This window comes from Caulobacter sp., assembly GCF_965279145.1.
In the GTDB taxonomy this organism is placed as follows: domain Bacteria; phylum Pseudomonadota; class Alphaproteobacteria; order Caulobacterales; family Caulobacteraceae; genus Caulobacter.
The window spans coordinates 2388027-2497981 of record NZ_OZ257139.1; the positions used below are offsets into that span (position 1 = coordinate 2388027).

General features: G+C 67.4%; 107 protein-coding genes (2 of these 107 cut by a window edge). 47 read left to right on the forward strand and 60 right to left on the reverse strand.

Annotated features, from left to right (window positions below; genetic code table 11):
- The 11 genes from ACQY9P_RS11305 to ACQY9P_RS11355 form a co-directional block, all read left to right on the forward strand.
- A protein-coding gene (locus tag ACQY9P_RS11305) for a flagellar hook assembly protein FlgD (protein WP_421739163.1) crosses the window boundary here: on the forward strand, positions 1 to 8 show its end. 751 nt of this gene lie to the left of the window's left edge; the window shows 8 of its 759 coding nt (coding positions 752–759); its start codon lies off the left edge, out of view; its stop codon occupies positions 6 to 8.
- Between the two features lie 132 nt (positions 9 to 140).
- Positions 141 to 1817 carry a flagellar hook protein FlgE gene (gene flgE, locus ACQY9P_RS11310; protein WP_421739162.1) on the forward strand — a complete coding sequence of 559 codons (1677 nt, stop codon included), beginning with the start codon at positions 141 to 143 and terminating at the stop codon, positions 1815 to 1817.
- Between the two features lie 169 nt (positions 1818 to 1986).
- A complete protein-coding gene (gene sciP / locus ACQY9P_RS11315; protein ID WP_035042932.1) occupies positions 1987 to 2268 on the forward strand; it encodes a CtrA inhibitor SciP in 282 nt (93 codons plus the stop codon).
- A 243-nt stretch (positions 2269 to 2511) separates the two neighbouring features.
- Complete coding sequence (fliF, locus tag ACQY9P_RS11320) at positions 2512 to 4161, forward strand: flagellar basal-body MS-ring/collar protein FliF (RefSeq protein WP_421739161.1); 1650 nt, start codon at positions 2512 to 2514, stop codon at positions 4159 to 4161.
- Positions 4161 to 5183 (forward strand): flagellar motor switch protein FliG, encoded by a 1023-nt coding sequence (fliG, locus tag ACQY9P_RS11325; protein WP_421739160.1) that lies wholly within the window; start codon positions 4161 to 4163, stop codon positions 5181 to 5183. Before fliF ends, fliG begins: the two co-directional genes overlap by 1 nt.
- Before the next feature lie 13 nt (positions 5184 to 5196).
- On the forward strand, positions 5197 to 5847 hold the full coding sequence (locus ACQY9P_RS11330) for a flagellar assembly protein FliH (protein ID WP_421739159.1): 651 nt from the start codon (positions 5197 to 5199) through the stop codon (positions 5845 to 5847).
- A gap of 5 nt (positions 5848 to 5852) precedes the next feature.
- On the forward strand, positions 5853 to 6188 hold the full coding sequence (gene fliN, locus ACQY9P_RS11335) for a flagellar motor switch protein FliN (RefSeq protein WP_421739158.1): 336 nt from the start codon (positions 5853 to 5855) through the stop codon (positions 6186 to 6188).
- A 28-nt stretch (positions 6189 to 6216) separates the two neighbouring features.
- A complete protein-coding gene (locus tag ACQY9P_RS11340) occupies positions 6217 to 7584 on the forward strand; it encodes a sigma-54 interaction domain-containing protein (RefSeq protein ID WP_421739157.1) in 1368 nt (455 codons plus the stop codon).
- Between the two features lie 125 nt (positions 7585 to 7709).
- A complete protein-coding gene (flhA, locus tag ACQY9P_RS11345; protein WP_421739156.1) occupies positions 7710 to 9818 on the forward strand; it encodes a flagellar biosynthesis protein FlhA in 2109 nt (702 codons plus the stop codon).
- 77 nt (positions 9819 to 9895) lie between these two features.
- On the forward strand, positions 9896 to 10378 hold the full coding sequence (locus ACQY9P_RS11350) for a hypothetical protein (RefSeq protein ID WP_421739155.1): 483 nt from the start codon (positions 9896 to 9898) through the stop codon (positions 10376 to 10378).
- A gap of 108 nt (positions 10379 to 10486) precedes the next feature.
- Positions 10487 to 10882 carry a DUF4282 domain-containing protein gene (locus tag ACQY9P_RS11355; RefSeq protein ID WP_421739154.1) on the forward strand — a complete coding sequence of 132 codons (396 nt, stop codon included), beginning with the start codon at positions 10487 to 10489 and terminating at the stop codon, positions 10880 to 10882.
- Positions 10883 to 10910: 28 nt separating this feature from the next.
- Here the strand turns inward: ACQY9P_RS11355 and ACQY9P_RS11360 are convergent, their stop codons facing one another.
- From ACQY9P_RS11360 to ACQY9P_RS11370, 3 genes are read right to left on the reverse strand one after another with little or no spacing between them, the layout of a single operon-like run.
- Complete coding sequence (locus tag ACQY9P_RS11360) at positions 10911 to 11330, reverse strand: flagellar export protein FliJ (protein ID WP_421739153.1); 420 nt, start codon at positions 11328 to 11330, stop codon at positions 10911 to 10913.
- Positions 11327 to 12664, reverse strand: coding sequence for a flagellar protein export ATPase FliI (gene fliI, locus ACQY9P_RS11365; RefSeq protein WP_421739152.1), 1338 nt, complete (start codon positions 12662 to 12664; stop codon positions 11327 to 11329). The genes ACQY9P_RS11360 and fliI overlap by 4 nt, the downstream gene beginning before the upstream one ends.
- 57 nt (positions 12665 to 12721) lie before the next feature.
- Positions 12722 to 13708 (reverse strand): alpha/beta hydrolase family protein, encoded by a 987-nt coding sequence (locus ACQY9P_RS11370; protein WP_421739151.1) that lies wholly within the window; start codon positions 13706 to 13708, stop codon positions 12722 to 12724.
- A 173-nt stretch (positions 13709 to 13881) separates the two neighbouring features.
- Between ACQY9P_RS11370 and ACQY9P_RS11375 the strand changes: the two genes are divergently transcribed.
- From ACQY9P_RS11375 to ACQY9P_RS11385, 3 genes are all read left to right on the forward strand, one after another.
- A complete protein-coding gene (locus tag ACQY9P_RS11375) occupies positions 13882 to 14607 on the forward strand; it encodes a LytTR family DNA-binding domain-containing protein (protein WP_421739150.1) in 726 nt (241 codons plus the stop codon).
- 413 nt (positions 14608 to 15020) lie between these two features.
- Positions 15021 to 15716 (forward strand): response regulator transcription factor CtrA, encoded by a 696-nt coding sequence (ctrA, locus tag ACQY9P_RS11380; RefSeq protein ID WP_108490207.1) that lies wholly within the window; start codon positions 15021 to 15023, stop codon positions 15714 to 15716.
- A gap of 249 nt (positions 15717 to 15965) precedes the next feature.
- Complete coding sequence (locus ACQY9P_RS11385; protein WP_421739149.1) at positions 15966 to 17330, forward strand: peptidoglycan DD-metalloendopeptidase family protein; 1365 nt, start codon at positions 15966 to 15968, stop codon at positions 17328 to 17330.
- Between the two features lie 5 nt (positions 17331 to 17335).
- On the opposite strand, the gene ACQY9P_RS11390 is transcribed toward ACQY9P_RS11385, so the two are convergent.
- From ACQY9P_RS11390 to ACQY9P_RS11400, 3 genes are all read right to left on the reverse strand, one after another.
- Positions 17336 to 18640 (reverse strand): M20/M25/M40 family metallo-hydrolase, encoded by a 1305-nt coding sequence (locus ACQY9P_RS11390; RefSeq protein ID WP_421739148.1) that lies wholly within the window; start codon positions 18638 to 18640, stop codon positions 17336 to 17338.
- A gap of 760 nt (positions 18641 to 19400) precedes the next feature.
- Positions 19401 to 19952, reverse strand: coding sequence for a hypothetical protein (locus ACQY9P_RS11395; protein ID WP_421739147.1), 552 nt, complete (start codon positions 19950 to 19952; stop codon positions 19401 to 19403).
- Positions 19953 to 19954: 2 nt separating this feature from the next.
- Positions 19955 to 20527: a hypothetical protein gene (locus tag ACQY9P_RS11400; protein ID WP_421739146.1), complete on the reverse strand. Its 573-nt coding sequence runs from the start codon at positions 20525 to 20527 to the stop codon at positions 19955 to 19957.
- 936 nt (positions 20528 to 21463) lie between these two features.
- On the opposite strand from ACQY9P_RS11400, the gene ACQY9P_RS11405 reads away from it, so the two are divergent.
- Positions 21464 to 21769, forward strand: coding sequence for a nucleotidyltransferase family protein (locus ACQY9P_RS11405; protein ID WP_421739145.1), 306 nt, complete (start codon positions 21464 to 21466; stop codon positions 21767 to 21769).
- A 101-nt stretch (positions 21770 to 21870) separates the two neighbouring features.
- Here ACQY9P_RS11405 and ACQY9P_RS11410 read toward each other — a convergent pair whose 3' ends face one another.
- Both ACQY9P_RS11410 and ACQY9P_RS11415 read right to left on the reverse strand, forming a co-directional pair.
- On the reverse strand, positions 21871 to 22971 hold the full coding sequence (locus tag ACQY9P_RS11410; RefSeq protein WP_421739144.1) for a Zn-dependent alcohol dehydrogenase: 1101 nt from the start codon (positions 22969 to 22971) through the stop codon (positions 21871 to 21873).
- A gap of 99 nt (positions 22972 to 23070) precedes the next feature.
- On the reverse strand, positions 23071 to 23568 hold the full coding sequence (locus ACQY9P_RS11415) for a chemotaxis protein CheW (RefSeq protein WP_421739143.1): 498 nt from the start codon (positions 23566 to 23568) through the stop codon (positions 23071 to 23073).
- Between the two features lie 199 nt (positions 23569 to 23767).
- On the opposite strand from ACQY9P_RS11415, the gene ACQY9P_RS11420 reads away from it, so the two are divergent.
- Both ACQY9P_RS11420 and ACQY9P_RS11425 read left to right on the forward strand, forming a co-directional pair.
- A complete protein-coding gene (locus ACQY9P_RS11420; protein WP_421739142.1) occupies positions 23768 to 24157 on the forward strand; it encodes a hypothetical protein in 390 nt (129 codons plus the stop codon).
- A 223-nt stretch (positions 24158 to 24380) separates the two neighbouring features.
- The gene (locus ACQY9P_RS11425) at positions 24381 to 24632 is read left to right on the forward strand and encodes a hypothetical protein (protein WP_421739141.1); all 252 of its coding nucleotides are present in this window, start codon (positions 24381 to 24383) and stop codon (positions 24630 to 24632) included.
- 57 nt (positions 24633 to 24689) lie between these two features.
- On the opposite strand, the gene ACQY9P_RS11430 is transcribed toward ACQY9P_RS11425, so the two are convergent.
- Positions 24690 to 25169, reverse strand: a complete 480-nt coding sequence (locus ACQY9P_RS11430) for a bactofilin family protein (protein ID WP_421739140.1) — start codon at positions 25167 to 25169, stop codon at positions 24690 to 24692.
- 230 nt (positions 25170 to 25399) lie between these two features.
- Complete coding sequence (locus ACQY9P_RS11435) at positions 25400 to 25645, reverse strand: hypothetical protein (RefSeq protein ID WP_421739139.1); 246 nt, start codon at positions 25643 to 25645, stop codon at positions 25400 to 25402.
- Positions 25646 to 25745: 100 nt separating this feature from the next.
- Here ACQY9P_RS11435 and ACQY9P_RS11440 point away from each other — a divergent pair, with 100 nt between their 5' ends.
- A complete protein-coding gene (locus tag ACQY9P_RS11440; RefSeq protein ID WP_421739138.1) occupies positions 25746 to 26096 on the forward strand; it encodes a DUF3147 family protein in 351 nt (116 codons plus the stop codon).
- A gap of 25 nt (positions 26097 to 26121) precedes the next feature.
- Here ACQY9P_RS11440 and ACQY9P_RS11445 read toward each other — a convergent pair whose 3' ends face one another.
- Positions 26122 to 26568, reverse strand: coding sequence for a cupin domain-containing protein (locus tag ACQY9P_RS11445; protein WP_421739137.1), 447 nt, complete (start codon positions 26566 to 26568; stop codon positions 26122 to 26124).
- Positions 26569 to 26588: 20 nt separating this feature from the next.
- Positions 26589 to 27419, reverse strand: a complete 831-nt coding sequence (locus ACQY9P_RS11450; protein ID WP_421739136.1) for an MBL fold metallo-hydrolase — start codon at positions 27417 to 27419, stop codon at positions 26589 to 26591.
- 65 nt (positions 27420 to 27484) lie between these two features.
- Between ACQY9P_RS11450 and ACQY9P_RS11455 the strand changes: the two genes are divergently transcribed.
- A complete protein-coding gene (locus ACQY9P_RS11455) occupies positions 27485 to 28009 on the forward strand; it encodes a MarR family winged helix-turn-helix transcriptional regulator (RefSeq protein WP_421739135.1) in 525 nt (174 codons plus the stop codon).
- 229 nt (positions 28010 to 28238) lie between these two features.
- Here the strand turns inward: ACQY9P_RS11455 and cobS are convergent, their stop codons facing one another.
- Entirely contained in the window at positions 28239 to 29249 is a 1011-nt protein-coding gene (gene cobS, locus ACQY9P_RS11460) for a cobaltochelatase subunit CobS (RefSeq protein ID WP_421739134.1), read from the reverse strand.
- Positions 29250 to 29323: 74 nt separating this feature from the next.
- Positions 29324 to 29719 carry an RcnB family protein gene (locus ACQY9P_RS11465; protein WP_421739133.1) on the reverse strand — a complete coding sequence of 132 codons (396 nt, stop codon included), beginning with the start codon at positions 29717 to 29719 and terminating at the stop codon, positions 29324 to 29326.
- Between the two features lie 171 nt (positions 29720 to 29890).
- Here ACQY9P_RS11465 and ACQY9P_RS11470 point away from each other — a divergent pair, with 171 nt between their 5' ends.
- A complete protein-coding gene (locus ACQY9P_RS11470; RefSeq protein WP_421739132.1) occupies positions 29891 to 30610 on the forward strand; it encodes a phosphatase PAP2 family protein in 720 nt (239 codons plus the stop codon).
- On the opposite strand, the gene ACQY9P_RS11475 is transcribed toward ACQY9P_RS11470, so the two are convergent.
- Complete coding sequence (locus tag ACQY9P_RS11475) at positions 30607 to 31047, reverse strand: hypothetical protein (RefSeq protein ID WP_421739131.1); 441 nt, start codon at positions 31045 to 31047, stop codon at positions 30607 to 30609. The genes ACQY9P_RS11470 and ACQY9P_RS11475 overlap by 4 nt on opposite strands.
- 84 nt (positions 31048 to 31131) lie before the next feature.
- On the reverse strand, positions 31132 to 31782 hold the full coding sequence (locus ACQY9P_RS11480) for a J domain-containing protein (RefSeq protein WP_421739130.1): 651 nt from the start codon (positions 31780 to 31782) through the stop codon (positions 31132 to 31134).
- A gap of 58 nt (positions 31783 to 31840) precedes the next feature.
- Between ACQY9P_RS11480 and ACQY9P_RS11485 the strand changes: the two genes are divergently transcribed.
- Both ACQY9P_RS11485 and cdd read left to right on the forward strand, forming a co-directional pair.
- A complete protein-coding gene (locus ACQY9P_RS11485; protein WP_421739129.1) occupies positions 31841 to 32113 on the forward strand; it encodes a BolA family protein in 273 nt (90 codons plus the stop codon).
- A 122-nt stretch (positions 32114 to 32235) separates the two neighbouring features.
- The gene (cdd, locus tag ACQY9P_RS11490) at positions 32236 to 32661 is read left to right on the forward strand and encodes a cytidine deaminase (protein WP_421739128.1); all 426 of its coding nucleotides are present in this window, start codon (positions 32236 to 32238) and stop codon (positions 32659 to 32661) included.
- Positions 32662 to 32793: 132 nt separating this feature from the next.
- On the opposite strand, the gene ACQY9P_RS11495 is transcribed toward cdd, so the two are convergent.
- The 7 genes from ACQY9P_RS11495 to ACQY9P_RS11525 form a co-directional block, all read right to left on the reverse strand.
- A complete protein-coding gene (locus ACQY9P_RS11495; protein ID WP_428150053.1) occupies positions 32794 to 36072 on the reverse strand; it encodes a TonB-dependent receptor domain-containing protein in 3279 nt (1092 codons plus the stop codon).
- Positions 36073 to 36501: 429 nt separating this feature from the next.
- The gene (locus tag ACQY9P_RS11500) at positions 36502 to 36870 is read right to left on the reverse strand and encodes a response regulator (RefSeq protein ID WP_421739127.1); all 369 of its coding nucleotides are present in this window, start codon (positions 36868 to 36870) and stop codon (positions 36502 to 36504) included.
- Positions 36871 to 36872: 2 nt separating this feature from the next.
- Positions 36873 to 38471: a sensor histidine kinase gene (locus ACQY9P_RS11505; protein ID WP_421739126.1), complete on the reverse strand. Its 1599-nt coding sequence runs from the start codon at positions 38469 to 38471 to the stop codon at positions 36873 to 36875.
- A gap of 91 nt (positions 38472 to 38562) precedes the next feature.
- On the reverse strand, positions 38563 to 39849 hold the full coding sequence (locus ACQY9P_RS11510; protein WP_421739125.1) for an HlyC/CorC family transporter: 1287 nt from the start codon (positions 39847 to 39849) through the stop codon (positions 38563 to 38565).
- A gap of 9 nt (positions 39850 to 39858) precedes the next feature.
- Positions 39859 to 40287 (reverse strand): GreA/GreB family elongation factor, encoded by a 429-nt coding sequence (locus tag ACQY9P_RS11515; RefSeq protein WP_421739124.1) that lies wholly within the window; start codon positions 40285 to 40287, stop codon positions 39859 to 39861.
- 526 nt (positions 40288 to 40813) lie between these two features.
- On the reverse strand, positions 40814 to 41926 hold the full coding sequence (gene aroB / locus ACQY9P_RS11520; RefSeq protein WP_421739123.1) for a 3-dehydroquinate synthase: 1113 nt from the start codon (positions 41924 to 41926) through the stop codon (positions 40814 to 40816).
- A complete protein-coding gene (locus ACQY9P_RS11525) occupies positions 41923 to 42492 on the reverse strand; it encodes a shikimate kinase (RefSeq protein WP_421739122.1) in 570 nt (189 codons plus the stop codon). The genes aroB and ACQY9P_RS11525 overlap by 4 nt, the downstream gene beginning before the upstream one ends.
- 90 nt (positions 42493 to 42582) lie before the next feature.
- On the opposite strand from ACQY9P_RS11525, the gene ACQY9P_RS11530 reads away from it, so the two are divergent.
- The 3 genes from ACQY9P_RS11530 (at position 42583) to ACQY9P_RS11540 (ending at position 45300) form a co-directional block, all read left to right on the forward strand.
- On the forward strand, positions 42583 to 44064 hold the full coding sequence (locus ACQY9P_RS11530) for a hypothetical protein (protein WP_421739121.1): 1482 nt from the start codon (positions 42583 to 42585) through the stop codon (positions 44062 to 44064).
- On the forward strand, positions 44061 to 44978 hold the full coding sequence (locus tag ACQY9P_RS11535; RefSeq protein ID WP_421739120.1) for a site-specific tyrosine recombinase XerD: 918 nt from the start codon (positions 44061 to 44063) through the stop codon (positions 44976 to 44978). The genes ACQY9P_RS11530 and ACQY9P_RS11535 overlap by 4 nt, the downstream gene beginning before the upstream one ends.
- 100 nt (positions 44979 to 45078) lie before the next feature.
- Positions 45079 to 45300, forward strand: coding sequence for an alkylphosphonate utilization protein (locus ACQY9P_RS11540; protein ID WP_056440777.1), 222 nt, complete (start codon positions 45079 to 45081; stop codon positions 45298 to 45300).
- Here ACQY9P_RS11540 and ACQY9P_RS11545 read toward each other — a convergent pair.
- The 4 genes from ACQY9P_RS11545 to carB form a co-directional block, all read right to left on the reverse strand.
- Positions 45297 to 45731, reverse strand: a complete 435-nt coding sequence (locus tag ACQY9P_RS11545) for a hypothetical protein (RefSeq protein WP_421739119.1) — start codon at positions 45729 to 45731, stop codon at positions 45297 to 45299. The genes ACQY9P_RS11540 and ACQY9P_RS11545 overlap by 4 nt on opposite strands.
- Positions 45732 to 45776: 45 nt before the next feature.
- Positions 45777 to 46127, reverse strand: a complete 351-nt coding sequence (locus tag ACQY9P_RS11550) for a DUF86 domain-containing protein (RefSeq protein WP_421739118.1) — start codon at positions 46125 to 46127, stop codon at positions 45777 to 45779.
- Positions 46117 to 46413 carry a nucleotidyltransferase family protein gene (locus tag ACQY9P_RS11555; protein WP_421739117.1) on the reverse strand — a complete coding sequence of 99 codons (297 nt, stop codon included), beginning with the start codon at positions 46411 to 46413 and terminating at the stop codon, positions 46117 to 46119. Before ACQY9P_RS11555 ends, ACQY9P_RS11550 begins: the two co-directional genes overlap by 11 nt.
- Before the next feature lie 113 nt (positions 46414 to 46526).
- A complete protein-coding gene (carB, locus tag ACQY9P_RS11560) occupies positions 46527 to 49820 on the reverse strand; it encodes a carbamoyl-phosphate synthase large subunit (protein WP_421739116.1) in 3294 nt (1097 codons plus the stop codon).
- Between the two features lie 250 nt (positions 49821 to 50070).
- Between carB and ACQY9P_RS11565 the strand changes: the two genes are divergently transcribed.
- Complete coding sequence (locus tag ACQY9P_RS11565) at positions 50071 to 53376, forward strand: hypothetical protein (protein WP_421739115.1); 3306 nt, start codon at positions 50071 to 50073, stop codon at positions 53374 to 53376.
- A gap of 152 nt (positions 53377 to 53528) precedes the next feature.
- Here the strand turns inward: ACQY9P_RS11565 and ACQY9P_RS11570 are convergent, their stop codons facing one another.
- Together ACQY9P_RS11570 and ACQY9P_RS11575 are read right to left on the reverse strand one after the other, a co-directional pair.
- Positions 53529 to 54728 carry a patatin-like phospholipase family protein gene (locus ACQY9P_RS11570; protein WP_421739114.1) on the reverse strand — a complete coding sequence of 400 codons (1200 nt, stop codon included), beginning with the start codon at positions 54726 to 54728 and terminating at the stop codon, positions 53529 to 53531.
- A gap of 130 nt (positions 54729 to 54858) precedes the next feature.
- The gene (locus tag ACQY9P_RS11575) at positions 54859 to 55065 is read right to left on the reverse strand and encodes a cold-shock protein (protein ID WP_421740112.1); all 207 of its coding nucleotides are present in this window, start codon (positions 55063 to 55065) and stop codon (positions 54859 to 54861) included.
- Positions 55066 to 55419: 354 nt separating this feature from the next.
- On the opposite strand from ACQY9P_RS11575, the gene ACQY9P_RS11580 reads away from it, so the two are divergent.
- The gene (locus ACQY9P_RS11580) at positions 55420 to 55590 is read left to right on the forward strand and encodes a hypothetical protein (protein ID WP_421739113.1); all 171 of its coding nucleotides are present in this window, start codon (positions 55420 to 55422) and stop codon (positions 55588 to 55590) included.
- Positions 55591 to 55601: 11 nt separating this feature from the next.
- Here the strand turns inward: ACQY9P_RS11580 and pgsA are convergent, their stop codons facing one another.
- Positions 55602 to 56219 (reverse strand): CDP-diacylglycerol--glycerol-3-phosphate 3-phosphatidyltransferase, encoded by a 618-nt coding sequence (gene pgsA, locus ACQY9P_RS11585; protein ID WP_421739112.1) that lies wholly within the window; start codon positions 56217 to 56219, stop codon positions 55602 to 55604.
- A gap of 154 nt (positions 56220 to 56373) precedes the next feature.
- Here pgsA and ACQY9P_RS11590 point away from each other — a divergent pair, with 154 nt between their 5' ends.
- Positions 56374 to 58041, forward strand: a complete 1668-nt coding sequence (locus tag ACQY9P_RS11590; RefSeq protein WP_421739111.1) for a sensor histidine kinase — start codon at positions 56374 to 56376, stop codon at positions 58039 to 58041.
- A gap of 7 nt (positions 58042 to 58048) precedes the next feature.
- Entirely contained in the window at positions 58049 to 58924 is an 876-nt protein-coding gene (locus ACQY9P_RS11595) for a kinase (protein WP_421739110.1), read from the forward strand.
- Here the strand turns inward: ACQY9P_RS11595 and ACQY9P_RS11600 are convergent.
- Positions 58921 to 59469 (reverse strand): hypothetical protein, encoded by a 549-nt coding sequence (locus tag ACQY9P_RS11600; RefSeq protein ID WP_421739109.1) that lies wholly within the window; start codon positions 59467 to 59469, stop codon positions 58921 to 58923. The two genes, ACQY9P_RS11595 and ACQY9P_RS11600, sit on opposite strands and share 4 nt — an antisense overlap.
- Positions 59470 to 59549: 80 nt before the next feature.
- Positions 59550 to 59792 (reverse strand): hypothetical protein, encoded by a 243-nt coding sequence (locus tag ACQY9P_RS11605; protein ID WP_421739108.1) that lies wholly within the window; start codon positions 59790 to 59792, stop codon positions 59550 to 59552.
- A 120-nt stretch (positions 59793 to 59912) separates the two neighbouring features.
- Here ACQY9P_RS11605 and ACQY9P_RS11610 point away from each other — a divergent pair, with 120 nt between their 5' ends.
- Positions 59913 to 62072, forward strand: coding sequence for a hypothetical protein (locus ACQY9P_RS11610; RefSeq protein ID WP_421739107.1), 2160 nt, complete (start codon positions 59913 to 59915; stop codon positions 62070 to 62072).
- On the opposite strand, the gene ACQY9P_RS11615 is transcribed toward ACQY9P_RS11610, so the two are convergent.
- From ACQY9P_RS11615 to ACQY9P_RS11625, 3 genes are read right to left on the reverse strand one after another with little or no spacing between them, the layout of a single operon-like run.
- A complete protein-coding gene (locus tag ACQY9P_RS11615; RefSeq protein ID WP_421739106.1) occupies positions 62069 to 62476 on the reverse strand; it encodes a GtrA family protein in 408 nt (135 codons plus the stop codon). The genes ACQY9P_RS11610 and ACQY9P_RS11615 overlap by 4 nt on opposite strands.
- Complete coding sequence (locus tag ACQY9P_RS11620) at positions 62473 to 63204, reverse strand: class I SAM-dependent methyltransferase (protein WP_421739105.1); 732 nt, start codon at positions 63202 to 63204, stop codon at positions 62473 to 62475. The genes ACQY9P_RS11615 and ACQY9P_RS11620 overlap by 4 nt, the downstream gene beginning before the upstream one ends.
- Before the next feature lie 5 nt (positions 63205 to 63209).
- A complete protein-coding gene (locus tag ACQY9P_RS11625) occupies positions 63210 to 64193 on the reverse strand; it encodes a glycosyltransferase family 2 protein (RefSeq protein ID WP_421739104.1) in 984 nt (327 codons plus the stop codon).
- 353 nt (positions 64194 to 64546) lie between these two features.
- On the opposite strand from ACQY9P_RS11625, the gene ACQY9P_RS11630 reads away from it, so the two are divergent.
- Entirely contained in the window at positions 64547 to 64858 is a 312-nt protein-coding gene (locus ACQY9P_RS11630) for a hypothetical protein (protein WP_421739103.1), read from the forward strand.
- 34 nt (positions 64859 to 64892) lie between these two features.
- Here the strand turns inward: ACQY9P_RS11630 and uvrC are convergent, their stop codons facing one another.
- The gene (gene uvrC / locus ACQY9P_RS11635) at positions 64893 to 66803 is read right to left on the reverse strand and encodes an excinuclease ABC subunit UvrC (protein ID WP_421739102.1); all 1911 of its coding nucleotides are present in this window, start codon (positions 66801 to 66803) and stop codon (positions 64893 to 64895) included.
- Positions 66804 to 66937: 134 nt separating this feature from the next.
- Here uvrC and ACQY9P_RS11640 point away from each other — a divergent pair, with 134 nt between their 5' ends.
- Positions 66938 to 67558: a TIGR02466 family protein gene (locus ACQY9P_RS11640; RefSeq protein WP_421739101.1), complete on the forward strand. Its 621-nt coding sequence runs from the start codon at positions 66938 to 66940 to the stop codon at positions 67556 to 67558.
- A gap of 5 nt (positions 67559 to 67563) precedes the next feature.
- Here ACQY9P_RS11640 and ACQY9P_RS11645 read toward each other — a convergent pair whose 3' ends face one another.
- The 3 genes from ACQY9P_RS11645 to ACQY9P_RS11655 form a co-directional block, all read right to left on the reverse strand.
- Positions 67564 to 67905: a YciI family protein gene (locus ACQY9P_RS11645; protein WP_421739100.1), complete on the reverse strand. Its 342-nt coding sequence runs from the start codon at positions 67903 to 67905 to the stop codon at positions 67564 to 67566.
- A 106-nt stretch (positions 67906 to 68011) separates the two neighbouring features.
- A complete protein-coding gene (locus ACQY9P_RS11650) occupies positions 68012 to 68710 on the reverse strand; it encodes a DUF998 domain-containing protein (RefSeq protein ID WP_421739099.1) in 699 nt (232 codons plus the stop codon).
- Between the two features lie 18 nt (positions 68711 to 68728).
- The gene (locus ACQY9P_RS11655) at positions 68729 to 70450 is read right to left on the reverse strand and encodes a M20/M25/M40 family metallo-hydrolase (RefSeq protein WP_421739098.1); all 1722 of its coding nucleotides are present in this window, start codon (positions 70448 to 70450) and stop codon (positions 68729 to 68731) included.
- A gap of 221 nt (positions 70451 to 70671) precedes the next feature.
- Here ACQY9P_RS11655 and ACQY9P_RS11660 point away from each other — a divergent pair, with 221 nt between their 5' ends.
- Both ACQY9P_RS11660 and ACQY9P_RS11665 read left to right on the forward strand, forming a co-directional pair.
- On the forward strand, positions 70672 to 70893 hold the full coding sequence (locus ACQY9P_RS11660; RefSeq protein ID WP_421739097.1) for a flagellar hook protein FlgE: 222 nt from the start codon (positions 70672 to 70674) through the stop codon (positions 70891 to 70893).
- Positions 70894 to 71205: 312 nt separating this feature from the next.
- The gene (locus ACQY9P_RS11665) at positions 71206 to 71712 is read left to right on the forward strand and encodes a VOC family protein (RefSeq protein ID WP_421739096.1); all 507 of its coding nucleotides are present in this window, start codon (positions 71206 to 71208) and stop codon (positions 71710 to 71712) included.
- Between the two features lie 37 nt (positions 71713 to 71749).
- Here the strand turns inward: ACQY9P_RS11665 and ACQY9P_RS11670 are convergent, their stop codons facing one another.
- A complete protein-coding gene (locus ACQY9P_RS11670; protein ID WP_421739095.1) occupies positions 71750 to 72667 on the reverse strand; it encodes an AraC family transcriptional regulator N-terminal domain-containing protein in 918 nt (305 codons plus the stop codon).
- Positions 72668 to 72863: 196 nt separating this feature from the next.
- Between ACQY9P_RS11670 and ACQY9P_RS11675 the strand changes: the two genes are divergently transcribed.
- Positions 72864 to 73904 (forward strand): NAD(P)-dependent alcohol dehydrogenase, encoded by a 1041-nt coding sequence (locus ACQY9P_RS11675; RefSeq protein WP_421739094.1) that lies wholly within the window; start codon positions 72864 to 72866, stop codon positions 73902 to 73904.
- Positions 73905 to 73981: 77 nt separating this feature from the next.
- Here the strand turns inward: ACQY9P_RS11675 and rpoD are convergent, their stop codons facing one another.
- The gene (rpoD, locus tag ACQY9P_RS11680; protein ID WP_421739093.1) at positions 73982 to 75940 is read right to left on the reverse strand and encodes an RNA polymerase sigma factor RpoD; all 1959 of its coding nucleotides are present in this window, start codon (positions 75938 to 75940) and stop codon (positions 73982 to 73984) included.
- A gap of 577 nt (positions 75941 to 76517) precedes the next feature.
- Between rpoD and ACQY9P_RS11685 the strand changes: the two genes are divergently transcribed.
- Positions 76518 to 76790, forward strand: coding sequence for a BrnT family toxin (locus ACQY9P_RS11685; protein ID WP_421739092.1), 273 nt, complete (start codon positions 76518 to 76520; stop codon positions 76788 to 76790).
- Positions 76750 to 77031, forward strand: a complete 282-nt coding sequence (locus ACQY9P_RS11690) for a BrnA antitoxin family protein (protein WP_421739091.1) — start codon at positions 76750 to 76752, stop codon at positions 77029 to 77031. The genes ACQY9P_RS11685 and ACQY9P_RS11690 overlap by 41 nt, the downstream gene beginning before the upstream one ends.
- A gap of 37 nt (positions 77032 to 77068) precedes the next feature.
- Here ACQY9P_RS11690 and dnaG read toward each other — a convergent pair whose 3' ends face one another.
- The 4 genes from dnaG to ACQY9P_RS11710 form a co-directional block, all read right to left on the reverse strand.
- On the reverse strand, positions 77069 to 78967 hold the full coding sequence (dnaG, locus tag ACQY9P_RS11695) for a DNA primase (protein ID WP_421739090.1): 1899 nt from the start codon (positions 78965 to 78967) through the stop codon (positions 77069 to 77071).
- Between the two features lie 127 nt (positions 78968 to 79094).
- The gene (locus ACQY9P_RS11700) at positions 79095 to 81032 is read right to left on the reverse strand and encodes a PAS domain-containing protein (RefSeq protein ID WP_421739089.1); all 1938 of its coding nucleotides are present in this window, start codon (positions 81030 to 81032) and stop codon (positions 79095 to 79097) included.
- A gap of 110 nt (positions 81033 to 81142) precedes the next feature.
- Positions 81143 to 81859, reverse strand: coding sequence for a 2OG-Fe dioxygenase family protein (locus ACQY9P_RS11705; RefSeq protein WP_421740111.1), 717 nt, complete (start codon positions 81857 to 81859; stop codon positions 81143 to 81145).
- Positions 81860 to 81870: 11 nt separating this feature from the next.
- Positions 81871 to 82260: a group III truncated hemoglobin gene (locus ACQY9P_RS11710; RefSeq protein WP_421739088.1), complete on the reverse strand. Its 390-nt coding sequence runs from the start codon at positions 82258 to 82260 to the stop codon at positions 81871 to 81873.
- A gap of 203 nt (positions 82261 to 82463) precedes the next feature.
- Here ACQY9P_RS11710 and ACQY9P_RS11715 point away from each other — a divergent pair, with 203 nt between their 5' ends.
- Positions 82464 to 83549: an acyltransferase family protein gene (locus ACQY9P_RS11715; protein ID WP_421739087.1), complete on the forward strand. Its 1086-nt coding sequence runs from the start codon at positions 82464 to 82466 to the stop codon at positions 83547 to 83549.
- Positions 83550 to 83560: 11 nt separating this feature from the next.
- On the opposite strand, the gene ACQY9P_RS11720 is transcribed toward ACQY9P_RS11715, so the two are convergent.
- Positions 83561 to 84265: an HAD family hydrolase gene (locus ACQY9P_RS11720; RefSeq protein WP_421739086.1), complete on the reverse strand. Its 705-nt coding sequence runs from the start codon at positions 84263 to 84265 to the stop codon at positions 83561 to 83563.
- A 70-nt stretch (positions 84266 to 84335) separates the two neighbouring features.
- Positions 84336 to 85070, reverse strand: a complete 735-nt coding sequence (locus tag ACQY9P_RS11725) for a helix-turn-helix transcriptional regulator (protein WP_421739085.1) — start codon at positions 85068 to 85070, stop codon at positions 84336 to 84338.
- 125 nt (positions 85071 to 85195) lie between these two features.
- On the opposite strand from ACQY9P_RS11725, the gene ACQY9P_RS11730 reads away from it, so the two are divergent.
- Both ACQY9P_RS11730 and ACQY9P_RS11735 read left to right on the forward strand, forming a co-directional pair.
- The gene (locus ACQY9P_RS11730; RefSeq protein ID WP_421739084.1) at positions 85196 to 87520 is read left to right on the forward strand and encodes a TonB-dependent receptor; all 2325 of its coding nucleotides are present in this window, start codon (positions 85196 to 85198) and stop codon (positions 87518 to 87520) included.
- Between the two features lie 64 nt (positions 87521 to 87584).
- Positions 87585 to 88784 (forward strand): acyl-CoA dehydrogenase family protein, encoded by a 1200-nt coding sequence (locus ACQY9P_RS11735; protein WP_421739083.1) that lies wholly within the window; start codon positions 87585 to 87587, stop codon positions 88782 to 88784.
- A gap of 71 nt (positions 88785 to 88855) precedes the next feature.
- Here the strand turns inward: ACQY9P_RS11735 and ACQY9P_RS11740 are convergent, their stop codons facing one another.
- Both ACQY9P_RS11740 and ACQY9P_RS11745 read right to left on the reverse strand, forming a co-directional pair.
- The gene (locus ACQY9P_RS11740; protein WP_421739082.1) at positions 88856 to 88999 is read right to left on the reverse strand and encodes a hypothetical protein; all 144 of its coding nucleotides are present in this window, start codon (positions 88997 to 88999) and stop codon (positions 88856 to 88858) included.
- 89 nt (positions 89000 to 89088) lie between these two features.
- A complete protein-coding gene (locus ACQY9P_RS11745; RefSeq protein ID WP_421739081.1) occupies positions 89089 to 89373 on the reverse strand; it encodes a DUF1272 domain-containing protein in 285 nt (94 codons plus the stop codon).
- Between the two features lie 298 nt (positions 89374 to 89671).
- On the opposite strand from ACQY9P_RS11745, the gene carA reads away from it, so the two are divergent.
- The 4 genes from carA to ACQY9P_RS11765 all read left to right on the forward strand — a co-directional run bounded on the left by carA (position 89672) and on the right by ACQY9P_RS11765 (position 93377).
- A complete protein-coding gene (gene carA, locus ACQY9P_RS11750) occupies positions 89672 to 90838 on the forward strand; it encodes a glutamine-hydrolyzing carbamoyl-phosphate synthase small subunit (RefSeq protein ID WP_421739080.1) in 1167 nt (388 codons plus the stop codon).
- Between the two features lie 33 nt (positions 90839 to 90871).
- The gene (locus ACQY9P_RS11755) at positions 90872 to 92053 is read left to right on the forward strand and encodes an AAA family ATPase (protein WP_421739079.1); all 1182 of its coding nucleotides are present in this window, start codon (positions 90872 to 90874) and stop codon (positions 92051 to 92053) included.
- The gene (locus ACQY9P_RS11760; protein ID WP_421739078.1) at positions 92046 to 92651 is read left to right on the forward strand and encodes a hypothetical protein; all 606 of its coding nucleotides are present in this window, start codon (positions 92046 to 92048) and stop codon (positions 92649 to 92651) included. The genes ACQY9P_RS11755 and ACQY9P_RS11760 overlap by 8 nt, the downstream gene beginning before the upstream one ends.
- Positions 92652 to 92981: 330 nt before the next feature.
- Positions 92982 to 93377 carry a hypothetical protein gene (locus ACQY9P_RS11765; protein WP_421739077.1) on the forward strand — a complete coding sequence of 132 codons (396 nt, stop codon included), beginning with the start codon at positions 92982 to 92984 and terminating at the stop codon, positions 93375 to 93377.
- On the opposite strand, the gene ACQY9P_RS11770 is transcribed toward ACQY9P_RS11765, so the two are convergent.
- Complete coding sequence (locus tag ACQY9P_RS11770) at positions 93374 to 94996, reverse strand: carboxylesterase/lipase family protein (protein WP_421739076.1); 1623 nt, start codon at positions 94994 to 94996, stop codon at positions 93374 to 93376. The two genes, ACQY9P_RS11765 and ACQY9P_RS11770, sit on opposite strands and share 4 nt — an antisense overlap.
- A 203-nt stretch (positions 94997 to 95199) precedes the next feature.
- Here ACQY9P_RS11770 and ACQY9P_RS11775 point away from each other — a divergent pair, with 203 nt between their 5' ends.
- Entirely contained in the window at positions 95200 to 95547 is a 348-nt protein-coding gene (locus tag ACQY9P_RS11775; protein ID WP_421739075.1) for an endonuclease domain-containing protein, read from the forward strand.
- 59 nt (positions 95548 to 95606) lie between these two features.
- Here ACQY9P_RS11775 and ACQY9P_RS11780 read toward each other — a convergent pair whose 3' ends face one another.
- The 6 genes from ACQY9P_RS11780 to putA all read right to left on the reverse strand — a co-directional run bounded on the left by ACQY9P_RS11780 (position 95607) and on the right by putA (position 102539).
- Positions 95607 to 96932: a glycoside hydrolase 5 family protein gene (locus tag ACQY9P_RS11780; protein WP_421739074.1), complete on the reverse strand. Its 1326-nt coding sequence runs from the start codon at positions 96930 to 96932 to the stop codon at positions 95607 to 95609.
- Between the two features lie 79 nt (positions 96933 to 97011).
- Positions 97012 to 98385 carry an alpha/beta hydrolase family protein gene (locus ACQY9P_RS11785; RefSeq protein ID WP_421739073.1) on the reverse strand — a complete coding sequence of 458 codons (1374 nt, stop codon included), beginning with the start codon at positions 98383 to 98385 and terminating at the stop codon, positions 97012 to 97014.
- A 75-nt stretch (positions 98386 to 98460) separates the two neighbouring features.
- Positions 98461 to 98865, reverse strand: a complete 405-nt coding sequence (locus ACQY9P_RS11790) for an ACT domain-containing protein (protein WP_421739072.1) — start codon at positions 98863 to 98865, stop codon at positions 98461 to 98463.
- On the reverse strand, positions 98862 to 99149 hold the full coding sequence (locus tag ACQY9P_RS11795; protein WP_421739071.1) for a type II toxin-antitoxin system RelE/ParE family toxin: 288 nt from the start codon (positions 99147 to 99149) through the stop codon (positions 98862 to 98864). The genes ACQY9P_RS11790 and ACQY9P_RS11795 overlap by 4 nt, the downstream gene beginning before the upstream one ends.
- Positions 99146 to 99409: an antitoxin gene (locus ACQY9P_RS11800; protein ID WP_421739070.1), complete on the reverse strand. Its 264-nt coding sequence runs from the start codon at positions 99407 to 99409 to the stop codon at positions 99146 to 99148. Before ACQY9P_RS11800 ends, ACQY9P_RS11795 begins: the two co-directional genes overlap by 4 nt.
- A 37-nt stretch (positions 99410 to 99446) precedes the next feature.
- Positions 99447 to 102539 (reverse strand): bifunctional proline dehydrogenase/L-glutamate gamma-semialdehyde dehydrogenase PutA, encoded by a 3093-nt coding sequence (gene putA, locus ACQY9P_RS11805; protein WP_421739069.1) that lies wholly within the window; start codon positions 102537 to 102539, stop codon positions 99447 to 99449.
- A 432-nt stretch (positions 102540 to 102971) separates the two neighbouring features.
- Between putA and ACQY9P_RS11810 the strand changes: the two genes are divergently transcribed.
- Positions 102972 to 103439, forward strand: coding sequence for an Lrp/AsnC ligand binding domain-containing protein (locus ACQY9P_RS11810; RefSeq protein ID WP_421739068.1), 468 nt, complete (start codon positions 102972 to 102974; stop codon positions 103437 to 103439).
- 5 nt (positions 103440 to 103444) lie between these two features.
- Here the strand turns inward: ACQY9P_RS11810 and ACQY9P_RS11815 are convergent, their stop codons facing one another.
- On the reverse strand, positions 103445 to 104014 hold the full coding sequence (locus ACQY9P_RS11815) for a CGNR zinc finger domain-containing protein (protein WP_421739067.1): 570 nt from the start codon (positions 104012 to 104014) through the stop codon (positions 103445 to 103447).
- Positions 104015 to 104106: 92 nt separating this feature from the next.
- Here ACQY9P_RS11815 and ACQY9P_RS11820 point away from each other — a divergent pair, with 92 nt between their 5' ends.
- On the forward strand, positions 104107 to 104595 hold the full coding sequence (locus tag ACQY9P_RS11820) for a lipocalin-like domain-containing protein (RefSeq protein ID WP_421739066.1): 489 nt from the start codon (positions 104107 to 104109) through the stop codon (positions 104593 to 104595).
- 175 nt (positions 104596 to 104770) lie between these two features.
- Here ACQY9P_RS11820 and ACQY9P_RS11825 read toward each other — a convergent pair whose 3' ends face one another.
- The 3 genes in view from ACQY9P_RS11825 to ACQY9P_RS11835 are tightly spaced (at most 12 nt apart) and all read right to left on the reverse strand, a layout consistent with a single transcriptional unit that may run on beyond the window.
- A complete protein-coding gene (locus ACQY9P_RS11825) occupies positions 104771 to 106168 on the reverse strand; it encodes an efflux transporter outer membrane subunit (RefSeq protein WP_421740110.1) in 1398 nt (465 codons plus the stop codon).
- Positions 106169 to 106175: 7 nt separating this feature from the next.
- Positions 106176 to 109325 carry an efflux RND transporter permease subunit gene (locus tag ACQY9P_RS11830; protein WP_421739065.1) on the reverse strand — a complete coding sequence of 1050 codons (3150 nt, stop codon included), beginning with the start codon at positions 109323 to 109325 and terminating at the stop codon, positions 106176 to 106178.
- A gap of 12 nt (positions 109326 to 109337) precedes the next feature.
- On the reverse strand, positions 109338 to 109955 hold the 3' portion of the coding sequence (locus ACQY9P_RS11835) for an efflux RND transporter periplasmic adaptor subunit (protein ID WP_421739064.1). It continues 531 nt past the right edge of the window; the window shows 618 of its 1149 coding nt (coding positions 532–1149); its start codon lies off the right edge, out of view — the gene reads right to left on this strand; its stop codon occupies positions 109338 to 109340.

The following is a 109955-nucleotide window of genomic DNA, read 5'->3' on the forward strand; positions in this document are numbered from 1 at the left end:
CAGCCTAGCGGACGTCCGCCGGAATGAACCGGGCGTCAGAATGACGCCGACGCGGCTCTCCAGGAACGGTTCCTGCCGAGCCCAAACGCAAACCGCGCTGAACCCACCAGTCATTTGACAGTCAACGCAGGAATTTCGTCATGAGCATCAACAGCGCCATGCTTTCGGGCGTCTCGGGCCTGATCGCGAACTCTTCGGCCCTGGCCGCGATCTCGGACAATATCGCCAACGTCAACACCGTCGGCTACAAGCGCAGCACGGCCAACTTCTCGACGCTGGTGACCTCGCAGAGCAAGAACGCGACGTACAGCGCCGGCGGCGTCAAGTCTCAGACCCACCAGTTCATCAGCCAGCAGGGCCTGACCCAGTCGACGACGTCGAACCTGGACCTGTCGATCGCCGGCGCCGGCTTCTTCGTGGGCACCGAGAAGCCCGAAGGCCTGACCGCCACCGACACCCGCTCGTTCACCCGCGCCGGGTCGTTCCAGCTGGACAATCTGGGCTATCTGAAGAACGACGCCGGCCTCTACCTGCAGGGCTGGCTGGCCGATCCGGTCAGCGGTGACATCACGCCCGACCCGTCGGACCTGACCCAACTGTCGTCCATCAATGTCGGCTCGGTCGGCGGCACCGCCGAGAAGACCACCCGCGCGGCGGTCAACGCCAACCTGCGCTCGGAACAGCCGCTGTCGGCCCAGTCCAAGTTCACGATCACCAAGCCCAACATCATCGACAGCGCCGCGGCCACCGCGTCCTACTCGGTCAGCTACAGCCCGACCGCGACGGCCGGCGTCTATGATGTCGAGGTCAAGAAGGCCGGCGTTCTGGTCGCAAGCGGCAAGAACACCTACGTGGCCGGCGCCCTGACCGCCACCACCCTGCCCGGCGGCACGACCAACATCGACGTCAGCGGCACCGGCGCCGGTACGCCAACGGTCACCGCCGTGGCCCTGGGGATCAACGCCAGCACCGACCTGCTGACGGGCAATCTCTATAACGCCACCACCAATTCGATGTCCGACTACGCCCTGGACGCCACCAAGGGCGTCAAGCCCGATTTCGAGATCCAGATCCCCGTTTCGGACTCCAAGGGCGGCCAGCGCACGGTCACCCTGTCGCTGCTGAAGAGCAACGTGCCCAATGAGTGGTACGCCGAACTGCGCGCCAAGCCTGGCGACCTCGATAACGTCGCCAACGGCATGATCAGCTCGGGCCGCATCACCTTCACCACCGACGGCAAGCTGGCCACGGTGGGCAACCTGTTCAACGGCACCAACCCGACCTCGATCACCATCGGCGCGTCCGACCCGGCCATCACCACGGCGGCCCCGCGCTGGTCCGACGCCCTGGGCATCGACAGCCAGACCCTGCAGATCGACCTGGCCAACGCCGCCGGCGGCTTGACCCAGTTCAACAGCCAGTCGGTCGTTCAGTCGGTCAACACCAACGGCACGGCCTTCGGCAACCTGACCAACATCGAAGTGGATGACGAAGGCTACGTCTCGGCGATCTTCGACAACGGCGTCACCCGCCGGATCGCGCAGGTCGCCGTCGCCACCTTCTCGAACCCCAACGGCCTGAAGGGCGTCAATGGCAACGCTTACCGCGTGACCAATGAGAGCGGCACCTACAGCCTCAAGACCCCGGGGCAGGGCGGCGCGGGTTCCATTGCGCCTTCGACCCTCGAAGCTTCTACAGTCGATCTGTCCACTGAGTTCACCGGACTGATCACGACGCAGAGAGCCTACTCAGCTTCATCGAAAATCATCACCACCGCCGACCAGATGCTTGAAGAACTCTTGAGCATCAAGCGCTGATCATAGGTATTAACTGGGTTTAATACTTTTGTTTCACATCGGCACACTAAAGACTTCGAGGGGAAGCCTCATGTTTAGGCCTTTCTTTACTATTGGAATTAAGCCGCTGTTATTGGCTGGCGCCTATAGTGACCTTCAACAGTGATGGTTGTGGGAAAGGCGTAAAGCCATGTTGCAGCAGCAGCGCACGAACAGCCGGGGTGAGAAGTACGTGATCGGTCCGACCGGCGCGCCACTAACTCTCTCGGATTTGCCGCCTCCGGAAACCCAGCGTTGGGTGATCCGGCGCAAGGCCGAGGTGGTGGCCGCCGTTCGCGGTGGCCTTCTCTCGCTCGACGAGGCGTGTGATCGTTACAAGCTGACCAATGAGGAGTTCCTCAACTGGCAGCAGTCGATTGATCGGCACGGGCTGGCGGGTCTGAGGACCACGCGGCTCCAGCAATACCGCTAAGGCGCGGACTTGCTGTGACTTTCTGGCTGCTCGGCGGTCGGAAAGGCTCTCGAAGACGTTCAGCGGCCGCGCCCTTCCCAGGGCGCGGCCGCGACGTTTTGGCGCTTTGCCCAGGCCCATGGTCGGCCGTTTGTAAACGCGTCGTTTACCTTGAACTGGGTAAATCCTGCCTAGCGACGGTCGCCTCAGGGCAGCCGACGCCGTTGTCCCCCGTCGGGGTGGCTTGTTGGGGGATTGGCCTGAGTGGATAGCTTTCTGAGCGGAGTGCAGAGGTTCGGCGTTGGCCGGCTCGCCGCCCTGATCGGCGTCGGCGCTGGCGTTGTCGCGATCCTTGTCGCTCTCGTCATGTTCATGGGCAAGGAGCCGAACGAGCTCCTGTATTCCAACCTCGACCTCAAGGAAGCCTCGACGGTCACCCAGGCCCTCGATCAGGCCGGCATCAAATACGAGACCAAGGGCGACGGCTCGACCATCATGGTGCCGCGCGGCAAGGTCGCCTCGGCCCGCCTGATGGTGGCCGGCAAGGGCCTGGTGACCTCCGGCTCGATCGGCTACGAAATCTTCGACTCCAGCACCGCCCTGGGTCAGACCGACTTTGTCCAGCAGCTGAACCGTCAGCGCGCCCTGCAAGGGGAACTGGAAAAGACCATTCGCGGCCTGCAGGGCGTCAACAGCGTCCGCGTCCACCTGGTCCTGCCCAAGCGCCAGATCTTCGAGGAAGACGCCGAGCAGCCCTCGGCCGCCGTGACCCTGGGCACCGCCGGCCGCGAGCCGTCGTCCGACATGGTGCGGGCCGTCCAGAACCTGGTCTCAAGCTCGGTCTCGGGTCTGAAGCCGGAAAAGGTCAGCGTCATCGACCAGCACGGCAAGACCCTGTCGGCTTCAAGCGATGAAAGTCTGGCTGGGCAACTGGCTCAGGACCGAAAGAGCGAGGCCGAGGCCCGCATCGCCAAGACGGTCAAGGACATGATCGAAGGCGTGCTCGGCCCGGGCAAGGCGCGTGTCAACGTCACGGCCGAACTCGACCTGAACCGCGTCACCGTCCAGGAAGAGAAGTTCGATCCCGAAGGCCAGGTGATCCGTTCGGAAAGCACCAACGAAGCCAGCAATCAGGAAAACAAGAACGACGACACCAACGGCGTCTCGGCGGCCCAGAACATTCCAGGCGGCGCGCCCGGCGGCTTCCAGGCTCTGGGCTCGAAATCGGGCAGCAACGAGAGCGTCACGAACTACGAGATCTCCAAGTCGGTCCGCACCGAGGTGACCGAGCCGGGCGCCATCAAGAAGCTGGCCGTTGCGGTGGCGATCGACGGCGTCACCGCTCCTCCCGGCAAGGACGGCAAGCCCGGCGCCTATACGCCGCGCACCGAGGCCGAGCGCGCCCAACTGGAAGACCTGGTCAAGACCGCCATCGGCTTCGACGCCGCGCGTGGCGACCAGGTCAAGGTGACCAACATCCGCTTCCCGCAACCCGAGGATCAGGCCCTGGGCAAGGCCGGCCTGCTGACGGGCTTCGACAAGAACGACATCATGCGCATCGTCGAGATGGGCATCCTGGCGGTGGTCTCGATCCTGATCCTGATGTTCGCGGTGCGTCCGTTCCTGAAGAACCTCATGACGCCCGCTCCGGCCCAGATGGCGCTGGGCGCGCCGCAGGTGACCCGCATGGTCACCCTGTCGGACGGTTCCACCCAGGAAGTCATCATCGATCAGTCGGGCGAGCCCATCGCCATCGCGGGCCCGGGCGGGGCCGACATCGATCAGCGCATCGACATCGCCAAGATCGAGGGGCAGGTGAAGGCCTCGTCAATCAAGCGGGTGTCCGAGTTCGTCGACAAGCACCCTGACGAGTCGGTCGCCATCCTCCGCACCTGGCTGCACGAGTCGACCTGATGGCCATGAAGACCGCCATCAACGATGTGAGCAAGCTGGCCGGCCCGGAAAAGGCCGCCATCGTCCTGCTGTCGCTGGGCGAGGATCACACCCGCATCTGGGAAGCCCTGGACGACGAGGAGATCAAGGAAGTCTCCCAGGCCATGGCCGGCCTCGGCACGGTCTCGGCGTCGGTTGTCGAAGAACTGCTGGTCGAGTTCGTCTCGGGCATGAGTTCGACCGGCGCGATCATGGGCTCCTACGAGCAGACCCAGCGCCTGCTGCAATCCTTCATGCCGCCCGACAAGGTCGACGCGCTGATGGAGGAAATCCGCGGTCCGGCCGGTCGCACCATGTGGGACAAGCTGGGCAACGTGAACGAGGCGGTGCTCGCCAACTATCTGAAGAACGAATACCCCCAGACCGTCGCCGTGGTGCTGTCCAAGGTGAAGAGCGACCACGCCGCCCGCGTGCTGGCCTCCTTGCCGGAGGACTTCGCCCTGGAATGCGTGACCCGCATGCTGCGGATGGAGCCGGTGCAGCGCGAAATCCTCGACAAGATCGAGCAGACGCTGCGCACGGAATTCATGTCGAACCTGGCGCGCACGTCCAAGCGCGACAGCCACGAGATGATGGCCGAGATCTTCAACAACTTCGATCGCCAGACCGAGGCCCGCTTCATCGCGGCGCTGGAAGAGCGCAACCGCGAGGCGGCCGAACGCATCCGCGCCCTGATGTTCGTGTTCGAAGACCTGTCCAAGCTGGATCCGGGCGGCGTCCAGACCCTGCTGCGCGCCACCAGCAAGGAACAGCTGGCCCTGGCGCTCAAGGGCGCCTCGGACAAGCTGCGCGAGATGTTCTTCTCCAACATGTCGGAGCGCGCCTCCAAGATCATGCGCGAAGACATGGAGAGCATGGGTCCGGTGCGTCTGAAGGACGTGGATCAGGCCCAGGTCGCCATGGTGCAGGTCGCCAAGGATCTGGCGGCCAAGGGCGAGATCATGCTGGCCGGTTCGGGCAGCGACGACGAGCTGATCTACTAGGGGAGATGGCAGCATGACCGACATTCCCCACAAGCGCTTCACCTTCGACACGGTCTTCGACGGCCGTGGCGGCATGACCGAGCCTCCGCCCCGGCCCAAGCGCAGTTTCACCCCCGAAGAGGTCGAGGCCGCCAAGACCGAGGCCTATGCGCTGGGCGAGCGCTCGGCCTTGGCCCGCGCCGAGCAGCACGCCGCCAACGCCCTGGGCGGCATCGCCGGCGCGGTGCGCGAAGCCTTCACCACCCTGGCGGCCGTGGCCCACGAGCATCGCTCGGGCTCGGCCCTGCTGGCCCTGGCCGCCGCGCGCAAGATCGCCGACGCCGCCCTCGAACGCTTTCCCGAGGCGCCGGCCAATGCGGCCCTGGTCGCCCTGGCCCGCGAAGTCGAGGCCCAGCCGCGGGTCACGGTCCGCGTCTCGGCCGATCTGGTCGAGCGCACTCAGCAGACGCTGGACGAAACCGCCCAGGCGATCGGCTTCCCCGGCCAGATCGTCGCCCGCGCCGATGGCGACATGCCACCGGCCGCCTTCACCTTCGACTGGGGCGACGGCCGAGCGGCCTTCGATCCCGACGAGGCCACCCGCCGGGTGGCCGAAGCCTTGGAAGCGGCGATCGCTGCCGAGGGCCTGCACGCCGAACCCCTGCTTCCCGCTAGCGAAAGCTGACCGCCATGTCCGAAGACAATCTCACGCTCGACGAATTCGGAGGCCAGATGCTGGCCTCGGAAATGCAGGTCGAAATGAGCGACAAGATCGCCTCCGACCTGGCGCCGGTGTTCGACGTTCCGGTGAACATCTCGGCCGTCCTCGGCCGCGCCCACATGTCCGTCGCCCAGCTGCTGCAGCTGGGCCAGGGCAGCATCCTCGAGCTGGACCGCAAGGTCGGCGAGGCGATCGACATCTATGTGAACAACCGCCTGGTGGCGCGGGGCGAGGTGGTCGTCGTCGACGAGCGCCTGGGCGTGACCATGACGGAAATCATCAAGGACGGCGACGCGGCGGGCTGAAGCTCGTAGCGTCAAGGGAGACTAGAACATGCGGCTTCTCGTCGTTGGTAAACTGAACGGACAGCTCTCCGTCGCCGTGAAGATGGCGATGAACACGGGGGCCAAGGTCTCGCACGTCGAGACCATCGAGCAGGCGACGCACGCCCTGCGCGCGGGTCAGGGCGCTGACCTGCTGATGGTCGACTACTCGCTCGACATCGCCGCCCTGATCGCGGCCAACGAGGCCGAGCGCATCCGGGTGCCGGTGGTGGCCTGCGGGGTCGACGCCGATCCGATGCGGGCCGCCGGCGCGATCAAGGCGGGGGCCAAGGAATTCATTCCCCTGCCGCCGGACGCCGAGCTGATCGCCGCCGTCCTGGCCGCCGTCACCGACGACGAGCGCCCGATGATCGTGCGCGATCCGTCGATGGAAAGCGTGATCCGCCTGGCCGACCAGGTCGCGCCCTCTGACGCCTCGATCCTGATCACCGGCGAAAGCGGCTCGGGCAAGGAGGTGATGGCCCGCTACCTCCACGGCAAGTCGCGCCGCGCCAAGGCCCCGTTCATCAGCGTCAACTGCGCCGCCATCCCCGAGAACCTGCTGGAAAGCGAGCTGTTCGGCCACGAGAAGGGCGCCTTCACCGGCGCCATGGCCCGCCGGATCGGCAAGTTCGAGGAAGCCAACGGCGGCACCCTGCTGCTGGACGAAATCAGCGAGATGGACACCCGCCTGCAGGCCAAGCTGCTGCGCGCCATCCAGGAGCGCGAGATCGACCGTGTCGGCGGCCAGAAGCCGGTCAAGGTCGACATCCGCATCCTGGCCACCTCCAACCGCGACCTGACCCAGGCGGTGAAGGACGGGACGTTCCGCGAAGACCTGCTCTACCGCCTCAACGTCGTGAACCTGCGCCTGCCGCCGTTGCGCGAGCGCCCGGCCGATGTGATGAGCTTGTGCGAGTTCTTCATCAAGAAATACTCGGCCGCCAACGGCCTGCCCGAAAAGCCGATCTCGGCCGAGGCCAAGCGCCGCCTGATCGGTCACCGCTGGCCTGGCAACGTCCGCGAACTGGAAAACGCGATGCACCGCGCGGTGCTGCTGTCGCCGGGCGCGGAGATCGAGGAATTCGCCATCCGCCTGCCGGACGGCCAGCCGATGGCCCCCAATCCGGACACCGCGGTCGCCCGCGGCGCCCAGATGGCCGCCGACGCCGTCTCTCGGGCCTTCGTCGGCTCGACGGTGGCCGAGGTCGAGCAGCACCTGATCATCGACACCCTGGAGCACTGCCTGGGCAATCGCACCCACGCGGCCAACATCCTGGGCATCTCGATCCGCACCCTGCGCAACAAGCTGAAGGAATATTCGGAAGCCGGCGTCTCGGTGCCCGCGCCCCAGGGCGGGGTGACCAACGCCGCCTGAGGTCACGCGCCGGCGGCCGCGACCATCGGTCCGGCGCCGGACATGGCTAATTTCCATTAAGCAACTGGCGACCTCGCGCAAATCGCTTCATGCGCCAAGGGGCCTCCACGGGATCGACGCACTGAATGGCTGACGCCGCCCTGCCCAAGACCGCCACCGCCATGCCCAGTGCCAGCTCGCTGTGGGCGGGGATCCTGCGCGGCGAAATGGGCCTGGCGCTGGGCGTCGTGGGCATCATCGTTCTGCTGATCCTGCCGGTGCCGCCGTTCCTGCTGGACCTGCTGCTGGCGATCTCGCTGACCGGCTCGGTCCTGATCCTGATGACGGCGGTGCTGATCCGCAAACCGCTGGAATTCACCTCGTTCCCGACCGTTCTGCTGGTCGCGACCCTGTATCGCCTGGGTCTGAACATCGCCTCGACCCGGCTGATCCTGGGGCACGGCCAGGAAGGCGCCCACGGCGCCGGCGCGGTCATCGAGTCGTTCGGCAACCTGATGATGCAGGGCAACTTCGTCATCGGGGTGATCGTCTTCATCATCCTGGTGGTGGTGAACTTCATGGTCGTCACCAAGGGTTCGGGCCGGATCGCCGAAGTCGCGGCCCGCTTCACCCTGGACGCCATGCCTGGCAAGCAGATGGCCATCGACGCCGACCTGTCGACCGGCCTGATCGATCAGGACACCGCCAAGCAGCGTCGCAAGGATCTGGAGCAGGAAAGCACCTTCTTCGGCGCCATGGACGGCGCCAGCAAGTTCGTGAAGGGCGACGCGGTCGCCGGCCTGATCATCACCGGCATCAACATCGTCGGCGGCATCCTGATCGGCGTCGTGCAGCACAAGATGCCGATCGGCGCGGCCTCGGCCAGCTATACGATCATGACCATCGGCGACGGTCTGGTCAGCCAGATCCCGGCCCTGATCATCTCGATCGCGGCCGGCCTCGTGGTCTCCAAGGCCGGCGTCGAGGGCTCGGCCAACGCCGCCCTGACCAAGCAGCTGTCGATGAACCCGGTGGCCCTGGGCATGGTCTCGGCCTCGTCGGGCGTCATCGCCCTGATCCCGGGCATTCCGATCATCCCGTTCGCGGCCGTGTCGCTGGGCGCGGGCTTCCTGGCCTATCGCCGGTCGGTCAACGCCCGCAAGCCGGCCGCGATCGATCCGGCCATCGCCGACGCCGCCAACGCCAATGCCGAGCCCGAGGAAGAGCCGATCAGCGCCTCGCTGGCCATCGACGACGTCAAGATCGAGTTGGGCTACGGCCTGCTGACCCTGATCAACGACCTGGACGGCCGCCGCTTGACCGACCAGATCCGCGCCCTGCGCAAGACCCTGGCGACCGAGTTCGGCTTCATCATGCCGCCGGTCCGCATCCTCGACAACATGCGCTTGGCCAACCAGGGCTATGCGATCCGCATCAAGGAGATGGAGGCCGGCGCCGGCGAGGTCCGCCTCGGGATGCTCATGGCCATGGACCCGCGCGGCGGCCAGGTCGAGCTGCCGGGCGAGCATGTGCGCGAACCGGCCTTTGGCCTGCCCGCGACCTGGGTGGCCGACGACCTGCGCGAGGAAGCCACCTTCCGGGGCTACACCATCGTCGATCCGGCCACCGTGCTGACCACGCACCTGACCGAGATCCTCAAGGAAAACATGGCCGACCTGCTCTCCTATTCGGAAGTGCAGAAGCTTCTGAAGGAGCTGCCCGAGGGGCAGAAGAAGCTGGTCGACGACCTCATCCCGTCGGTCGCCACCGCCACGACGGTGCAGCGCGTACTGCAGGCCCTGCTCAAGGAGCGGGTCTCGATCCGCGACCTGCCGCAGATCCTGGAGGGCATCGGCGAGGCCGCGCCTCACACCCAGTCGGTCACCCAGCTGGTCGAGCAGGTCCGCGCGCGCCTGGCCCGTCAGCTGTGCTGGGCCAATCGCGGCGACGACGGCGCGCTGCCGATCATCACCCTGTCGGCCGAGTGGGAGCAGGCCTTCGCCGAGGCCCTGATCGGCCCCGGGGACGACAAGCAGCTGGCCCTGGCCCCCTCGCGTCTGCAGGATTTCATCCGTGGCGTTCGCGAGGCTTTCGAGCGCGCCGCGCTGCAGGGCGAGGCCGCCGTTCTGCTGACCAGCCCGGGGGTCCGCCCCTATGTCCGCTCGATCATCGAACGCTTCCGCGGTCAGACCGTGGTGATGAGCCAGAACGAAATCCATCCGCGCGCGCGGCTCAAGACCGTGGGCATGGTCTGACGGGTTTCGGAACCTGAGCTATCGCGTTGCGTTGATTTCCGTGGGTAGGGGCTTCCGATTACCGACGGAGCGTTTCCATGAAAAGCAACAAGACCGCCTTCTTCGCCGCCGCCGCGTCCATGATGTTCGCCAGCGCCGCCTTCGCGCAAAGCGCGCCCGTGACCACGCAACCGGCTTCGCCGCCGACCTCGACGACGACCACGACCACCCAGCCGGCCGCGCCGATGACGTCGCCCGGGATGGCCGCGCCGACCACCTCGTCAACCACCACGACGACCACGACCGCGCCAGGCGCTGACGCCGCCGGCACGCCGACCTCGGCCGCTGTCGCCGCCGACTTCAAGCTGGGCGCCCTGGTCAAGGACCCCGCAGGCGTCTCGGTCGGCACGATTTCCGGAACCAGCGCCGCCGCCGACGGCTCGACCAATGTGGTCATCACCAACGGCGCCGTGAAGTTCGCGCTGCCGGGCGTCAGCCTGGCCACCACGGCGGACGGCTACAGCACCACGGCCACCAAGGCGCAGATCGACGCCACGCTGGCGGGCGCCAAGCCGCAATAACAACGCCTTCCAGGAAAAGCCTCTAGCCCGCTCGGCATTGCCGAGCGGGCTTGTCGCTGCTAGCGATGCGCCAAGGTGGCGGTTTATCGCCGATTTCGGGTATGTCGTATGCCTCCGGCCAAGAAGACCAAGTCCAGCGGCGCCCTGTTCTGGGACCTTCTGACCTTTGACAGGCTTGTCACCGGTCCGGTGATCCATCTGATCTATTGGGCCGGCCTGGGCGTGGTGGCCCTGTTCGCGTTTTCCGTCGTCGGCGCGGCCGTGGGCCTGGCGCTGAAGGAGCCTGGAATCGGCTCCCTGCTGCTGGCCTTCCCGGTGTTGATCGCGGGTCTGTTGGTGGCTGGCGCCCTGGTGCTGCTGTGGCGCGCCTTCTGCGAATTCTACGTCGCGATCTTCCGCATCAGCGAAGATCTGCGCGCCCTGCGCCAGACCAGCGACGCTGACCATGCCGCTTTCCGCGCGCGCGCTCCGGCCAGGCAGGCCCCGGTCGAGCCGCAGGGCTGAGGTCGGGCCGACCCGCTATAATCGAGGCCTATCGCCCGCCCATCGCGGCGCGACGCAAACCCAGTTCGTCCATCGAAGCCGTTTCCATCTGACCCAGCTTCTTGGCCTGGGCGATCTTGGCCGCCTCGGCGACGTGCTCGTATTTCTTGAGCGCCTCAAAGGCGAAGGAGAGGGCGTCGCGGGCGCCCTGTTCCTCGATGGCGGCCTGCTCTATCTGCAGCATCATCTCGGCCCGCCGGCGCTTGGAGCCTTCGCGATAGCCGATCATGTACCAGCCGGCTTCGGCGGAGCTCTCGGCGCCCTTGGCCTCGGCCTCGGCCTCGGCGTCCAGCATGGCCACGCGCAGCTCGGCAGCCATGCGCTTTTCGACGATGTCGGCCAGACGCTTCTGCAGGGTCTCGACCTCATGGGTCGAGATGCGGATCAGGGACGCGGCCCACTTGGTCATGCGTGGTCACTCTCAAGGATACTGGCTAGGTGTCCGAAGGACTCGTCGAGGCCGGTGGCCTCGTCCTTGTCCTGGCTGAGGAACTCTTCGATCGCCGGATTGAGGCGAATGGCGCGGTCGACGATCGGATCGGCCCCGGCGCGATAGGCGCCGATGCGGATCAGTTCTTCCATGTTGGCGTAGGCGGCCATCACCTGGCGGGCGCCTTTGACGATCATCCGCTCATGGTCGTACTGGCAGCCCGGCATGGTCCGGCTGATGGACTTCAGGACGTTGATCGCCGGGAAGCGGCCGCGCTCGGCGATGGCCCGCTCCATGACGATGTGGCCGTCCAGGATACCGCGCGTGGCGTCGGCGATCGGCTCGTTGTGGTCGTCGCCGTCCACCAGCACGGTGAAGAGGGCGGTGATCGGGGCCGCCGTGGTGCCGTCGGGGCGGATCGGACCCGGTCCGGCGCGCTCCAGCAGCTTGGGCAGCTCGGTGAAGACGGTGGGCGTGTAGCCCTTGGTGGTCGGCGGTTCGCCGGCGGCCAGGCCGATCTCGCGCTGGGCCATGGCGAAGCGGGTGACCGAGTCCATCAGGCACAGCACTTCCAGGTCCTGGTCGCGGAGATATTCGCTGATCGCCAGGGTCATGTAGGCGGCCTGGCGACGGGTCAGGGCCGGCTCGTCCGAGGTGGCGACCACGACGATGGCGCGCTTCAGGCCTTCCTCGCCCAAGGTCTCCTCGATGAACTCGCGCACCTCGCGGCCCCGTTCGCCGATCAGGCCCACGACGACGGCGTCGCAGGTGGCTTGCTTGGCCAGCATCGACAGCAGCACCGACTTGCCGACGCCCGAGCCGGCGAAGATGCCCAGGCGCTGGCCCCGGCAGGTGGTGGTGAAGACGTTCATCGACCGCACGCCCAGGTCCAGCCGCGCGCCGACCCGGCCGCGGGCGTGGGCGGGCGGGGGCGAGGTCTTGAGCGGGTAGGGCACTTCGCCCTGCGGCAGCGGGCCAAGCCCGTCGATAGGTTCGCCGAAGGCGTTGATGATGCGGCCCAGCCACGCCTTGGTCGGGCGCACGGTGGCGCCTTCGGGCATGATGCGGATCTCGGCGCCGGGGGCCACGCCCTCGACGGGACCGAACGGCATCAGCAGGGCGCGGGTTTCGCGGAAGCCGACGACTTCGGCCGGCAGCACCGGCAGGCCCAGCCGGTCGATCTCGACCCGGGCCCCGACCGCCAGCCGCGTCAGGCCGCCGCGCGCCTCGATCAGGAGGCCGTTCACGGCGGCGACGCGACCGGAAACGGTCAGCGGGTCGATACGTTCAACAGCGGCGATCAGGCTACGCAAATCAGTTCTCGGACGTGAGGTTTCATCCTCGACCGACAGCGTTAACCAGCTGTGAAATTAGGGATGTGTCGGGGGCAGGTTGGCGGTGAAAAACGCCGTAACGGCCGTGTTGAAGGTGTGGTGGAACGCCGCACGGTCGAAGCCGGGGGCGCTTGTGCAGATGTCGGGATTGGTGGCTCTGCCCTGATCGTTGCAGGGCGCCAGGAAGTCGAAGTGTCCGGCGCCTGGAACCACATGATATTCCGGCGGCTTGGGAAGGGCCGCCTTGACCGCCGAGGCATATTCGGGATCGGGCAGGATCTGGTCGTCGGCGGCGCGCCACAGTTGCACCGGCATGGTCACCCTGCTCAGATCCCTGAAGCTGTAGCCCAGGGCCGGGGCGGCCGAGACCACGGCCCTGATGCGCTCATCATGGGTCCAGCTTGGCAGCAGGGCGCTGATGGGGAGCGGACGCGACGCCGTCAGCTTGCAGTCGAAGAAGTCGGGATGAGCCCGGCAGTGGTTCAGGACGCGTGACAGGTCGGGCTTGCCGCCCGCCGCCGCCAGCACGGTGAAGCCTCCCGACGAGAAGCCGAACGCGCCGACCCTTCGCGGATCGATGGCGGCCTTCATCGGCGAGGCGGTCAGCATGTAGTCGATCAGCACCGACAGTTGCCGGGGCCGGTTGGCCATGTCCGTCGCCTTGCTCTGATCGGCGTAGTTGTCGCCGGTGTGGGTCAGGGCGGCCACGACGAAGCCGGCTTCGGCCAGGGCCTGGGCGGTGTCGGCATGTCCGCCGAAGAAGCCGCCATTGCCATGCGACATGACGATCAGCGGCAGGTGATCGCCCTTCAGCAGACCGCCGGGGGCCGCCGTCTGATCGCCGATCCCCAGCGCCATGGGTCTGGCCGCCGCCTCGGTCGGATACCAGACGCCCACGGTGATCGGCGCCCCTTGCGGGTCAGGAACCGAGACGACGGTAAAGCCGGCATTGGCGGCCAGGGCATGGGAGGCGCCCAGCCCGGCGGACAGGGCCAGGGCGGCGATGGAAGAGCGAAGCGACATGAGGACCTCAAAGGTTACGAGATGTCGCTGATGCGGCGACGGTCGGTCGGTCGCCAGGCTGATTTCGCGAATGGGCCAACGGGTTCGCGACTGGGCGAACGGTCGTTATAAGTCGGTCCATGCTCGCTGAAACTTCGAGACCACCGTTGATGGGGACCACTCGCGATTGGGCGATGGACCTCGCGGTCAGCGTGGCGATCGGCCTTCTGCTGGGGCTGATGGGGCCGTTTGGCAGCTACTTCAACGGCGGGCCGTTGCTGCGGATCGCCTATTGGATCGGCAACATCGTCTGCGGGACGGTGGTGTTCGGCTGCTTGACCCGACTGTTGATCGCCTATGCCCGCCAGATCCATGCGCCCGATTGGGTGGTGGTGACCGGCGTCATTCTGCTGGGCAGCTTGATCCAGGGCGCGCTGTCGCGCTGGGTTGCCGTCACGCTCTGGCCTGAGTTGCGGCAAATCGTCGGTGCGCTGCGCTGGTACGGCCAATGCGTGGCGATATCGACGCCGATCGTCGTCGCCTACTATCTGCTGCGCGTGCGTCGGCGGACGCCCGGCCGCCCAGCGGTCGGACGCTTGCCGCCCGAGGTCGCCGTCGCGGAGCCGCTGGCCCTGGGCCAGGTGCTGTGCCTGCGCATGGAAGATCACTACGTCCGCATCCATACCGCCGCCGGCTCGCGGCTGGTGGCTGGGCCTTTCGAGCGTGTCATCGCCAATGTCGGCGACCTGGAAGGCATGCGCGTTCACCGCTCCTGGTGGGTGTCACGGGGCGCCGTGGTCGGCGTCGAGGTCGAGGGGCGCAATCTAAAGCTTCGGCTGTCGAACGGCCTGCGCGCGCCGGTCTCCCGCGCTTCCGTGGCCAGGCTTCGCCAGGTTGGCTGGCTGTCGGCGCAAGACTAATTTCCGCGTTGCGACGCCCTGTCGCGGGCCGTCTCGCGAACCTCCTGGCCAGGCCGAAAGGGCCGCGAAAATCCTAGCGACAGAACGCCGCAATCGCGCCGCAATGCCTAACGCCGACGGTGTCCGCGGCAGGGTCGAGCTTGACCTTGGGAACCGCCGCCCGGGCTGGGTTTCAGCCCTTTCGTAGGGCGGAGGAAGTCGGTTTCGGGGGCTTGAAAACCATCCCCGGTCATTTGCAGCCGCGACTCAGCGACCGCTTGCACCCGATTCGCAAATCAGATTAACCATTCAGCCAACGGGATCATTCACCATTAACCAGTCTTAAATTAACTCGCCGCAAAGTGCAGCCAGGGTTAATCAGGCGGCTTTCGCCGAGACGTCGAATAACGCCACCGAGTGGCGTGGAGGGGCTCATGCGCGTACTGTTGATCGAGGATGACAGCGCGACAGCGCAGACCATCGAGCTGATGCTGAAGTCTGAAGGCTTCAACGTCTATACGACGGATCTTGGTGAAGAAGGCGTCGATCTGGGCAAGATCTACGACTACGATCTGATCCTTCTCGACCTCAATCTGCCCGACATGAGCGGCCTGGATGTTCTGCGCACCCTGCGGGTGGCGAAGGTGAACACGCCGATCATGATCCTGTCGGGCTCCTCGGAGATCGACACGAAGGTCAAGACCTTCTCGGGCGGCGCCGACGACTACATGACCAAGCCCTTCCACAAGGACGAGATGATCGCCCGCATTCATGCGGTGGTCCGTCGTTCCAAGGGCCACGCTCAGTCGGTCATCAAGACGGGCGACATCATCGTCAATCTGGACGCCAAGACGGTGGAAGTGAACGGCAACCGCGTTCACCTGACCGGCAAGGAATATCAGATGCTGGAGCTGCTCTCCCTGCGCAAGGGCACGACCCTGACCAAGGAGATGTTCCTCAACCACCTGTACGGCGGCATGGACGAGCCGGAACTGAAGATCATCGACGTCTTCATCTGCAAGCTTCGCAAGAAGCTGGCGGCCTCGGCCCAGGGCAAGCACCACATCGAAACGGTCTGGGGCCGCGGCTACGTGCTGCGCGACCCGAACGAGCAGGTCGCGGCCGCCTAAGCCACCGCGACGGTTCTTCGCACACGGACAGGCGCCCGCCGGCAAGGCGGGCGCTTTTCTTTTATCAATCATGGGGTTGAGCCCAGTCTGGGTTCGCTCCCCGGCCTTGCCCGTGACAAAAGGGTCGAAGCACCGAATAGTGCTTGCCGGTGAAGAGGGCATTGGCCATCTTCCGGCGCGACGATTGCTGGGGGGCTTCTCAGCCGTGTCATTTTGACCTTGCGCGGCATCGAAACCGAAGGGGGACCGATGCAGGAATTTGACCCGCGACGCCCGACGCTCCGTCTGGCCCCGCGTGTGTTCACGGCCATCGCCGGTCTGGCCGCCCTAGGCCTGGGTTGGAAGCTAACGGCCGCCGACGTCGAGGCTCCGCTGGTCAAGGCGCCGCTGGACGCCGCCGCCGTGGCCGCCCTGCAGCATGTGGCCTTCGCCAGCGCCGAGGCCCAGCCCGGCTTCGACCGCCCGCAGAGCATCCCCGTCAAGGTCCGCCCCGGCGAGACCCTGGAAGGCGCCGTGCAGCGCGCCGGCGTCGCCCCCGAAGAAGCCCGCCTGGTCGTGGCCAAGCTTCAGGGCGCGATCGACACCGTCAACATCAAGGCCGGCATGGCCTTCGAGGCCGCCATCGCCCAGCGCCGCAGCGAGCGTGGCCCGGCCCGGCTGATCGGCCTGTCGATGCGCACCGGCCCGTCCTCGACCCTGACCGTCTCGCGCACCTTCGACGGCGCGCTGAAGCTGCGCGAGCTCGAGGAAAAGGTCACCGACGAGACCAAGGTCGCCTGCGGCGAGATGAACGGCTCGTTCTATGCGAGCGTCGCCAATGTGGGCGGCACGCCGGCCGTGATCAGCGAGGCGGCCAAGCTGTTCTCGCACAAGATCGACTTTTCGCGGGATATCCACGAGGGCGACCGGTTCTGCCTGGTGTTCGACCGCAAGGTCACCGAGAGCGGCCGCACGGTCGAGGCCGGCGACCTGGAATATGCCGAGGTCAAGGGCCAGCGCTTCTACGCCTTCGAGCGCGACGGAAAGACCCAGTTCTTCGACGAATTAGGCAAGAACATCAAGGGCTTCCTGCTGCGCACCCCGGTCGATGGGGCCCGGATCACCTCGGTGTTCGGCATGCGCAGGCATCCCGTTCTGGGCTATACCCGCGCCCACCAGGGCGTGGACTTCGGGGCCGGCACCGGCACGCCGATCCTGGCCGCCGGCGACGGCGTGGTGCTGGAGGCCAAGCGCTGGGGCGGCTATGGCAACTGGCTGCGCATCCGCCATGCCGGCCAGTGGGACACCGGCTACGGCCACATCTCGCGCTACGCCCCGGGCATCCACGCCGGCAGTCGCGTCCATCAGGGCCAGGTCGTGGCCTATGTGGGCTCCACCGGCCTGGCCTCGGGCCCGCACCTTCACTACGAGGTCTGGCTCAAGGGCCAGCGGGTCAACCCGATCGGCGCCAAGGTGCCTCAGGGCACGATCCTGGGCGGCGGCGAACTGGCCTCGTTCAAGTCCAAGAAGTCGCGGATCGACCGGATGCTGGCCGACGGCGGCTCGATCGCCACCAGCGAGGACACCCCCAAGCTGGCCCTGGCCAGCCTGAAGGCCGCCCCGGCCCTGCGCTAGCTAGGTCAGTCCACCCCCGCCACCGCCAGCAGGGCCGCCAGGCCCACCTGCATGCCCTTGAGGCTCTCGCCCTTCTCCACGTCGATCCATTCGTCCAGGGCGTGGGCCCGGCCGCCCTTGCCGCCCGAGCCGATGGTCACGGCCGGAATCCCCAGGCTCATGGGAATGTTGGAGTCGGTCGAGGAGGCGTCATGCTCGGGCTTGAAGCCCAGGGCGGTGATCGCCGCGTCGGTCAGCCCCACAATGGCCGCGTCGGGCGGCGTGCCGCCGGCCGGACGCTCGCCGATCACCTTGGGCTCATAGCTGATCTTGCCAAACCGCGTGGACCGCGCCGCGTTCTCGCCGGCCACCGCGTTGTCGAGGATGCCGATCAGCGTCTTGTCCAGCCTGGCCAGCTCGGCGGCGCTTTCGGAGCGCATGTCGAACTCCATGAACACCGCATTGGGGATCGAATTGACCGAGGTGCCGCCCCCGGTGACGCTGGCCGAATAGGTGGTCTTGGGATCAGCGGGAACCTGCACCGCATAGAGATCGACCACGCTCCGGGCCATCGCCGTCATCGGATTGACGGTCCCGAACGCGCCATAGCTGTGCCCGCCCGGTCCGTTGAACGCGACGTGATAGCGCTTGGACCCCGTGCCGCGATCCACCACCCGCGAGGCGTCCGAGCCGTCCATCGAGAAGAAGGCGGTGATCTGGCCCGCATAGCGGCTCTTGTTGAACAGATAGCGCACGCCGCGCAGGTCGCCGGGGCCTTCCTCGCCCACATTGCCGACAAACAGGATGTCGCTGCGGGTCTTGATCCCCGCCGCGTCCAGGGCCCGCATATAGGCCAGCAGGGTGGCCAGCGAGCGGGTGTCGTCGCCGATGCCGGGGGCCATCAGCCGGGTCCCCTCGCGCCGCACGGTCACGTCGGTGCCCTCGGGAAAGACGGTGTCGAGGTGGGCGGCCATGACCACGAACGGCCCCTTGCCCTTGGTCGCCGTCCCGGCCCGCACGCCGGTCACATTGCCCTCGGCGTCCATCGCCACGTCGCTCAGGCCGTGGGCCTTCAGCATCTCCAGATAGGCCCGGGCTCGGGCCTCTTCCTTGAACGGCGGGGCGGGGATCTGGGTCAGGGTGACGATGTCGGCCACCGTGCGGTCGAAGTCGGCGGCGAGCTTCGCGGTCGCGGCCTTGAAGGCGGGCGAGGCGACGATCTTGCCCACTGTTTTGGCATGATCCGGTTTGGGCGCAGCGATAGCCGGCGCGGCGATCAGGGCCCCGGCCAGGGCGAGCAGGCAGGCTGGGCGGTAAGGCGTATGGATCATGCGATGAGAGTCCCTGACTGGCCCAGGCACACTAGGGGGCGCGGCCCGGGGTGTCATCCGGGCGGACACGGGTTCGCAGCCTCGCCGGTTTGAGCGGCGAGTTGGGGAGGCGGCGGAGCGTCCGGGCCAGGCCCGGATGAGGGTAGTTGGAGTACCGTTTCGGCCGTGGCCGGAGCGCTCCGCACGGTTGTTATCCCTCTGGCCGGCACGCGCGGGTCTCGTTCAACCCTTTGCACCACATCCGGGCGCTCCTCCTCGCGACGGACCCAGCCTTGGGCTGCAGCCACGCCGATTCCGGAGGACCCGGAACTTACCTTCGGACGGGCGGAGGCTTTGGCCTTCCTCCGATGGACAGGTTTACGTCCCCTGTCCTCACTTTAAGCCGGCCGGCGCGGACTTCGTCCGACCGGTGGCCCCGCACAACCGCCCCCACCACCCGTCAGGTCGCCAGCTGGACGCCCTCCCCATGCGATGGAGCGAGGAGAAGTCTACGGGCGTTTTTGGGGGTGTTGCGTCGATTTTGGATCGTGACGCTGGGTGGGGCGGCTAGGGCGTTGAATTTGCTGGGGGCGAGGGGTGGCTATGCTCGTCGGAGTGCGGGGATAGAGTGCGGAAGTCTTCCCGATTGGCTCTAGTTGCTCTCCCTGAAGCTTCTCCATGACGCCACCCTCCGTAGCCCCGCATGGAAAGTGCGGGGGTGGAATTAGACCCTGATCGACGAAGGTCGGCTGTGCGGGGGCTCCCACCTTGCTCCTTCCTCCTAAAGCGATGATTTTTTTGTCTTAGAGTCCACAGCCGATGAGGGGCCCCGCAAAGGTCCGACGCGGCGCGGTTCCCTCGCTGCACGTTCAATGAGAAATGAGACGAAGAACCATGATCGGAACAGCAGTATAAAAAAATACCAAAGCAACAGAATGCAATAAATACGTCTATCGTAATGATCATGGGAAATGGTGAACATTGCTGCAATGAATGCAGCGGTCGAAATCAGTAGTGGCCAATAAATCCATGGATAGGCCACCGAAACCGACCGTCTCAGCGACGCTTGAAGCGACGCCGCAAAAAAGAACGCACCGGCCCCACACATAGTAATGAAAACAACTTGCATCGCCCGATCTGCCAGGCCGACCAGCGGAAGAAGCGCAAATACGATGCAGCCCGCGCAGATCAGGAAGATCGAACGGATAACTATTGCGTCCTCCGCTTTGCGTTGGCTGGCCTGCCTGATCTCTAGGGCGGCGACGTAACCCAAGACGGCGAGCGACAGGCTCGCGATCGTGGTCAGGAAGGAACCGAAACTACCGCTGTCCATCGTTAGTGACTTTGCATGAACCGCACGACGTCTGCGGGTGAGAGAATGGCCGCGCGCTTGCCGGCGAGTAAACCTGCGGCGAGATATGCCGCTGTGCGACTTGGCCCCCGCATTCGTGAAGCGAAACCAGCCCACTGTGCTGCTCTATCGATGAACGTATCGGCGATTTCGTCGATCGTGCCGCAATGATCGATGTGCCGTCCGCTGAATTGGCGAAATTCACCAAAAATCCGATGAACGAAGTCTGTATCTTCGTCGGATAAGCCAGCCAAGAGCGCCTTCTTAACCATATGCGAGCAGTTGTTGAGCGTTAGTGAGTAGACCGGCTGCGGTTCATTATAGAGCATGCTCGCGATCTTTTCTTCGACAAGATCATCATCGAGCGAGTGGGAGGTAACAGTCTGGGCGCGCCCGATTTCGTCCTCATCGATTTTGGCAAATCGGGATGGTACGCCGATCACCAATTCGTCGAACGACTTATCTCGACTAAGGGGGTGGAAGCTTAGATATTCATTGCCTGCCTTTATCGCAGCGTGGCCCCACTCGTTCGAGCCCCAATAGAACAGCTTAACCATGATAAAATTCCCCTTTGATCGTCAGAACGTCGTTGCGCTTAGATGAGAGACGCTTTCGGGATGTAAAGGAACTGGCGCTCGGCTTCGCAAGCGCGCAAACAAATAATCAGTCCTCCATCAAGCGCGGGCAAGCCAAGTATAGTCTGCTGGAGATACACTATGGGTACAGCGGATCATCGTGAATTTCCGAGGCGCGTGGATGGCAGCGCCATAGATCGGCAGCGGCATCGCTCTTTTCATCCGAGGTGCAGGAAAGCTTGCCGTCGCCCTCGGCGTTGGCGCGGTTGTGCTCGGTGATCGCGAAGAAATTGAACTTGGTCGTGTCAGTCGAGAAGGCGTAGGCCTCCAGTGGACACTCAGCGCCAACTCTGTAAGGGGTGTGGCTGCGTAGCGCCCTGAAGTAGGTCTACGCCTTGTCGCCCGGACCAACGCCCTGGCAAAACTCGACGAGACAACGCGTTGTCTGATCTGCATGATGCCCCCCGGCTCGCTTAACAAAGCTCTCTCATTGCGAGAGCGTTTTCAAGGGGCAAAACCATCGCGAGTCTGAGCGTCATCATAAATGCGCCAGAAAACGGACCTTCGGATCGCGCCAAGAGCCTTGCACCGGCCTCTACGCTTCAGCCCGACACCCCCTCGACCGAGCAAGATCACCGACCGCGCCAGTTCCTCGGGCTTGAGCTCGTCGACCGTCAAGTGACTTTCCTCCAGCTTGACCCGCCGCTTTGACCTCGCGGCAGACGAAAGGACCGACGGACAAGCTTTTCCCAAGCGCTGATTTTGGCGTCGTCACCCAGATCGTAACCCGTTCGCCGTCACCCTAACCCTCGATCTTGTCGATCTAGCGCATGCGCCTCTTGACCGCCCTTCGCTTGCCGGGCCCATGCACCCACCCCGCTACTCGCGCCTCGAGCGCTTTGCCGCTACGCTCCCTGCATGAACCGAGACGCCGTCATCGCCGTTCTGCGCGCCGCCGAGGCGGCCTTGCGCGCCATGGGCGTCTCGCGGGCGGCGTTGTTCGGCTCTACGGCGCGGGGCGAGGCGCGGCCGGATAGCGATCTGGACATCTTCGTCGAGCTGGATCCCGCCGCGAAGCTCGATCTCTACGACTATGTCGGCATCACCCAATATATCGCCGGCCTGTTCGCCGCGCCGGTCGATGTGGTCGACCGCGCGGGCCTGAAGGCCCATGTGCGGCCGTCCGCCGAACGCGACGCGGTCTATGCCTTCGGGCTACAGTGACAGCGCCCCATCCGGCCAAGCTGTAACCTCTCACCCTCCCACCGCCTGCGGCGGCGGGCCCCGCCCTCTCTCAAAGAGAGAGGGTTCAGGAGGCTGGCGCCTCAATCAAACACGATCACCGACCGCGCCAGCTCGCCGCGCTTGAGTTCGTCGAAGGCCGAGTTGACCTCTTCCAGCTTGATCCGCCGCGAGATCAGGGCGTCGAGGTTGAGCTTGCCGCTCATGTAGAAGTCCACCAGGCGCGGCATGTCGACCGGGAAGCGGTTGGAGCCCATGAAGCTGCCCTGGATGCGCTTTTCGCCCAGGAAGTCGGAGCCGTTCAGCTCGATCTTCACGCCCACCGGGATCATGCCGATGACATTGGCGGTGCCGCCCCGGCGCAGCATGCGGAAGGCCTGTTCGGCGGTGGTCTTCAGGCCGATGGCCTCGAAGCTGTGGTGCACGCCGCCGCCGGTCAGCTCCTGCACCTGTTTGACCGCGTCGCCGTCGTCGGCGTTGATCAGGTCGGTGGCGCCGAACTGCTTGGCCAGCTCCAGCTTGGCCGGCACGCGGTCGATGGCGATGATCCGGCCGGCGCCGGCGATGGCCGCGCCGTTGACCGCCGCCAGGCCCACGCCGCCGCAGCCGATCACGGCCACGGTCTCGCCCGGGCGGACATTGGAGGTGTGGGTCACCGCGCCCACCCCTGTGAGCACCGAGCAGCCGATCAGGGCGGCGCGGTCGAACGGCATGTCCTTGCGGATGGCGACGCAGGCGTGCTCGTGCACCAGCATCATCTCGGCGAAGGACGACAGGTTCAGGAACTGGGCCATCTTCGTGTCGCCGGCGCCGGACAGGTCTTCGCGGAACAGGCGCGGCTCGTCGGTCTTGGACCGGCGGGTTTCCGAGCTGATGCACAGGTTCAGGTGGCCGGTCAGGCACACCTCGCAGTGGCCGCAATAGGGGTTGAGGCAGGTGATGACGTGGTCGCCGACCTTGACGGTGCGGACCTCGGACCCGACCGCTTCGACGATGCCGGCGCTCTCGTGGCCCAGAACGGCGGGCAGGGCGTGGGTGTAGGAGCCTTCGACGAAGTGCAGGTCGGAATGGCAGACGCCGGCGGCCTTGGTGCGGATCAGCACCTCGCGCGGGCCCGGCTTGCCGATGGACACGGTCTCGATCTGGAGGGGTTTGCCCACCTCGCGCAACACGGCCGCCTTCATTCGTTCTCACTCCCTGGATCTGGGGCGAGATTAGCGTTCCCTCCGGGGCGAGCGGAAGGGGCTATTCGAACAATCGTTCGAATTGTTGGGTGGGCGGCCTCAGGCCGCGATGGCGGCGCCGTCGGCGGCGGCGGCGGCCGCCGCGGTGGCCCGTTCGGGAATGATGTGGCCGACCGACAGCAGCACGGTCATGCCGGTGTCCGACGTGATGACGGCCGAGACCAGGGGCGAGTTCTCCTCGCCCATCGACGGGGGCGGGTTGATCTGGTCGGCGTTGACGATGAAGCTGTCGCAGACCGCGTCGACCAGCAGGCCGGCGACGTCGGCGCCGCTCTCGATGACGATGATCACCTGGCGCGGGCCGTCTTCGGCGACGCCCTTGCCCAGGCGGGCCGACAGGTCGATGACCGGCATGACCTGGCCGCGCAGGTTGATGACGCCGCGCACATAGGGCGGGGCGTCGGGCAGCTGGGTGGGCGGGGTGACGCCGCGGATCTCGCGCACCGAATTGACCGGCACGCAGTAGGTCTGGGTTCCAACCTCGAACGACAGGACCTGAAGGGCTTCGCCCGTCTTGTACGCCACGTTGCTGGTCATGAGGCCTCCCGCTGATCGAGTGTTCACGGACGGCGCGCCGCCTCCGAACGTCTCAAGCGTGGCCCAAAATAGTGAACAAACCGGTTCTGAACGGGGCCCGGCTTTCGTTCAGGTTCGGTTCAGCCAGAAAGTCAGAGGGTGTGATCGAGGCCTCGGCGGCCCCGTCGCCGACGGGGTCCGGGCGATAGGGAGAGGGTTGATGACCCGCAGGATCAGCACCGTGATCGGCCGCGGCGCCGCCGCGCTCGCCGCGCTTTCGATGGTGGTGTCGGCCACCGCCGCATCGGCCGACTCGCGCGGTCGCCACCACTACGACCATCGCGGCGGCCGCGATCGCGACGGCGACATCGCCGGCGCGGCCATCGTCGCCGGGGTGATCGGCCTGGCCATCGGCGCCGCGATCGCCAGCGACGACAACGACCGCTACGACCGTCCGCACCGCCAGCGCGCCTATGGTCCGCCGCCTCCGCCGCCGCGCTACGACTATGCGCCCCGGCCCTATTACGAGGACTATGGCCGCGACTGCTGGACCACCCGCGACTACGACCGCCGCAGCGGCACGGTCTATGAGCGCACGGTCTGCCGCTAGCTAGGCCATTGATTTAACGGAATTCTTCGGATCCCTCGGTGAGCGGGAGATCCGGGGAAGGATCTGGTTTCGAATGAGCCTGGTCCCCGGGGCGGTCGCGAGATCCGTCCCGGCGAAGCCCCGGAGCCCCACACTCCGGGGCTTTTTCACGCCCGCGCGACAGGGCGCTTGCGAGTCGAACAAAATAGGAACATTGTGGCCTCGCCTTCAAGGGAGACCGCCGATGTCCGCCGCCTCTTTCCATGCCGATCCGTCCCACGGCGCGCTGTCGGGCGCCCTGTCAGGCCTGGGCGCGCGGGGGGCGCCGACCCAGGATCGGATGGAGGTGGCCGAGGCCGTGCTGTCGGGCGCCTGGCGCACGCTGCGCGCCGCCGGCTTCCGCGAGGCCGAGGTCCAGGCCCTGTTCGACCAGATCGCCGACCGGCCCGAAGACCTGGCTCGCCGCCTGCGGAAGATGGCTAACGCGGCCGGCTAAGCCAGCCGCGCTGGAAGGCGCGACATTTCATCGCATCCGGAAGGGCCGGCTTAGGGATCAGCCCTGGGTGACGGGGGCGGGCGCGCTTTGCGGCATGGGCGGAACCGGCGCCGGCGCGGCGGCGGGCGTCGGAGCCTGGCGCTGGAACTTCAGGCTGCGGCCCTGGAACTCGGCGCCGCTCTCCATCGCCAGCTGTTCGTGGGTGATGTCGCCATCGACCTTGGCGGTGCCATACAGCCGGACGGCTTGAGCGGTGATGCTGCCCAGCACGTTACCGTGGATCTCGATGACCTGGGCGGTCACCGAACCCTCGACGCGGCTGTTGGGGCCCAGGATCAGCTTGCCCACCCGGATGTCGCCCAGAACCACGCAGTCCAGGTGCAGTTCGCCGTCGCCGACCACGTCGCCCTTGATGGTCACGCCCTGGGCGATCATCGAGGCGGGCTTGGGGCGCGGGGCCGGGGCGGGGGTCGGCGCGCGCGGCGGCTCCAGCGTCAGGGCGGCGGGGGCGGGCGTGTTCTTGGTCTTGGTGAACATGGGCGGCGACCTTGTCTCGAAATGGCTCGTCGAGACATTCGGGAGCAAGATGGGCGCCGCCCCGGTCAAGCTAGTGTGCTGGATTTGAAGTTCGCCCGCGCCTGGATCAGCCTCTGAGCGAACTTCAAATCCAAAAGGCGCACTAGAAAACATAGACTGCCTAGTGCCTCGTCGCTTCCCAAGTTCGTCGGAGCCTGCCACGGGCGCCTGCGAACTTCGGAAGCGGGACACTAGGTCTTGTCGACCACGTGGGTCGTGGGCCGGTCGTCTCCGGGCGACAGCTCGTCGCGCCAGCGGCCCTTCTCGTCCTCGTAGGAAATGCCCGTGGTCTCGCCGGCCACCTGCTGCTCGGCCGCCGCGCGCTTGGCCCCGTTCAGGGCCGCCTCGTGGCTGGCGAAGGTCTCGGAGAACACATCCCCCAGCTTGTAGGCCCAGCCGCCGTCGTGTTCGACGATACTGTAGGTAATGTCGGTCATGGCCTGGTCTCCTGATGTGGAAGCATCAACGCGCCGCCAGTCAGCACGGTTGCGGGCGTCCTGTCTTGTCGGGAGCGGCGCGAGCGCGGACAACGGCGGGATGTTGTACCTCATCCTCAAAGCCGCCCTGTCGGGCGTCATCATCGCCGCGATCTCGGAGATCGCCCGCAAGTCGCCGGGCTTCGGCGCCCTGGTGGCGTCTTTGCCGCTGATCTCGATCCTGGGCATGATCTGGCTGTGGCGCGACACCCGCGACACCGTCCGCATGGCCAGCCATGTCGAGGCCACCTTCTGGTACGTGCTGCCGTCCCTGCCGATGTTCCTGGTCATCCCGGCGCTGCTGCGGCGCGGCCTGGGCTTCTGGCCCGCCCTGCTGGCCGGCTGTGCCCTGACGATCGGGCTCTATTGGGCGATGATGGCGGTGGGGCCCCGGCTGGGGATCAAGCTTTAACGGACGCTCGTTGATAACAGGACTATCAGTGGGCTCCCACGATGCGTGTATTCGGCTGCACGCCTTGCTTTTGGCAGTAGGCCAGATAGGCCTCGCGCGCCGTGTCGCTGTCGGAATAGCTCTCAACCTCTCCGTCGGGGCCGAGGTACTCGACGCGCCCGGTGAGCGAGAGTTGGATGATGCAAGGGGCGTCGCCGTGGCACCGCCAGCTGTCGGTGTTGCCGATAGGCTCAAAGATGAAGTCGCCGGGGCCAATGATCTCGCCGCTTTCAAGGATCTCGCGATAGCCTGACAGATTGAGCGCATGCGTGATGCCAGTATGGCGGTGAGGCGCGATGACCGTGCCCGGTTCCAGTCGAAGCTGGAGCGCGTAGCCGTTCTCCTCGAAGTGCAGGGGTCGCATCGAAAGGCCGGCGCGCAGCGGCACCCAGGGGATGTCCTCGGTGGCGACGGCATGAGCGTTGTCGGACATGGGCTGTTCCTCCGTTTCCGCTAGGCGGCGATCGCTGACCGATAGCGATCGAATGACTTGTCGATGGCGGCCTTCGCCCCTCCGATCATCTGGCGGCCCGTGCTGAACCCGAACACGTCGTCGAATGCGAGTGGGGCTACCCGGCGCTGCAGATCAAGAAGCGCTCTGGGTCCCAGCGGGATGGCGTTGGGATAGCTGTACATGAACGTGGCGAAGCGCCGGTCCATGACGATCTGGATCGCGTCGCCGGGGAAGAGCGCGCCGCCCCCTCGGGGGCCATCGGTCCACCACAACCCGGCGCTGCCGTCGAAGTGACCGCCCAGGTGGACAAGCTCGATCGACGCGGCCAGTTCCAAGCGATCGCCGCGCCAGAGGCGTATGTTGGGCGACGTGCGCTGGATCCAGTCCCGATCCTCGGCGTGAAGATAGATCGGCACGTCACCGAGCGCCGCGCTCCATTCAACCATCGCCGCATAGAAATGCGGGTGCGAGATCGCGATGGCGGTGACGCCGCCAAGTTCATTGATCCTCGCCACCGCTTCGTCGGTAACGGTTGCAAGGCACTCCCACATGACGTTGCCGCCGGCATGGGGGATCAGGAAAGCACGCTGGTTGATGCCGAAGCCGGGGGCGAGCACCAGCGTCGTCACACCGTCTTCATCGGTGAACGCGACCTGTTGCGAGATCCGCAGATCGGCTGGCGCGGCCCAGCGCTGGCCGTCCCACCCGACATACTGGCGTTCATCCGAGCAGATCAGGCAACGCGACGGCGGCAGAACGGACGGCGTCGACTGCACCCCGCACGTCTCGCAAATCCAGCCAATCGGATCCTGTGCGATTGAGGTGGTCATCGTCATCTCCTTGCACTCAATGCAAAAGGATTTATCTTGGTATCAAGATAATCAGGGATATCTCGATGTCAAGACAAAGTGGCGATCGCGACGGGATCGATGAGCGGCGGGATCAATGGTCGCTGGAGCTACCCGACCTCGACACCCGCGGCATGGCGGTCTTGGGTCGGATGCGAGCCATCACGCTGACGGTCCGCGGACCAATCGAAAAGATCTTTGCGGAGCGTGACCTCGACAGCGGGGAGTTCGATGTGCTCGCGACGCTTTTGCGCAGTGGCCCACCTTACAAACTTCGACCGACCGAGCTTTTTCGCTCGCTGATGATCTCCTCGGGCGGCCTCACGGATCGGCTCGGCAGGCTCGCCAAGGCCGATTTGATCAGCCGCGCTCCCGCGGCCGATGATGCGCGGAGCTTGCTGGTCTGCCTGACCGAGCGTGGCCGGGCGCTTGCCGTTGAGACTTTCCGCGCGGATATGGCTTTGGAGGCGGAGCTGATCGCAGCGCTATCGGCGGATGAACAGCGGCAGCTGGAGGGGCTTCTCCGGAAACTCGCCCACTCCGTTGGGTCGTACTGCTCAAACCTGCCTTGAAGTCGAGCTGCGTGGGCGGTCCGTTCCAGCTGGGCAAGACATCAGCGTCGCCATGCCAAACCGGCCGGGGCGCACTGAAGCCAAGCCTTTCAAAATCGCGATTTGAACCGCTGCTCGTCGAGCCTCCGCGCAACGAGAGGTCCGCTCATCATCCCCAACCCCCGCCGCCAAAGCAAAACGCCCGCCTCTCGCGAGACGGGCGTTTGGAAATCGCGGTGAGAGGAAGCCCTTAGGCCACCTTCACCCGAGCCGCGCTTTCCGGAAGATCCGTCCCGAACGCGCGCTGGAAGAACTCGGCCACGGTCGGGCGTTCAAGTTCGTCGCACTTGTTGAGGAAGGTCAGGCGGAACGACAGGGCGATGTCGTGGTCGAAGATCTCGGCGTTCTGGGCCCAGGTGATCACGGTGCGCGGGCTCATGACGGTGCTGATGTCGCCGTTCATGAAGGCGTTGCGGGTCATGTCGGCCACGCGGACCATGGCCGAGATCGTGCGCTTGCCCTCGACGGTGTCGTAGGACGGGTTCTTGGCCAGCACGATGGCGGCCTCGACGTCGTGTTCCAGATAGTTGAGCGTCGTGACGATGCTCCAGCGGTCCATCTGGCCCTGATTGATCTGCTGGGTGCCGTGATAGAGGCCCGTGGTGTCGCCCAGACCGATGGTGTTGGTCGTCGAGAACAGCCGGAAATACGGATTGGCGCGGATCACGCGGTTCTGGTCCAGCAGGGTCAGCTTGCCGCCGGCCTCGAGCACGCGCTGGATCACGAACATCACGTCGGGACGGCCGGCGTCATATTCGTCGAACACCAGGGCGATCGGGCGCTGCAGCGACCAGGGCAGGATGCCTTCGCGGAATTCGGTGACCTGCTTGCCTTCCTTCAGGACGATGGCGTCCTTGCCGACCAGGTCGATACGGCTGATGTGGCTGTCGAGGTTGACGCGCACCAGCGGCCAGTTCAGGCGCGCGGCGATCTGCTCGATGTGGGTCGACTTGCCGGTGCCGTGATAGCCTTGGACCATCACCCGACGGTCATTGGCGAAGCCGGCGCAGATGGCCTTGGTCGTCTGCGGATCAAATTTATACGACGGATCGATATCCGGCACGTGGCTGTCGCGATGGCTGAAGGCCGGAACCTTCATGTCGCTGTCGACGCCGAACGCGTCGCGGAGCGTCACCCACTTGTCGGGGACCAGGGTGATCAGCGGATCGGCGGCGGAGCTGGTTTCGGCGAACTCGGGCATTCCACCGGATTAGCGCCTTGACCTAGGGTAGGGGAAGGGGGCGCCGCACCGCGACGCCCCCTCCGGGCCACTTTTTAGTGGTTGGCGATGATCACCGAGGCGATCACGCCCGTGGCGATGGCCACCATCAGGTAGCGGTCATCGACGCGCTGCCAGCGATAGCCGCGCGGCGGGGCGCGCAGGCCGCGGCTGCGATAGTCGCTGACATAGTAGCGGTTGTCGCGATAGCGGTGGTCGAGGCGCTGGCCCCGGGCCCAATGACGATATTCGCGGCGCTCGTCCTGACGATAGTCGCGGCGGTCATCCCGGCGGTCATCCCGGCGGTCGTCGCGGCGATCATGGCGGTCGTCGTAGCGGCTCTGTTCATAGCGATGGTCATCGCGACGGTCGTCATGGCGTTGACCGGCGGCGTTGGCGGCGGTTCCGGCCAGCAGCGACAGGGCAAGAGCGGTAATGGCAAGGCGCTTCATGGCGGTCTCCTTTTCGATGACCCCAACCTAGTGAAGTCGATATGGCTCCGGCATGAACGGCCCCGATCAGCAATCGTTCATGTTTCATTTGTGAAATGTGGCTGGCGCGCCGGCGGATTCGCGCCGCTTCGGCCGTGCAGCCAAGCTGGGCCGTCGCGCGTTGGAGGCAGGATGAAGCTTCCGTCTGTTCCCGATCTCCGCCGAGACCTGCCGGCCCTGCTGGGCGCCGCCCGGCGGGAGGTGGGCGCGACCGCCGCCCTGCTGATCCTGGCCCTGGGCGGCATGGCCTTTCTGTCGATCGCCGACGAGGTGGCCGAGGGCGAAACCCGGGCCATCGACCTGGCCATCCTCGACGCCCTGCGCCAGCCGGGGCGACCCCATGAGCTGGTGGGGCCCGACTGGCTGCACGTGGCGGCGATCGACATCACCTCGCTGGGGTCGCTGGCGGTGCTCAGCCTGCTGATCCTGCTGGCCTTCGCGGTGCTGGCCTGCCTGCGCCGCTGGAGCGAGGGCCTGATGCTGCTGATCGGGGCGGGCGGCGGGGTGACCATCAGCCAGGGCCTGAAGGCGCTGTTCAGCCGCGAGCGGCCGGACATGGCCTATCGGGCGGTCGAGGCGGTCAACGCCAGCTTCCCCTCGGGCCACGCGATGATGTCGGCCGTGGTGTTCCTGACCCTGGGGGCCCTGGCCGCGCGCTTCACCGACCGCAGGCGGCTCAAGGCCCTGGCCCTGGGGGCGGCGGTCTTCCTGTCGCTGCTGGTGGGCTTCACCCGGATCTATCTGGGCGTTCACTGGGCCAGCGATGTTCTGGCAGGCTGGTGCGTGGGCGCGGCGTGGGCGATGGCCTGCTGGCTGGGGGCGTTCGCCTGGACGCGGTGGCGGGCGCGCTAGGCCGTCTTGGCCTTGGGCCGCCAGGCCAGTTCAGCCGAGGTCCACAGGGCGCCGGCGGCGTCGGCCACGCCAATGACCATCCAGCTTTTGGGCAGGGCGCCGGCCAACACCAGGGCCCCGATCGCCAGCGGCGAGCACAGGCGCAGAACCACGGAAGCCCGCATGTAGGTGCGCGCGCCGGTCCAGCCGGCCACGTGATAGGCCAGGGAGTAGGCGATCAGCATCAGGCCGAACATCCGCGCCCAGGGCTCGGCGACCGGATCCAGATCCGCGCGCAGCACGCGGGCGGCGTGGATCGGCGCGACGGCGAAGGTCGCGCCGGCGGCCGAGATCAGGGTTCCCCAGAACCAGATGCTCCACGGTATGCCAAAGGGCGTCGGCGTCACCGGCGTCGGCGCGCTGTCCAGGCACGGATCCTGCGGATCGCGATCGGTCATCGTCAGGCTGTGTCCCTCGCGCCCTCCCCGCGGGCGCGGGGGGAGCATGGCGGCAGCCGCGAGCCGCCGCAAGACCCGGGGTCCCTACTTGGTGGCGCCGGCCTTCTGAAGCGTCTTGTAGGCCTTGATCACGCGCTGCAGCTTGTGCTCGGCGCTGCGGTCGCCGCCGTTGGAGTCGGGGTGGCAGCGCTTGAGCAGTTCCTTGTAGCGGGCGCGAATCGCCGCGCCGTCGGCGGTGGCGTCCAGATCCAGGTCCGCCAGGGCCACGCGCTCCAGCTTGCCCAGGTGGCGCTCGCCGGCCATGCGGTCGGCTTCGGCCTTGCGCTGCTGGGCCCGGAACAGGCCGAACGGGTCGGCGATGTGGCGCGCGTCGCGGGCGGCCATGGCGGCGGCCTCGCGCGAGCGGCTGTCGGCCTTGAAGCTCCAGGTGGGCCGGCCGCCGGTGACCTTCTCGGTCTCCTGCTCGGCGCGGATCTGGGCTTCGTTCATGCCGGCGAAGAAGTTCCAGTTCTTGTTATATTCGGCCGCGTGCTTCTGGCAGAACCAGTAGTGCTCGTTGGGCATGTTGCGCGCCTTGGGGCACTTGGCCGAACCGGGCAGGCGGCACTCCGGATGGTCGCAACGCTTCTCGCCCGGCTTAAGGCCCAGCACGTCAGGCTGCGCGCTCTCCCCGGCCTTGGGCGGCCGGACGCGGATGTCGAAAAACTTGGGGCGGTATTCAAAGTCAGCGCTCATGAGCCCTAGAGTAAGCGCGAGCTATTTCCGTTCAAGGATTGACATGCGAGAGAGCGACATGGGCACCATATCAGACACCATTCGAAGCAAGCTCGAAGCGGCTTTTTCACCCTCCAGGCTGGACCTGACGGATGACAGCGACCGCCATCACGGCCATGCCGGTCACACCGGCGCCGGCGAGAGCCATTTCAACCTCGTGATCGAGGCCCAGGCCTTTGCGGGCAAGGGCCGGGTGGCGCGCCAGCGCATGGTGCACCAGGTGCTTTCCGAGGAACTGGCGGGCCCCGTGCACGCCCTGTCGATCATCGCGACGGCGCCCGGCGAAAGCTGAGCTTTTTCGCGATGATGGGGCTTGCGCCAGCGCCCCGCGACTGATTGCCTCGCTCCCCGGCCAAACCCTCCAGACGGGCTCGCCGGGGGAGCCTTCCCGGCTTTCGAACCCGTGAGGATGGCATGAGCGCCCAGACGACCAGCACCACCGATTCCGTTGAAACCCAGGCCGCCGCCGCCCTGCCGGCGCTGCTGTCGCGGGCCTATGCCCGCTATTCCGGCTTCACCGTCGCCGCCGCCGTGATCGACGAGGAGGGCGGGGTGCATCTGGGCGTCAATGTCGAGAACGCCGCCTATCCCTCGGGCACGTGCGCCGAGCAGACGGCGATCGGGGCCATGGTCACGGCCGGCGCGCGGCGAATCAGCCGGGTGCTGATCGCCGCCGGCTCCAACGCCGTGGTCCAGCCCTGCGGGGCCTGTCGCCAGCGCATCGCAGAGTTCGCGTCGGAGACCTGCGAGATCGTCTCGGTGCAGGATGGCCTGCCCACCCGGCGGGTGGCGTTCCGGGACCTGCTGCCGGAGAGCTTCGGGCCTCGCGATCTGGACTAGCCAGAGCCCTGGCCCCTGCCGACCGCGCCGACGGCGCGGAGGGGGCAAGTCGTGTCAGAGAACCCTCCAGACAAAGAAAAAGGGGCGGTCCGAAGACCGCCCCTTTCCCATGTCTGACGCTTTCGCGTCGGCTTACATCTTGTAGTTGAAGCCGACGAAGAAGCGGCGACCGAAGAGGTCGAAGTTGTCCGACGAGGTGTTGCCCAGCCAGGGAGCGGGCTCTTCGTCGAACGCGTTGACGACGCCAGCGCGCATGATCAGGTGCTCCTTGGGCGAGTACTGCACGGTGAAGTCGTGCTGCACGAAGGCCGGGGTGCTGTAGTAGCGCGTCTCGCGGTTGTCCGGATCGACCTTCATGTCGTCGGCGTCATACGGACGGGTGCCGTTGGCCAGCCATTGCGAGGCCTGCCAGTCGGCGTTCCACGAGATGCTCAGCTTGTCGTTCACCAGCCAGGTCACCTTCGACGAGAAGCGCAGGCGGGGCAGGCCCAGACCCGTTTCGTTGTCGATGTGTTCGTTCGGGTTGCTGATGTTGGTGAAGTCGTGCTGCTCGAACAGGTAGTTGCCGCTCAGCTTGTAGTTCAGGCGACCCCAGTCCAGGCCGATGATCTTCTCGACATCGGTGTTGTAGAGATACTGGAAGTCGATGCCGCGGTTGGTATAGGCGGCGTAGTTGATCGAGCCCTGGATGAAGTCGACCAGGCCGTACGCCGGGGTGGTGCCCGACGCCGTGGCGCCGATGCGGGTCACGGTGGCGCAGGCGGCGGCGTTGAGGGTGGAGCCGCTCACGCACTGGTTGGCCGCCGTTTGAGCGGTGACCGACGCGATCACGTCCTTGATGTCGATTTCATAGTAGTCGACGACGAAGGTCGAGTTCGGCCAGAAGCGCGGGGTGACAACCACCGACGCCGTCAGCGAGAACGACTTCTCGGGCTTCAGGAACGGGTTGCCCGCGTTCTTGCCCTGGACGCTGCTGGTATAGATGATGTTGGTGCCCGTGGGGATGCCCAGGGCCTGGCAGTTGGCCGTGCGGTTGGCCTGAACCTTGGCGTCGGTCAGGTTGGTGATCACGCGGGTGTCGCAAGGATCGGTGATCGTCGCGAAGGTCTGCGTGGCCGGACGATAGGTTTCGGCCAGGGTCGGCGCGCGGACGGACTTACCCGACGTGGCGCGGAACATGATGTCCTCGATCGGACGCCACAACATGTTGAAGTTGTACGTGTCGATCTTGCCAACGGTGGTGTATTCCGACCGGCGGAAGGCGCCGCCGACTTCCAGCTTCTTGGCCAGGAAGACGTCCGACAGGATCGGCACGTTCAGCTCGCCGAAGTATTCCTTGGTCTCGTAGGAGACCTTGGCGAAGTCCGGTCCGGTGTTCAGGAACAGGAAGCGGTCGCCGGTCGAGGCCGAGCGGCCGATGGCCTGGGTGGTTTCCTTGCGCCATTCCGCGCCGAGGGCCAGACCGATGCGGCCCGCGCCCCAGAAGTCGAACAGCTCGCCCGAGACATAGCCCAGGGCGTCTTGTTGCTGGTTCTTCTCCTGGACGTTGATCTCGGCCAGGAAGTAGTCCTGAGCGGCCTGCGAGTAGCCGTTCGGGCCAAAGACGCGCGAGGCGACGCAGCCGCTGACTTCCTTGAAGGCGTCGGTGCCGGCGGCGTAGTTGCCGCCGCGGTTCTGGTCGGGAACCGCCACGCCCTGGGCGTTCAGCAGCTTGACGCGGCAGACGACTTCGCCCGGCTTGCCATTGACGACGCCGGCGGCGTCGACGACGGCGTCGACCGAGTTCTTGAAGCGCACCACATCGACGCCGCGCTCGAAGTTCTTGTTTTCCAGCTGGCCGTAGGTGTAGCCCAGCTCGTACGACAGGTTGTGGATGAAGCTGAAGTCGTCACGGCTGCCGCGCAGGCCGACCACGAAGCGCTTCATTTCCTTGTCGTTCTGCTGGGTCCGCGCGGGACCAAACAGGCTGTGGCGGGCGCGAACGTCCGACACGGTGGCGCCGTTGACGGCGACGCCCGTCGTCGTGCTGTAGGAGGTGATCGGCGTGCGGGTGTTGGCCAGGATGGCGTTGCGCACGTTGCTGGGCAGGTAGGCGTTGTCCAGGCCGATGTTGAACGAGCTGGTGCCGAACAGGCCGCCGACGGCGTTGGGGGCCAGTTGCAGGATGCCGATGTCGAAGAACGTCGCCTGGCTGCCGTCGTAGGTCTTTTCCTTGACGTACTTGGCTTCGCCGAACAGCTGGACGTTCTCGGTCAGGTCGAAGTTGATGCCGCTCTGGAAGCGATAGTTTTCCGAACGGGGCAGACGGCTCGACTGGCTGAAGTCGGTGTTCGGGTTCAGGCCGTCGCCGCCGACGTTGCTGACGCGGGTGAAGCCGTTTTCGTCGCGATAGGTGCCGAAGCTCGGCGCACGGGCGGCGCCGGTGCTGTCATAGATGAACGAGTTGAACGGCTCGGGCGAGAAGCAGTTGGCGCTCATCGCGGACGCGGCGCTGCCGGTCGGGCACGACTGGAAGGGGATGTCCGGGTCGTTCGGGTTGGACGACGGACGGGTCTGGGTGGCCAGCACGGTGATGCCGCCGGCCGGGCCGATCGACAGGGTGCGGACGTCGCGCAGCAGGATGTTGTCGAAAACGCCGTCGGGCTGGCTGTTGGAAACGTCGGTGTCCCGGTTCAGCAGGACGAACGCCCGCTTGCGCCAGTCGACGTCGGTATCCAGGACTTCGTCGTTCTTTTCGTATTCGCCCGTCGCATACACGTTCAGGCGGCCGTCGAAGAAGTTCTTGCCGGCCAGGACCGAGAAGCGGCGGTTCAGGTCGCCACCGACCTTGGAGCTCTGGTTGATCTGGGCCAGCGTGCCGTCGACTTCGAGGCCTTCAAAGTCGCGACGCAGCACGAAGTTGACAACGCCCGAGACGGCGTCGGCGCCGTACAGGGCCGAGTTCGCGCCGGTGATGACTTCGACGTTCTGGATCAGCAGGCGCGGAATGGTGTCGACGTCGACCGAGAGACCGCCGCCGGTCGAACCGACATGGCGACGACCGTCGACCAGGGTCAGGGTGCGGGCGGTGCCCAGGTCGCGCAGGTTCAGCAGCGACAGGCCGCCGTCGTTCAGGCCCGAACCGGTGGTGTCTTCCGGCACCAGCGAGCCCGACAGGGCGGGGATGTCGGCGAGCACGTCGATCACGCTGGCTTGACCGGTCGTCACGACGTCGTCGCGCGAAACCTGGATCAGCGGTGTCGGCGAATTGGTCGGGTCGCGGCGGATGCGCGAACCGGTGACCACGACTTCTTCGACGGAGTCGGCGGCGCTGGCCGCGGGGGCCGTCTGGGCCAGGGTCACTGTGGGGGCGAGCAGGGCGAAGCTCCCGAGCATCGTAGTCGCCAGGAGAACCTTGGTTTTCAACGCCATGTTTCCGTTGTCCTCAAAACTAAAGACGCCCCAGCACGCGTGCTGCGCTGGGGCGAGAGGTCCATTCCTCAATTGCAACGTTAAAGGCTTTGGCCGTCACCAAAAGCGAACATGGCTGAATTGTGCCGGGATCATGACGAGTAGTTACAAAAAAGTCACGATTTCGGCGGCTCTGAGACGATACGGGAATAACTTGCCTCATTTGGCCAAGATCGACCGCACCCCTAAGGGGGTAAATGGGGGAAAACCATGCCCCACGCCGAACAGTGATCGACGTAAAGAGTCGCGCCCGGCGCGAAAAATGGGCCGGTTTCGTTAGGTAAACGCCGATGAAATCCGGCCTCGGCGAGCCGCCGGAACGACGCTGGCGCCTCAATCAGGGCGCGCGGCGCCTAACTTTTCGGCGAGTGAAAGCCGCGACGAAGGGCCTCAGGCCGTTTGAGCGGCCAGTTCCTCGAGAACCCGACGAAGGTCGGCCTCGCGGAAAGGCTTTTGCAGCACCAGCGCGCCGCGATGCGACTCCGAGAGGCCCGCTTCGCCATAGCCGCTGGCGAAGGCGAACGGCACGCCGCGAGCCTTCAGGGCGTCGGCCACCGGGAAGATCGGCCGGCCGCCCAGGTTCACGTCCAGCAGGGCCGCGTCGATGTCGGCGCTGCCGGCCAGGCGGAGGGCTTCCTCGATCTCGGCGGCCGGGCCCACGACCGAACACCCCAGATCGCTGAGCATGTCCTCGACCAGCATCGAGACCAGGGCCTCGTCCTCGACAACCAGGACTTTCAGATTGGACAGGCTGGTCATGTTCAAGGCTCCAGGGCTCGCATCGGAAGCCCCATGCGGCAGATGAGGCCGAGGCTATCATAAGTTAGGGCGACATCGCCCGACAGTTCGCCGGCCAGTCCCTTTTCAAGGAGCCTGACACCGAAACCGCGTCGTGTCGGGACGGAAACAGGTGGACCGCCGCGCTCGGTCCAGGTCAGGCGCAGGGTCGGGTCCGGGTCGGCCTCGATCCGCCACTCGACCTCCAGCCGCCCCCCGGGCGCGGACAGGGCTCCGTACTTGGCGGCGTTGGTGGCCAGTTCATGGATCGCCATGCCCATGGCGACCACGGCCTTGGGGCTGAGGCGGACGTCGCGCGGATAGCTGAAGCGCACGCGGTCATCGCCGCCCAGGGCCAGCAGCTCGACGTCGAACACCTCGCGCAGGCTGGCGCTTTCCCAGCTCTCGCGGGTCAGCAGGTCGTGGGTCTGGGACAGGGCCATGATCCGCGACTCGAACGCGTCCTGGAACTGCTCCGGGGTCAGGGCGGTGCGCAGGGTCTGGGCGGCGATCGACTGCACGGCGACCAGGCTGTTCTTCACCCGGTGGTTCAGCTCGTTGACCAGCAGGCGCTGGCGTTCCTCGGCCTGCTTGCGGGCGGTGATGTCCAGCGACACCCCGGCCATCCGGCGCACCGCGCCCTCGCCGGTCCGCGAGGCGCGGCCCCGTGCGTGAACCCAGCGGGTCTCGCCCGAAGGCGTCACGATCCGGTATTCGATGTCATAGTTGGAGCCGTCGCGGATGGCGTCCTCGATCGCCGTGGTCATGCGCGGCCGGTCGGCGGGATGCACGCTGGCGATCAGGTCGTTGAAGCCGAAATCCTCATCGGGCTTCCGGCCATAGTTGGCCTTGCACATGTCCGAGGCTTCATAGCCGCGGGTGGCCACGTCCAGCTCCCAGGATCCCAGCCGTCCGGAATCGAGGGCGAACTTCAGGCGATCCTCGGTGTGCCGGCGTTGGGCCAGCTCGCGCAGGGCCGACTCGTTGGCGCGCAGGGATTCGATCGTCACCGCCACCTGGGCGGCCAGACCCACCAGCAGGGTCTCGGCGCGGGCGCTGAAGCGGCCGGCCTCGGGATGGCCGAAGAACAGTCCCCCCATTACCTCGCCGCCGCGCGTGACCACCGGGGTGGCCAGATAGCTGCGGACGGGCAGGTGGCCGGTGGGCATGCCCGTATGGGGCGGGTTGTGCCCGTAACGCGGATCCTGGGTGATGTCGTCCGACCGCACCGGACCGACGCCGTCGAAGGTGGGGGCGAAGATCGCGGTCTTGCGGGGCATGGGATAGTCGGAGAACGCTTCGGCCGGCGCGCCCGACAGGGTGTAGAGCGTGTAGCACTCGTCGCCCGGGCCGATGACGTTGTAGAAAAACGCTCCGAACGCCGCGCCGGTCAGCTCGCGCGCGCCGTCCACGACCACCTGCACCACGCTTTCGATGTCGATGCTGGCCGCGACGGCCTCGGCGATCCGGCTCAGCGTCTTGGACTTGTTGACCTCATCGGCCAGCTCGGCCTGGATGCGCTCCAGCCGTGCTTCCAGTTCGCTCCCATCGGCGCGAACCTCGGTTCCAGCCAGGTTGCTCAACAAGTCCTCCCGCCCGGCGCCCCTGAGCCGGTAGTCCAAAACGGGCCACCGGCGGTTTGGTTCCCGGGCGCCCTGTCCGGCGCGGATCCCCCTACCGACTCGCGCTTTCGTCCAACCTGCCGCTGATCCGCAGCGCCGTCACCTGGTTCCTTTGCCGCCGCAGGATCTGGAAGCGGTGATGATGGAAGATGAAGGTCTGGCCGGGCTCGGGAATCGTCTGGGCCTCATGGATCACCAGGCCGGCGATGGTCACAGCCTCGCCCTCCGGCAGGTCCCAGTCCATCGCGCGGTTCAGGTCGCGCACGGTGACATGGCCGTCCACATTGACCGAGCCGTCGGCCTGGGGCCGCACGCCCTCGACGCTGGTGTCGTGCTCGTCGTCGATCTCGCCGACGATCTCCTCCAGGATGTCCTCCAGCGTCACCAGGCCCTGCAGGGCGCCGTATTCGTCGACGACCAGGGCGAAGTGGCTCTTGCGCTTGAGGAAGGCGTTCAGCTGGTCCTTCAGGTTGGTGGTGTCGGGAATGAACCACGGCTCGCGCAGGATGGCGGCGATGTCGAGGGCGTCGATGCCGTCCTTCGACTCGGCCAGGGCGCGCAGCAGGTCGCGGGCGTGCAGCACGCCGACGATGTTGTCGGGGTTGTCGCGATACAGGGGAATTCGAGTGTGCTGGGCTTCCAGCGCCTCGGCGACCAGCTCGCGGGCCGACAGGTCGGCGTCGCACATGACCATCGACTTGCGGTGGACCATGATCTCCGAGACGTCCATGTCCGACAGGTCCAGCACCCCGCCCAGCATCCGCCGGTCGCCGCTTTCGACCAGGCCTTCGGAGTGGTGGTACTCGACCGCGCCGCGGATCTCTTCGTGAGCGGCCAGCACGTCGACGGCCATGTCCAGCTTGACGCCGAACAGCCGCAGGGTGCGGCGGACGATCCACTGGATGGCGTAGATGATCGGCCCGAACAGCCGCACCACCAGCAAGGTCGGCCCCGACAGGAACCGCGCCACGTCATCCGAGCGCAGGATCGCCAGGGTCTTGGGCAGCACCTCGGCGAACACCAGCACCAGCACGGTCATCACGGCGGTGGCGACGGCCACGCCCCAGGGGCCGGGAATGGCGGCGGTCAGCACCTGGGTGGTCAGGGCCGAGGCCAGGATGTTGATCAGGTTGTTGCCCAGCAGCACCGCGCCGATCATCGTCTCCTGGTCGGAGAGCAGCTTGTTGACCCGCTTGGCGGGCTTGTCGCCCTCGCGCTCCAGCTGGTGCATCCGCGCCCGGGAGGCGGCGGTCAGCGACGTCTCGGCCGCCGAAAACAGGGCCGAGATCGCCAGCAGGGCGAGGACGATGGGGGCAAGGCCCAGGAGAGCGGCGATCATGGCGGTGTTCTACGCCAGGGTTGCGCTCGGGGTGAAGGCCTGGCCGCCGATCGCCACCACCCGCACGCCGCGCGGGCGGCCGTCGTTGTCGGTCCAGTGGAAGGTTTCGCCGGCGGTCATGCCGATCAGCGCCGCGCCGACGGGGGTCAGCACCGAGATGCGGCCCTCGTCGATGCTGGCGTCGCGCGGCAGGCTCAGGCGCACGCGGCGAGCCTGGCCGCTGGTCAGGTCCTGGTATTCGACGGTGGAGCCGATGCCGACGAAGGGGCGCGGCGCCTGGTCGGGATCGACGATCACCGCGCGGGCCATCTCGCCGGCCAGCACGCGGCTGCCGGCGGCGCGGTCGGCGACCGCCTCGGCCAGGTTGGACAGGATCTCGTGGTCAGCCTCGGTCACATAGACGGTGGGCAGGGCTTGGGTGTGGGTGGTCGTCGTCATGGTAGCTTTCTTGGGGGAATTTGAGCCTCTCCCGGCGCCTTGATCTCAAGGCCGCATGCGGGGGCTCGATGGGACGCGCCGTATGGCGCGAGCGTCGTCGGACGCGGATCTCCTGGGGAAGGCCCCGGCTGTCTCGCCGCCAAGCCGCTTGGGCTTTCGGGGTGCGAAGACAGGTTGCGGGGCTTTTCAACATCGCCCCGCACGCTGTCAGCATCGGGGTCTAGAGGCCTGCGTTCAGGCGTCCAGCGGCGTTCAGTGCGCCTCTGGTGAGGCAGAGATGGGGAGGGGGGAGGCTGGTTTCAAGTGGGGCCGGCTTTCGACCCCAGTCAGACGCCAGATGCCCCCTCTGGGGGGTGTCCGGCCGGAGTCCTGCGTCCTTCGAGGCTCGCCGCCGGCTCGCACCTCAGGATGAGGAAATCTGCACAGAGCACCTCATCCTGAGGCGCCCGCACAGCGGGCCTCGAAGGACGCAAGGCCTGTCCGCCAACCACCCATCCCCGACGTTGGGAGGGCCAGCTTCAAGCCCCTAACCCGCCGCCCCGTCCTCAATCAGAAACGCCCTAAGCGCCGCGCGGTCGACGTCCTTGGCGACGAACGCATCGCCGATGCCACGCGCCAGCACGAAGGTCAGCGTCCCGCCTTCGGCCTTCTTGTCCTGGCCGCAGTGGGCGATCAGGGCGTCGGCCGAGAAGGGCTCTGGCCGCACATCGCTCATGCGGGTGGGCAAACCCGCGGCCTTGATGGCGGCTTCGGCGCGGACGGCGTCCTGGCCGGAGCACAGCCCTTGGCGCGCCGAGAAGCGGAAGGCCTGGGCCATGCCGACCCCAACCGCCTCGCCGTGCTTGAGCGCGTCGCCAAAGCCCATCTCGGCCTCGATGGCGTGGCCGAAGGTGTGGCCCAGGTTCAGCAGGGCGCGGCGGCCGGCTTCCTTCTCGTCCTCGGCGACGATCTCGGCCTTCATCTCGACGCTGCGTCCCACGGCGCGGACCAGGGCGTCGACATCGCGCTCCAGCACGGCGGCGACGTTGGCCTCCAGCCATTCGAAGAAGGCGAAGTCGCCCAGCAGGCCGTACTTGATGATCTCGGCATAGCCGCAGGCCAGCTCGCGCGCGGGCAGGGTGGCCAGCACGTCCAGATCGGCCAGCACCAGGCGCGGCTGGTGGAAGGCGCCGATCAGGTTCTTGCCGCGCGGGGTGTCGATGGCGGTCTTGCCGCCCACCGAGCTGTCGACCTGGGCCAGCAGGGTGGTGGGGATCTGGATGAAGTCGATGCCGCGCTTGTAGATCGACGCCGCGAAGCCGGTCAGGTCGCCGACCACCCCGCCGCCGAACGCGATGATCATGTCGCCGCGCTCCAGCCCCAGGGCCAGCAGGCGGTCGGACAGGTCGGCCAGACCCTCGAAGCTTTTGGTCTCCTCGCCGGGGGGCACCACGATCATGTCGACCGCCACGCCGGCCTTTTCCAGGGCGGCGGAGAGGCGTTCGCCGTGATGCTCGCCGACGATGGAGTCGGTGACGATGGCGGTGCGCTTGCGCTTCAGCAGGGGCGCGATGTGGTCGCCGGCGCGGTCAATCAGCCCCGTGCCGATGACGACGTCGTAGGCGCGATCGGCCAGGCCCACGGCTATGGTGCGGATCATGGGGTAAAGGACTCCTGGTCGACGCGCGCCTGCAGGGCCGCGATCACGGCGTCCACGGCCACGGCGTGTGGCGTATCGCCGGTTTCGACATGCACCTGGGCCTGGGCATAGGCCGGGTAGCGGACCTCGGCCAGATGGGTCAGGACCTCGAACGGGTCCTTGTTCTTCAGCAGCGGCCGGTTGTCCTTGCGGCCCACGCGGCGGGCCAGCAGCTCGATATCGGCCTTCAGCCAAACCGAGATGGCGTGCTGGTTGATCAGGGCGCGGGTCTCTTCGTTGACGAAGGCCCCGCCGCCGGTGGCCAGCACGTGCGGCGGCTCTTCCAGCAGGCGGGCGATCACCCGCCGCTCGCCGTCGCGGAAGGCCTCTTCGCCCAGTTCGGCGAAGATCTCCGGGATCGAGCGGCCGGCCGCGCTCTCGACCTCGTTGTCGGCGTCGCGGAACGGCAGGTCCAGGGCCTGGGCCAGGCGGCGTCCGACGCTGGACTTGCCCACGCCCATCAACCCCACCAGCACGATCGTGCGGTTGCGAAGGGCCTGATACGGAGAAACGGACGGATCGGTCATGATGCGGACGCGGGTTTACACGAGGCTTGGCCCCAGCGCCAAGTTTCGCTGAAACTGGGTTTGGGTCATAACTGGAGCATGATCTCTCGCATGCGTTCTCACCGTCGTCCCGGCCTTCACCAAGGGGCCCTGCTGGCCGCCCTGCTGGTCGCCGCCGCCACGCCGGCCCTGGCCCAGATGCAGGTGCAGTCCCTTGCGCCGCCGGACCTGTTCTCGACGCCCGCCGGCCCCACCGATCTGGGCGGCGACCTGTGGAAGGACACCGCCCCCGGCATCGCTCGCGACGTCCTGCCCCGGCTGGCGGCCAGACCCCTGTCGCCCGCCTTCGCCGACCTGGCGCGCAAGGTGCTGGCCACCGGCGCCAACGGCCCGGTCGGGGTCGGCAACGAGCCCGACATGGGCGCGGCCCGGGCCCTGGGCCTGATCGCCCTGGGCGACGCCGCCGGCGCCGATCTCGTGCTGGACCGCGCGCCCGGCGTGGCGAACAACGCCGCCCTGTCGCTGGCCTCGGCCGAGGCGGCTCTGATCAAGGGCGACGACGACAAGGCCTGCCGGATCGGCGAGGCCCTGACCGTGGATCGCGGCGCCGGCTACTGGCTGCGGCTGCGGGCCTTCTGCCAGGCGCGCGCCGGTCAGGTCGACGCCGCCCAACTGACCCTGTCGCTGGTCCAGCAGCAGGCCCCCCAGCAGCAGGCCCAGAAGGGCGGCGGCGGCGACGCCGACTACGTCCGGCTGATGAGCGCGGTGGCGGCCGGAACCCCGCCGGGCGCCGCCAACCTGCGCAACGGCATCAACTACGCCCTGTCGCGCAAGCTGGGGCTGGACCTCGCCGCCGCCGCCGCGACGGCCTCGCCGGCCGTCAGCAGGATGATCACCCCGCCCGGCCCGCCGCCGCCGCCGGCCGGGCTGGACCTGACCGCCGCTGAGACCTCGGACCTGGCCTTCCTGCGCCAGGCCAAGGGGCTGGTCGCCTTCATCGACGCGGCCAAGGCTTCGGCCGCCTCGATCGCCGCCCTGGCCAGGGCCGACGCGCCGCTGCGCGATCCGGTCCTGTTCGCCCGCGCCGCCCTTGTGGCCGGCGACCTGCCCACCGCCCAGGCGATCCGTTCGCGGCTGGTGCAGGACCAGATCCCCGGCGCCACCGCCACCGACCTGGCCCTGCTGGACGCCATGATCAGCGCCGCCTCGGGCAAGCCCGACGGCCAAGTCCTGGCCCGCCTGATCGATCGCGGCGCCCAGGGGGGAGCCAAGTCTCCGGCCCAGGCCGCCGCCCTGCTGCTGGCGTCGCTGGGCGGCGCGATGGGACCCGACGAGCGCGCCCAGTTCGCGACCTTCGACGTCGGCCGCCCCACCGCCTCGGCCCCGCGCCTGGCCCTGCTGGACGCCGCCGCCGACCGCAAGGGCGAGGCGGCCCTGCTGGCCCTGTCGATCGCCGCCGAGGCCGGCGTGGCCGGACCCTCCGCCGTCGACCGCGCCCGCATCGCCCAAGGCCTGGCCCGGGCCGGTCTCGCGGCCGACGCCCGCGCCGTGGTGGTCGAGGGGCTGCTGGCCCTGACCCTGCCGACCAAATGAGCGCCGCCGGCTGGGTCGACGCCTTTCTGGAAATGATGGCCGTCGAGCGGGCTGCCGCGCGCAACACCCTGACCGCCTATGGCAAGGACCTGGAAGACGCCCGGGGCTTCCTGGCCCGCACAGGCGATGACCTGGCCTCCGCCACGGCCGAGACCATCGAGGCCTATTTCCAGGACCTCAGCGCCCGGGGCCTGTCGCCGGCCACCGCCAACCGCCGGCGCTCTGCCGTGCGGCAGTTCTACCGCTTCGTGCTTGGCGAGGGCTGGCGGACCGACGATCCGTCCCGCCGCGTGGTCGCGCCCAAGGCCGGCCGGCCCCTGCCCAAGGTGCTGTCGCGGGGCGAGGTCGACGCCCTGATCGCGGCGGCGGCCGGTAAGGACGGCGGCCAGGGCCTGCGCCTGGCCTGCATGATCGAGCTGCTCTACGCCTCGGGCCTGCGGATCTCCGAGCTGCTGGCCCTGCCGCTGAACGCCCTGGCCCGCGACCCGGCCTATCTGATGGTCAAGGGCAAGGGTGGCAAGGAGCGGCTGGCCCCCCTGAACGCGCCGGCGCGCACGGCGGTGAAGGCTTATTTGGAGGTAAGGCCGCAATTTCTGCCAAAGGGCCAGAAGGACAGCCCCTGGCTGTTTCCATCGCGCTCGGCGGCCGGTCGCCTGACCGGGCGGCGGGTGTCGCAACTGCTGGAAGACGCCGCCATCGCCGCCGGCATCGACCGCCAGAAGGTCAGCCCCCACGTCCTGCGTCACGCCTTCGCCACCCACCTGCTGGAGGGCGGCGCCGACCTGCGGGTGATCCAGACCCTGCTGGGCCACGCCGATATCGGCACCACCCAGATCTATACCCATGTGGCCGGGGATCACCTGGTTCAGGTGGTCAGGTCGAAGCATCCGCTGGGGCGCAAGAGCCAGGAATAGCGGGGCCAGTCTTGCGCGCGCGGCCGAGCCTCTCTAGGAAGCCCCTGATAAATGTGTGGACTTCGCCCGGAGCGGTCCGCCCCCTTCAAGGACCTTTCCCATGTCGGACGAAACCCGCGACAGCAACGGCACGATCCTCGCCGACGGCGACAACGTGACCCTGATCAAGGATCTCAAGGTCAAGGGCTCGGGCGGCGTCACCCTGAAGCGCGGCACCCTGGTCAAGAACATCCGACTGACCGGCGACACCGACGAGATCGAGGCCAATGTCGAGAAGGTGCGCGGCCTGGTGCTGCGCGTCGAGTTCGTCAAGAAGGCCTAGTCTAGGGGTTTCAAGTCCGGCTCCACCCAGCCGCGCCGGGCCTGCACGCTGAACAGTCGCTCGCGTGACCAGAAGGTCAGGGGCCAGGCCTTGTCGCCCATCGGCGTGGCCAGCAGCCGCGCGGCGGCCTCGCCGTCGCCCATCCCGGCCGGCAGGGTCGCGGCGAAGGCGCGGATGGCCGTGAGGTACGCCTGGGTGATGGTCTCGTGATAGCCGTTGTGGTCGTCGTTCACCCCGCCGACGGCGACGTTGTAGGTCTGGATGATCCCCGGCATGTCGCGCTCCAGCCCCGCGTCGCGGGTGCGGACCAGCCGCAGGGTGGCGGCCAGATGCGCCGCATGGGTCCACCGCGCCTTGGGCAGCGAATGATCCAGCAGACCCTCGGCGAGGGCGGCGACTTCGGCGTCGGTGTAGGGGGCGGTAGAGGGCATGGCCAAGGTTAGCGTGTCGGCGGCGCCAAGCTCAAGACAGGCGGTCTAGAGTTCCTGCTCCAGACGGACGAGTTCCGTCGTGATCGCGGCGTCCAGATCGCCCAGAAAGTCACGGACAGTCGTCCAGACGATCCGCTCTTCGACGCCCTCATACTCATGACGGTAGATGTTTCCGGCCGCCCTTATGCTGCGCCAGTCGATCGTCGGATGGCGCGCGGTCAAGCCTTCGGGCAGGCGGCGGCAAGCTTCGGAAATGATCTCAAGGCAGCGCGTGGCGGCGTAGAACGCGATCCGGTCATGCTCGAAGTCGACGGCCGATCGCTCGCCGACGATCTGACGGGCGAAGGCGATATTGTCCCGGATATGCAGCAGGACCGCCTCGGTCCTAGAAGGCATAGAGCGCTTCCCGCTCGACGGTGGGGCGGATGTGGCGGTTGAGGCCGTTGCGGCTGACCACATCCACGCGCTCGCCGAAGAAATCCTGGATCAGGTCTTTCAAGCGCGCATAGGCCCAGACGCTGATGGCCGCATCGGGAGCGAACTCGACCATCACGTCGATGTCACTGCCGGGGTAAGCCTCGTCGCGAGCCACCGAGCCGAACAGGGCGGCGCGTGTCACGCCCTGCTGACGCAGTTCGGCCTCGTGGCGCTTCAGGATCTGAAGGGCTTGGTCGCGGGTCATGGGCGAAGGCTAGCAGAAATGCGCCCGCCCGTCACAATCGGCCGCGTCTGCCGGGTGCGACAGGTCCTCCCCCTGAAAGGAGAGGACCTGCTGCGCGACCCTGTGGATAACCTCTACTGGTAGCTCTGCAGCGGCCGCACTTCCAGCGCGGCGGCGGGGGCCGTGGCGATGGCTTGAGCCGCCGCCAGAGCGCCAGCGCTGGTGGTGTAGTAGGGCACCTTCATCATCAGGGCCGTGCGGCGGATCTCGAAGCTGTCTTCCAGCGCCTGCTTGCCCTCGGTGGTGTTGAACACCAACTGCACGCCGCCGTTCTTCATCACGTCGACGATGTGCGGGCGGCCTTCCAGCACCTTCTTGACCAGCTCGACCTCGACGCCCTGTTCGGCCAGATAGCCGCGCGTGCCGACGGTGGAGATCACCTTGAAGCCGGCGGCCTGCAGCAGGCGGACTGGCTCGACGATCCAGGGGCGGTCGCTTTCCTTGACCGAGACAAAGGCCGTGCCTTCCAGCGGCAGGGTGACGCCGCCGCCCAGCTGGCTCTTGGCGAAGGCGCGGGCGAAGGCCAGCGACATGTCGGCCTCGCCCTCGCGCTTCCAGTCCAGGCCCATGACCTCGCCGGTCGAACGCATTTCCGGGCCCAGGATGGTGTCGACCCCGGCGAAGCGGGCGAACGGGAAGACCGCTTCCTTGACCGCGATATGGTCGTAGGGCTTGTCGACCAGGCCAAAGCTCTTGAGCGTCTCGCCGGCCATGATCTTGGCGGCGATGGCGGCCACCGGCTGGCCGATGGTCTTGGCCACGAACGGCACGGTGCGCGAGGCGCGGGGGTTCACTTCCAGCACATAGATGCGCGGGTTCTCGGAGTGCGGCTCCTCGATGGCGAACTGCACGTTCATCAGGCCGCGCACATTGAGGGCCAGGGCCATCTTGACGGTCTGGCGCTTCAGTTCCTCGACGGTCTCGGCGCTCAGCGAGAAGGGCGGCATCGAGCAGGCGCTGTCGCCCGAGTGGACGCCGGCTTCCTCGATGTGCTCCAGCACGCCGGCCACGAACACGTCGGTCCCGTCGCACAGGGCGTCGACGTCCACCTCGGTGGCGCGGCTCAGATAGTGGTCCAGCAGGATCGGGTGCTCGATCGAGATGTCGCCGGCGTCGCTGATATAGCGTTCCAGCTGCTCGTGATCGCGGATGATCTCCATGCCCCGGCCACCCAGCACGTAGGACGGACGCATCACGAACGGGAAGCCGATGGTCTCGGCCGCCGCGCGGGCCTCGTCCCAGGTGCGGGCGATGGCGTTTTCGGGCTGGGCGATCTTCAGGCCGTCCAGCAGCTGCTGGAAGCGCTCGCGGTCTTCGGCCAGGTCGATGGCGTCGGGGCTGGTGCCCAGGATCGGCACGCCGGCCTCTTCAAGCGCGTGGGCCAGCTTCAGCGGGGTCTGGCCACCGAACTGGACGATGACGCCGGCCAGGGTCCCGTTGCTCATCTCGACATGCAGCAGCTCCAGCACGTCCTCGGCCGTCAGCGGCTCGAAATACAGGCGGTCGGAGGTGTCGTAGTCGGTCGAGACGGTCTCGGGGTTGCAGTTGACCATGATCGACTCGATGCCGATGGCGTCGAGAGCAAACGCCGCGTGGCAGCAGCAGTAGTCGAACTCGATGCCCTGGCCGATCCGGTTGGGACCGCCGCCCAGGATCACCGCCTTCTTGCGGTTGCTGGGCGCGCTCTCGCACTCGGGAACCTGGCCCAGGGCGCCGGTCTCGTAGGTGGAATACATGTAGGGCGTGGTGGCGGCGAACTCGCCGGCGCAGCTGTCGATGCGCTTGAACACCGGGCGCACGTTCAGATCCTGGCGTGCCTTGCGGACGGCCTTTTCGGTGGAGCCGGCCAGGTGGGCCAGACGGGCGTCGGAGAAGCCCTGCGCCTTCAGGGCGCGGAAGCCTTGCGCGTCGGTCGGCAGACCGCCGGCGCGGATCCAGCCTTCCTGGCGGACCAGCTCGGCGATCTGGCGCAGGAACCAGGGCTCGTAGGAACAGGCGGCGTTGACTTCTTCCACGGTCAGGCCGTGGCGGAAGGCCTGGGCGATGACGCGGATGCGGTCGGGGGTGGGCATGCCCAGGGCGCGGATCACGGCGGCCTTGCCGGCGTCCGGATCATCGGCGCCGTGGATCTCGATCTCGTCGAAGCCGGTCAGGCCGGTTTCCAGACCGCGCAGGGCCTTCTGGACGCTTTCCTTGAAGGTGCGGCCGATGGCCATCACCTCGCCGACCGACTTCATGGCGGTGGTCAGGTGCGGCTCGCTGCCCGGATACTTCTCGAAGGCGAAGCGCGGGATCTTGGTGACGACGTAGTCGATGCTGGGCTCGAACGAGGCCGGGGTCGCGCCGCCGGTGATGTCGTTCTTCAGCTCGTCCAGAGTGTAGCCGACGGCCAGGCGGGCGGCGACCTTGGCGATCGGGAAGCCGGTAGCCTTGGACGCCAGGGCCGAGGAGCGCGACACGCGCGGGTTCATCTCGATCACGACCATGCGGCCGTCAGCGGGATTGAGGGCGAACTGGACGTTGGAGCCGCCGGTCTCGACGCCGATCTCGCGCAGCACGGCGATCGAGGCCGCGCGCATCCACTGATATTCCTTGTCCGTCAGGGTCAGGGCCGGGGCGACGGTGATGGAGTCGCCGGTGTGGACGCCCATCGGGTCGATGTTCTCGATCGAGCAGACGATGATGCAGTTGTCGGCCGTGTCGCGCACGACCTCCATCTCGTACTCTTTCCAGCCGAGCACGCTCTCTTCGATCAGCACCTCGGTGGTGGGCGACAGGTCCAGGCCCCGCAGCACGATCTCCTCGAATTCCTCGAGGTTATAGGCGATGCCGCCGCCGGTGCCGGCCAGGGTGAAGCTGGGGCGGATGATCGCGGGCAGGCCGACGAAGGCCAGGCCTTCGCGGGCCTCGTCCATGTTGTGGGCGGCCTTGGACTTGGGGCTCTCAAGGCCCAGCTTGTCCATGGCGTCGCGGAACTTCTGGCGGTCCTCGGCCTTGTCGATGACCTCGGCCTTGGCCCCGATCATCTCGACGCCGTACTTGGCCAGGGTGCCGTCGGCTTCCAGCGCCAGGGCGGTGTTCAGCGCGGTCTGGCCGCCCATGGTGGGGAGCAGCGCGTCGGGGCGCTCCTTCTCGATGATCTTGGCGACCATCTCCGGGGTGATCGGCTCGATATAGGTCGCGTCGGCCACGTCCGGGTCGGTCATGATCGTGGCGGGGTTGGAGTTCACCAGAATGATCCGGTAGCCCTCGGCGCGCAGCGCCTTGCAGGCCTGGACGCCCGAATAGTCGAACTCGCACGCCTGGCCGATGACGATCGGGCCGGCGCCGATGATCAGGATCGAGGAGAGGTCTGTTCTTTTGGGCATAGGAGAAAACTCGCGCGCAGAGACACGGTCGCGCACATCCGCGCGCCCGCTGCCGACCATCTTGCAGGTTAAGTCGCCCGTTTAGAGACGGAGTCGGATACGCGCAACCCCGGAAGCGAGACGCCTAGTTTTCCCGTATGAAGAGGCTTGATATGCGTGTAACAAATAGATGCAACGTCTGATTTAGTGAATAATTCAGAAAAAAGTTTTCCAGCGTCGCCAGGCCTGCGGCCAAAGTCGGAAGTGAAAAATGAGTTATACTGCTGACCAACTTATTCAGGCCTATACGAAAGTTCTTGACGGCGTGGCTCCGACCCCGGCGACGGTGGCCAATTTTCAAGTCCAGGCGTGGCTTAGCGCCAACGGCCAACTGAGCGACGCCCAGCTTCTGAGCAATATTGTCAACGGCGCCGACAGCACCACGGCCGTCGCCGTGCTGGCCTATCAGTTCTTCACGGGTAAGAGCCCGACCAAGGCCGGTATCGACTTTCTGGTCAACTCCGCGACCAACACGACCGACCTGAACGACGCCTACTACGCCAAGTTCAATATCGAGAACCGATACATCAATTTCGCCGCCAACCTGGGCGTCCATGGCGAGGGCGCGCTCGCCTTCGCGACCAAGTACGGGGCGATGAGCTACGCCGCCTATGTCGCGTCGATCTACGAGACGATCATCGGCGGCTCGTACGCCGCGGCCGCCGGCGTGGACGCCGCCAAGGCCATCGCCGATATCGTCGCCCGCAAGGACTCGATCGCGGCCAGCGCGGGCGTTGTCTCCGCCAACATGACCGCCGCCCAGATCGACCTCGCCGTGAAGGCCGCCACGGCGGGCTATCTGATGGGCGAGGCGATCAAGTCCGATATCGGCATCTACGCCGCCGCCAGCAACAACTTCATGATCGCCCTGGCCACCGGCTCGCCGATCTACAATGTCGACATCACCGTGGCCTACAAGCCCTCCATCGAAGGCGGCGCGCACGGCACGGGAAAGGCCGTGGACCGGGATATCACTCTGCCGGGGCCTGTCGACACGACCCCGGCCGCGCTCTCCGCGACCCTCACCGCCGCGAACGACGCCATAGCGGGAGGCGCGGCTGACGACACCTTCAGCGCCACGAACCTGACCTTCAACGCCGGCGACGTGATTGACGGCGCCGGCGGCGCCGACAGCCTGACGGTCACCGCGGCCACCGGCGGAACCTATACGGTCGCGGCGGCGACCGTCCGCAACATCGCGACCGCCACGGTCACCAACGACGCCGGCCTGGTCCTGAACGCCTCGACCTGGACGGGCCTGACCAAGCTGAACGTCACCAGCGCCGGGTCCACCACCGTGACCGCGCCGACCTCGACCAACGCCGTGATCACCACCTCGGCTCTCGCGGCCAACACCCTGACCGTGAACGGCGGCGCGGCCCTGACGCTGACGGCGTCCGGCGTCACCACCGGCGGCGTCACCATCGGCGGCGTGACCGCCCCGACCGGCGTCGTGACCCTCGACATCGCGTCCAGCCACGCCGGCGCCATGGGCGCCGTCCAGGTGAACGGGGGCTCCAAGGTCACCGTCACCCAGACCGCCAGCAACGCCAACAACACCACCCACACCAACGCCGCCGTGACGGTCAACGGCGGGGCCGCGACCACCTCGGTCACGGTCAGCGCGCCCAAGGCCGCCACCGCCGGGCCCAGCGCGGCCGGCATCGTCGCCTCGAGCGTGAGCGTCGTCGATGTGAACGGCGGGTTCGGGTCGACCACCGTCGGGAAGATCACCACGATCAGCGTGGACGGCTACACGACGTTGAACGCCACGGATAACGCGCTGAGCACGCTGAGCCTCGCCCACGGCTCCAGCAACATGATCATCGACAACAGCAGCAGCCTGGCGGGCGGACTGAAGACCACCACGCTGAACCTGACGGCCAACGGTCTGACCGGCGGCACGCTGGATGACGCCGACGTCTACACCACCCTGAACATCACCACCGGGGCCGAGGCCTCGACCCTGAACAACATCACCTTTGGCGCGGCCACCGCCCTGACCCTGGCGGGCGCATCCAGGCTGACCCTGACCAACGCGACCGGTATGGCCAACCTGAAGACGGTCAGCGTCAGCGGCGCGGCCGGCCTGTCCGCCGACCTCTCCGGGGCCACGGTCATCTCGGTCGACGCTTCGGCCAGCTCCGGCGCCAATACCGTGACGATCAACGGCAACAAGGCTTCGTTTTCCGGCGGCTCGGGGGTCGACACCGTCACCCTGTCGGCGACCGCGATCGACAAGGTCATCACCCTGGGCGGCGGCGACGACGTCGTCAGTATCGTCGGCGCGACCCTGGGTACGGGCTCGATCGACGCGGGAGGCGGCTCGGCCGACGTCCTGAAGATGAGCGCCGTTTCCGCCGCAACGGCGTCTGGATCGGGGACCTTCGCCACCAAGGTCACCGGCTTCGAGCAACTGGTCCTGACCGGGGCCACCAACCAGACGATCGACGTGGCGGTGATCGGCAACTACGGCCACGTTTCCACCAGCGGCGGCAACGGCTTGACGCTGAGCAACATGGCGTCGGGCGGGACCCTGGTCCTGAGCGGCGCCGGCACCGCCTATACGATCAGCAACAGCGCCTTCACCGGCGGCGTCAACGACGTCGTGAACCTGCAGCTCACCGACGGCTCGACCGCCGGCGTGTCCTTCGCGTCGACCGGGATCACGGCGGCCAACGTCGAGACCTTCAGTATCACTACCGTCGATAGCCAGGCCACGCCCTCCGGCGCCTTCAAAGACTTCGTAACCCTGCTGGGGAACAGCGCCCAAACCGTCACCGTCAGCGGCAACGCCGGCCTGAACCTGACGGCCGCCAGTACGGCCCTGACCACCATCGACGCCAGCGGGATCACCCTGGGCGGCTTCAGCTTCACCTCGGGGGCCCTCGCGGCGGCCGCGGCGATCAAGGGTTCGGCCACGGGAGCCAACACGATCACCTTCAGCCTGGCGACCGGCGGCGCGGTGACCTACACCGGCGGTTCGGGCGCCGACACCGTCGTCGGGTCGAACGGCCTGAACAACATCGTCAGCCTGGGGAATGGCGCCAACAGCTACACCGCCACGACCGGCAACCATCAGGTCACGGGCGGCGCGGGCGTCGACGCGATCAGCGTCGGCGGCGGTGCGAATACGATCGATGTCGGTTCGGGCGCTGACAGCGTCATCTTCACCGCCGCGACCGCCAGCGGCGCCAGCTTCACGGCGATCACGGGAATGTCCGTGGGGACCGCCGATACGATCACCTTCACCGGCCAGGCGCCGACGGCGGGCGCGCTCGGCGCGGCGGTCGTGGCGGGTGGGACCCTGGCCGCCTCGCTTGACGCCGCCGCCGCCAGCGCCGCCGGCTCGGGAACGCCGGTCGTCACATGGTTCGTGTTCGGCGGCGACACCTATGTCGTGCTCGATCACAGCGACAACACCACCTTCACGGCGGGCGTGGACTATGCGGTCAAGCTGGCTGGAACGCTGAACCTGACGACTTCGACGGTCGCCGGTGCGGTTCTGACGCTTTAACGGTCGGAGGTTGTTCCCGCCCTCCTCCGGCGACGGCGGAGGGCGTGTCCCTGGAAGGGCGGCGCGGCCTTGGCCGGCCGCCCTTTTTCCTGTCTCGGGCGCCGTGGAGCCGGCGGCCACCGTCGCCGACCGCGCGACTTGGACGGCTGATCCTACGGGCGGAGCGCCGAGGTGGAGATCGTCGGCGCGGCCACGACCGCGGGCGCGGCCTCGGGGCTCGCCGGTTCGGTCCAGGCGATCTCCATCTCGGCCCTCCGCCGACCCAGATCGAACAGGGCCTGGCGATTGCTCGCCTTGAAGTCCAGGCCCGAGGTGTCGACCTCGGCGTCGTCGGGGATGGCGGCGAACAGCAGCGAGCCGCCGTTGCGCCGGGCGAACGCGGCGCTGGCGGTCAGATGGGTGCGCATCAGCGACTTGCTCATCGTGCCCCAGGAGCGGCTGATGATCGACAGGGTGCCGCCGGGGGTGAAGGAAAAGCCGCCGCCGATCTTGCCGTTGACGATCACCCGGATATTGCCCGGACGGGCGATGCCATGGTCCGGCGAGGTCCACAGCAGCAGGGCTTCGGGGGCGACGAAGAACGGAATGGTCACGCCGCCGTCGACATGCATTTCCGATAGCTTGCGGCCCTTGCCATCGACCTCGATCAGGGTCGGCGGAAAGACGCCGGGGATGCTGGCCGAGGCGACCAGCACGTCCTGGAACAGCTTCAGCGCCGCTTCGTCGCCGCGCGAGGCGATGGCGCCCATGTCCCAGATCACCGTCTGTTCGGTGTCGAGATTGGTGGTGGCGATCAGCAGCCGTCGCCCCTTGGCCTGCTCGACGGAGACGGCGTACAGCAGGGGCGGATCGACATATTTCTCCACCAGGCCGCGCAGGGCCTCGGTGTTGTAGAAGCCGGGGCGGAAGAAGATGTCCAGGCCCCGACGCTTGAGGATCTTGCCGGCCGCCGCGCTCGTGTAGGCCTGGGTCAGGCGCTGGTCCCAGTCGGGGCCGAGAAAGGCGAACGGAGCGGTGAGGGCGCCGGTGCTGACCCCTGTGACAATGTCGAACTCGGGGCGGTTGCCGGCTTTCGTCCAGCCCACCAGCGTGCCGGCGCCGTAGGCGCCATTGGCGCCGCCGCCCGAAATGGCCAGGACGTCGAAGCCCTTCTGGTCGTTGAACCGGGTGCGGGCGGCTTCGGCGAAGCGCACGCCGGCGGCGGCGTCGCTGGCGTTGAAGCGAACCTCGCTCATGCCCTGCGGCGCGACGCCGGTGATCTCCTTGGCGGTAAAGGCGTTGCGGGGGAGAGAGCCGCAGGCCGCCAGGGTCAGGCTGGCCAGCAGGACGATCAGGATCCGGGCCGCGCGCATGCCGTTCTAACCCAGTCTGGAGGAGCCGGTGGAAACTAGAACGCAAAGTCTCAAACGCAAATAGGCCGGCGCAAGCGCCGGCCTATAGGAAGCTTTCGAAGGGCCCGGCGGGCCGGGCCTTCTGACTGGATTAAGCTTGCAGCTGGCCAGCGGACATCTTGCCGCTGCGCTTGTCTTGTTCCAGTTCGTACGTGATCTTTTGACCTTCGTTCAGCGTACGCATGCCGGCGCGTTCAACGGCCGAGATGTGAACGAAAACGTCGTTGCCGCCGTCGTCCGGCTGGATGAAGCCGAAGCCCTTGGTGCCGTTGAACCACTTAACGGTGCCGGTAGCCATGGTATGATAGTCCTTTGGATAGTAGTCGCCGCCGGAAGCGTTCCGAACAGCGATCAAATTTCGTTGGGGATCGGTAGGCGCGTCCGGCGCTTCCTCGAAGGAAGCATGGAATAGCAGGCCGAACGGCAGCGAATTCGATAATTCCATGATGGCTCTAGACGGGCTCGCCAGCAAGGAAAATCTTGAATTCTGCTTTTTCGGGCCGGGCGACAACCGGGGGCTGATCTTGGTGTCGCGCGCGAAAACGTCGCTCAGGGAGCCGCTTTTCGCCGTCGCGCCGGCGGGCGCGAAACGCCTTGCGGTCGCCTTTATTGCGAGTCATTCTCAACAGTATCCCCGACTCTGGAGGCGAAGATGGTGTTGCGAGCGACCGGCGTGAACTGGCTGACGCTGATGATGCGGGCCGAGCGGGCGAGGGCGCCAGACCGGGGCGCCGACAGCGCCTGGCTGTTGCATGGCCCCAGCGATCCCGATGCGGTGGAGCGCGACGAGGAGCCGCCCGCAACCCTGCTGGCCGCCGAATAGGGCGCTGGAAGCTAGGCCAGCGCCTTGCGGGCCGCTTCCCAGTACTGCGCCCCGGTGATCAGGGTGATGATCGCCGCCAGCCACAGCAGGCCGTGGATGGCCAGGGTGGCGGGACCCACGACGTCGGGCGTGTCGGGCAGGCCGAACGCCGCCCACGAGGCCAGCACCATCTCGGCGCCGATGGCCACCAGCTGCAGGGTGGTCTTCCACTTGGCCAGCAGGGTGACGGGCAGTTTGACGCCCTTGCCGGCGCCGACCTCGCGCAGGGCGCTGACGGCGAATTCGCGGAACAGGATCAGGCCGGCCGGCAGCACCACCATCGGGTTGGGACCCAGGGCCATCAGGCCCAGAAGCGCGCCGCAGACCAGGATCTTGTCGCCGATCGGATCGAGGATCGCGCCCCACACCGTGACCGCGTCCAGCTTGCGGGCCAGCCAGCCGTCGAAGAAGTCGGTGATCGCGGCGATCACGAAAGCCCAGAACGCCCAGCGCTCCAGCCGCAGCTGATCCTCGCCGGTCAGTTGCTCGCTCAGCCACGGCACGGCCCCGGCGGCGGCGGCCAGGGCCACGAACATGAACAGGGCCACGACGAGGCGCGAGGCGGTCAGGATGTTGGGCAGATTCTTCATGATGGAATTCTAACGCGGGAAGCGGCCCGAGGGCTATGTCATCGTGGCGCTTAAACCGTAACGCGCATTTTTCGCCACGCGGGACTCGCCGACGTTGGCTATACAGGCCGAAGGGATCAGGCCCGGGGGCGGCGTTTTGCGAGGTCTCGATCGCATGGAACTGCTGGATCGTGTCGGACGACAGGCGCGGGGAAGCGTCAATTCGGTTCGCGTCCGGCTGGTTCTCCTGACGATCAGCCTGCTGGTTCCCGCCCTGCTGAGCATGGGCTTCCTGCTGGCCGGCGCCGATCGCCAGAGCCGCGCCCAGACCTATCAACAGATGCTGACCACGGCGCGGGCCCTGTCTGGCACCGTGGACCAGCAGACCGCCGTCGGCATCGCGGTGGTCGAGACCCTGGCCAGCGACCAGGCTCTGCAGTCCGGAGACCTGAAGGAGTTTGACACCCGCGCCCGCCGGGTGACCGCCCAGCGCGCGGGCTGGGTGGTGGTCACCGATGTCGCCGGCCAGCAGGTCGTCAACACCCTGCGTCCCTACGGCTCGCCGTTGCCCATCGTGCAAAGGCCCCAACAGCTGACCCGCGCCCTGATGGTTGGCGAGAGCCGTGTGTCGGACCTGAGGGTCGGGCGGGTGGCCAAGAAGCCGGTGATCACCGTCGGCGCCCGGGTCGACATCAAGGGCCAGCCGCACCTGCTGGCCTATGTGGTCGAGGCCGCCTCCTTCACCTCGGTCTTTCGCCAGCAACGGGTTCCCGACCACTGGATCGCCACCCTGCTGGACAACGATCTGAAGGTCATCGCCCGGTCGTCCGACAATGCGATCTGGACCGGCCATGCGGCCACGCCCGACATGGCCAAGAACCTCAGGCAGGCCCGCGAAGGCGTCGGCAAGAGCACGTCGCTGAACGGCGTGCCGACCATGGTGGCCTATACCCGATCGCCCCAGACCGGCTGGACGCTGATGGTGGCGGTTCCGCGCGCGCAGTTGAACCGCACGGCGATCTGGTCGGTCGTCGTGGCGACGAGCGTCTTCGGGGTGCTGCTGGCGTTCGGCGTCGGCATGGCGCTGTTCGTCTCTGGCGGCATCAACCGCCAGGTGGGCGGGCTGGTCGCCGCCGCGCGGGCGATCGGCGAGGGCCAGGCGGTGCTTGAACCGGTCGGCCGAAGCCTGGAGGAGGTGGCCGACATCCACGCGGCCCTGGCCGCCGCCTCGCGGGAACTGAAGGCCCGGGAAGAGCGCCAGGCGGTGATGATCAACGAGCTGAACCATCGTGTGAAGAACACCCTGGCCACGGTTCAGGCCCTGGCCCGCCAGACCTTCGGCAAGCTGGAGGGCGCGCCGGTCGAGGCCTTCACCGAGCGCCTGATCGCCCTGTCGGGGGCCCACGACCTGCTGACCCGCACGGGCTGGCGCCAGGCCGATCTGGGCGAGCTGATGCAGGTCTGCACCCAGGCCCATGGCGATCGGGTCGAGCGCGAGGGGCCCCCTGTGCCGCTCAATCCCCACACGGCCGTGGCGCTGTCGATGGTGTTCCACGAACTGGCCACCAACAGCGCCAAGTACGGCGCCCTGTCGGCGCCGGCGGGCAAGGTGCGCATCGACTGGCGAATGGACCCGGACGAGGCCCTGGTCATCACCTGGATCGAGACCGGCGGACCGCCGGTGACGCCGCCCAGCAAGCCGGGCTTCGGCACCCGCCTGATCGACAGCTCGATCCGGCGCGAACTGAAGGGCGAGCCGCTGTTCGAGTTCCGGGCCGAGGGGCTGGTGTTCCGGGCCACCCTGCCGCTGTCGGCCTCGGTGCGCTGGTCCAACCCGTTCTGAGGGCCCGATGACGCGCCCCGGCCTGATCGAAGCCTTCGTTCGCGACCAGCGGCTTCCGGAGTCCTTCCTGGACCTGGCGGCGAGTCTGCATGTCCCGCTGGCCGATCGCATCGCGCGGACGGCGCGGGGGCGGGACCGGCCGCTGGTCGTCGGCCTGTGCGGTCCGCAAGGGGCCGGGAAATCCACCCTCACCGGCCTGCTGACCCGCCTGCTGGAGGATCGGGGCCTGGCGACGGCCAACCTGTCGCTGGACGACCTCTACCTGACCCGGGCGCAGCGCGTGACCCTGGCCGCGACCGTGCACCCGCTGCTGCGCACGCGCGGCGTTCCCGGAACCCACGACGTGGCCCTGGGGCTGGCCGTGCTCGACGCCCTGGCCGGCTCAGGGCCAACCCTGATCCCGCGCTTCGACAAGGCCGCCGACGATCGCGCGCCGCCGGCCGACGGGCAGCGGTTCGAAGGCCCCGCCGCCGTCATCCTGCTGGAGGGCTGGTGCGTGGGCGCGCGGCCCCAGCCGGCCGAGGCGCTGGCGGCTCCGGTCAACGCCCTGGAACGCGACGAGGATCCGGACGGCGCCTGGCGCGCCCATGTCAACGCCGCCCTGGCGGGCCCGTATCGCGCGCTGTTTGAGCGGATCGACCTGCTGGCCGTGCTGACCGCGCCAGACTTCGCCACCGTCCGGACCTGGCGCGGCCAGCAGGAGGCCCGTCTGCGCGAGCGGCTGGCAGACCCTGCCCAGGCCATGGACGAAGCAGCCCTCGACCGCTTCGTCGCCCACTATCAGCGCCTGACCGAGTGGATCGCGGGCGACCTGCCTGCCCGGGCCGATATCGCCATCCGCCTGGACGCTGACCGCCGGCCGATCTGGACGCGGGGCCTCTAGTCCACCCGGGCGCGCGTTCCGTCAAAGATCCGCACGCTGTAGCAGCGGCGCCTGCCCAGTTCGGTGCCGCAGAAGCCGGGTTCTTCCGAGCCTTCGTGCAGCTCGACCCAGCGGTCGCGCTGGCATTGGAACCAGGCTTCCTGGAATTGCAGGTGGTCGACGTCCTGGTGGAACACCGGCGCGCGGTCGACCGAATAGAACCGCACCATGCCGCTGAGCCCGCCGAAGCTGCCGCGACCATTCACCAGGCCGCAGACCTGTCCGGTGCGGGTGGCCCAGACGGCGCCCAGGTCCAGCGGGTTGGTCTGGTTCAGGCGCGCCTTGAGATTGGCGCGGACATGACCCCATTCGACCCGGGCCCGGGGCTTCTCGTCCAGCATCTGCTCGCGGGTAGGGCGGGGCAGGATGGCGTTGGCGCGCTCAAGGGCCACCAGATCGGCGATCCAGTAGGCCGCGGCGCCCAGGATCCCGATGGCGACCATCACCGAGATCAGGCGCGGGATCAGCGGCGTGCGTCGCGGCTGGGCCCAGACCGGCGTTGTCATCAGCGTCCTCCCCCAGAGCGATGGTCAACTGTGGGAGGCGATAGTCAATTTGACAAGCGTAAAAAATGACTCGCGTAAATCTAACGCTCGGGTCGCGAACCGTCGGCCGCGCCGTCCTCGTCCTCTTCCTCGCGAGCGATGGATTCGGTGCGGGGCGGCGGCGGAGGATCGGCCGTGAAGAAGGCGCCGAGCAGCATCATCATGCCGGCCAGCGGCGCCATGGCCCGCTTCGACCGCTTGGCGGCGCGCATCATCCAGACGCCGACGGGGATCAGCGCCACGGTCAGGATGATCAGGACAAGCGTGGCCTGAAGTTCGGTCATGGAGGGCATCTGGGGATCCTCGCCGCAAGTGCAACCTTCGCGGGCAGGTTATCGCGGGCGAGGGCTGTTCTGGCGAAGGTTCGATGCTAAGCACGCGGGGTTCCAGTCCAAGAGACCTTGATGCCCGTGTTCAAGATGCCAACCCGCGCCCAGGCCGCCTTCGGGGCGGTGGCGACCCTGGTTCCGCTCCTCTTGTTCGGCTTCATGTTCGGCTTCGATCTGCCGCTGGCCAAGGCGGCGTTCTGGAGCCTGCCCAAGAACGACATGATGATCATGACGGCGGCCTACGAGGCCTTCGTGCGTCAGCCCTGGACCGTACCGATCGCCATGGTCTCGGGCCTGACGCCCACGCCGGTGTCGATCGTGTTCGCCGACAGCATCCCGTGGCTGGCCGTGGCCCTGAAGGCGCTGGGCGTGGGCCCGTATTTCAATCCTCTGGGCCTGTTCCTGCTGCTGTCCTATCCGCTGCAGGTGTGGGGCATGATCAGCCTGCTGCGCGCCCTGGGGGTGAAGCAGGCCGCGCCGCTGCTGATCGGCGGCCTGATGGCGCTGCTGTTTCCCGCCTGGATCGCCCGTCAGTTCGGCCATATCGCCCTGTCGGGCCACTGGATCATCCTGTTCGCCCTGGCCCTGACGATCACCTCGACCCGCCTTGGCCTGACCGCGAGGCGGATCGCCGGCTTCGCGCTGATCGCCGGTCTCGCCACCGGGATCCACGCCTATCATCTGGTTCCCGTCGGGGCCTGCTTTGGCGCGGCCCTGCTGTCGGAACTGATGCAGCGCCGGCCCGGAGCGTGGCGTCGCGTCGCGATCGCGGCGGTCGCGGTGGCGACGACCGTCGCCCTGTCGGCTCTGGTTCTGGGCTATACGCAGGGCAGCGGCGACGTGGGCGGCGCCGACGCCATCGGCTTCTATTCCATGAACGCGCTGGGCCCCGTCTGGCCCCAGGCCTCGCGGGTGTTCGGGCAGCTATGGACCGGCGTTTGGTACAAGGGCGTTCTGGATCCCAACGGCGGCCAGTATTTCGAGGGCTTCCAGTATCTGGGCACGGGCACGCTGGTGTTGGTGCTGGTCATGCTGGGCCTGCTGGCGCGAGACTTCGCCCGGGGCGTCCGGCCCGAAGCCGGCTTCTGGTCGCGCTGGTCGCCCCTGATCGCCGCCATGGTCGTGCTGACCCTGTGGGCGATCGGCTGGGTCATCTATGCGGGACCCGTTCTGGTCGGAAAGCTTCCCAAGCCCAGCGGCGCGATCGCCAACATCATCGGCGGCTTCCGCTGCCACGGGCGCTTCTTCTGGGCGCCGGGCTATCTGATCATGGCCCTGGCCATCACCTGGGTGAGCCGCCTGGAAGGGCGCAAGGGGGTGCTGCTGCTGGCCGCCGCCGCCCTGCTGCAGGTCTATGACTCCAGCCCGCTGCGCCAGGGCGTGCGCCACATCTTCGCCGCGCCCGACCGCTTTGACTTCCCGATCGCCCTGGCCCAGAGCCCGGCGGTGCGCGGCCGCGCCTGGGTGTTCAGGCCCACCTACTTCTGCAGCCCCAATGGGCTGGACCAGAGGGTGATCAGCCAGATGGACATGCTGGTGGTGCGGACCGGCGGCACGACCAACACCTTCCCCACGGCGCGCAGCAATGACGGGGCCTGCGAGCTTGTGCCGGCTGAAATCACCCGCGACGCCGCGCCGGGAGATCGCCGCCTGAGCGTGGTTCTCAGCAACGGCCAGATGGAAGGGGGCCCGCTGAAGCCCGTCGCCAACCGCACGGACTGCTACCGCTTCCGGCGCGGTGTGATCTGCGGGCGCGACCTGGCGGGGATCGACGGCCTGGCCCCGGTTCTGCCGGGAGAGCTGATCGCGGAGCGCGCGCCCGTCTGGGTGGCGCGCATGGACCAGCCGGTCAGGCCCGCCGCCCTGGTGTCGGGCTGGGCGACGCTGGATCCCGGCGGCAAGGGCGTGTGGTCGATCGCCAGGGAGGCCTGGCTGCAGGTCGAGGTCCCTCGCGTGATCAAGCCGAACGGCCTGTTCGTCGAGATCACCGCGATCGGCTTCTCGGACGAGCCGATCAGGCCCCAGCGCGTGATCCCCAGCATCAATGGCCGGCGCCTGGCGCCGTTCCAGGTCGACCCGGGCAATTTCTACAACTACCGCTTCAAGGTCCCGGCCGACCTGTTGAAGGCTGGAAAGCCCGTTCGGATCAAGCTGGACCTGCCCGACGCGCGCAACTCGACCGGCGATCCCCGCATCCTGGGCATCGGCCTGCAGCAGGTGAGGGTGCTGGATTAGGCTTCCCTGGCCGGGGCCGGCGCGAAGACCCAGTAGCGGCTGAGCAGGAACAGGGCGACGGTGTAGCTGCCCGTCGCCGCCCCCTGGGCGCACACGGCCCACAGCGCCGCGTCCGGCGTCAGCCAGCGCGCCAGGGCCAGGACGCCCTGGTTGAGACCAAAGGCTGCCGCCACCGCCAGCGCATAGCGCGGGGCCGAGCGGCGGGCGGTGCTGCGGGCGCGGAACACGAACAGCTGGCTCAGCACGAAGCTGATGCAGATCCCCGCCGCATAGCCGCCGGCATTGGCCAGGAACGGGTTCAGCTTCAGGCCCTGCTCCAGCCCGATGATGATCGAGAAGCCGACCAGGGTGTTGACCACCCCGACCAGGGCGTAGCGCAGGACATCGCCCCGCAGCGAGCTCATCGCGCCGGCTTGCGGGCGATCAGGGCGATCGACACGCCGAAGGGCAGGGCGCCGACCGAGGCCGGGCCGGCCTCCAGCGCGAAGATGGCGGTGAGGGTGCGGTTCAGCCAGGCGGGCGGCATGGCGTCGTCGGCGCTGTGGTCGCCCAGCAGGCGCTTGATCAGCCGCTGCGCCGCCGCGATCGGGAACAGCAGGGTGTTGAAATAGCCGGCGGTCTCGACCGTCAGGCCCGCCTGCTCGAACAGCTTGCGATAGCGGCCCAGGGTGTAGCGGCGCTTGTGATGGTGCTGGGCGTCGTGGTGGCTCCACATCCACTGATAGGCCGGGACCGTGGTCAGCAGGGCGCCGCCGTCCTTCAGCAGCGCGCCCAGGGCCGCCACGGATCCGGCGTCGTCATCGACATGCTCGATCACGTCGAAGGCGCAGATCAGGTCGAAGCTGGCGGCGGGGTAGGGCAGGCCGTCGGGCAGCAGTCCGCCGTCCACGGGGATGCCGAAGCGCTCGGCCACATAGGCGCGGGAGTCGGCGTCCGGCTCCAGGGCCGTCACCGAGCCATAGGGCTGCAGCACCGGGATGTTGCCGCCCGCGCCGCAGCCGACCTCCAGGATCGCCGCGCCGGCCGGTGGGGCCAGGCGGCGGATCAGGCGGTCCAGCACCTTGCGGCGCGCGACGAACCACCAGTGCCCGGTTTCGAGCTCGCGGATGCGATCATAGATGACGCGTTCCATGCGGGTCAGCCGAACCCGTAGCGGTTCATGACCACATAGAGGGGGCGGCCCTTCACTTCCTCGTAGATGCGGGCGACATATTCGCCCAGCGAGCCGATCGCCAGCATCTGCACTCCAAAGCTCAGCAACAGCAGCACCATGATCGACGGATAGCCCGGCACGTCGCGGCCAAACAGCAAGGTGCGCGTGATGATCACGCCCGCGCACAGGAAGGCCAGCACCGCCGCCGCCAGCCCCACATAGCTCCAGATCCGGATCGGCGCGGTGCTGAACGCGGTGATGCCGTCCAGGGCGAAGTTCCACAGCCGCCAGTAGCGCCAGGACGAGGTTCCGGCCGCGCGCTCGGGACGGGTGTAGGGGATGGCGATCTGCCTGAAGCCGACCCAGGCGAACAGCCCCTTCATGAAGCGGTTGCGCTCCGGCAGCTGGCGAAGCACCTCCACCACGCGGCGGTCCATCAGGCGAAAGTCGCCGGCGTTATAGGGCAGGTGGACGTCGGAAAGGGTGTTGAAGGCCCGATAGAAACCCTGGGCGGTCAGGCGCTTGACCAGGGTGTCGGCGCTGCGGTCGATCCGGATGCCATAGGCCACGTCGGCCCCGGCCTCCCAGGCGGCGATGAACTCGGCGATCAGTTCGGGCGGGTCCTGCAGGTCGACGTCGATCGGCACGACCATGTCGCCCGTCGTGGCGTCCAGCCCCGCCGACAGCGCCGTCTCCTTGCCGAAGTTGCGGGCCAGGTCGATGATCTTGATGCGGGGATTGCGGCCCAGATTGCGCAGCAGCACCGCCAGGGTGTGGTCGCGGCTGCCGTCGTTGACGCACACGATCTCATAGTCGACCCCGTAGGTGTCCAGCGCCGCTTCAAGGCGGTTGAAGAACAGGTCCAGCACCTCCTGCTCGTTGAAGCAGGGCGCGATGATCGACAGCCGCTTGCCTTCGCGGCTGCGCGAGATTTCGGAGGCGGACGAGGGCGCGGAAAGGTCGGTCACCCGGCTCTCTTAGCCGGGGGAGGGCGGAAAGCAAACGGGGGCAGGTCTTCAACCCTGGATCGGCCCGCCGAGCCAGAGGATGGAAAAGTTATCCACAGGGTGTCGTCACCCTTCCCCCTTGATGGGGGAAGGGTCGGGGATGGGGGTGAACGCGCAGCGTTCAGCCGCGACGACCGTACGCTCCGCCCAGGCCGCCTCACCCCCAACCCTGCTCTTCCCCCATCAAGGGGGAAGGGTGACGACCGAGGCCTCTATCCCCGCCCTTTCCGGAGCAGACTTAAATAAAATCAATGCCTTGAACAAAAACGCACGTTTCTTATCCCCGCCGCGCGCGGGCGCCGCAAGATAGTGTCATGAGCCAGACCCAGACCCTGACCGAATGGCGCGAGCGCCTGCTGAGCAAGCTGATGGCCGCCCTCGACGCGGCCTGGGAAACGATCGACGCCAACGACGACCCCGCCGCCGTCCGCAAGGCCCGCGACCGCGCCAAGGCCTGCGCCGAACTGGCCGCCGCCGCCCGCAAGGTCGCCGCCCTGGCCCTGCCGTCGGCGGCCCCGCGCCCGGCGACGGGACTGGCGGGACTGGTGGAAGCGGCCCAAGCGACCCAACCCGCCCCGGCGCGTAAGTTGGACCAGCTGAAAGGCGGCGGGCGGGGAAGGTTATAGAGCCGTTTCCTTCTCCCGCAAGGGGAGAAGGGACCTACCCCTTGCGGAAAAATGCGTGGATGCGTTCGGCCAGGGCTTGGCTGACGCCTTCCACCTTCAGCAGGTCTTCAACGCCCGCCCGGCCGACGCCCTTGGCTGAGCCGAAGGCGTGCAGCAGGGCCTTCTTGCGGCCGGGGCCGACGCCTTCGATCTCGTCGAGGGGGTTCTTCTTGAGGTCCATGCTGCGGCGGGTGCGGTGGGCGCCGATGGCGAAGCGGTGGGCTTCGTCGCGCAGGCGCTGGAGGTAGTAGAGCACCGGCGACTTGGGCTCGAGCATGAACGGCGTCTTGTCGGGCATGAAGAACCGCTCCAGCCCGGCGTCGCGGTCCGGGCCCTTGGCGACGCCGACCACGGCGATGTCGTCGACGCCCAGGTCGGCCATGATCTCCAGCGCCGCGTCCAGCTGGCCCTTGCCGCCGTCGACCAGCACCAGGTCGGGGCGATTGTCGCTTTCGCCGCCTTCCTCTTCCTTGACCAGGCGGGCGAAGCGGCGGCGCAGCACCTCCTTCATCATGCCGTAGTCGTCGCCGGGGGTCAGCTCGGTGTCCTTGATGTTGAACTTGCGATACTGGCCCTTCATGAAGCCTTCCGGCCCGGCCACGATCATGCCGCCGACGGCGTTGGTGCCCTGGATGTGGCTGTTGTCATAGACCTCGATCCGCTCGGGCGGGCCGTCCAGGCCGAAGGCCTCGGCCACCCCGGCCAGCAGCTTGGTCTGGGCGCCGCCCTCGGCCATTTTCCGGCCCAGCGCCTCGCGGGCGTTGGTCAGGGCGTGCTGAACCAGATCGGCCTTCTCGCCGCGCTTGGGGATGCTGATCTCGACCTTGCGGCCGCTCTTCAGGGCGAAGGCCTCGGCCAGCAGCTCGGCCTCGGCGGGCTCGATATTGGCCAGGATCAGGCGCGGAATGGGCTTGTCGTCATAGAACTGGCCGAGGAAGGCGGTCATGGCCTGGGCCTCCTCGCTGACCCCTTCTTCTTCCGCCGCGCCGGTGATGCGGGGGAAGTAGGCGCGGTTGCCCCAGTTCTGGCCGGCCCGGAAGAAGAACACCTGCACGCAGGCCTGGCCGCCCTCGACGTGCAGGGCCACGACGTCGGCCTCTTCCACGGTCTCGGGATTGATCTGGCTTTCCTGGGCCACGGCCGACAGGGCGCGGATGCGGTCGCGCAGGCGGGCGGCGCGCTCGAACTCCAGGTCCTCGGCGGCGGCTTCCATCTCGGCGGCCATGGTGGCCATCACCGCGCGGGACTTGCCCCTCAGGAAGGCCTCGGCCTGGTCGACCAGGGCCTGGTAGTCGGCAAGGCTGACCAGGCCCGTGCAGGGGGCGGCGCAGCGCTTGATCTGGTGCAGCATGCAGGGCCGGTCGCGGCTGTCATAGACGCTGTCGCTGCAGGAGCGCAGCAGGAAGGCCTTCTGCAGGGTGTTGAGCGTGCTGTTGACCGCCCCGGCGCTGGCGAACGGCCCGAAATAGTCGCCCTTGATCGTGTGGGCGCCGCGATGCTTGCGCAGCTGCGGGGCGTCGTGATCGCGGCGGATCATGATCTCGGGAAAGCTCTTGTCGTCGCGCAGCAGCACGTTGAAGCGCGGCTTCAGCGACTTGATCAGGTTGATCTCGAGCAGCAGGGCGTCGGCTTCGGTGCGGGTGGTGACGAACACCATGGCCCGGGTGGCGTCGACCATGTGGGCGATGCGGTTGGTGTGGAAGCGGCCCTGGGCGTACTGGATCACCCGCTTCTTGAGGCTCTTGGCCTTGCCGACATAGAGGACCTCGTCGTTGTCGCCGATCATCCGATAGACGCCGGGCGCGTCAGGCAGGCGCGCGGCCTCGTCCTTGATCAGGGCGGCGCCGGTCAGGGCGTTGGCGTCTTGGACAGCGGAGGAGGGGATGTCGTCGTTCACGACGGACATATAGGCGAGTCTGGGCGGTTCAGCGACGTTCGAGGCTGGAATGCTGACACCTATAGCCGCTCATCCCCGCCTTCGCGGGGATGAGCGGATAGGGGAGATTTTGAAGAGCCGCCGTGAGGCGCTATGACGCCCCCATGACCACACGCCCGCTCTTCGTCACCCCGCTCTATCAAGCCAGCCTCGCCGGCGAGAAGGATTTCGAGACCTTTATCGACGACCTGCACGACGCCTGCATCGCCGTGGCGGAAGAAGACGAGGCCGGGCAGGCCTGGGCCGAGAAGAAGGGCTATCTGGGCTACACGTCCTACGCTTCGCTGGACGACCTGGCCCAGCGCGACAGCCTGTTCGCCGATCTCAAGCGCAAGCTCGACAAGCACGCGGCGGCCTTCGCCAAGACGCTTTGCTTCGACCTGGCCGGCGGCAAGCTGGTGATGGACAGCTTCTGGATCAACATCCTCGATCCGGGCGGCCAGCACACCGGCCACATCCATCCGCACAGCGTCATCTCGGGCACGATCTATGTCACCATCCCCGTCGGCGCCTCGGCCCTGAAGTTCGAGGATCCGCGCCTGCCGATGATGATGGCGGCGCCGACGCGCAACGCTGACGCGCCGGAAACCCTGCAGCCGTTCGTCTATGTGCGGCCCGAGCCCGGCACGATCCTGCTGTGGGAAAGCTGGCTGCGCCACGAGGTGACGCCCAACCTGGCCGAAGAGCAGCGGATCAGCGTCAGCTTCAACTACGCCTGGAAATAGGGGCGTCAGTGGAAGGGGCGCACCTCGACAGGCGCGCGGCAGGCGACGGCGGCCTTGCGACCCCAGTCCAGGGCCTCCTCCAGGTCGGCGACCTCCAGCACCCAGAAGCCGCCGACATGCTCGCCGCTTTGCAGGTAGGGGCCGTCGGTGATCAGGATCTGGCCGTCTGGCTGGGGGCGTAGAGACCTGGCGCGGCGTGGCGATTGCAGGCCGCCCACGAAGACCCTGACGCCCGCGGCGACCATGGCGTCGTTCAGGGCGCTGATCCCCCGCCGCATCAGGTCGTCCTCGGCGGCGGCCGGGTCGTAGTCGTCCGGGCGATGGAGGGCGACGAGATAGCGGGTCATGCGGTCTCCTGAAGCTGCGGTCAGAGGCCCTGCCTCTTCACCCATGACGAACGACCGCGCCGGAGTCCGACACCCTCGGGGGCTTCCCGACCGACCTTTCCGGGGTTCAGGCCGAGACCGCCTCGATCTCGCGCGACAGCTGCACCCGCCACCCGCGCTCCAGCGTCCAGGCCGCGATGCCCAGCCACAACAGGCCCAGGAAGGCGTGGCCGCGCTGCCAGTAGCCGACGTCATAGCCGGTGCGCACATTCCACACCCCGGTCAGCAGGGCGAACACCAGCAGCAGGCCGACGAACCAGCCCAGCGAGAACTGCGCCAGCCGCCGATGTCCGGGAACGCCCCACAGGGCCCAGGCGGTGAACAGCGGCGCGAACTGGATGGCCAGGCCCACGCCGCACGCCCGGTGCATCTCGTCGGGCCAGTGGAACAGGCCGGCGAAGATCGCGCCCAGGCCCGTCAGCGCCACCCACAGTCCGGCGAAGGCCGAGACTCTCCGGCGGCCGCCGGCATGCTCCAGCACATGGGCGAAGCCGGCGCCGGCGAACAGTCCCGCGGTTCCGGCCAGGACCATGCCGATATTGAAGACCAGCGGATTGGGCGAGGCCGGCCCGCCCAGCTCGCTGATGAACTGGGCGCCGGGATTGAAGCCGGGAAACAGCCTCTGGGCCAGCCACACGTCGGCGACCATGATCACCGGCGTGATCACGCCGATCTTCAGGTAGGCGCCAATACGGGCAGACACGGCGGGCGGGCCTCGGACAAAAGAAGAGGGCGGCAGAATCCCTTCCGCCGCCCTCCTGGTCAATGCCGGTTTCGCGAGAACTTACTTCGCGGTCGACGGGTGGCCGGCCGGGGCGAACTGGTTGCCGAAGAAGTCGCCCTTCTTCCAGACCGGCCGGGCCGGCGCATTGGCCAGTTCGCGGGCGATCTCGTAATTGACCAGGGCGAACTTGGCGGCGGCCGCATAGTCGATCGGCTGCTGCAGATCATCGCCCGGGTGGTGGTACTGCGTGGCCAGGAAGGTCTTGAAGGCCTTCTCGCCGCCGTTCTGGAAGCCGGTCATCAGGAAGACCGACGGAACGCCCTGCTCGACGAAGCGATAGTGGTCGCTGCGGGTGAACAGGCCTTCTTCCGGCAGCGGGTCGCCCGACAGGGCGATGCCGACCCGGCCGGCGGCCTTGGCCACGGCCGCGCCCAGGGTCGAGCGGTCGGCGCCGAACGCCACCACGTCGGTGAACGGATACAGCAGCACCGGCATGTCCAGGTTCACATCGGCGGCGATGTTGGCCCGGGCCACGGTCGGATTGTTGGCGAAATATTCCGAGCCGATCAGACCCTTTTCCTCGCCGGTGACGGCCAGCAGCACGATCGAGCGCTTGGGCTTGACCTTGGCGTTCTTGAAGCCGCGCGCCACTTCCAGCAGCGTGGCGATGCCCGAGGCGTTGTCCAGCGCGCCGTTGTTGATGCGGTCCTCGCCGGGCTTGGCGCGTTCATTGATGCCGATGTGGTCCAGGTGGGCGCTGAGGATCACCGTCTGGGCCTTCAGCGTCGGGTCCGAACCCTCGATCAGGCCGACCACGTTGCTGCTCTCGCGCTTCTCGATCTCGGTCTTGATCGTGACGCTGGCCTTGGCCGGCAGGTCGAAGCCCTTGACCGCCCCGTCCGGGGTCTCGGCGGCCGCCAGCACGGCGTCCAGCGGGGTGGGCGCGCCGGCGAACAGCTTGGCCGCGCCCTTCAGGCTGATCGAGGCCAGGGTCGGCGAGGAGACGCCGCGCACGTGGCCGACGTCATTGGCCTCGCGCCAGGTCATGCGCCATTCGCGATAGCCGTTCACGCCGCGCTCGAACGGGCGGCGCTTTTCGCCGCTGGTGGTCGACATGGTGATGACGCCGACCGCGCCGCGCTTGGCCGCTTCCAGGCGCTTGACCGTGCCGTTGCCGTAGTGGGCGCGTTCCTCGGTCTGGAACGCCGTGGGGGCGCCGGTCAGCAGGACGACGATCTTGCCCTTCACGTCCAGGCCCGCATAGTCGTCGCGGCCCTTTTCAGGGGCGACCACGCCGAAGCCGACAAAGACCAGCGGGGCGTCGACGGTGACGTCGGCCGCCTGGGCCTGGGCCGAGGGGATATAGTCCTCGCCAAACTTCAGGGCCACGGGGGCGCCGTCCGCGCCGGTGAGGCTGAAGGCGCCTTCCGAGGCGTTCTTGAAGGCCAGCATCGGCACGCGCTGGGCGTAGCCGCCCTTGTCGCCGGCCGGCTTGACGCCCAGCAGGGCGTACTGGGCCGCCACATAGTTGGCGGCGATGTCATAGCCGCGCGTGCCCGCCTCGCGGCCTTCCATCAGGTCGTCGGCCAGGAAGGTCATGTGGGCGCGGATCGCCTCGGGCGACGGCGTGAAGTCGGAGACGAAGGCCTTGGCCCGGGCCGGACCCGTCTTGGCGGCGGCCGCCTTGGCGACCGGGGGGCTGGCGGGCGTCGCGGCCAGCACGGGCTGGGCGACCATGAGCAGGGCGGCGCTGAGAAGAGCGGCGCGGCGCGAAAAGGACATCAAGCAATGGCTCCAGGGGCGGGCCCTGCCCGCGAAAAGGGGCGAACCTTGGCCAGAGTGTGGCGGCTTGTCGAGGTTGCGCGACCTGAACGTTTTGTAATCTTCCCGCCTGAGGGGGCGATTTCGCCGTCGGGCATGGCTGACGGCTTTTAACCTTTCTTTTACGCGAGCTCTTAACGTCACCGTGGGAAAACGCTGGCGAAACAAGGGAAAGCCTCGCCATGCAGGCCCTCGCCATCGCCGCCGCCGGCATGTCCGCCGCCGCCAACCGCCTAGACGCCAGCGCCCAGCGCACGGCCGCCTGGGAGGCGCGCGAAACCGACACCGATCTCGCCAAGGAGGCGGTCGAGCAGATCTCGGCCAAGACCGACTACAAGGCCAACGCCATGGTGGCCAAGACCGCCGACCAGATGACCGGCGCCCTGCTGGACATGAAGGTCTAGCGCGCCGTTCCGCCAGACGCCCTCGCACGCCCCCCTGCGACCGGGCGTCTGGATCGCCGCTCCCCGAGGATCGAACCCCCCTCGTTCCGCTCCGGGGAGCGGCGCCCCCCCCCCTTACCCCCTGACGGCGCCTCAAGATTAAATCGAGGTCATGACCGTCTTGTAAGTTGAGGCGCAAGTCGCCTCCGAATAGATCCCCGGGCCTCGGCGGATAACGCCGATATTTCGTCAACAACGGCGTGCCCAACGCAAGGCGCGCGGCTGATGCCGCGCGTCCTGGGTCGAGCCACGCCTCGTCCAGGGAGCAACCCCATGATCCATCACTTGTCCGTCAGCGCCGCCGACCCCAAGGGCGCGGCCGAATTCTTCGCCGATATCATGAGCGGCGTCGTCGTCGACTTCCAGCCCAACCCGGGCAGCTACATGGTGTTCAAGGCCGACGGCCACGGCACCGCGATCGAGATCTATCCCGCCGGCAGCGTCATGGAGCCCAATGGCGAACCCGGCGCGATCTTCACGCGTCAGCCCGAGGGCGCCGACCGCCGCTCGCCCACCCATTTCGCCCTCGGCGTCGACCTGGCTCAGGACGAGATCCTGGCCCGCGCCGCCGCCAGGGGCTGGGACGCCTTTGTCTGCGACCGTGGCGGCCATTTCCACGTGATCGAGGTGTGGGTCGACAACACCTGGCTGGTCGAGATCCTGCCGCCGACCTTCGCGGCCGAATATCTGGACTTCGCCGGCGCCGTCACCGAGATGGCCGATCCCAACCGGGCGCTCGACAGCCACCAGCCCCAGGCCAGGACGCTGGAGCGGGTCTGAGGCCAGGGAGGGCGGCTCCGCGAGGGGCCGCTCTCGCCTACTCCGCCGCCATCGGCGCGCGCAGGGCCTCGATATCGCGGGCTGGAGACAGGCCATACAGGCGGCGATACTCGCGGCTGAACTGCGAAGGGCTCTGATAGCCGACGCTGAAACCGGCCGCGCCGACGTCGAGTCCTTCGGCCAGCATCAGCCGCCGCGCCTCATAGAGCCGCAGCTGCTTCTGGTACTGCATGGGCGTCATGTTGGTGACGGCCTTGAAGTGGTGGTGCAGGGACGACTCGCTCATGCCCACCCGCTCGGCCAGGGCCTCGATGCGCAGGGGCTCGGCGAAGTTGTTGCGCAGCCACGAGACGGCCCTGGACACCCGGCCGCCCTGGCCCTCGCCCATCGCCACGCGCAGCAGGCGCGCGCCGTCGGGCCCGTTCAGCAGCCGCCACAGAATCTCCTGTTCGATCAGCGGCCCCATGGCCGCCAGGTCGGCCGGACGATCCAGCAGGCGCAGCAGGCGCAGCATCGCGTCCAGCAGTTCTGGCGGCGCCGCGTGGACGGCGACGCCTCGCCGACACTGTGAGAACGCCGCAACGGGCGCCGGCGCCGGGGCGCGGCTGACCAGCTCGGCCAGGCTGGTGGGGTTGATCGCCATGCCCACGCACAGATGCGGCTCGGCCGGGCTGGCCAGGGTGATCCGCGAGGTCACCGGCAGGTCCAGCGCCACCAGCAGGCAGTCGCCAACACCGTAGTGCAGCTCCTCGTCGCCGATGCTCAGGCACTTGCGGCCCTGGACCACCAGCCAGAAGCTGGGGCGCTGGGCCACGTGCAGCGGCTGGGAAGGCTCATCCCGTCGGGTGAAGAACAGGCCCTCCCTCGGCGAGGCGGGCTCGGCGCCGCCCGTGGCGTAACGGGTGACGATCTGGGCGAGCTCGCCATAGACGCCGGACGGGACGGGCAGGGTCAAGGGCTTGGTTTTCCTGGCTTTCGCGACATCGCTCTTCTACGCCCCGGCCCGCCGCCTGAAAACCGTTCAGGCCCGGCTTTGCAGGATCGTGCAGGAGTCTCCGAGGATTGGTCTAACGCCCTGCGGTCGGCGCGTGGAACACCTTGGTCGTTCGATCGCTCCCCAGATCGATCTCCAGAAATTCAAGGAATTCCCGATGGCCCATGCCAAAGGCTACGCGGCGCCCGCCGCCGGCGCGCCTCTCGCGCCCTTCACCTTCGACCGCCGCGAGCCCAACGACGACGACGTCGTCATCGCCATCAAGCATTGCGGCGTCTGCCACTCCGACATCCACATGGTCGACAACGGCTGGGGTCAGAGCGTCTACCCGATCGTGCCGGGCCACGAGATCACCGGCGTGGTCACCGCCGTCGGCTCCAAGGTCAGCCGCTTCAAGGAAGGCGACCGGGTCGGCGTCGGCTGCTTCGTCGACAGCTGCATCGGCTGCGCCACGCGCGACCTGGACCGCGAGCAGTACATGCCGGGCCTGGTCCAGACCTACAGCAGCCCCCAGCCCGGCAGCGACCTGCCCACCTATGGCGGCTATTCCGACCACATGGTGGTCAAGGAAGGCTATGTGCTGTCCATCCCCGACAACCTGGCTCTCGACGCCGCCGCCCCGCTGCTCTGCGCAGGCATCACCCTCTATTCGCCGCTGCGCCACTGGAACGCCGGTCCGGGCAAGAAGGTCGCCATCCTGGGCCTGGGCGGCCTGGGCCACATGGGCGTCAAGATCGCCCACGCCATGGGGGCCGAGGTCACGGTGCTGAGCCAGACCCTGTCCAAGCAGGCCGACGGTCTGGCGATGGGCGCCGACCACTACTACGCCACCAGCGACGCCGAGACGTTCAAGACCCTGGCCGGAACGCTGGACCTGATCATCTGCACGGTTTCGGCCGGCATCGACTGGGGCGCGTATCTGAACCTGCTGAAGGTTGACGGCACGATGGTGCTGGTCGGCGCGCCGGAAGAGCCCGTGTCGCTCAACGCTTTTGCTTTGATCCCCGGCCGCCGCACCCTGGCCGGCTCGATGATCGGCTCGATCAAGGAAACCCAGGAGATGCTCGACTTCTGCGGCCGGCACGGCATCGCCGCCGACATCGAGACCATCGCGATCGACCAGATCAACGAGGCCTACAAGCGCATGGCCAAGAGCGACGTGCGCTACCGCTTCGTGATCGACATGGCGACGCTGTAGGGCCTTCTGCTTTCGTCACATGAAAACGCCCCGGCCTTGCGGCCGGGGCGTTTGCATTTCGGGTTCTCGGAACGCGCTTAGCTGTCCAGGAAGCTCCGCAGCTTGCGGCTCCGCGACGGGTGCTTGAGCTTCCTCAGCGCCTTGGCTTCGATCTGACGGATGCGTTCGCGGGTGACGCTGAACTGCTGGCCGACTTCTTCCAGGGTGTGGTCGGTGTTCATGCCGATGCCGAAGCGCATCCGCAGAACCCGCTCTTCGCGCGGGGTCAGCGAGGCCAGCACGCGGGTGGTGGTTTCCCGCAGGTTGCTCTGGATGGCCGCGTCGATGGGCAGGATGGCGTTCTTGTCTTCGATGAAGTCGCCCAGGTGGCTATCTTCCTCGTCGCCGATCGGCGTTTCGAGGCTGATGGGCTCCTTGGCGATCTTCAGGACCTTGCGGACCTTTTCCAGCGGCATGGCCAGCTTTTCCGACAGCTCTTCCGGGGTCGGCTCGCGGCCGATCTCGTGCAGCATCTGGCGGCTGGTGCGGACGATCTTGTTGATCGTCTCGATCATGTGCACCGGGATGCGGATGGTCCGCGCCTGGTCGGCGATCGAGCGGGTGATGGCCTGACGGATCCACCATGTGGCGTAGGTCGAGAACTTGTAGCCGCGGCGATATTCGAACTTATCGACGGCCTTCATCAGGCCGATATTGCCTTCCTGGATCAGGTCCAGGAACTGCAGGCCGCGGTTGGTGTACTTCTTGGCGATGGAGATCACGAGGCGCAGATTGGCCTCGACCATTTCCTTCTTGGCCTGACGGGCTTCGCGCTCGCCCTTCTGCACGGTCTGGACGATGCGGCGATAGTCGTCGATCGGCACGCCGGTCTCGGTGGCCAGGGCGGCGATTTCGCTGCGGATGTCGGTGACCGAGTTGTTGTCGTTCTCGACGAACTTGGTCCAGCGCACGCCCATGGTCTTGACCTGATCGCTCCAGGTCGGGTTCAGCTCGGAGCCGAAATAGGCCTTCAGGAACTCGCTGCGGCTGATGCCGTAGCTGTCGGCCAGGCGCAGCAGGCGGCCTTCCAGACCGATCAGGCGCTTGTTGATCGCGTACAGCTGCTCGACCAGGGCCTCGATGCGGTTGTTGTTCAGCTTCAGCGTCTTCAGGTGCAGGATGATGGTCTGCGACAGGGCCTCATAGGCCTTGCGGTCATTGTCGCTGAGGTCTTCGCCGCGCAGGCGGCTGCCCACCAGCTTGTCCTGCAGCTTGCGGAAGGTCTCGAACTCGCTGGCGATGGCGTCCAGGATGGCCATCACGCCTTCGCGCAGTTCGCCTTCCATGGCGCTGACGGTCGGGCCGGCGCCGTCGTCGAAATCGTCCTCGTCGTCGCCGTCGCCTTCCGGCTTGGGCGCGGCGGCCTCGTCGTCGACAGGCTCGGCGGGTTCGGCTTCGGTCTCGTCGGCGGCCGGCTGGGCGGCCACGCCGTTGATGGCGGCGTAGGTGCCTTCCAGGTCGATCACTTCGCGCAGCAGGATGCGGCCCGTGCCCAGTTCCTCGCGCCAGACCATGATGGCTTCGAAGGTCAGGGCGCTTTCGCACAGACCCCGGATCATGGTGTCGCGACCGGCTTCGATCCGCTTGGCGATGGCGATTTCGCCTTCGCGCGACAGCAGCTCGACGCTGCCCATCTCGCGCAGATACATGCGCACGGGGTCGTCGGTGCGGTCATAGGCCGACGGCTTGTCGGAGGTGATGACCTGCTGGTTGTCTTCGCGGGCGACGACTTCGCCGCCTTCGTTGGTCTCGGCGTCTTCTTCGGCCTCGACGACATTGACGCCCATCTCGCTGAGCATGGCCAGCGTGTCTTCAATGGCGTCGGGGCTGACTTCTTCCGAAGGCAGAACCTTGTTCAGCTCTTCCATCGTCACGAAGCCGCGGGCTTTCGCCTGCTTGATGAACTTCTTGACGCCGGCGTCGGTCAGGTCGAGCAGGGGGCCGTCGCCGCCGGTCGATTCTGGGGCTTCCGTTTCGGCCGTGGAATTATTGCTCATCAAGCTCTCCGAAATCGGCTCCGCGTCCCCCGCGAGAACGGCGCCGAAAAAATTCTAAATCCGAAAAAGGTCCCGCCCGCCTGGAGCCGCGCCGGCCGTTTCGTTTTTTCCCAAAAAAATCTCGGCTCAAAGTGTCGCATCAGACCTGCGCTGAACGTTCGCCATGAACTATCGCTCCGCGAGATTGCTCCCGGCAGAGACGACGGCGTCTTCAGCGCGGCCTTGTGCGTTACGACTCTAGAGTCCGCGACCACTGGGATCCAACGTCGGCGGCGAGGGTGACATCCTGTTTCGGTAAGGGCGCGCGCGATGTGACGGCGGCCCGCTCGATGTCAATCAGCTGCTTGGCAAATCCTTGAGTCGGCAAATGGCGGCGCGGAGGGGCGGTGTCAAGGGCGGTTGAGGCTTGTCTCGCAATTGATTGGGCGCGGCGGGGCGTCCAGCGGTTGCTGTATTGTTTCGCCCGCAGGTAAGGCGGCGGCGTAGATTGACAATCTTAGGGTGTATATAGTGACTGACACCACTATGCCGTCGTCGCAAAAATCTTGACTTCCTCAAGTTATTGTAGCTACAAAAAATGGACATCGAGTATGACGCGAAAAAGCAAGCTCTGACCCTTGAGCACAGGGGACTGGATCTGGCGCATGCTGGCCAAGTGTTCGAAAGCGTGACCGTCACCGTTGAGGACGATCGCGTTGATTATGGAGAGACCCGCTACCAGACCATCGGGCGATTGGGCCGCAAGACCGTCATGGTGGTCTGGACGCCGCGCGCCGGGGCGCGGCGGATCATTTCGATGAGAGAGTGCAATGGCCGGGAACGAAAAGCCTACCAAGACGCCGTGGGTTGATCCGGACGACGCCCCGGAATGGACGGCTGACGTCTTCGAGCGCGCCGAGGTTCGGGACGGCGAGCGTCTGGTGCGTCCAGCGACCGGCACGCTGACCAAGAGAGGTCGGCCTAAGCTGGAACAACCCAAAAAGCAGGTCACCCTGCGGTTGGACCAAGATGTCATCGAGCGGCTCCGCTCCGGCGGGCCGGGATGGCAAAGCAGGGTCAATGAGATCCTGAAAAAGGCGGTGGAGGCTTAAGCTTCTACCGCCTTTCTATCTTATGGCCGTAGAGGCCTCAGCTCTCCCCCCGCCAGAACTCCAGGTGGCTGATCTTGCGCTGCAGAACCAGGATGCGGGTGCGCAGGTCGCGGGTGGCGGTCAGGCTGCCGGCGGTGACGGGTTCGTGGCGCAGGGCTTCCAGGGCCTGTTCGGAATTGGCGACCTCGATCACCGCCTCGTAGCAGGCCGACCACAGCGCCCGGGCGCGGGGCGGCTCCATCTTGGGATCCAGGAACGGCGCGCCATCCAGGGCCTTGGCCACGCGCTCCAGCTCGGCGATCTGCGGCGCGAAGCCCTTGCGGGTCAGGATCTCGCGGAACGGCGCGTCGTCGTGGATGTCGTCGCACAGGGCTTCAAACAACTCGTGGGCCAGGCCGCGCAGGCGCGGGTCGCCAAAGCCCACGCGCTCGACCGCCTCGTCATAGGGCCGCGCCCAGCCGGGATGGTCGATGGCCGCCAGGGCGATGGCGGCGTGGAAGGGGTTGAGCCGCTCGGTGATCTGGGCCCGGGCGATGCCGCGAATCCCGGGATCGGGCGGTTCGCGCTTGCCGTTCTTCCACTGGCCGCGCGGCGTGAACGGGCGATCACCGCCGCCGCGCCCGCCGTCGTTGGGGGTGAAGGCGGCGCGGGGGAACAGGGCGTCGAGACGCGCCAGCAGGTCGTCGCGATAGGCCTGGGCCAGGTCCTTGTCGGCGATGCTGGCGGCGGCGGCGCGCAGGCGCTGCTTCAGCCCCGCCTTGCGCTCGGGCGTGTCCAGAGGCTCCAGGTCGCGCTCGCGGGTGAACAGCTGCTCGACGAAGGGCGTGGTGTTGGAGACCTGGGCCTTCAGCGCCGCGGGACCCTGTTCGCGCAGGACATCGTCGGGGTCCTTGCCGCCGGTCACCATCGAGAAGCGGAACGAGCGGCCGGGTTTCAGCAGGGGCAGGGCGCGGTCCATGGCCCGGCTGGCGGCGCGCTGGCCGGCCTTGTCGCCGTCGAAACACAGGGTGGGCTCGGGATGCAGGCGCCACAGCACCTCCATCTGCTCCTCGGTCATCGCCGTGCCCATGGCCGCCACCGCCGCGACGCCGGCCCGCTGGCAGGCGATGACGTCCATATAGCCCTCGACCACCACCAGGGGATTGGTCTCGGTCGGGGCGGCGGCCTGGGCCGCGTGCAGGATCTTGCGGGCCTCGTACAGGCCGTACAGCAACCGGCCCTTGTGGAAGAGGCTGGTCTCGGGGCCGTTGAGATATTTGGCCCGCGCGGCGGGATCCATCGCCCGGCCGCCGAACGACACGACCTTGCCGCGCGTGTCGGTGATCGGAAAGATGATCCGGTCGCGGAAGCGGTCATAGGGCGCGCCGCCGTCCTCGGGGGCGATCAGCACGCCGGCGTCGACCAGATCGCCCGGCTTGGCGCCCTTGGCGATCAGATAGTCCTTCAGCCCCGTGCGGTTGTTGGGCGCGAAGCCGATGTGGAAGCGGCTCCACTCGCTCTCGGGCAGGCCCCGGCGTTCCAGATAGGCGCGGGCGTCCTTGCCGATCGGGCGGCGCAGCTCGCTCTCGAACCAGGCGGCGGCCAGTTCCATCCAGTCGCCCAGGCCCTGGCGCTTCTTGTCTTCCTGGGCGGCGCGGACATCGGGCTCTGGCAGCACCATGCCGGCTTCCGAGGCCAGCCGCTCGACCGCCTCGGTAAAGGTCAGCCGCTCGGTCTCCTGCAGATAGCTGATGATGTCGCCGTGCTTGCCGCTGGAGAAGCAGTGATAGAAGCCCTTGTCGTCATTGACGAAGAACGATGGGCTCTTCTCCTTGGTGAACGGCGACAGGCCGGCATATTCGCGCCCCTGCCGCCGCAGCTTCACCGACTTTCCGATCACGTCGGAAGGGCGAAGGCGGGACTTCAGTTCTTCAAGGAAGCGGTCGTCAAAACGCATGGCTGGGTGGGCCGTTTATAGGCCAAGGCTAGACCGGGAGCGCAGAATTTTCTGCTTATCCCCCGTTTTCCCCGGCGTTGGCTTCGCCGCCCTTCGGGTCGCCGAGGAGAACGGAGTCTGTGGAAGATTAGCCGCCCAGCGCGCTCAGCAGCAGTTCGGCGGCGGCCGGCTTGCGCAGCACCGGCCCGTCGCTGACGCCGGGTTCCTGATAGCCGGTCAGATAGACGAACGGGATCGCCCTGGCGCTCAGGGCCTGGGCCACGGGGGTGACGATCCTGCCGCCCAGATTGACGTCGAGCACGGCCCGGTCGATCTCCATGCTGGCGATCAGGTCGAGGGCTTCCTCGATGCTGCCCGCCGGACCCACCACCTGGGCGCCGGCCTGCGCCAGCACGCGCGCCAGGTCCATGGCCACCAGGGCCTCGTCCTCGACCACCAGAACCCTTTGATCGCGAAGGGTCTGGCCGCCGTCCGGCGCGGGGCCCGGCGCCGCCGGCGAGGGAAAGACGGTCTCGGCCTCGCAGGGCAGGGCGCCCTTGGCGATCGTGAGTCGGCAGGTCAGGCCCTCGGGGCGCCAGTCCTGTTCGATCCGGGCGCCCAGCTGCTTGGCGGCCTGGGTGATCAGGGTGGAGCCAAAGCCCTTGTGGCTGGGCGGACTGACGACCTGGGCGCTGGCCTCGCGCCAGATCAGGATGAGGCGCCGCGCGGCGTCCCAGGCCCAGCTCACCGACAGGGCGCCGGTGACATCGGCCAGGGCGCCGTACTTGCTGGCGTTGGTGGCCAGCTCATGCAGGACCAGGCCCAGGGATTGCGCCGCCTGGGCCTGGATCAGCACCGGCGGCCCGCTCAGGAGCACGCGGTCGTCGCTGCCCGCGCCATAGGGCTCCAGCTCCTGATGCAGCAGGGCGTCCAGCCGCACGCCGGTCCAGCGGCTGGTCGACAGCAGACTGTGCGAGCGGGCCAGCGAGCCGATGCGGCCGCTCAACGCCTCCACATACTGCCGCTTGTCCACGAACGGCGTCAGCTGGGCCAGGGACTGGACGACCGCCAGCACGTTCTTGGCGCGGTGGTCGACCTCGCGGATCAGCAGGCGCTCGGTGTCCTCGGCCCGCTTCAGCGCCGCGTCGGAACGGGCGCGTTCCACCGCGATCCAGACCAGCTCGGCCACGTCGGCGACGAAGGCGCTCTCATCGGCGGTCCAGGCGCGGGCGACGTCCTGGGCGACATAGATATAGGCCGCCATCCGCGGCCCCTTGATCAGGGGCGCGGTGACGAAGCTCCTGATGCGCAGGGCCTCATAGGCGGCGAGGAACGCGGGGTCGGTGTTGGTCAGCGGATCGCGTGTCACGTCGGAGATGATCACCTGACCACCGGCGCGCAGCTGGGCCGCCATTCCGGGACCAAAGCCGTCGAGCTCGCGAAGGCTGCCGGCCAGGCTGGGCATGTCCGGCTCGATCCATTCGCCGATGTGCAGGGCCATCAGCCCGTCGGGCTGAACCTCGGCGTAGCCGGCGCGGGGCGCGCCAAGCTGGCGGGCCACGAGCTCGCAGGCGCGGTCGGCCGCCGACAGGGGGTCTGTCTCTTCGCGCAACTGCCGGCCCAGCTCCAGCAGGCCGGCGCGGCGGCGCTCGCTGTCCAGCAGGCGGGCCAGCTCCTGCTCGACCGCCTTGCGCGCCGAGATGTCGGCGACCAGCACATAGTAGCCCAGGACCGCGCCGTCGGGCGCGATATCGGGCACATAGCTGGCCTCGATGTGGCGCGGACCGGCGCCCTGATAGTCGATCTCGCCCTCGAAGGTCAGGGTTTCGCCGGCCAGGGCGCGGGAAACGTGCGCGCGCAGGCGGCCATAGGCGACCTCGCCCAGCACCTCGTTGAGGGTGCGCCCCTCGATCTGCGAGCGGTCGATCCCGAACCAGCGCTCATAGGCCCGATTGACGAAGCGATAGCGCTCCTCGCGATCCACATAGGCGATCAGGATCGGAACGGCGTCGGCCATCGCCGACGAGAACGCCTCCCGTCCCCGAGGGGGCTCTGTCTCGGTCGAGGCGCCGTCGTCGTGAGGCATCGGAAGCGTGCGCTCAACTTTGAGTGCGGGGCGCGCACCGTGTCATGGAGCGAGCGTCTCAACGAGTGAGGCAAACGGTCGCAGCGCCGACCGTCGTTCCATGAACCCGATCAGTCGGCCTCGCGCGGGCCGCCGTCCTGTCTGTACGTGACCACCAGCACATCGCGCCGCGCCGGGCCGCCATCGCTGTCGGGTCGGATCGCGGTCACGCCGTGCAGCACGCGGTGATCGTCCAGAAACACCGCCTCGCCCGGCGCCGTCAGGGTGAAGGCTCCCAGGCTGGTTCCATCGGGCGCGAAGATGTCGGTGACGCCGCTCTGCACGTTCACGCGGTCCACCAGCATGACGATCACCCAGTCGACGCCGTCGCGGTGCGCGCCTTCCGGCGTCGGCTGGCCTGTTTCGCCGGGCAGGGCCTCGATGCGGAACTGGTGCAGCTCGACATGCCAGGACGCGGGCGGGCTGCGGGTGAGGGGATGGAACAGCGCCAGGCCCGCGGCGATCACGGCCTGCGTCACCGGGTGGTCGGCGATGGCGTCGGTCACCGGCTCGAACCAGCGCTGCACGCCGCCGTTCAGGGCGTTGTAGTCGCGGCTCTGATAGTGCGGCTGGTGCGGCTTGCGCGTCACCGATCCCGGCGCGACGTCGAAGGCGGCGAAGCGACGGCGGCGATAGCGGCCGCCGTCGGCCATGAAGCCGTCCAGCCCCAGGTCGTTCCAACTGTCGGCGAAGCTGGCCCAGCCGGCGACGGCGTCGGGGCCCAGCAGGGCGCGGGTGTCTTCGGCGGGGCAGCGGGCGTAACCGTCGTCGCTCAGCGCCTGGCGCAGGGTCTGGGCGGTCAAGCGACCGCGTCCGATGGGAACGACAGACCCCGCTTGAGCGTATGGGCGATCCGCTCGGCCTTGGCCCCCACCAGCGCCGCGCGCGGGGCGTCGAACAGCTCGGCGCAGGTGGCGTGGAACAGGCCCAGCCATGGGGTGAACAGACCCGCGTGAATGCCCTCGACCCGCTGATGCACGGCCATGGGCGAGCCCTTGTAGCTGCGGTCGCCGCGCAGCACCCCGGCCCAGAACCGCTTCAGCGTCCGCAGATGCTCGGGCCAGCCGTTCACCCCGACCGCGTCCTCGAAGATCGGGCCCAGGCGGTGGTGCTGGCGGACCTTGGCGTAGAAGGTCTCGACCAGAGCGTCGATCTCGGCGTCGGTGAAGGCGGCGGGCTGCAGGGTCATGGGCGTTAGATGGTGAGGGTTGGGCGCAAGCCAAACCATGAGGCGGATCAAATTCGATGCTCCCCCCTTGGGGGAGCTGTCGCGGAGCGACTGAGGGGGCCATCTGGGCGTACGCCGCGCTGCCCCCTCCGGCCCTCTGGGCCACCTCCCCCAAGGGGGGAGGATCACTTGACCGTTTCCACCCTCCGGCTCACTTCTGGCGCATGATCAAGCTGCCGCCGCTGAAGCCCGATTCCGACCAGATGCTGCATCTGGACGCCCTGCGCATCGTGGGGGCCCTGATGATCGTGGTCTTCCACTTCAACCGCTTCATCAATCTGGACGGCCGCTGGCAGCTGGCCGACGACACGATCAAGAGCTTCAGCCTGATCGTCGACCTGTTCTTCGTCATCTCCGGCTATGTGATGGCCGCCATCTATACGGGACGGCTGACGACGCCGGCCCGGTATGGCGATTTCCTGAAGAAGCGCGTGGCGCGGCTGGGGCCGCTGCACTGGCTGACCCTGCTGGCCTTCATCGCCATCGCGGCGGCGGGCTCGGCCGGGCTGATCAACGAGCGCGACCCCTCGCGCTATGACGCCTCCTGCATCGTCCCCAACATCCTGTTCATCCACGCCTGGGGCGTCTGCCACGCCCAGACCTGGAACTTCGTCAGCTGGGCGATCAGCGCCGAGATGGGGATGTATCTGGCCCTGCCGCTACTGTTCTGGATCACCGGACGTGGCTGGATCTGGACGGCGACCGGCGCGGCGGTCAGCTTGATCCTGCTGGCCTGGATCTCGCGCGACGGCGAGACCTTCTCGCAATGGACCTTCAATTTCGGCGTCGCCCGCGCCGTGCCCGGCTTCCTGCTGGGCATGCTGGCCTGGCAGGTCCGACCGGTGCTGGCCAAGCTGCCGGCCGCGCGTTTCGTGATGTGGGGTCTGCTGGCGGCGTTCATGGTCGCCTCCAGCCAGGGCGCGCCGCGCACCGCCCTGCTGCTGCTGATGTACGCCATCGGCTTCGCCGGGGTGGCGGCCGACGCCGCCGGCCACGTGGGACCGGTCAGCAAGCGCCTGGCGCCCTGGGCGCAGCTCAGCTTCACGCTCTACATGCTGCACCCGCTAGTGCTGAAGATCGCCCTCAACTGGGTGGGCTTCGGGATGTGGAAGCTGAACGGCGACGCCATGCGCCTGTGGGTGCTGGCCTGGGTGATCCTGCTGATCCCGATGGCCTATCTGTCGCTGGTGCTGTTCGAGCGCCCGGCGCGGGACTGGATCGCGGGGCTTGGCAAGCGGACGAAGCCCTAGCCGCTGGCGTCTCAGCTTGCGCCGAGGCTATCCACCCAGGCCGGCAGCTCGCTGATCGACCCCAGCTCCGCATAGCGCGGGTGCTCCACCGGCGCCTCGGCCGCCTCGTGGGCCCAGACCAGCGGATAGGGGATCAGCGCGCCCCACGATCCGGCCGCCAGCGCCGGCAGGATGTCGGACCGCATCGAGTTGCCGGCCATCACTGCCTGCTCGGCCCCCGTGCCGTGGCGGGCGAAGACCCGGCGATAGGTGTCGGCGTCCTTTTCCGAGACGATCTCGACGGCCGCGAACAGGTCGCCCAGGCCTGAAGAAGCCAGCTTCTGTTCCTGGTGCAGCAGGTCGCCCTTGGTGATCAGCACCAGGCGATAGCGCAGGGACAGTTGCGCCAAGGCGTGCTCGACGCCGGGCAGGGGCTCGATCGGCTCGGTCAGCATCTCGCGGCCCACGGCCAGGATCTCGCGGATCACGCGGGTGTCGACCGCGCCGTCGGTCAGGTCCAGCGCGGTCTCGATCATCGACAGGGTGAAGCCCTTGGCGCCGTAACCATAGACCCGAAGATTGCGCTTCTCGGTGGCCGCCAGCTGGGCCTCGATACGGTCCTGGTCGCCGTGCTCGGACAGCAGGTCGACGAACCGCTGGTGGGTCAGGCGAAACAGGCTCTCGCAGTGCCAGAGGGTGTCATCGGCGTCGACGCCGACGGTGGTGATGGTGGTCATGGCTTTTCTGTCGGCTGGCGTTTACCCATCGTCCTTACGACATCCGGGCGATCCATCAACTGGCGCCACGTCAGGCGGCGGGGACCGCGCCGATATAGCCCAGGGTCGCGGCGCGGTGCACGGCCTGCGAGCGGCCCGCGACACCCAGCTTGCCGGCCGCGTTGACGATGTGGAAGCGTACGGTCGGGGTGGCGATGTGGACGATCGAGCCGATCTCGCCGTCGGTCTTGCCCGCCGCGGCCCATTTCAGGCACTGGATCTCGCGCCGGGTCAGGCGGGCCTGCTCGCCCGCCGACTTCAGGTCGAGGTCCTGGTAGGCGCCGGTCAGCTTCAGGGCCAGGGCGTGGAACTGACCGGCCCGGGCCGTGAAGATCGAGCGTACGTCGGTCGCCGCGTCGGGCGTGGCCCAGACCACGGCCCCGATCACCCCGCGCGGCAGATAGGCCGGGGCGATGATGGCCGCGCCGACGCCGAAGCTGTCCGCCTGCTCGATGGCGCCCAGGGTCCTGGTCCAGGCCGCGTCGCGCCATGTCGCCAGCTGACCGTTCTGGAAATAGAACGGCTCGGCGGTGAAACGGGTGGCGAACACGAACGGGGCGCGCAGGGCGAAGCCGCTGTCGCGCCAGTATTGCAGCTCCGGATCGATCCAGCGGAACAGGCTCTCGGCCAGGGGGCGGCCATCGACGCCCAGCATGGGCTTGGGGCTACCGATGTCGGCGCTGGCGGCGATAAAGGGCAGGCCGGTCTCGACGCCCAGGGCGGCGACCTCGCGCGCCAGAACCTCGACGCCCTCCAGCCCGCTCATGCCGCTTCCCCCTATCATTTCCGCTAGCTTGCTGCGCTCCCGCGCCTTGCGCAACCTGACATCGAACGCCGCTCGATGAAGCGGTGGCGCATGGGCCGCCAAACAGGGCGGACGGGGAGGGAACGATGAAACATTCGCTGTGGGCGGCGTCGGCCGCCGTTTGGGCCGCCGTAACGACCGGGGGCCAGGCCCTCGCCCAGCAACAACAGCTGGAAGAGGTGATCGTCACCGCCACCAAGAGCTCGGTCACCCTGCGCGACGTGCCGCTGTCGATCACCGCCGTGCGCGGCGAGACGCTCGCGGCCCAGGGGGTGACCCGGTTCCAGGACCTGACCGGCACCATCCCCAACTTCACCGTGTCGCAGAGCCCGATCTCGGACGTGATCGCCATGCGCGGCATCAACTCCGACCTTCAGGCGGCCGGCGAGCAGGCCGTGGCCACCTTCGTCGACGGCGTCTATCGCGGCAGGGGCGTGCAGTCGCGCTTCGCCTTCCTCGACATGGGGATGCTGGAAGTTGTGCGGGGCCCGCAGGGCACGCTGTTTGGCAAGAACACCGTCGGCGGGGCCCTGAACATCAGCTCGGCCAAGCCGACCTCGGCGTTCGACGGCTCGGCCACGATCAGCCGCGAGTTCGAGCAGGGCGAGACCGAGGTGGTCGGCTTCCTGTCGGGGCCCGTGAACGACAGGCTGCGCGTGCGGGGCGCCGTGCAGTACAACAAGATGTCCGACGGCTGGGTCGACAACAGCTATTACGACGAGGCCCAGCCCCGCTACGTCAACTGGGGCGCGCGGCTCTTGGCCGAGGCCGACCTGGCCGATAACGCGACCTTCTTCGCCCGCTACGACCACGGCGATTTTGACATCAAGGGCAGCCCGATCGAGATCATCAAGCTGGGGGGCGCGCTAGCGCCGCTGCTGACCAGCCTTGGCTCGGACGGAACGATCAACGGCCGCACCCGCATGGGCAACAGCTCGACCTTCCTCGATTTGGGTACGGCCTATCTGATGAGGGGCGATTCCGACGAGGTGATGGGGCGTCTCGACATGCGCACCACCATCGGCGACTGGACCACCATCGCCGCCTGGTCGGCCTATGGCTTCACCCGGGCCTTCGACGCCGACCTCGGGCCGCTGGACGTGCTGCAGGTCAAGCAGATCGAGGACTACAGCCAGGTCAGCCTGGAGAGCCGCATCAACTTCAAACAGGTCGGCAAGCTGCGGCCGCTGGCGGGGATCTATTTGCAGCACTCCCAGCTGGACAATGACGGCTGGACCTTCGCCAACACCGTGCCGCTGGGAGTGCCGTTCCCGCCGCTGAGCCGGTTCGGCGTCTTCGACCAGGAGAGCAAGCTGTGGGCCGTGTTCGGCCAGGCCACCTGGGAGCTTTCCGACACGCTCGAGGCCACCGGCGGCTTGCGCTATGCGTCCGAGAAGAAGGACGCCCACCAGCTGATCACCCTGACCAACGCGGTGACCGGCGCCGACCTGCCGGCTCCGGTGCTGGCGGTGCTTGCCAATGCGGTGCTTGAGGCCACGCCCCACGACCTGCGGCCCAGCAGCAAGGAGGACGACGTCTCGTGGTCGGCCAATCTGCGCTGGAAGCCCAGCGAGGAGGCCAGCCTCTATGTGAGCGCGGCCCACAGCACCCTGGGCGGCGGTTTCAACGCCGCCTATTTCGGCACGGGCGGGGCGCGGGCCGGCGAGACGGCCTCCCAGTACCAGGCGCGGATGCTCAAGGAGATTGCTTACAAGCCGGAGAAGGCCACCTCGTACGAGGCGGGCGCCAAGCTGAAATTCGGGTCCAGCGCCGACCTGAACCTGGCGGTCTTCCACGTCACCTATGACGACATCCAGACCTCGCAGTTCACCGGCGGCACCAGCTATGTCGTCGGCAACGCCGCCGCCGCCAAGGCCAAGGGCGTCGAGCTGGACGGCCGCTGGCGGGCCAGCGAGGCGCTGAGCTTCACCGCCGCCGTCGGCTATATCGACTTTCAGTACACGGACTACAAGAACGCCGGCTGCACGGTGGCCCAGATCGCGGCGGGCGGCTTCGCCAACGGCGCGGCCTGTTCGGCGGCGGGGGTCAACGACCTGACCGGCCGGACCAACCAGATCACGCCGAAGGTCACCGCCAGCCTCGGCGCGCGGCTGTCAGCGCCGATCGGGGCCTATCGCCTGACCTTCGACGGCCAGGCCAACTATGTCGGCCAGTATTATGGCGCGCAGGACCTGGACCCCAATACGATCCAGGACGCGACCACCAAGCTCAACCTGCTGGTGGCCTTCGGGCCGGAGAGCCGGGACTGGTCGGTCGAGCTGGTGGGCCGCAACCTGACCGACGAGCAGACCTTCCAGTCGGCCAATGACGTGCCGCTGGCGACCGGCTCGTACTTCGCGACCACGGAGCGGCCCCGGTCGGTGGCCCTGCGGCTGCGCTTGAACTTCTAGACCACCCCACTCGGTAACTCGGCCGGCGGCGCGTCCGTCGGCCGTCCTTTTTCCGGAGCCTGATGTGAACCTCGACCTCGGCGCGGAGGACCGGCGCTTCCGCGACGACGTGCGCGCATTCCTGGACCGGGCCCTGACCCCCGACCTGCGGCAGGTGGGCCAGCGGGCGACCAGCGTCTTCACCGACAAGCGCCACAGTCTGGCCTGGCAGAGGATCCTGCACGCCCAGGGCTGGGCGGCGCCGGCCTGGCCCGTCGAGCATGGCGGCGCCGGCTGGAACGAAGTGCGCCGCTACATCTTCGCCGCCGAGTGCGCGGCGGCCGGCGCGCCCAACCTCGCGCCCATGGGGCTGAAGATGGTCGGGCCGGTGCTCATGCGGTTCGGCACGGAGCAGCAGAAGGCGCTGCTGCTGCCACGCATCCTGTCGGGCGAGGACTACTGGTGCCAGGGCTATTCGGAGCCGGGCTCCGGTTCGGACCTGGCGTCGCTGCAGATGAAGGCGGTCGCTGATGGCGACGACTACGTCCTGAATGGCTCGAAAATCTGGACCACCCACGCCCAGTGGGCCACTCACATGTTCTGCCTGGTCCGCACCCGCGCGGAGGGCAAGCCGCAGGCGGGCATCACCTTCCTGCTGCTCGACATGAAGACCCCAGGTATCCGCGTCGAGCCGATCATCACCTTGGCTGGCGAGCACGAGGTCAACCAGGTGTTCTTCGACGACGTCCGCGTGCCGCTGTCGGGCCGGGTCGGGGCCGAGAACGACGGCTGGACGGTGGCCAAGTACCTGCTGGAGTTCGAACGCGGCGGCGGGGCGGCGGCCGGGCTGAAGGTGTCGCTGAGCCGCCTGGCCGAGATCGCCGCGCTGGAGGCGCAGGACGGCGCGCGCCTGATTGATGATCCCCTGTTCCGGCGGCGGCTGTCGGAGGCCCAGGTGATGGTTCAGGCCGTCGAGATGGGCGAGCACCGGGTACTGTCGGCGCTCTCGACCGGCGGCAATCCCGGGCCGGTGTCGTCGATGCTGAAGATCCAGGGCACGGAGGCGATGCAGCGGCTGGACGAGATCGGGGTCGAGGCGGCCGGCCACTATGCGGCGGTGCATCAGTTGGCGGCCCGCGAGCCGGGCTCCAACCTGATGGTCGTAGGGCCGGAGTATGCCTTGGTGCTGATGGCTCGCTACCTGAACAACCGCGCGGCGTCGATTTATGGCGGGTCGAACGAGATCCAGCGCGACATCATCGGCCGGCTGGTGCTGGGGCTTTAGGGCTGGAGCCTTGATACCTTGTATCTGGATTGAGGCCCGCTCTCAGGGGGAGATAGATTCGGGGGCTAACCCTAGAATGTCTGGAGCGCGAAGATCGTGGCCGTGATCGGCAGGGCGGCCAGCAGCACCAGGCGCAGCGCCGCTTCACCAAGACCGAACAGGCTCATCTTGGCGCCGTTCGAGGGGGTGATGCGCGGGGCGCTGAGGGTGGCCATCGGTCTGCTCCTTGAAGCTCAAACTGTAAACTTGAAGGAGTTAACGCAGGGCTCTCATGAATGGATGCTGAACCTTAATCATCTTGCGTTCAGGGCGTCGCCCAGGAAGGACCGGGCTCCGGCGGGCGGACGCCGGCGCAGGCCGTGTGGGCCTTGACGATCCGCCGCATCGAGGCTGGGAAACGGTGCAGCTTGCCCTCCGGCCGGATGGGCCGGGCCACCAGATCGCCGCCGCAGTTGGGGCAGGATCCAAAGAATCGATGGTCGGCGCAGTCGGCGCAGAAGGTGCACTCGAACGTGCAGATGCGGGCCTGGTCGCTGGAAGGCGGCAGGTCGCGATCGCAGCACTCACAATTGGGACGCAGTTCGAGCATGGGCCGTCCTCCCGTGTTCTTATGCTTAAGCCTAGGCAGCATAAGGGGTTGAGGGGGCTCGCGGCGAGGGGACTCGTTCGCCGATCACGGGAATGTGGCGGCGACCCCGGACTCCCGTGATCGAAGGGGTTGACCCCCCCGTCGCCACCCCCTAGACACGCCGCCGTTTGCGCGGCGGGCAGGGGCGACCCCCATAGTCCGTCTTGCGCGAAGATCGTCCGCTGAACGGGCGGGGCGGGGTTACACCCGGCCCGCCTTTTTGCGACAATAGACATGCGTTCTGGAGGCGCTTTCCGAGATGTCCAAAGACCTTCTCCCCGGCGTTACCGGAATCCTGGCCCTGGCCGATGGCACGATCCTGCAAGGCGTGGGCTGCGGCGCGGTCGGCGACGCGGTCGGCGAGGTGTGCTTCAACACCGCCATGACCGGCTATCAGGAAATCCTGACCGACCCGTCCTACATGGCCCAGATCGTGGCCTTCACTTTCCCGCATGTCGGCAATGTCGGAACCAACGCCGAGGATGTCGAGCAGATCACCGGCGTCGCCGAGACGGCCGCGCGCGGCGCGATCTTTCGCGACGTGCCGACCGATCCGGCCAACTGGCGCGCCAATAGCGATTTCGACGGCTGGATGAAGCGTCGCGGCATGGTCGGTCTGGCCGGCGTCGACACCCGCGCCCTGACCCGCAAGATCCGCGAAACCGGCATGCCGCACGGCGTCATCGCCCACAGCCCCGACGGCGTGTTCGACCTCGACGCGCTGGTCGCCAAGGCCAAGGCGTGGCCCGGCCTGGAAGGCCTGGACCTGGCCAAGGACGCCTCGACCACCCAGACCTTCACCTGGGATGAGGGGCTGTGGTCGTGGCCGGAAGGCTACGCCAAGCTGGACAAGCCCAAGTACGAGGTCGTGGTCCTCGACTACGGCGTCAAGCGCAACATTCTGCGCGCCCTGGCCCATGTCGGCGCCCGCGCCACGGTGGTGCCGGCTAACACCTCGGCCGAGGACATCCTGGCCCGCAATCCCGACGGCGTGCTGCTGTCCAACGGCCCGGGCGACCCGGCCGCGACGGGCGAATATGCGGTGCCCGAGATCCAGAAACTGGTCGCCAGCGGCAAGCCGGTGTTCGGCATCTGCCTGGGTCATCAGATGCTGGCCCTCGCGCTCGGCGCCAAGACGGTGAAGATGGAGCAGGGCCACCACGGGGCCAATCACCCGGTCAAGGACCTGACCACGGGCAAGGTCGAGATCGTCTCGATGAACCACGGCTTCACGGTGGACAGCGCCACCCTGCCGGCCCCGGTCACCGAGACGCACGTCTCGCTGTTCGACGGCACCAACGCCGGCATCGCGCTTGAGGGCAAGCCGGTGTTCAGCGTGCAGCACCACCCGGAAGCCTCGCCCGGCCCGACCGACAGCCTCTATCTGTTCGAGCGCTTCGCCGGCCTGATGGACGCGGCGAAGTAGGCTTATGCGAAGCGTGATGCTAAACACGCTTCTATGGCTACCAATCGATCGAAGACTGCTGGTCTCCGCCTTACACGCCTGAAGGTCAGGAACTGGCGAAATTTCCGGGAAGCGGAAGTCTATCTTTCGCAGCGCGCCTTCTTTGTTGGTCCTAATGCTGCTGGGAAGTCAAATCTCCTAGACGCCATTCGATTCCTTCGAGATCTCGTCAAACCAGTGGGCGGCGGCCTGAGTGCGGCTGTCGCTGATCGCGGTGGGATAGTCTCGTTGCGATGCCTGGAGGCTCGCGGGTCTCGAACTGAGGTTCAAATTGAAGCTGACGTCGGTACAGATGAGCAGCCAAAGCTATGGTCTTACAGGATAAATTTTACTAGATTTGGTAAGGAGGACTTTGTATCAGTCTATGACGAGGAAATTTATCGCCTCGGCGTCCTAGTTTCATCTCTAAAGCGGGGGAGTGACAAGGATGGACTTCGTTTTAGTCAGACTTTGATACAGCAGGTTTCTTCAAATAAGGATTTTAGAGAGTTAGCGGTATTTTTTGACTCGATCCGCTATCTTCATGTTGTTCCTCAGATTGTACGCGATCCTAGGCGATCACTTGAGCGCGGCGATGATCCATTTGGCGGAGACCTACTTCGTCGGATCAATGAAACACCTAAAAGAACCCGAGACTCACGCCTGCGTCGGATTGGTGAGGCGCTTAAAATTGCAGTTCCTCGCTTTGTAGAACTAAAGTTAGACCATGACGGGGAGGGGAGGCCGCACCTATCGGCCGGATTCAAGCATTGGCGTCCAAACCCTTCGTTTCAAACAGAAGAAGTTTTTTCCGATGGAACCTTGAGGTTGATCGGATTTCTCTGGTCTGTGGCAGAACCTGCGGGGCCTCTTTTACTGGAAGAGCCTGAATTGTCATTACATCAAGAGGTAGCTTTGCAGCTCCCGGCAATGATTGCTCGTATGCAACGTCATTCTGGTAGGCAGGTGCTCATTACCACCCACTCAGAAGCTATTACGGGCGGCTCTGGCATTGGATTGAAAGAAGTTCATCGTTTAATACCTGGTGACAATGGAACAAAAATCGAAACTGCCGATGATAACGAGAGAGTTCGACAACTAGTTGCTTCTGGGCTGACCGTCGGTGAAGCTGTAATGCCGCTTGCGAAGCCGCAGGGAATTGAGCAGCTGTCGCTGTTCGATGTCATCAGTGCCTGAGATAAATTACGCGACAGAAGGTGAGCTTGATGCGATTGTCGCAGCCCGCATCATTGAATTTTGCGGTGGAATTCCCGGCCTCAAAAGAGTGGCCGGTGGAAAAAGCAAGCTTGATCCGGTAATAGCGAAGTATGTGCAGTCATCGCACCATCTTCCGTGGCTAATCATCCGAGATCTTGACCGTGATGAGATTTGCGCCCCGCTTCTAGCCCGCAGGCTCTCTGCTGAAACGCCGCAATTTCTCTGCTTGAGAATAGCTGTTCGACAAATAGAATCTTGGCTTCTGGCAGATCGAGCTGCGATGTCTCATTTTTTGAAGGTTCCTCTGGCTCGACTGCCAAACGATCCGGAATCTATTTTAGATGCTAAGCGCGCCGTCGTCGATTTGGCCGCGAACTCAAAGTCAAAAGATATCCGGCTTGCAATGGTGCCTTCAGTCAGTTCGGGTGCGTCTGAGGGGCCAGAGTTTTCTGCGTTTATGACTGATTTCGTCATCAAGCATTGGCGGCCGGAAATCGCTTCGGCTTTGATCCCAAATTCTTCGTTGGACCGAGCAATTCGCTGCCTGAGAAGCTTGGTCAATCGGTTGGAAAACTAGTCCCCTAATTCTCGAACGGTGTGAACGGCACGCGGTTGAAGAACTCCCACTCTGCCCCTGCGGATCGTCCTGCATTTTGAGGCCGGGGTGTTGACCACCACCGTCTGTCGGCGGGTTAGGGTGTAGGGCTTCCAGGCTTGCTTCGCCGGCCTGATGGACGCGGCGAAGTAGGCGGCCCTGATCCTCTCCCCGCGGGGAGAGGACCGGTTCACGAAAACAAGATCAGAATGTCATGGCCTCATCACGCTCCCGCCGGAGGGGCGTGTTAGCGTTTGCCTGTTCGGTTCCAAGTTCGCGTTGGCTTCCACTTGGCTTCGTCGAGGAATCTCCATGACACCCTATGAACGTATCGGCGGCGAGACCGCGGCCCGGGCCGTGATCGACGACTTCTTCCTGCGCGCCCAGGCCGACGACCGCCTGGCCGATGTGTATGGTCCGGCGATTTCCGCCGGGGGCCGCGCCTTCGTCTCGGTGGCGCTGGACGCCGGTCGCGCCGACGGACATGACGATGTCGAGCCGGCCCTGGCGTGGCTGCTCGAACTGGGTCTGGGCGACGACGAACTGGACCTGATCATCGGCCACCTGGCCGCCGCCCTCGAGGCGCGCGGCGTCGATGACGACATCATCGCCGAGGTCGCCGACCAGGCCGAAGCCCTGCGCGACGCCGCCCTGATCTCCGATCCGGAAGATGAGGACGACGAGGACGAGGAAGAGGCCGCCGCCTAGGTTCCGAACTGGGTGAACGGGACCTTGTTGAACAGCTCCCGTTCCGCCCCGCGCGGATCATCCGCCATGGCCGAAGCGGGGGTGTTGAACACCATCGTCTGGCGGCGGGGCAGGGTGTAGGGCTCCCAGGCCGGGATCGCGGCGCAGTTGGGATTGCCCGTATGGGCGAAGGCGATGAAGGCGTCGCTCATGGCGTTCGACATGGCGACGCTGTCGGGACCCGTCCCGACGATCGAGCCCCTGGCGTCCAGCGTGCCGAACACCAGACCGATGTCGATGGTGTGCGGCGCGCCCCAGACGCCGCCGTCCTTGGGCGACTTCCAGTCCACCTGATAGACATAGGCCGGCGCGCCGGCCTTCGCCCGCTCCTCGGCCTGGATGATCGCGGCCTTCCACGACCGGCCGGCCGTGCTGGCGGCGAAATAGACGTCGGACGGCGAATAGTGCGGATAGATCCGGCGATAGGCGGCGACGACGGTCTCGGGATCGATGTCGATGCGGGCGTTGAACTGGCCGGGCAGTTTGGCGACCACCTGCTCCCAGGTCATCTCGAAGACCTTGAGGTCCCAGCCCACAAAGCCGCGCGTCTCGTCATGGGTGTTGCCGCACATCATCGGTACGCTCAGGCCCTCGGGCGCGGCGTCGGGGAAGAACGGGTGGCGGGTCAGGGAGCGCTCGTCCAGCACCGGGCCCATATAGACTCCGCCGGTTCCGGCGATCGGATCGACCGCCTTCAGGCCGTTCAGCATCTGGTCGGCGGGCAGGGCGCGCAGGGCGTCCAGATCCTTGATCCCCAGCTTGTCGAGGAACAGCTGCGCCCGTTTTGTGGCGTTGAACGGGCCGCCGGCGGTGACCTGCTGGCCGCTCATCGTGGCGGCGCGATGGAACAGGCCCTTGGCCGACGGCATGGCCATCAGGGTGGCGATCTTGGCGCCGCCGCCCGACTGTCCAAACAGCATCACCCGGTCCGGATCGCCGCCGAAGGCCGCGATGTTGTCGCGCACCCAGCGCAGGGCCAGGACCAGGTCCATCTGGCCGACATTGCCGCTGTCGGCGACGCTGGGATCGTTGAACAGGCGGGCGAGGTAGAGATAGCCGAAGGCGTTGAGGCGGTGGTTGACGGTCACCACGACGACGTCGCCGCGCCTGGCCAGCCTGGTCCCGTCGTACCAGGGGCTGCCCCCCGAGCCGCCATTATAGGCGCCGCCGTGGATGTAGACCATCACCGGCCGCTTGCCGCCGTCCGAAAGCCCGGCCTTGCCCGCTTTCGCCGGCGTCCAGACATTGAGGAACAGACAGTCTTCCGACAGCGTCTCGCCTTCTTCGCCCTTGCCGGTCTGCATCGACGCCGCGCCATAGGCCAGGGCGTCCCTCACGTCGGTCCAGGGCTGCGGCTTGACGGGCGGCATGAACCGCCGCGCGCCGCCGGTGTCGGCCCCATAGCGCAGGCCCTTGAAGACATGGACCCCGTCAGCGCTGGCTCCGCGCACCTTGCCGGCGGTGGTGGCCACGACGGGCGAGCGCTTGAGATCGGCGGCGAACCCCGCGCCGGGCGTCAGGGCCAAGGCCCCGGCGGCGATCAGCAGGCCCCTGCGATCAACGGCGTTACGGGTGTCCATGGTGTCCTCCGACGGCTTCTGGCGAGCTTGGCGGAAGAGGTATCACAAGCAATGACACCGGTGGACAAGGATTTTGAATCCCTCTCCCGGAGGGAGAGGGTGGGGCCCATGCGAAGCATGGGAGGGTGAGGGGCTTGGACCTTTCCGCGAAATCCCGGTTACTTTGCTTGCGACTTGCAGGGCGTCGATCTTCGATCGCGACCATGGATCGTACCGCCACCGCTCGTCGCCTGCGGCAAACCCAGACCATGCCAGAGGCTCGGCTGTGGGCGCTGGTTCGCGGGCGTCGTTTGGAGGGCTTCAAGTTCCGCAGACAGGTTCCGATCGACCGCTACTTCGCGCACTTCGCCTGTGTCGAGGCGCGGCTGGTCGTCGAACTGGATGGGCCCGTTCACGCGGCCGAAGAGGCCGAGATTCTGGACATGGCGCGCACCGAAGTCATCGAGGCTTGCGGCTATACGGTGCTGCGTTTTCAGAACGAGTTGGTGATGACCGATCCAGGCGGTGTGGGTGAGGCGATTCTCGCCGCGCTCAGGACGGCCAGGGCCTAAGCCCCTCACCCTCCCACGCTTCGCGCGGGCCCCGCCCTCTCCCTCCGGGAGAGGGATTTCTACAAAGCCGCCACTGCCTTCGCGTGTTCGGCGATCACCGCCAGGGTCGAGGTGTCGGTGTCGAACACGCCGAACAGGCCCTGCTCCTCCTGCGGCGGATCGCCGACATAGCTCTTGTCGCCCTTGGCGAACCAGGCGTCGGGGTGCTGGGCGCGGCCTTCGCCGTTCCAGGCCCAGAAATTGGTGCCGGCCACGGGGCCGCCGGCCTTCATGTCGGCCAGGGCCAGGCCATGGATCGTCTTGTAGAAGCGGTCCTTCAGACTGGCCGGAGCGTCGGGGGCGAAGGCGCGGTCGTCGCGGATCAGGCCGAACTCCTCGATCACCAGCGGCTTGTTCAGCCCCTTGGCCAGGGCGATGTGGCGGGTGACATAGTCGATGCACCGGGCCTCGCCGGTGGCATAGGTGGCCGGCTGGTTCTTGGGGTCGATCCAGCCCCAGTTGTTGGGCCAGACGTGCAGGGTGACATAGTCGATGGCGGCGGGCTTGTGCGCCTCGACCACGCAGGCCTCGCGCTCCAGGCAGCCCATGGCGCCCTCGCTGCCGGTCGAGACCAGATGATTGGCGTCCAGCGTCTTGATGTAGGCCGCCGTCTCGCTGATCCAGCGGTAATAGGTGGGCAGGTTCCCGACCCCGAAGGCCTCGGAGCCGCCCGGCCGGGGCTCATTGGCCAACTGCCAGGCCATGATCGCCGGGTCGTCGCGATAGGCCTTGCCGGTGACGGTGCTGACGCGGCCGACCAGGGCCTTCACATAGTGGCGGAACAGGGCGTTGGCCTTGTCGTCGCCATAGAAGCGGGCCGAGTAGTCGGCGAACAGCGGCCACGGGTGGGCCGGGTCGCCCTGCTGGAACCAGGCGCCGTTGCCGGTCCAGTTCAGATAGGCCGGCATCCCGCCCGACCAGTCCCAGAAGTTGTTGAGGTAGATCACCGCCTTCATGTCGCGCTTGCCCATCTCGGCCAGCACCACGTCCAGACCGGTCAGCAGGTCGGCGCTATAGTCCTGGCCCGGCCCGCGAAACGTGGGGTCCAGCGCCACCTTGGCCGGCGACCGCTCGCCCGAGCCGAGGATCCGCAGGTTGGTGACGCCCAGGCTCTTGAGCTTGTCCAGCTCGCGCCCCAGCCGCGCGCGATCGCCATAGGCGGCCGGCGAGCCCAGCCAGGCCCCGTACCAGAGGTTGCCGCCGACGAAGCGATAGGGCTTGCCGTCCAGCACCAGACGGCCGTCGCGGACGGCGACAAAGCCCTTCGGCGCGGAGGCGGCGGCGGGCGTGGCCAGGGCGGGCGCGGCGGCCAGGGCGGCCAGTACGGCGCGGCGGGAAAGGGTCATGGCGTCCTCCGTCGCGCGCTCTGCCGGCGCGCCGTTAGCGAGAATGGCGTGCTTGGGTAGCGCTAACAACCGCCCGGGATCATTTCCGCGTCGCGTGGGCGACGGTCCAGTCGACGATCAGGGCCAGCGCGATCGGCGACATGGTCTCTTCCGTGCGGCCATACTCGTTGACCAGGCCGGTATGGGTGGTCTGGAGCAGGTGGTTGAGGTCTGGCAGTTCGCGGATCGTCGCCTCGGTCGACGGCGGCAGGGCGGCCTTGATGGCGGTCAGGTTGGCGGCGGCCGGAACCTGCAGGTCCCGGGAACCGCCAATGGCCAGCACCGGCGCCTTGACCGACTTCAGATAGTCGGCGGGCTTGAAGGCGAGGGTGTAGCGCCACCAGGGACGGACGAGATCGCGGATCTGGTCCCGTATGGCCGGGGGCGCGCCCTGCTGGTCCATGATCGCTTCCAGCCTGGCCTTGGCCTTGGCGTCGTCCGGCTCGGTCAGGACTGCGTCGTACCAGCCCGCGCGGCGCTGCTCCATCATGTCCACCTGGTCGGCGGGCATGCCCATCGCGGTCTCCAGGGCGCGGCCCTGGGCCAGCAGCAGGGTCTTGCCGTCCACGCCCGGCGCGGCCATCAGCACCAGGAAGGCGATCTTCGGATCCCTGGCCGCGATCATCGGCGCGATCGCGCCGCCCTCGCTGTGGCCGATCAGGCCGATGCGGGCCGGGTCGATGTCCTTGCGGGCCCGCAGGAAGGCCACGCCCGCCGCGACGTCGGTGGCGTAGTCCGCCGTGGTGTCGGTCGCGCGGCCGTGATCAGAGCCGCCCACGCCCCGGTCATCCACGCGCAGCACCGCCACGCCCTTGCGGGTCAGGGCGTCGGCGATCAGCAGGAACGGCTTGTGGCCAAAGATCGTCTCGTCGCGGTCCTGGGCGCCCGAGCCCGTAATCAGCAGGGCGACGGGAAACGGCCCGGGGCCCGGCGGCAGGGTCAGGGTTCCGGCCAGCTTCAGGCTGGAGGCCGGATTGACGTAGGCCACCTCTTCGGCGCGATAGGGGAAGGGCGGCTTGGGCTCCTGCGGGCGGTTCAGCTTGGAGGGCGTCGCCGGGGCGGGGGCGTCCCTGGTCAGGGTGACGGCGAAGGTGGCGCCCGATTGCAGCCACTTGCCGGCGACGGCCTTGCCGTCGGCCGACAGCACGCCCTCGAAGCGGGCCGGCGCCACGATCAGGGCCAGGGCGACGTCCTTGTCCTTCAGGCTCGCCGTCATCGGCAGGCCCTTGGCGCCCTGGGAGGGGCTGTCCAGCGCCGCCGAGCCGTCGGCCTTGATGTGGATGATCAGGGGGATCGGCGCGCCCATGGTGGGGATCGCGCCATACCAGTCTCCGGCGATCGGCGCGGTCTGGGCCTGTGCGACGATGGGGAAGAGCAGGGCGGCGGCGAACGCCGCGCAATGCAGGAAACGCATGATGCCGAACACTCCCCCAGGCCGATCCGGCCTCTCCGACCATAGGTCATACGCGCGGGGGTTGTGAAGCCTGTCCTAAGGGGCGCCGGACGCGATGGCCTGCAGCAGCACCAGCGCCTCGTCGGCCCGTTCGGCCGGGACGAACAGGTGGTCATGGAAATAGGCCGAGACCGGGTTCACCCCGATGCCCGCCACCGCCAGCGCGGGCAGCAGGGCGGCCAGGAAGCCGACCGCCTCCAGCGACGAGTGGATGTTGAGCGTGATCCGCCGGCTGGGGAAGACGAAGGCCAGGCCCGCCGCCCGGGCCTCGTCCTGGCGCAGGATCAGGGTCAGGCCCTCGGCCTCGGCATAGGTCATCAGCGGCGTGACGCCCGGCGGGATCGTGGCGCCGGGCGGCAGGGTGGCGAACACCCAGACGTCGTGGGTCAGCTCGGGGGTCATTGAGGCGAGCAGGGTGGCGAGGTCGGTCTGGCCGGTCATGGCTCGCGATCTTCAAGGCCGTGCCAGATTCGGGTGACGATCACGCGCCGGCCGCTGACGCGGTAGCGGATGATGTAGCCGCTCCGCCCGAATGGAATGTTGATCTCGCGGGCTGTCCGGCCGACCAGGCGTCCGCGCATCGGCGCTTCCACCAGACTGTCCAAGGCATTTTCCAAGAGCAGACCCAGACGGGCAGCGGCTCTTGGACTGTGAGCGGAAAGCTGGACGTCGAGACGGCGGACGTCCGTCTGGGCCCGAGCCGAAACCGAAACGGTGAAGCTCAATCGGCGCCTGTTCCAAAACGGCGAAGTCGGGCGCGGAAATCGTCCAGCGAGACTGTCGGTTCATCACCCCGTTCAACGGCGTCGGCGATCGCTTCGTCGATGGCGGGATCCGGATCGATCGACGGCCATGCGGCCTGATCGATCTCGCGATTGATCAGCTGAACAGCGTAGGCTTCTGGCGACATGTCCGCGCGATCCGCCAGAGCCTTGAGCTTGGCGGCCTGTTCCGCGTCCAGGTGAATGTCGAAGCCGTCGGCCATGGGCGAAGGGTCTCGCTCATGGCCGATCGCGTCAAGGTCAGAGATTGAGCAGCGCCGGGTCGCCGCCCTGGGCGGTGATGTTGATGCTCAGGGCCCGCTCGACCGCGTAGCGCAGCAGGGCGTGGGGCCCGCCGGCCTTGGGGCCGGTGCCCGACAGGCCTTCGCCGCCGAACGGCTGCACGCCCACGACCGCGCCGGTCATCGAGCGGTTCACATAGGTGTTGCCGGCCGGGACCAGCCGCTGGACGTCGGCCGCGAAGCTCTCGATCCGCGAGTGGATGCCCAGGGTCAGGCCATAGCGACGGTCGGCCAGGGCGCGCGCGACGTGCTCCAGGTCTTCGGGGGCGTAGCGGACCACGTGCAGCACGGGGCCGAACACCTCGCGCTCCAGGAAGTCGCCGCCGGGGATCTCGGCCAGGACCGGGGCGAAGAACGTGCCGGCCGCGGGAGCCTCCAGGGCGTGCAGGATTTTCGCCTCGCGCTTGAGGCGCTCCAGGTGCTTGTCCAGCGCGCCCTTGGCGTCGGCGTCGATCACCGGGCCCACATCGGTGACGGCCAGGGCCGGATCGCCCAGCACCAGGGCGTCCATCGCGCCCTTAAGGCCGTCGATGATGTGATCGGCGGTGTCGTGCGGCAGGAACAGCAGGCGCAGGGCCGAGCAGCGCTGGCCGGCCGAGCCGAAGGCCGAGACGATGACGTCGTCGATCACCTGCTCGCGCTGGGCGGTGGTGTCGACGAACATGCCGTTGAGGCCGCCGGTCTCGGCGATGAAGGGCGTGATGGGCCCTTGGCGTTGAGCAAGGACCTGGTTGATGCGCCAGGCGGTGTCGGTGCCGCCGGTGAAGGCTACGCCGTCGAGGCCCTCGTGGCTGGTCAGCACCGCGCCGACGGTCTCGCCGCGGCCGGGCAGCAGGGCCAGCAGGCGCGGGTCGAGGCCGGCGGCGTGATAGAGCTTCACCGCCTCCATGGCGATCAGCGGGGTCTGTTCGGCGGGCTTGGCCAGCACGGCGTTGCCGGCGGCCAGGGCGGCGGCGATCTGGCCGGTGAAGATGGCCAGCGGGAAGTTCCACGGGCTGATGCAGACGAACACGCCGCGCCCGGCCAGGCGCAGGGTGTTGGTCTCGCCGACCGGGCCTTTCAGCACCTCGCCGGCGCCGAACTGATCCTCGGCCAGCACCGCGTAGTAGCGGCAGAAGTCGACGGCCTCGCGCACCTCGGCGATCCCGTCGCCCAGGGTCTTGCCGGCTTCGCGCGACAGGATGGCGATCAGGCGGTCGATATTGACTTCCAGGGCGTCGGCCATGGCGCGCAGCACCGTGGCGCGCGCGGCGCCGCCGGCCTGGTCCCAGGCCGGTTGAGCGGCGCGGGCCAGCTTGAAGGCCTGGTCGATCTGCGGAAGCTGGGCCTCGGACACCGCGCCGACGACGCGGCCCGGGTCCGACGGGCTGACCACCGGCATCGGCGGGCCGCCGGCGGTGAGCTTGCCGCCCAGCAGCGGGCCGGCCGACAGGGTGACGGCGTCCAGCGCGGCGACCGCGTCCGCCAGGCGCTCGCGCTCGGCCCGGACCGACAGGTCGATGCCGGCGGCGTTCTGGCGGCGCTCGCCATAGACCTTGATCGGCGTGGGGATCTTGGCGTGGCGGTCGGGGTGGGCTTCCACGGCGTCGATTGGGTCGACGACCACCTTTTCCACTGGCACGCGCTCGTCCAGCAGGGCGTGGACGAAGCTGGTGTTGGCGCCGTTCTCGAGCAGGCGGCGGACCAGATAGGGCAGCAGGTCCTCGTGGCCGCCCACCGGCGCGTAGGCCCGCAGGGTGATGCCGTCATAGAGGTCGTCGGCGGCCTTATACAGCGCCTCGCCCATGCCGTGCAGGCGCTGGTGCTCGATCTTGACGCCGGCGTTCTTGGACATCCGCACCACGGCCGCCAGGGTATGGGCGTTGTGGGTGGCGAACTGGGCGTAGAGGTGCGGCGCGGCCTCGATCAGGGCCTTGGCGCAGACCAGATAGGACAGGTCCGTCGCGGGCTTGGTCGAATAGACCGGATAGTCCGGACGGCCGGCGACCTGGGCGCGCTTGATCTCGCTGTCCCAATAGGCGCCCTTGACCAAGCGGACCATCAGGCGGCGGCCGGTGTCCCGCGACAGGGCGGACAGGCGGGCGATCACGTCGGGGCAGCGCTTCTGATAGGCCTGAACGGCCAGACCCAGGCCGGTCCAGTCGCCCAGCTCCGGCTCGCGGCACAGGCGGTCCAGCAGCTTCAGCGACAGCGCCAGCCGGTCGGCCTCTTCGGCGTCGATGGTGAAGTTGATGTTGTAGCGGGCGGCGATCAGGGCCAGGCGCAGGATGCGGGGATACAGCTCGTCCCAGACGCGGGTTTCCTGCGTGGCCTCATAGCGCGGGCACAGGGCCGACAGCTTGACCGACACGCCGTGGCCCGCTTCGGGGCCGGCGTTGTTCGAGAGCTTGCCGACCGTTTCGATGGCGTCGGCATACGACTTTTCATAGCGCGCGGCGTCGGCTGCGGTGCGGGCGCCTTCGCCCAGCATGTCGAAGCTGCACATGTCGCCGTCCTGGGCGGCGCGCTTGATGGCCGCCTCGATGGTGCGACCCAGCACGAACTGCTCGCCCATGATGCGGATGGCCTGGCCGACGGCGGCGCGGATGACGGGCTCGCCCAGCCGGCCGGCGATCTTCTTGATGAAGCCGGGCAGGTCCTTCTGGGCCTGGTCGTCGGGCTCGACGATCTTGCCGGTCAGCATCAGGCCCCAGGTCGAGGCGTTGACGAACAGGCTGTCGCTGCCCCCCAAGTGCGACGCCCAGTCAGCCGAGCCGATCTTCTCGGCGATCAGCTTGTCGCGGGTGTCGTCGTCGGGGGTGCGCAGCAGGGCCTCGGCCAGGCACATCAGGGCCAGGCCCTCGCGGGTGCCCAGGGAAAACTCCTGCAGGAAGCTCTCGACCACGCCCTGCTTGCGGACGCTGCGGCGGGCGCCGCGCACCAGGGCCTCGGCCTCGGCGCGGACGGCGGCGCGGTCCTCGCTGGAGAGGGCGTTGGCGGCCAGCAGGTCGGCGATCACGGCGGCTTCGTCGCGATACTTGCCGGCGTCGAGGCTGTCCCAATGGTTGGTCATGCGATGGGCCCTGGGTGTGAAATGGTGATCATCGGTATATGTACGATCTAGCCAAATGTGCTTCGTTTGTGATCGTATCTGGCCGTACGATATTCAGCGTGTTCGCCGATCTCGCTCTCTTTGCTCCAGCCGCGCGGCCGCGTTCGCGGCGGGCGTGGGCCCAGGCAGGATGGCTTGGAAAGAGAGGGGTGGGAAGGGACGCGACTTGGGGGGAGGACGCGCGTCCCTTCCGCTCTCGGCGACGCCCTGGGGGGAAGGCGTCGCTGGATGCTTCCGTCTTCAGGCGGAAGCGGTCTTGCGCGCTCCGGGCGCCATCGGGGGGGATGGCGGTGCGAAACGTCGGTGGGACGATCGATGGTGTACCGGCGTCTTCTCTGAAGGTGCTTTGCTTTATGGAATTATTTTCCGAACAATCTTCGACGAAAGGTGCTGATGGCCACTTCCGCTCTTGATGACACCGATCGCCGGCTCTTGCGGGTGCTGCAGGCCGATGGCCGCATCACCAACGCCGAGCTGGCCAAGCAGTGCAACCTGTCGCCGGCCGCCACCTTCGACCGCGTGCGGCGCTTGCGCGAGCGCGGCTACATCACCGGCTACGCGGCCCTGCTGGACCCGGCCAAGGTCGATCGCGCCCTGCTGATCTTCGTCGAGGTCATGCTGGAGCGCACCACTGGCGAGGTGTTCGAGGATTTCGCCAAGGCCGTGCGCCGCGCGCCCGAGATCCTGGAATGCCACATGGTGGCCGGCGGCTTCGACTATCTGATCAAGGCCCGGGTGCGCGACATGGAAGCCTATCGCGGCTTCCTGGGCGACATCCTGGTCAAGATGCCCGGGGTGCGCGAGACGCGGACCTATGCGGTGCTGGAAGAGGTCAAGAGCACGGTGCAGTTGCCGCTGTAGGGGGCTCAACCTTCCGCGAGTTTCCCCCGTCGCCGAAATTCCGCGACCTTGGCCTTGTTTCCGCAGGCGCTCATTGAGCACCAGCGCCGGTCGCCCTTGCGCGACCCATCCACGAACAGCACAGCGCAAGGCGGACCCTGGCACTGTCGGATACGGTCCGCATGGTCGCCGCCCAGAAGCTCCACCCCCTCGCGCGCCACGCTCGCCAAAAGCGCCCGGACCTCGCCGAACAGTCGCCGGCGGCCCTCGCCGTCCAGCCACGGCGGCGCCGAGGGTTCGGCGGCGAAGGCGTTGAGCTGGCCGCGATCGGCGTCGTCCAGCGGCCGACCTTCGGCGCGGGCCAAGGCCAGGGCGTAGAGCGCCTCGCGCAGCAAGCGGGCGTCGGCAAGATCCGCCTCCGTTGATCCCGGCGCCTGATGGGCCAGGTCAGCGGCGACCAGCCAGCGATCCAGATCCGCCGGCGTCGCCAGCCCCTCACGGAAATTTCCGTTCAGCCGGCCAGACAGGGTGGCGGGCAGGTCGAGGGCCAGGCTGCCGCCTCGAAACTTGAACCCGTCGCGAACCTCTTCCGCCATCTGCGCTCCGTCGGTCACCGGCTTGACAGGTTACCGATGTTCGCGGCATTTGCCAAAGTAACCTTTTAAATAAGTTACATATGGAGCATGCGATGCGGATTCCCACCGTCGCGACGACGCTTTTTGCCGTCCTGCTGACTTCGACAGCCGCCAGCGCGCGCGAGCCGTCGCTCGTCGGAACCTGGACCCTGACGGCCGCCGACGACCTGCATCCCGATGGATCGCGCACCCACGGCTATGGCGAGGCGCCCAAGGGGCGGCTGATGATCGACGCTGCCGGTCGCTACAGTCTGCAGATCTTCAAGTCCGAGCGCCCGCGGTTCGCCCTTGGTGACAAGCGCAAGGGCGCGCCCGCCGAATACGAGAGCGCGGTGCTGGGCTCGAGCACGCATTTTGGGACGGTGTCGATGGACGCGGCGGCGCACATCCTGACCTTCCGGATCGACAGCGCCTCCTATCCCAATTGGGAAGGAACCGAGCAGAAGCGGCGGTTCGAACTGGTTGGCGATGAGCTGAGCTATCGGGTCCCGGCCACGTCGGACGGCGTTGTGCCGATCTCGGTGTGGAAGCGGGTCAAGTAGGCCGGGCGCTGGCTCACGCCGCCTGTGCGGCGCCGTTTCTGACACAGTCGAGAATTGGGGGAAGAGGCGCGCCCCGGATTGGGGGAGGGGGCGCGCCTCTTCGGGTTCGCGGACGTCGGGGGGGTGTGACGCCGCGAACCGCCCCCGACCGTCGCCGGGGGAGGGGTAAGGTCCGTCAGGCGGCGGGCGCGCCGCCGCCGAGGACCTTGTAGAGGGTGACGAGGTTGGTCGCCCGGACCAGCCGCGCCGCGATCAAGCCCTGCTGGGCGCCGTACAGCGTGCGCTGCGCGTCCAGAAGGGTGAGGCTGGAGTCGATGCCCGCGTCCTTGCGCTGCTTGGCCAGGCGCTGGCTGTCGCTGGCGGCGGCGACCAGGCGTTCCTGGGCCCCCACGCGGTCGGCGATCGTGTCGCGCACGGCCAAGGCGTCGGCCACTTCGCGGAACGCCGTCTGCACGGCCTTCTCGTAGCTGGCGACGGCGATGCCCTGGCTGGCCTTGGCGCTGTCGAGCCCGGCCTTGTTGGCCCCGCCCGCGAAGATCGGCAGGGTGATGCTGGGGGCGAAGCTCCAGGCGCCAGAGCCGCTCTTGAACAGATCGCCCAGCTCGCCGCTGGCCGAGCCGGTGGAGCCTGTCAGGGCGATGCGCGGGAAGAAGGCCGCCCGGGCCGCGCCGATATTGGCGTTGGCGGCGACCAGCTGGTGCTCGGCGGCCAGCACGTCGGGACGACGGGTCAGGACGTCGGACACCACGCCGGCCGGCAGGTCGGGCATGATCTGGGCGGTGACCAGGCCGCCGGCCGGCAACAGATCGGCCGGCACATCGGCGCCGACCACCAGGCGCAGGGCGTTCCTGTCCTGGGCCACCTGGGCCACATAGGCGGCGACGTCGGCCCGGGCCTGTTCGGCCAGGGTCTGGGCCTGGCGCAGGTCCAGGGTCGAGGCCGCGCCGGCGTCGACCCGGCTCTGGGTCAGCTTCAGCGACTGGTCGCGGGCGGCCAGGGTGTCGCGGGCCAGGGCCAGCAGGTCCTCGTCGGCGGCCAGGGTCAGCCAGCTTCCCGCCACTTCCGAGATCAGGCTGATCTGGGCCGTGCGGCTGTTTTCCCGCACCGCCAGCCAGTTCTGCAGCGCCGCCTGATTGAGGCTGCGGACGCGGCCGAACAGGTCCAGCTCATAGCCGGTGAAGCCGACACTGGCGCTGTACTGCTCGGTCTCGATCGCCGAACCGGTCTGGCTGACCGAGGCCGGCGTGCGCGCCTTGCTGCCCGAGACGCCGGCGTTGATCCCCGGCAGCAGGGCGGCGCGCTGCACGCCGTACTGGGCGCGGGCCTTCTCGATGTTGAGGAGCGCCACGCGCAGGTCGCGGTTCTCCTTCAGGGCCAGATCGATGGTCCCGGCCAGGCGGGGGTCGATGAAGACCTCCTTCCAGGCCAGGTCGGCGGCGGTCGTTGAGCCCGCGGGCTCCGCCGTCGGCCAGGTCTGGGCGACGGGCAGGGTCGGACGGACCGTGGTCGGGGCCAGGGTGCAGGCGGTTAGCGAGGTGGCCGCCAGCAGGCTCAGGGTCAGGTTACGAAGCAACGTCATGTCAGTGGCCCTCGGCCGGGATGGCGGGCGTCTCATCGGCCCGCTTGTGCTTGGGTTTGAAGACCTTCTCGACGATCACGAAGAACAGCGGGACGAAGAAGATCGCCAGCAGGGTCGCCGAGATCATGCCGCCGATCACGCCGGTGCCGATGGCGTGCTGGCTGCCCGAGCCCGCCCCGTTGGAGATCGCCAGCGGCAGAACGCCGAAGATGAAGGCCAGCGAGGTCATGATGATCGGCCGCAGTCGGATGCGCACGGCCTCCAGCGTGGCCTCGACCAGGCCCAGGCCCTTCTCGTGCAGGTCCTTGGCGAATTCGACGATCAGGATGGCGTTCTTGGCGGCCAGGCCCATGGTCGTCAGCAGGCCCACCTGGAAGTAGATGTCGTTGGACAGGCCGCGCAGGGTGGTGGCCAGCAGGGCTCCCACGACGCCCAGCGGAATGACCATGATCACCGACAGCGGGATCGACCAGCTCTCGTAGAGGGCCGCCAGCAGCAGGAACACCACCAGGATGGAGATGGCGTACAGGGCGGGAGCCTGGTTGCCGGATTCCCGTTCCTGGGCCGACAGGCCGGTCCATTCGAAGCCGATGCCCGGGGGCAGCTGGGCCGCCATCTTCTCCATGGCGTCCATGGCCTCGCCCGAGCTCTTGCCCGGCGCGGGAGCGCCCTGGATGTTCATCGACGACAGGCCGTTATAGCGCTCCAGACGCGGCGAGCCGTACACCCAGTGGGTGGTGGCGAAGGCCGAGAACGGGACCATCTGGCCCGTGGCGTTGCGGACGTACCAGCGGTTCAGGTCTTCCGGCCGCATGCGGAACGGCGCGTCGGCCTGCATGTAGACCTTCTTGATCCGGCCGCGATCGATGAAGTCGTTGACGTAGGAACCGCCCCACGCCGTGCTGAGCGCGGCGTTGATGTCGGCCGTGGTCAGGCCCATCGCCCCGGCCTTGGCCTGGTCGATGTCGATCTTCAGTTGCGGCGTGTCGTCCTGACCGTTGGGGCGAACGCCCGCCAGGCTCGGATTCTGCGCGGCCATGCCCAGCATCTGGTTGCGGGCGGCGGTCAGGGTTTCGTGGCCCACGCCGGCGACATCCTGCAGCTGGAAGTCGAAGCCCGACGACGTGCCCAGTTCCGGCACGGCCGGGGGTACGACCGCGAAGACCATGGCGTCGCGGATCTGCGAGAAGGCGCCCATGGCCCGGCCGGCGACGGCCTGGGCCTTGAGCCTGGCGGCCTTGCGCTCGTCGAAGTCCTTGAGCCGGACGAAGGCGAGGCCGGCGTTCTGGCCCGCGCCGCTGAAGCTGAAGCCCGAGACGGTGAAGACCGATTTCACGGCGTCCTTCTCGTCGACCAGGAAGTGCGCGCGCACCTTGTCGAGCACGCCTTGCGTCCGCTCTTCGGTGGCGCCGGGCGGCAGCTGGACGAGGGTGATCATGATCCCCTGGTCTTCTTCCGGCAGGAAGGCGCTGGGCAGGCGGACGAACAGCAGGCCCATGACCAGGATGATGGCGCCGTAGATGGCCATCCAGCGCACGCTCTTGCCCAGGATGCCGCGCACGGAGTTCTGATAGCGGCCCGACAGATCGGCGAAGCTGCGGTTGAACCAGCCGAAGAAGCCCTTGTCGGCGGCGGTGTGGCCCTTGGCGACGGGCTTGAGCATGGTGGCGCAGAGGGCTGGGGTCAGCACCAGGGCCACGATCACCGACAGGCCCATGGCCGAGACGATGGTGATCGAGAACTGGCGATAGATCACGCCCTGCGAGCCGCCGAAGAAGGCCATCGGCACGAACACGGCCGACAGGACCAGCGCGATGCCGATCAGGGCGCCGGTGATCTCGCCCATCGACTTGCGGGTGGCCTCGAGGGGCGAAAGGCCCTCTTCGCTCATCACCCGCTCGACGTTCTCGACCACGACGATGGCGTCGTCGACCAGCAGGCCGATGGCCAGCACCAGGCCGAACATGGTCAGGGTGTTGATCGAGTATCCGAAGGCCGCCAGGATTCCGAAGGTGCCCAGCAGAACGACGGGAACGGCGATGGTTGGGATCAGGGTCGCGCGCCAGTTCTGCAGGAACAGGAACATGACGATGAAGACCAGGATGATCGCCTCGATCAGGGTCTTGACCACTTCCTCGATCGACAGCTTCACGAAGGGCGTGGAGTCGTAGGGCACCACGTATTCGTAGCTGGCGGGGAAGGTCTTCTGCAGCTGGGTCATCCGCGCCTTGACGGCGGCGGCGGTGTCGAGGGCGTTGGCGCCGGGGGCCAGCTTGATGGCCAGGCCGGCGGCGGGCTTGCCGTTGAACTTGGCGATCGAGCCATAGTTCTCGGCGCCCAGTTCCACGCGCGCCACGTCGCGCAGGTGGACGACGGCGCCGCCCTGGCTGTTCTTGACGATGATCGCCTCGAACTCGGCCGGGGTCTGCAGGCGCGACTGGGCGGTGATGGTGGCGTTCAGGGCCGTGCCGGGCAGGCCGGGCGAGCCGCCCAGCTGGCCGGCCGAGACCTGGGCGTTCTGGGCCTTGATCGCGGCCGCGACGTCGGCCGGAGTCAGGCTGAAGCTGGTCAGCTTGTTGGGGTCCAGCCAGATGCGCATGGCGTATTGCGCGCCGAACAGCTGGACGTCGCCCACGCCGTCGACGCGGCTCAGCGGATCTTGGATGTTGCTGGCGATATAGTCGGCCAGGTCGGTGTTGGTGGTCTTGGGGTCATGCGAGAACAGACCCACCACCATCATGAAGTTGCGGGCCGACTTGGCGACCGTCAGGCCCTGTTGCTGCACTTCCTGGGGCAGCAGCGCGGTGGCCGTCTGCAGCTTGTTCTGGACCTGCACCTGGGCGATGTCGATGTTGGTCCCGGCCTTGAAGGTCAGGGTGACCGAGGCCGCGCCCGAGCTGTCGCTGGTGGACGACATGTATTCTAGGCCGTCCAGGCCCTTCATCTTCTGCTCGATGACCTGGGTGACGCTGTCCTCGACGGTCTTGGCCGAGGCGCCGGGATAGTTGGCCGACACCGCGACCTGGGGCAGGGCGATGTCGGGATACTGCGCGACCGGCAGGCTGCTGATGGCGAGCGCGCCGGCCAGCATGATGACGATGGCGACGACCCACGCGAAGATGGGCCTGTCGATGAAGAAGCGGGAAAGCATGACAGACAGGCCTTAGCGTTGGGCGGTGATGACGGCGGCCTTCACGGGCGCGCCGGGACGGACCTGTTGCAGGCCCTCGACAATGACCTGGTCACCGGGCTTCAGGCCGCTGGTCACCAGCCACTTGTCGCCGATCGTCTGGGCGGCGGTGATCGGGCGCGCCTCGGCCAGTCCCTTGGCTCCGACGACCATCACGGTCGCGTTGCCCTTGGGATCGCGGCTGACGGCCGGTTGCGGGATCAGCATGCCGTCGCTGACCGTGCCGGCGCTGAGCACCGCGCGCACATACATGCCGGGCAGCAGCACGCCGTTGGGATTGGCGAAGGTGGCGCGCAGGCCGATCGAGCCCGTGGTCGGATCGACCGTGACGTCGGAGAATTCCAGCTTGCCGGCGATCGGATAGGTCGAGCCGTCCTCCAGCTTCAGGGTCACCTGGGCCGAGCCCGAGCGACCCAGATGGCCGCTGGCCATGTCGTGCTGCAGCTTCAGAAGTTCGGCCGAGGACTGGGTCAGGTCGACATAGACCCGGCTCATGTCCTGCACCGTGGCCAGGGCCGTCGCCTGGCTGGCGGTGACCAGGGCGCCGGGGGTCACCGAGCTCTTGCCGATGCGGCCCGAGATCGGCGACAG

What these genes read in the sequence shown, in the direction of transcription:
- flgE (WP_421739162.1), top strand. Translation starts at nt 141, where the DNA reads ATGAGCATCAACAGCGCCATGCTTTCGGGCGTCTCGGGCCTGATCGCG.
- sciP (WP_035042932.1), top strand. Translation starts at nt 1,987, where the DNA reads ATGTTGCAGCAGCAGCGCACGAACAGCCGGGGTGAGAAGTACGTGATC.
- fliG (WP_421739160.1), top strand. Translation starts at nt 4,161, where the DNA reads ATGGCCATGAAGACCGCCATCAACGATGTGAGCAAGCTGGCCGGCCCG.
- ACQY9P_RS11330 (WP_421739159.1), top strand. Translation starts at nt 5,197, where the DNA reads ATGACCGACATTCCCCACAAGCGCTTCACCTTCGACACGGTCTTCGAC.
- fliN (WP_421739158.1), top strand. Translation starts at nt 5,853, where the DNA reads ATGTCCGAAGACAATCTCACGCTCGACGAATTCGGAGGCCAGATGCTG.
- ACQY9P_RS11340 (WP_421739157.1), top strand. Translation starts at nt 6,217, where the DNA reads ATGCGGCTTCTCGTCGTTGGTAAACTGAACGGACAGCTCTCCGTCGCC.
- flhA (WP_421739156.1), top strand. Translation starts at nt 7,710, where the DNA reads ATGGCTGACGCCGCCCTGCCCAAGACCGCCACCGCCATGCCCAGTGCC.
- ACQY9P_RS11350 (WP_421739155.1), top strand. Translation starts at nt 9,896, where the DNA reads ATGAAAAGCAACAAGACCGCCTTCTTCGCCGCCGCCGCGTCCATGATG.
- ACQY9P_RS11355 (WP_421739154.1), top strand. Translation starts at nt 10,487, where the DNA reads ATGCCTCCGGCCAAGAAGACCAAGTCCAGCGGCGCCCTGTTCTGGGAC.
- ACQY9P_RS11360 (WP_421739153.1), bottom strand. Translation starts at nt 11,330, where the DNA reads ATGACCAAGTGGGCCGCGTCCCTGATCCGCATCTCGACCCATGAGGTC.
- ACQY9P_RS11370 (WP_421739151.1), bottom strand. Translation starts at nt 13,708, where the DNA reads ATGTCGCTTCGCTCTTCCATCGCCGCCCTGGCCCTGTCCGCCGGGCTG.
- ACQY9P_RS11375 (WP_421739150.1), top strand. Translation starts at nt 13,882, where the DNA reads ATGGACCTCGCGGTCAGCGTGGCGATCGGCCTTCTGCTGGGGCTGATG.
- ctrA (WP_108490207.1), top strand. Translation starts at nt 15,021, where the DNA reads ATGCGCGTACTGTTGATCGAGGATGACAGCGCGACAGCGCAGACCATC.
- ACQY9P_RS11385 (WP_421739149.1), top strand. Translation starts at nt 15,966, where the DNA reads ATGCAGGAATTTGACCCGCGACGCCCGACGCTCCGTCTGGCCCCGCGT.
- ACQY9P_RS11390 (WP_421739148.1), bottom strand. Translation starts at nt 18,640, where the DNA reads ATGATCCATACGCCTTACCGCCCAGCCTGCCTGCTCGCCCTGGCCGGG.
- ACQY9P_RS11395 (WP_421739147.1), bottom strand. Translation starts at nt 19,952, where the DNA reads ATGGACAGCGGTAGTTTCGGTTCCTTCCTGACCACGATCGCGAGCCTG.
- ACQY9P_RS11400 (WP_421739146.1), bottom strand. Translation starts at nt 20,527, where the DNA reads ATGGTTAAGCTGTTCTATTGGGGCTCGAACGAGTGGGGCCACGCTGCG.
- ACQY9P_RS11405 (WP_421739145.1), top strand. Translation starts at nt 21,464, where the DNA reads ATGAACCGAGACGCCGTCATCGCCGTTCTGCGCGCCGCCGAGGCGGCC.
- ACQY9P_RS11410 (WP_421739144.1), bottom strand. Translation starts at nt 22,971, where the DNA reads ATGAAGGCGGCCGTGTTGCGCGAGGTGGGCAAACCCCTCCAGATCGAG.
- ACQY9P_RS11415 (WP_421739143.1), bottom strand. Translation starts at nt 23,568, where the DNA reads ATGACCAGCAACGTGGCGTACAAGACGGGCGAAGCCCTTCAGGTCCTG.
- ACQY9P_RS11420 (WP_421739142.1), top strand. Translation starts at nt 23,768, where the DNA reads ATGACCCGCAGGATCAGCACCGTGATCGGCCGCGGCGCCGCCGCGCTC.
- ACQY9P_RS11425 (WP_421739141.1), top strand. Translation starts at nt 24,381, where the DNA reads ATGTCCGCCGCCTCTTTCCATGCCGATCCGTCCCACGGCGCGCTGTCG.
- ACQY9P_RS11430 (WP_421739140.1), bottom strand. Translation starts at nt 25,169, where the DNA reads ATGTTCACCAAGACCAAGAACACGCCCGCCCCCGCCGCCCTGACGCTG.
- ACQY9P_RS11435 (WP_421739139.1), bottom strand. Translation starts at nt 25,645, where the DNA reads ATGACCGACATTACCTACAGTATCGTCGAACACGACGGCGGCTGGGCC.
- ACQY9P_RS11440 (WP_421739138.1), top strand. Translation starts at nt 25,746, where the DNA reads ATGTTGTACCTCATCCTCAAAGCCGCCCTGTCGGGCGTCATCATCGCC.
- ACQY9P_RS11445 (WP_421739137.1), bottom strand. Translation starts at nt 26,568, where the DNA reads ATGTCCGACAACGCTCATGCCGTCGCCACCGAGGACATCCCCTGGGTG.
- ACQY9P_RS11450 (WP_421739136.1), bottom strand. Translation starts at nt 27,419, where the DNA reads ATGACCACCTCAATCGCACAGGATCCGATTGGCTGGATTTGCGAGACG.
- ACQY9P_RS11455 (WP_421739135.1), top strand. Translation starts at nt 27,485, where the DNA reads ATGTCAAGACAAAGTGGCGATCGCGACGGGATCGATGAGCGGCGGGAT.
- cobS (WP_421739134.1), bottom strand. Translation starts at nt 29,249, where the DNA reads ATGCCCGAGTTCGCCGAAACCAGCTCCGCCGCCGATCCGCTGATCACC.
- ACQY9P_RS11465 (WP_421739133.1), bottom strand. Translation starts at nt 29,719, where the DNA reads ATGAAGCGCCTTGCCATTACCGCTCTTGCCCTGTCGCTGCTGGCCGGA.
- ACQY9P_RS11470 (WP_421739132.1), top strand. Translation starts at nt 29,891, where the DNA reads ATGAAGCTTCCGTCTGTTCCCGATCTCCGCCGAGACCTGCCGGCCCTG.
- ACQY9P_RS11475 (WP_421739131.1), bottom strand. Translation starts at nt 31,047, where the DNA reads ATGACCGATCGCGATCCGCAGGATCCGTGCCTGGACAGCGCGCCGACG.
- ACQY9P_RS11480 (WP_421739130.1), bottom strand. Translation starts at nt 31,782, where the DNA reads ATGAGCGCTGACTTTGAATACCGCCCCAAGTTTTTCGACATCCGCGTC.
- ACQY9P_RS11485 (WP_421739129.1), top strand. Translation starts at nt 31,841, where the DNA reads ATGGGCACCATATCAGACACCATTCGAAGCAAGCTCGAAGCGGCTTTT.
- cdd (WP_421739128.1), top strand. Translation starts at nt 32,236, where the DNA reads ATGAGCGCCCAGACGACCAGCACCACCGATTCCGTTGAAACCCAGGCC.
- ACQY9P_RS11495 (WP_428150053.1), bottom strand. Translation starts at nt 36,072, where the DNA reads ATGGCGTTGAAAACCAAGGTTCTCCTGGCGACTACGATGCTCGGGAGC.
- ACQY9P_RS11500 (WP_421739127.1), bottom strand. Translation starts at nt 36,870, where the DNA reads ATGACCAGCCTGTCCAATCTGAAAGTCCTGGTTGTCGAGGACGAGGCC.
- ACQY9P_RS11510 (WP_421739125.1), bottom strand. Translation starts at nt 39,849, where the DNA reads ATGATCGCCGCTCTCCTGGGCCTTGCCCCCATCGTCCTCGCCCTGCTG.
- ACQY9P_RS11515 (WP_421739124.1), bottom strand. Translation starts at nt 40,287, where the DNA reads ATGACGACGACCACCCACACCCAAGCCCTGCCCACCGTCTATGTGACC.
- aroB (WP_421739123.1), bottom strand. Translation starts at nt 41,926, where the DNA reads ATGATCCGCACCATAGCCGTGGGCCTGGCCGATCGCGCCTACGACGTC.
- ACQY9P_RS11525 (WP_421739122.1), bottom strand. Translation starts at nt 42,492, where the DNA reads ATGACCGATCCGTCCGTTTCTCCGTATCAGGCCCTTCGCAACCGCACG.
- ACQY9P_RS11530 (WP_421739121.1), top strand. Translation starts at nt 42,583, where the DNA reads ATGCGTTCTCACCGTCGTCCCGGCCTTCACCAAGGGGCCCTGCTGGCC.
- ACQY9P_RS11535 (WP_421739120.1), top strand. Translation starts at nt 44,061, where the DNA reads ATGAGCGCCGCCGGCTGGGTCGACGCCTTTCTGGAAATGATGGCCGTC.
- ACQY9P_RS11540 (WP_056440777.1), top strand. Translation starts at nt 45,079, where the DNA reads ATGTCGGACGAAACCCGCGACAGCAACGGCACGATCCTCGCCGACGGC.
- ACQY9P_RS11545 (WP_421739119.1), bottom strand. Translation starts at nt 45,731, where the DNA reads ATGCCCTCTACCGCCCCCTACACCGACGCCGAAGTCGCCGCCCTCGCC.
- ACQY9P_RS11550 (WP_421739118.1), bottom strand. Translation starts at nt 46,127, where the DNA reads ATGCCTTCTAGGACCGAGGCGGTCCTGCTGCATATCCGGGACAATATC.
- ACQY9P_RS11555 (WP_421739117.1), bottom strand. Translation starts at nt 46,413, where the DNA reads ATGACCCGCGACCAAGCCCTTCAGATCCTGAAGCGCCACGAGGCCGAA.
- carB (WP_421739116.1), bottom strand. Translation starts at nt 49,820, where the DNA reads ATGCCCAAAAGAACAGACCTCTCCTCGATCCTGATCATCGGCGCCGGC.
- ACQY9P_RS11565 (WP_421739115.1), top strand. Translation starts at nt 50,071, where the DNA reads ATGAGTTATACTGCTGACCAACTTATTCAGGCCTATACGAAAGTTCTT.
- ACQY9P_RS11570 (WP_421739114.1), bottom strand. Translation starts at nt 54,728, where the DNA reads ATGCGCGCGGCCCGGATCCTGATCGTCCTGCTGGCCAGCCTGACCCTG.
- ACQY9P_RS11575 (WP_421740112.1), bottom strand. Translation starts at nt 55,065, where the DNA reads ATGGCTACCGGCACCGTTAAGTGGTTCAACGGCACCAAGGGCTTCGGC.
- ACQY9P_RS11580 (WP_421739113.1), top strand. Translation starts at nt 55,420, where the DNA reads ATGGTGTTGCGAGCGACCGGCGTGAACTGGCTGACGCTGATGATGCGG.
- pgsA (WP_421739112.1), bottom strand. Translation starts at nt 56,219, where the DNA reads ATGAAGAATCTGCCCAACATCCTGACCGCCTCGCGCCTCGTCGTGGCC.
- ACQY9P_RS11590 (WP_421739111.1), top strand. Translation starts at nt 56,374, where the DNA reads ATGGAACTGCTGGATCGTGTCGGACGACAGGCGCGGGGAAGCGTCAAT.
- ACQY9P_RS11595 (WP_421739110.1), top strand. Translation starts at nt 58,049, where the DNA reads ATGACGCGCCCCGGCCTGATCGAAGCCTTCGTTCGCGACCAGCGGCTT.
- ACQY9P_RS11600 (WP_421739109.1), bottom strand. Translation starts at nt 59,469, where the DNA reads ATGACAACGCCGGTCTGGGCCCAGCCGCGACGCACGCCGCTGATCCCG.
- ACQY9P_RS11605 (WP_421739108.1), bottom strand. Translation starts at nt 59,792, where the DNA reads ATGACCGAACTTCAGGCCACGCTTGTCCTGATCATCCTGACCGTGGCG.
- ACQY9P_RS11610 (WP_421739107.1), top strand. Translation starts at nt 59,913, where the DNA reads ATGCCCGTGTTCAAGATGCCAACCCGCGCCCAGGCCGCCTTCGGGGCG.
- ACQY9P_RS11615 (WP_421739106.1), bottom strand. Translation starts at nt 62,476, where the DNA reads ATGAGCTCGCTGCGGGGCGATGTCCTGCGCTACGCCCTGGTCGGGGTG.
- ACQY9P_RS11620 (WP_421739105.1), bottom strand. Translation starts at nt 63,204, where the DNA reads ATGGAACGCGTCATCTATGATCGCATCCGCGAGCTCGAAACCGGGCAC.
- ACQY9P_RS11630 (WP_421739103.1), top strand. Translation starts at nt 64,547, where the DNA reads ATGAGCCAGACCCAGACCCTGACCGAATGGCGCGAGCGCCTGCTGAGC.
- uvrC (WP_421739102.1), bottom strand. Translation starts at nt 66,803, where the DNA reads ATGTCCGTCGTGAACGACGACATCCCCTCCTCCGCTGTCCAAGACGCC.
- ACQY9P_RS11640 (WP_421739101.1), top strand. Translation starts at nt 66,938, where the DNA reads ATGACCACACGCCCGCTCTTCGTCACCCCGCTCTATCAAGCCAGCCTC.
- ACQY9P_RS11645 (WP_421739100.1), bottom strand. Translation starts at nt 67,905, where the DNA reads ATGACCCGCTATCTCGTCGCCCTCCATCGCCCGGACGACTACGACCCG.
- ACQY9P_RS11655 (WP_421739098.1), bottom strand. Translation starts at nt 70,450, where the DNA reads ATGTCCTTTTCGCGCCGCGCCGCTCTTCTCAGCGCCGCCCTGCTCATG.
- ACQY9P_RS11660 (WP_421739097.1), top strand. Translation starts at nt 70,672, where the DNA reads ATGCAGGCCCTCGCCATCGCCGCCGCCGGCATGTCCGCCGCCGCCAAC.
- ACQY9P_RS11665 (WP_421739096.1), top strand. Translation starts at nt 71,206, where the DNA reads ATGATCCATCACTTGTCCGTCAGCGCCGCCGACCCCAAGGGCGCGGCC.
- ACQY9P_RS11675 (WP_421739094.1), top strand. Translation starts at nt 72,864, where the DNA reads ATGGCCCATGCCAAAGGCTACGCGGCGCCCGCCGCCGGCGCGCCTCTC.
- rpoD (WP_421739093.1), bottom strand. Translation starts at nt 75,940, where the DNA reads ATGAGCAATAATTCCACGGCCGAAACGGAAGCCCCAGAATCGACCGGC.
- ACQY9P_RS11685 (WP_421739092.1), top strand. Translation starts at nt 76,518, where the DNA reads ATGGACATCGAGTATGACGCGAAAAAGCAAGCTCTGACCCTTGAGCAC.
- ACQY9P_RS11690 (WP_421739091.1), top strand. Translation starts at nt 76,750, where the DNA reads ATGGCCGGGAACGAAAAGCCTACCAAGACGCCGTGGGTTGATCCGGAC.
- dnaG (WP_421739090.1), bottom strand. Translation starts at nt 78,967, where the DNA reads ATGCGTTTTGACGACCGCTTCCTTGAAGAACTGAAGTCCCGCCTTCGC.
- ACQY9P_RS11700 (WP_421739089.1), bottom strand. Translation starts at nt 81,032, where the DNA reads ATGCCTCACGACGACGGCGCCTCGACCGAGACAGAGCCCCCTCGGGGA.
- ACQY9P_RS11710 (WP_421739088.1), bottom strand. Translation starts at nt 82,260, where the DNA reads ATGACCCTGCAGCCCGCCGCCTTCACCGACGCCGAGATCGACGCTCTG.
- ACQY9P_RS11715 (WP_421739087.1), top strand. Translation starts at nt 82,464, where the DNA reads ATGATCAAGCTGCCGCCGCTGAAGCCCGATTCCGACCAGATGCTGCAT.
- ACQY9P_RS11720 (WP_421739086.1), bottom strand. Translation starts at nt 84,265, where the DNA reads ATGACCACCATCACCACCGTCGGCGTCGACGCCGATGACACCCTCTGG.
- ACQY9P_RS11725 (WP_421739085.1), bottom strand. Translation starts at nt 85,070, where the DNA reads ATGAGCGGGCTGGAGGGCGTCGAGGTTCTGGCGCGCGAGGTCGCCGCC.
- ACQY9P_RS11730 (WP_421739084.1), top strand. Translation starts at nt 85,196, where the DNA reads ATGAAACATTCGCTGTGGGCGGCGTCGGCCGCCGTTTGGGCCGCCGTA.
- ACQY9P_RS11740 (WP_421739082.1), bottom strand. Translation starts at nt 88,999, where the DNA reads ATGGCCACCCTCAGCGCCCCGCGCATCACCCCCTCGAACGGCGCCAAG.
- ACQY9P_RS11745 (WP_421739081.1), bottom strand. Translation starts at nt 89,373, where the DNA reads ATGCTCGAACTGCGTCCCAATTGTGAGTGCTGCGATCGCGACCTGCCG.
- carA (WP_421739080.1), top strand. Translation starts at nt 89,672, where the DNA reads ATGTCCAAAGACCTTCTCCCCGGCGTTACCGGAATCCTGGCCCTGGCC.
- ACQY9P_RS11755 (WP_421739079.1), top strand. Translation starts at nt 90,872, where the DNA reads ATGGCTACCAATCGATCGAAGACTGCTGGTCTCCGCCTTACACGCCTG.
- ACQY9P_RS11765 (WP_421739077.1), top strand. Translation starts at nt 92,982, where the DNA reads ATGACACCCTATGAACGTATCGGCGGCGAGACCGCGGCCCGGGCCGTG.
- ACQY9P_RS11770 (WP_421739076.1), bottom strand. Translation starts at nt 94,996, where the DNA reads ATGGACACCCGTAACGCCGTTGATCGCAGGGGCCTGCTGATCGCCGCC.
- ACQY9P_RS11775 (WP_421739075.1), top strand. Translation starts at nt 95,200, where the DNA reads ATGGATCGTACCGCCACCGCTCGTCGCCTGCGGCAAACCCAGACCATG.
- ACQY9P_RS11780 (WP_421739074.1), bottom strand. Translation starts at nt 96,932, where the DNA reads ATGACCCTTTCCCGCCGCGCCGTACTGGCCGCCCTGGCCGCCGCGCCC.
- ACQY9P_RS11785 (WP_421739073.1), bottom strand. Translation starts at nt 98,385, where the DNA reads ATGCGTTTCCTGCATTGCGCGGCGTTCGCCGCCGCCCTGCTCTTCCCC.
- ACQY9P_RS11790 (WP_421739072.1), bottom strand. Translation starts at nt 98,865, where the DNA reads ATGACCGGCCAGACCGACCTCGCCACCCTGCTCGCCTCAATGACCCCC.
- ACQY9P_RS11800 (WP_421739070.1), bottom strand. Translation starts at nt 99,409, where the DNA reads ATGGCCGACGGCTTCGACATTCACCTGGACGCGGAACAGGCCGCCAAG.
- putA (WP_421739069.1), bottom strand. Translation starts at nt 102,539, where the DNA reads ATGACCAACCATTGGGACAGCCTCGACGCCGGCAAGTATCGCGACGAA.
- ACQY9P_RS11810 (WP_421739068.1), top strand. Translation starts at nt 102,972, where the DNA reads ATGGCCACTTCCGCTCTTGATGACACCGATCGCCGGCTCTTGCGGGTG.
- ACQY9P_RS11815 (WP_421739067.1), bottom strand. Translation starts at nt 104,014, where the DNA reads ATGGCGGAAGAGGTTCGCGACGGGTTCAAGTTTCGAGGCGGCAGCCTG.
- ACQY9P_RS11820 (WP_421739066.1), top strand. Translation starts at nt 104,107, where the DNA reads ATGCGGATTCCCACCGTCGCGACGACGCTTTTTGCCGTCCTGCTGACT.
- ACQY9P_RS11830 (WP_421739065.1), bottom strand. Translation starts at nt 109,325, where the DNA reads ATGCTTTCCCGCTTCTTCATCGACAGGCCCATCTTCGCGTGGGTCGTC.